Annotated in this window: 91 protein-coding genes, 1 tRNA gene and 1 other annotated feature (1 of these 93 only partly in view); of the genes, 57 read left to right on the forward strand and 35 right to left on the reverse strand. The window is 55.5% G+C overall.

Going from position 1 to position 115,343, the window contains the following annotated elements:
- The 3 genes in view from mdtC to LU196_RS05170 are tightly spaced (each overlapping or abutting the next) and all read right to left on the reverse strand, a layout consistent with a single transcriptional unit that may run on beyond the window.
- Positions 1 to 1,841, reverse strand: partial view of a multidrug efflux RND transporter permease subunit MdtC gene (gene mdtC / locus LU196_RS05160; RefSeq protein ID WP_232759585.1) — the 5' portion only. 1,246 nt of this gene lie to the left of the window's left edge; only the first 1,841 of its 3,087 coding nucleotides appear in the window; it begins with the start codon at positions 1,839 to 1,841; its stop codon lies beyond the left edge, outside the window.
- Positions 1,838 to 4,960, reverse strand: coding sequence for an MdtB/MuxB family multidrug efflux RND transporter permease subunit (locus tag LU196_RS05165; RefSeq protein ID WP_232759586.1), 3,123 nt, complete (start codon positions 4,958 to 4,960; stop codon positions 1,838 to 1,840). The genes mdtC and LU196_RS05165 overlap by 4 nt, the downstream gene beginning before the upstream one ends.
- Positions 4,960 to 6,177: an MdtA/MuxA family multidrug efflux RND transporter periplasmic adaptor subunit gene (locus LU196_RS05170; RefSeq protein ID WP_232759587.1), complete on the reverse strand. Its 1,218-nt coding sequence runs from the start codon at positions 6,175 to 6,177 to the stop codon at positions 4,960 to 4,962. Before LU196_RS05170 ends, LU196_RS05165 begins: the two co-directional genes overlap by 1 nt.
- A 222-nt stretch (positions 6,178 to 6,399) precedes the next feature.
- Between LU196_RS05170 and LU196_RS05175 the strand changes: the two genes are divergently transcribed.
- Positions 6,400 to 7,362, forward strand: coding sequence for an aldo/keto reductase (locus LU196_RS05175; protein WP_232759588.1), 963 nt, complete (start codon positions 6,400 to 6,402; stop codon positions 7,360 to 7,362).
- Between the two features lie 205 nt (positions 7,363 to 7,567).
- Positions 7,568 to 8,902, forward strand: coding sequence for a carbohydrate porin (locus LU196_RS05180; protein WP_232759589.1), 1,335 nt, complete (start codon positions 7,568 to 7,570; stop codon positions 8,900 to 8,902).
- 79 nt (positions 8,903 to 8,981) lie between these two features.
- On the opposite strand, the gene yegD is transcribed toward LU196_RS05180, so the two are convergent.
- From yegD to LU196_RS05195, 3 genes are all read right to left on the reverse strand, one after another.
- Positions 8,982 to 10,334: a molecular chaperone gene (yegD, locus tag LU196_RS05185; RefSeq protein WP_232759590.1), complete on the reverse strand. Its 1,353-nt coding sequence runs from the start codon at positions 10,332 to 10,334 to the stop codon at positions 8,982 to 8,984.
- A 77-nt stretch (positions 10,335 to 10,411) separates the two neighbouring features.
- On the reverse strand, positions 10,412 to 12,976 hold the full coding sequence (locus tag LU196_RS05190; RefSeq protein WP_232759591.1) for a diguanylate cyclase: 2,565 nt from the start codon (positions 12,974 to 12,976) through the stop codon (positions 10,412 to 10,414).
- A gap of 153 nt (positions 12,977 to 13,129) precedes the next feature.
- Positions 13,130 to 13,744 (reverse strand): phosphatase PAP2 family protein, encoded by a 615-nt coding sequence (locus LU196_RS05195; RefSeq protein ID WP_232759592.1) that lies wholly within the window; start codon positions 13,742 to 13,744, stop codon positions 13,130 to 13,132.
- Positions 13,745 to 13,974: 230 nt separating this feature from the next.
- Here LU196_RS05195 and udk point away from each other — a divergent pair, with 230 nt between their 5' ends.
- The 27 genes from udk to gndA all read left to right on the forward strand — a co-directional run bounded on the left by udk (position 13,975) and on the right by gndA (position 50,657).
- Positions 13,975 to 14,613 (forward strand): uridine kinase, encoded by a 639-nt coding sequence (udk, locus tag LU196_RS05200; protein ID WP_232759593.1) that lies wholly within the window; start codon positions 13,975 to 13,977, stop codon positions 14,611 to 14,613.
- A 119-nt stretch (positions 14,614 to 14,732) separates the two neighbouring features.
- On the forward strand, positions 14,733 to 15,314 hold the full coding sequence (gene dcd, locus LU196_RS05205) for a dCTP deaminase (RefSeq protein ID WP_232759594.1): 582 nt from the start codon (positions 14,733 to 14,735) through the stop codon (positions 15,312 to 15,314).
- 93 nt (positions 15,315 to 15,407) lie between these two features.
- The gene (asmA, locus tag LU196_RS05210) at positions 15,408 to 17,210 is read left to right on the forward strand and encodes an outer membrane assembly protein AsmA (RefSeq protein WP_232759595.1); all 1,803 of its coding nucleotides are present in this window, start codon (positions 15,408 to 15,410) and stop codon (positions 17,208 to 17,210) included.
- Positions 17,211 to 18,138: 928 nt separating this feature from the next.
- Complete coding sequence (gene wbaP, locus LU196_RS05215; RefSeq protein WP_232759596.1) at positions 18,139 to 19,572, forward strand: undecaprenyl-phosphate galactose phosphotransferase WbaP; 1,434 nt, start codon at positions 18,139 to 18,141, stop codon at positions 19,570 to 19,572.
- A 298-nt stretch (positions 19,573 to 19,870) separates the two neighbouring features.
- Positions 19,871 to 20,995, forward strand: coding sequence for a polysaccharide export protein (locus LU196_RS05220; RefSeq protein ID WP_232759597.1), 1,125 nt, complete (start codon positions 19,871 to 19,873; stop codon positions 20,993 to 20,995).
- A gap of 14 nt (positions 20,996 to 21,009) precedes the next feature.
- A complete protein-coding gene (locus LU196_RS05225; RefSeq protein WP_232759598.1) occupies positions 21,010 to 21,444 on the forward strand; it encodes a protein tyrosine phosphatase in 435 nt (144 codons plus the stop codon).
- A 12-nt stretch (positions 21,445 to 21,456) separates the two neighbouring features.
- The gene (wzc, locus tag LU196_RS05230; protein ID WP_232759599.1) at positions 21,457 to 23,637 is read left to right on the forward strand and encodes a tyrosine-protein kinase Wzc; all 2,181 of its coding nucleotides are present in this window, start codon (positions 21,457 to 21,459) and stop codon (positions 23,635 to 23,637) included.
- A 237-nt stretch (positions 23,638 to 23,874) separates the two neighbouring features.
- On the forward strand, positions 23,875 to 24,792 hold the full coding sequence (locus LU196_RS05235) for a glycosyltransferase family 2 protein (protein WP_232759600.1): 918 nt from the start codon (positions 23,875 to 23,877) through the stop codon (positions 24,790 to 24,792).
- 70 nt (positions 24,793 to 24,862) lie between these two features.
- Positions 24,863 to 25,615: a glycosyltransferase family 2 protein gene (locus LU196_RS05240; protein WP_232759601.1), complete on the forward strand. Its 753-nt coding sequence runs from the start codon at positions 24,863 to 24,865 to the stop codon at positions 25,613 to 25,615.
- Positions 25,616 to 25,723: 108 nt separating this feature from the next.
- Positions 25,724 to 26,758, forward strand: coding sequence for a glycosyltransferase (locus LU196_RS05245; protein ID WP_232759602.1), 1,035 nt, complete (start codon positions 25,724 to 25,726; stop codon positions 26,756 to 26,758).
- A 75-nt stretch (positions 26,759 to 26,833) separates the two neighbouring features.
- Complete coding sequence (locus LU196_RS05250; RefSeq protein WP_232759603.1) at positions 26,834 to 29,044, forward strand: phage tailspike protein; 2,211 nt, start codon at positions 26,834 to 26,836, stop codon at positions 29,042 to 29,044.
- A 177-nt stretch (positions 29,045 to 29,221) separates the two neighbouring features.
- On the forward strand, positions 29,222 to 30,484 hold the full coding sequence (wcaK, locus tag LU196_RS05255; RefSeq protein ID WP_232759604.1) for a colanic acid biosynthesis pyruvyl transferase WcaK: 1,263 nt from the start codon (positions 29,222 to 29,224) through the stop codon (positions 30,482 to 30,484).
- Between the two features lie 3 nt (positions 30,485 to 30,487).
- The gene (locus LU196_RS05260) at positions 30,488 to 31,711 is read left to right on the forward strand and encodes a glycosyltransferase (RefSeq protein ID WP_232759605.1); all 1,224 of its coding nucleotides are present in this window, start codon (positions 30,488 to 30,490) and stop codon (positions 31,709 to 31,711) included.
- Positions 31,708 to 33,048 carry an MOP flippase family protein gene (locus LU196_RS05265; protein WP_232759606.1) on the forward strand — a complete coding sequence of 447 codons (1,341 nt, stop codon included), beginning with the start codon at positions 31,708 to 31,710 and terminating at the stop codon, positions 33,046 to 33,048. Before LU196_RS05260 ends, LU196_RS05265 begins: the two co-directional genes overlap by 4 nt.
- A 315-nt stretch (positions 33,049 to 33,363) precedes the next feature.
- Complete coding sequence (gene galF, locus LU196_RS05270; RefSeq protein WP_232759607.1) at positions 33,364 to 34,260, forward strand: UTP--glucose-1-phosphate uridylyltransferase GalF; 897 nt, start codon at positions 33,364 to 33,366, stop codon at positions 34,258 to 34,260.
- Between the two features lie 41 nt (positions 34,261 to 34,301).
- The gene (gene galE, locus LU196_RS05275) at positions 34,302 to 35,315 is read left to right on the forward strand and encodes a UDP-glucose 4-epimerase GalE (RefSeq protein ID WP_232759608.1); all 1,014 of its coding nucleotides are present in this window, start codon (positions 34,302 to 34,304) and stop codon (positions 35,313 to 35,315) included.
- 446 nt (positions 35,316 to 35,761) lie between these two features.
- Positions 35,762 to 36,841 carry a dTDP-glucose 4,6-dehydratase gene (rfbB, locus tag LU196_RS05280; RefSeq protein ID WP_232759609.1) on the forward strand — a complete coding sequence of 360 codons (1,080 nt, stop codon included), beginning with the start codon at positions 35,762 to 35,764 and terminating at the stop codon, positions 36,839 to 36,841.
- Positions 36,841 to 37,728 (forward strand): dTDP-4-dehydrorhamnose reductase, encoded by an 888-nt coding sequence (gene rfbD, locus LU196_RS05285; RefSeq protein WP_232759610.1) that lies wholly within the window; start codon positions 36,841 to 36,843, stop codon positions 37,726 to 37,728. Before rfbB ends, rfbD begins: the two co-directional genes overlap by 1 nt.
- 41 nt (positions 37,729 to 37,769) lie before the next feature.
- Positions 37,770 to 38,651 (forward strand): glucose-1-phosphate thymidylyltransferase RfbA, encoded by an 882-nt coding sequence (rfbA, locus tag LU196_RS05290; RefSeq protein WP_232759611.1) that lies wholly within the window; start codon positions 37,770 to 37,772, stop codon positions 38,649 to 38,651.
- Positions 38,651 to 39,184, forward strand: coding sequence for a dTDP-4-dehydrorhamnose 3,5-epimerase (gene rfbC / locus LU196_RS05295; RefSeq protein ID WP_232759612.1), 534 nt, complete (start codon positions 38,651 to 38,653; stop codon positions 39,182 to 39,184). Before rfbA ends, rfbC begins: the two co-directional genes overlap by 1 nt.
- A gap of 85 nt (positions 39,185 to 39,269) precedes the next feature.
- On the forward strand, positions 39,270 to 40,103 hold the full coding sequence (locus LU196_RS05300; protein ID WP_232759613.1) for an ABC transporter permease: 834 nt from the start codon (positions 39,270 to 39,272) through the stop codon (positions 40,101 to 40,103).
- On the forward strand, positions 40,093 to 41,472 hold the full coding sequence (locus LU196_RS05305) for an ABC transporter ATP-binding protein (protein ID WP_232759614.1): 1,380 nt from the start codon (positions 40,093 to 40,095) through the stop codon (positions 41,470 to 41,472). The genes LU196_RS05300 and LU196_RS05305 overlap by 11 nt, the downstream gene beginning before the upstream one ends.
- Positions 41,462 to 45,472, forward strand: a complete 4,011-nt coding sequence (locus LU196_RS05310; protein WP_232759615.1) for a glycosyltransferase — start codon at positions 41,462 to 41,464, stop codon at positions 45,470 to 45,472. The genes LU196_RS05305 and LU196_RS05310 overlap by 11 nt, the downstream gene beginning before the upstream one ends.
- A gap of 14 nt (positions 45,473 to 45,486) precedes the next feature.
- Complete coding sequence (locus tag LU196_RS05315; protein WP_232759616.1) at positions 45,487 to 47,295, forward strand: hypothetical protein; 1,809 nt, start codon at positions 45,487 to 45,489, stop codon at positions 47,293 to 47,295.
- Between the two features lie 8 nt (positions 47,296 to 47,303).
- Entirely contained in the window at positions 47,304 to 48,233 is a 930-nt protein-coding gene (locus LU196_RS05320) for a glycosyltransferase family 2 protein (RefSeq protein ID WP_232759617.1), read from the forward strand.
- A 15-nt stretch (positions 48,234 to 48,248) separates the two neighbouring features.
- Positions 48,249 to 49,058 carry a glycosyltransferase family 2 protein gene (locus tag LU196_RS05325; protein ID WP_232759618.1) on the forward strand — a complete coding sequence of 270 codons (810 nt, stop codon included), beginning with the start codon at positions 48,249 to 48,251 and terminating at the stop codon, positions 49,056 to 49,058.
- Between the two features lie 189 nt (positions 49,059 to 49,247).
- A complete protein-coding gene (gene gndA, locus LU196_RS05330; RefSeq protein ID WP_232759619.1) occupies positions 49,248 to 50,657 on the forward strand; it encodes an NADP-dependent phosphogluconate dehydrogenase in 1,410 nt (469 codons plus the stop codon).
- A gap of 33 nt (positions 50,658 to 50,690) precedes the next feature.
- Here the strand turns inward: gndA and LU196_RS05335 are convergent, their stop codons facing one another.
- The 12 genes from LU196_RS05335 to hisL form a co-directional block, all read right to left on the reverse strand.
- A complete protein-coding gene (locus LU196_RS05335; protein WP_232759620.1) occupies positions 50,691 to 51,806 on the reverse strand; it encodes a succinylglutamate desuccinylase/aspartoacylase family protein in 1,116 nt (371 codons plus the stop codon).
- Positions 51,807 to 51,918: 112 nt separating this feature from the next.
- Positions 51,919 to 52,716 (reverse strand): ABC transporter substrate-binding protein, encoded by a 798-nt coding sequence (locus tag LU196_RS05340; protein WP_232759621.1) that lies wholly within the window; start codon positions 52,714 to 52,716, stop codon positions 51,919 to 51,921.
- Between the two features lie 63 nt (positions 52,717 to 52,779).
- Positions 52,780 to 53,256, reverse strand: a complete 477-nt coding sequence (locus LU196_RS05345; protein WP_232759622.1) for a YbaK/prolyl-tRNA synthetase associated domain-containing protein — start codon at positions 53,254 to 53,256, stop codon at positions 52,780 to 52,782.
- Between the two features lie 59 nt (positions 53,257 to 53,315).
- Positions 53,316 to 53,927 (reverse strand): bifunctional phosphoribosyl-AMP cyclohydrolase/phosphoribosyl-ATP diphosphatase HisIE, encoded by a 612-nt coding sequence (gene hisIE, locus LU196_RS05350; protein ID WP_232759623.1) that lies wholly within the window; start codon positions 53,925 to 53,927, stop codon positions 53,316 to 53,318.
- The gene (gene hisF / locus LU196_RS05355) at positions 53,921 to 54,697 is read right to left on the reverse strand and encodes an imidazole glycerol phosphate synthase subunit HisF (RefSeq protein WP_232759624.1); all 777 of its coding nucleotides are present in this window, start codon (positions 54,695 to 54,697) and stop codon (positions 53,921 to 53,923) included. Before hisF ends, hisIE begins: the two co-directional genes overlap by 7 nt.
- Entirely contained in the window at positions 54,679 to 55,416 is a 738-nt protein-coding gene (gene hisA, locus LU196_RS05360; protein WP_232759625.1) for a 1-(5-phosphoribosyl)-5-[(5-phosphoribosylamino)methylideneamino]imidazole-4-carboxamide isomerase, read from the reverse strand. Before hisA ends, hisF begins: the two co-directional genes overlap by 19 nt.
- Complete coding sequence (gene hisH / locus LU196_RS05365; RefSeq protein WP_232759626.1) at positions 55,416 to 56,006, reverse strand: imidazole glycerol phosphate synthase subunit HisH; 591 nt, start codon at positions 56,004 to 56,006, stop codon at positions 55,416 to 55,418. Before hisH ends, hisA begins: the two co-directional genes overlap by 1 nt.
- The gene (hisB, locus tag LU196_RS05370) at positions 56,006 to 57,073 is read right to left on the reverse strand and encodes a bifunctional histidinol-phosphatase/imidazoleglycerol-phosphate dehydratase HisB (protein WP_232759627.1); all 1,068 of its coding nucleotides are present in this window, start codon (positions 57,071 to 57,073) and stop codon (positions 56,006 to 56,008) included. Before hisB ends, hisH begins: the two co-directional genes overlap by 1 nt.
- The gene (hisC, locus tag LU196_RS05375) at positions 57,070 to 58,146 is read right to left on the reverse strand and encodes a histidinol-phosphate transaminase (protein WP_232759628.1); all 1,077 of its coding nucleotides are present in this window, start codon (positions 58,144 to 58,146) and stop codon (positions 57,070 to 57,072) included. The genes hisB and hisC overlap by 4 nt, the downstream gene beginning before the upstream one ends.
- Positions 58,143 to 59,450 carry a histidinol dehydrogenase gene (gene hisD / locus LU196_RS05380; RefSeq protein ID WP_232759629.1) on the reverse strand — a complete coding sequence of 436 codons (1,308 nt, stop codon included), beginning with the start codon at positions 59,448 to 59,450 and terminating at the stop codon, positions 58,143 to 58,145. The genes hisC and hisD overlap by 4 nt, the downstream gene beginning before the upstream one ends.
- Before the next feature lie 3 nt (positions 59,451 to 59,453).
- Entirely contained in the window at positions 59,454 to 60,353 is a 900-nt protein-coding gene (gene hisG / locus LU196_RS05385; RefSeq protein WP_232759630.1) for an ATP phosphoribosyltransferase, read from the reverse strand.
- Positions 60,354 to 60,406: 53 nt separating this feature from the next.
- Positions 60,407 to 60,529, reverse strand: a sequence feature (His leader region).
- Positions 60,505 to 60,552 (reverse strand): his operon leader peptide, encoded by a 48-nt coding sequence (gene hisL, locus LU196_RS05390; protein WP_232759761.1) that lies wholly within the window; start codon positions 60,550 to 60,552, stop codon positions 60,505 to 60,507. (Overlaps the previous feature by 25 nt.)
- A 177-nt stretch (positions 60,553 to 60,729) precedes the next feature.
- Here hisL and LU196_RS05395 point away from each other — a divergent pair, with 177 nt between their 5' ends.
- Complete coding sequence (locus tag LU196_RS05395; protein ID WP_232759631.1) at positions 60,730 to 61,557, forward strand: SDR family oxidoreductase; 828 nt, start codon at positions 60,730 to 60,732, stop codon at positions 61,555 to 61,557.
- A gap of 27 nt (positions 61,558 to 61,584) precedes the next feature.
- Here the strand turns inward: LU196_RS05395 and LU196_RS05400 are convergent, their stop codons facing one another.
- The 3 genes from LU196_RS05400 to puuD are packed head-to-tail and all read right to left on the reverse strand — an operon-like array spanning position 61,585 to position 64,211.
- Positions 61,585 to 62,862, reverse strand: a complete 1,278-nt coding sequence (locus LU196_RS05400; protein WP_232759632.1) for an FAD-binding oxidoreductase — start codon at positions 62,860 to 62,862, stop codon at positions 61,585 to 61,587.
- A gap of 31 nt (positions 62,863 to 62,893) precedes the next feature.
- The gene (gene puuR, locus LU196_RS05405) at positions 62,894 to 63,451 is read right to left on the reverse strand and encodes an HTH-type transcriptional regulator PuuR (RefSeq protein WP_232759633.1); all 558 of its coding nucleotides are present in this window, start codon (positions 63,449 to 63,451) and stop codon (positions 62,894 to 62,896) included.
- Complete coding sequence (puuD, locus tag LU196_RS05410; protein ID WP_232759634.1) at positions 63,444 to 64,211, reverse strand: gamma-glutamyl-gamma-aminobutyrate hydrolase; 768 nt, start codon at positions 64,209 to 64,211, stop codon at positions 63,444 to 63,446. Before puuD ends, puuR begins: the two co-directional genes overlap by 8 nt.
- Positions 64,212 to 64,419: 208 nt before the next feature.
- Here puuD and LU196_RS05415 point away from each other — a divergent pair, with 208 nt between their 5' ends.
- A complete protein-coding gene (locus tag LU196_RS05415) occupies positions 64,420 to 65,838 on the forward strand; it encodes a glutamine synthetase family protein (RefSeq protein WP_232759762.1) in 1,419 nt (472 codons plus the stop codon).
- A gap of 370 nt (positions 65,839 to 66,208) precedes the next feature.
- On the forward strand, positions 66,209 to 67,564 hold the full coding sequence (locus tag LU196_RS05420; RefSeq protein ID WP_232759635.1) for an APC family permease: 1,356 nt from the start codon (positions 66,209 to 66,211) through the stop codon (positions 67,562 to 67,564).
- A 68-nt stretch (positions 67,565 to 67,632) separates the two neighbouring features.
- Here LU196_RS05420 and LU196_RS20385 read toward each other — a convergent pair whose 3' ends face one another.
- The 6 genes from LU196_RS20385 to sbcB form a co-directional block, all read right to left on the reverse strand.
- Positions 67,633 to 68,031 (reverse strand): GtrA family protein, encoded by a 399-nt coding sequence (locus tag LU196_RS20385; RefSeq protein ID WP_370640963.1) that lies wholly within the window; start codon positions 68,029 to 68,031, stop codon positions 67,633 to 67,635.
- Positions 68,028 to 68,957 (reverse strand): WxcM-like domain-containing protein, encoded by a 930-nt coding sequence (locus tag LU196_RS20390; protein WP_370640964.1) that lies wholly within the window; start codon positions 68,955 to 68,957, stop codon positions 68,028 to 68,030. The genes LU196_RS20385 and LU196_RS20390 overlap by 4 nt, the downstream gene beginning before the upstream one ends.
- Before the next feature lie 2 nt (positions 68,958 to 68,959).
- A complete protein-coding gene (locus tag LU196_RS05435) occupies positions 68,960 to 69,892 on the reverse strand; it encodes a glycosyltransferase family 2 protein (RefSeq protein ID WP_232759636.1) in 933 nt (310 codons plus the stop codon).
- Between the two features lie 12 nt (positions 69,893 to 69,904).
- Positions 69,905 to 71,008, reverse strand: a complete 1,104-nt coding sequence (locus LU196_RS05440) for a DegT/DnrJ/EryC1/StrS aminotransferase family protein (protein ID WP_232759637.1) — start codon at positions 71,006 to 71,008, stop codon at positions 69,905 to 69,907.
- 19 nt (positions 71,009 to 71,027) lie between these two features.
- Positions 71,028 to 72,863 (reverse strand): hypothetical protein, encoded by a 1,836-nt coding sequence (locus LU196_RS05445; RefSeq protein ID WP_232759638.1) that lies wholly within the window; start codon positions 72,861 to 72,863, stop codon positions 71,028 to 71,030.
- Between the two features lie 856 nt (positions 72,864 to 73,719).
- Positions 73,720 to 75,141: an exodeoxyribonuclease I gene (sbcB, locus tag LU196_RS05450; RefSeq protein WP_370640968.1), complete on the reverse strand. Its 1,422-nt coding sequence runs from the start codon at positions 75,139 to 75,141 to the stop codon at positions 73,720 to 73,722.
- A 199-nt stretch (positions 75,142 to 75,340) separates the two neighbouring features.
- Between sbcB and dacD the strand changes: the two genes are divergently transcribed.
- The 3 genes from dacD to tmaR all read left to right on the forward strand — a co-directional run bounded on the left by dacD (position 75,341) and on the right by tmaR (position 78,225).
- Positions 75,341 to 76,507, forward strand: coding sequence for a serine-type D-Ala-D-Ala carboxypeptidase DacD (gene dacD, locus LU196_RS05455; RefSeq protein WP_232759640.1), 1,167 nt, complete (start codon positions 75,341 to 75,343; stop codon positions 76,505 to 76,507).
- A 177-nt stretch (positions 76,508 to 76,684) separates the two neighbouring features.
- On the forward strand, positions 76,685 to 77,743 hold the full coding sequence (locus LU196_RS05460; protein WP_232759641.1) for an FUSC family protein: 1,059 nt from the start codon (positions 76,685 to 76,687) through the stop codon (positions 77,741 to 77,743).
- Positions 77,744 to 77,904: 161 nt separating this feature from the next.
- The gene (tmaR, locus tag LU196_RS05465) at positions 77,905 to 78,225 is read left to right on the forward strand and encodes a PTS system regulator TmaR (protein WP_232759642.1); all 321 of its coding nucleotides are present in this window, start codon (positions 77,905 to 77,907) and stop codon (positions 78,223 to 78,225) included.
- Positions 78,226 to 78,259: 34 nt separating this feature from the next.
- On the opposite strand, the gene LU196_RS05470 is transcribed toward tmaR, so the two are convergent.
- The 3 genes from LU196_RS05470 to LU196_RS05480 all read right to left on the reverse strand — a co-directional run bounded on the left by LU196_RS05470 (position 78,260) and on the right by LU196_RS05480 (position 82,405).
- Positions 78,260 to 79,324 (reverse strand): LacI family DNA-binding transcriptional regulator, encoded by a 1,065-nt coding sequence (locus LU196_RS05470; RefSeq protein WP_232759643.1) that lies wholly within the window; start codon positions 79,322 to 79,324, stop codon positions 78,260 to 78,262.
- 75 nt (positions 79,325 to 79,399) lie between these two features.
- The gene (locus LU196_RS05475) at positions 79,400 to 80,311 is read right to left on the reverse strand and encodes a ketopantoate reductase family protein (RefSeq protein ID WP_232759644.1); all 912 of its coding nucleotides are present in this window, start codon (positions 80,309 to 80,311) and stop codon (positions 79,400 to 79,402) included.
- 1,260 nt (positions 80,312 to 81,571) lie between these two features.
- A complete protein-coding gene (locus LU196_RS05480) occupies positions 81,572 to 82,405 on the reverse strand; it encodes a phosphate/phosphite/phosphonate ABC transporter substrate-binding protein (RefSeq protein WP_232759645.1) in 834 nt (277 codons plus the stop codon).
- A 244-nt stretch (positions 82,406 to 82,649) separates the two neighbouring features.
- On the opposite strand from LU196_RS05480, the gene LU196_RS05485 reads away from it, so the two are divergent.
- A complete protein-coding gene (locus LU196_RS05485) occupies positions 82,650 to 83,672 on the forward strand; it encodes an LLM class flavin-dependent oxidoreductase (RefSeq protein WP_232759646.1) in 1,023 nt (340 codons plus the stop codon).
- Between the two features lie 1,157 nt (positions 83,673 to 84,829).
- Here LU196_RS05485 and LU196_RS05490 read toward each other — a convergent pair.
- The 3 genes from LU196_RS05490 to LU196_RS05500 form a co-directional block, all read right to left on the reverse strand.
- The gene (locus LU196_RS05490) at positions 84,830 to 85,657 is read right to left on the reverse strand and encodes a glycosyltransferase family 8 protein (protein ID WP_232759647.1); all 828 of its coding nucleotides are present in this window, start codon (positions 85,655 to 85,657) and stop codon (positions 84,830 to 84,832) included.
- Positions 85,658 to 85,671: 14 nt separating this feature from the next.
- A complete protein-coding gene (locus tag LU196_RS05495; RefSeq protein WP_232759648.1) occupies positions 85,672 to 87,054 on the reverse strand; it encodes a D-arabinono-1,4-lactone oxidase in 1,383 nt (460 codons plus the stop codon).
- Positions 87,055 to 87,385: 331 nt separating this feature from the next.
- Positions 87,386 to 88,027: a TetR family transcriptional regulator gene (locus tag LU196_RS05500; RefSeq protein ID WP_232759649.1), complete on the reverse strand. Its 642-nt coding sequence runs from the start codon at positions 88,025 to 88,027 to the stop codon at positions 87,386 to 87,388.
- A gap of 106 nt (positions 88,028 to 88,133) precedes the next feature.
- Between LU196_RS05500 and LU196_RS05505 the strand changes: the two genes are divergently transcribed.
- Positions 88,134 to 89,939: a DNA/RNA non-specific endonuclease gene (locus LU196_RS05505; protein ID WP_232759650.1), complete on the forward strand. Its 1,806-nt coding sequence runs from the start codon at positions 88,134 to 88,136 to the stop codon at positions 89,937 to 89,939.
- Positions 89,940 to 90,007: 68 nt separating this feature from the next.
- Here the strand turns inward: LU196_RS05505 and LU196_RS05510 are convergent.
- Positions 90,008 to 90,083, reverse strand: a tRNA-Asn gene (locus tag LU196_RS05510).
- Positions 90,084 to 90,591: 508 nt separating this feature from the next.
- On the opposite strand from LU196_RS05510, the gene LU196_RS05515 reads away from it, so the two are divergent.
- From LU196_RS05515 to phnE (LU196_RS05610), 20 genes are all read left to right on the forward strand, one after another.
- Positions 90,592 to 91,515: a sugar ABC transporter substrate-binding protein gene (locus tag LU196_RS05515; protein WP_232759651.1), complete on the forward strand. Its 924-nt coding sequence runs from the start codon at positions 90,592 to 90,594 to the stop codon at positions 91,513 to 91,515.
- Between the two features lie 32 nt (positions 91,516 to 91,547).
- Positions 91,548 to 93,032: a sugar ABC transporter ATP-binding protein gene (locus LU196_RS05520; RefSeq protein WP_232759652.1), complete on the forward strand. Its 1,485-nt coding sequence runs from the start codon at positions 91,548 to 91,550 to the stop codon at positions 93,030 to 93,032.
- 23 nt (positions 93,033 to 93,055) lie between these two features.
- Complete coding sequence (locus LU196_RS05525; protein ID WP_232759764.1) at positions 93,056 to 94,078, forward strand: ABC transporter permease; 1,023 nt, start codon at positions 93,056 to 93,058, stop codon at positions 94,076 to 94,078.
- Positions 94,079 to 94,513: 435 nt separating this feature from the next.
- The gene (gene nac, locus LU196_RS05530; protein ID WP_232759653.1) at positions 94,514 to 95,431 is read left to right on the forward strand and encodes a nitrogen assimilation transcriptional regulator NAC; all 918 of its coding nucleotides are present in this window, start codon (positions 94,514 to 94,516) and stop codon (positions 95,429 to 95,431) included.
- Positions 95,432 to 96,994: 1,563 nt separating this feature from the next.
- Positions 96,995 to 97,954 (forward strand): HTH-type transcriptional regulator Cbl, encoded by a 960-nt coding sequence (gene cbl, locus LU196_RS05535; RefSeq protein ID WP_232759654.1) that lies wholly within the window; start codon positions 96,995 to 96,997, stop codon positions 97,952 to 97,954.
- Between the two features lie 123 nt (positions 97,955 to 98,077).
- Entirely contained in the window at positions 98,078 to 98,923 is an 846-nt protein-coding gene (locus LU196_RS05540; RefSeq protein WP_232759655.1) for a GNAT family N-acetyltransferase, read from the forward strand.
- Positions 98,924 to 99,061: 138 nt separating this feature from the next.
- Entirely contained in the window at positions 99,062 to 100,843 is a 1,782-nt protein-coding gene (locus tag LU196_RS05545; RefSeq protein WP_232759656.1) for a thiamine pyrophosphate-requiring protein, read from the forward strand.
- Positions 100,844 to 102,171: 1,328 nt separating this feature from the next.
- Positions 102,172 to 102,888, forward strand: a complete 717-nt coding sequence (gene phnF / locus LU196_RS05550; protein ID WP_232759657.1) for a phosphonate metabolism transcriptional regulator PhnF — start codon at positions 102,172 to 102,174, stop codon at positions 102,886 to 102,888.
- The gene (phnG, locus tag LU196_RS05555; protein ID WP_232759658.1) at positions 102,885 to 103,334 is read left to right on the forward strand and encodes a phosphonate C-P lyase system protein PhnG; all 450 of its coding nucleotides are present in this window, start codon (positions 102,885 to 102,887) and stop codon (positions 103,332 to 103,334) included. Before phnF ends, phnG begins: the two co-directional genes overlap by 4 nt.
- The gene (gene phnH / locus LU196_RS05560) at positions 103,331 to 103,906 is read left to right on the forward strand and encodes a phosphonate C-P lyase system protein PhnH (protein ID WP_232759659.1); all 576 of its coding nucleotides are present in this window, start codon (positions 103,331 to 103,333) and stop codon (positions 103,904 to 103,906) included. The genes phnG and phnH overlap by 4 nt, the downstream gene beginning before the upstream one ends.
- Positions 103,906 to 104,976, forward strand: coding sequence for a carbon-phosphorus lyase complex subunit PhnI (locus LU196_RS05565; protein ID WP_232759765.1), 1,071 nt, complete (start codon positions 103,906 to 103,908; stop codon positions 104,974 to 104,976). The genes phnH and LU196_RS05565 overlap by 1 nt, the downstream gene beginning before the upstream one ends.
- The gene (locus LU196_RS05570) at positions 104,969 to 105,817 is read left to right on the forward strand and encodes an alpha-D-ribose 1-methylphosphonate 5-phosphate C-P-lyase PhnJ (RefSeq protein ID WP_232759660.1); all 849 of its coding nucleotides are present in this window, start codon (positions 104,969 to 104,971) and stop codon (positions 105,815 to 105,817) included. The genes LU196_RS05565 and LU196_RS05570 overlap by 8 nt, the downstream gene beginning before the upstream one ends.
- The gene (phnK, locus tag LU196_RS05575) at positions 105,807 to 106,571 is read left to right on the forward strand and encodes a phosphonate C-P lyase system protein PhnK (protein ID WP_232759661.1); all 765 of its coding nucleotides are present in this window, start codon (positions 105,807 to 105,809) and stop codon (positions 106,569 to 106,571) included. The genes LU196_RS05570 and phnK overlap by 11 nt, the downstream gene beginning before the upstream one ends.
- Before the next feature lie 11 nt (positions 106,572 to 106,582).
- Entirely contained in the window at positions 106,583 to 107,287 is a 705-nt protein-coding gene (gene phnL / locus LU196_RS05580) for a phosphonate C-P lyase system protein PhnL (protein ID WP_370640965.1), read from the forward strand.
- Positions 107,284 to 108,420 carry an alpha-D-ribose 1-methylphosphonate 5-triphosphate diphosphatase gene (gene phnM, locus LU196_RS05585; RefSeq protein WP_232759663.1) on the forward strand — a complete coding sequence of 379 codons (1,137 nt, stop codon included), beginning with the start codon at positions 107,284 to 107,286 and terminating at the stop codon, positions 108,418 to 108,420. The genes phnL and phnM overlap by 4 nt, the downstream gene beginning before the upstream one ends.
- The gene (phnN, locus tag LU196_RS05590; RefSeq protein ID WP_232759664.1) at positions 108,420 to 108,956 is read left to right on the forward strand and encodes a ribose 1,5-bisphosphokinase; all 537 of its coding nucleotides are present in this window, start codon (positions 108,420 to 108,422) and stop codon (positions 108,954 to 108,956) included. Before phnM ends, phnN begins: the two co-directional genes overlap by 1 nt.
- A gap of 123 nt (positions 108,957 to 109,079) precedes the next feature.
- A complete protein-coding gene (gene phnC, locus LU196_RS05595) occupies positions 109,080 to 109,910 on the forward strand; it encodes a phosphonate ABC transporter ATP-binding protein (RefSeq protein WP_232759665.1) in 831 nt (276 codons plus the stop codon).
- Positions 109,911 to 109,936: 26 nt separating this feature from the next.
- The gene (gene phnD, locus LU196_RS05600; RefSeq protein ID WP_232759666.1) at positions 109,937 to 110,863 is read left to right on the forward strand and encodes a phosphonate ABC transporter substrate-binding protein; all 927 of its coding nucleotides are present in this window, start codon (positions 109,937 to 109,939) and stop codon (positions 110,861 to 110,863) included.
- A 65-nt stretch (positions 110,864 to 110,928) separates the two neighbouring features.
- Positions 110,929 to 111,792 (forward strand): phosphonate ABC transporter, permease protein PhnE, encoded by an 864-nt coding sequence (gene phnE / locus LU196_RS05605; RefSeq protein WP_232759667.1) that lies wholly within the window; start codon positions 110,929 to 110,931, stop codon positions 111,790 to 111,792.
- Positions 111,789 to 112,673, forward strand: a complete 885-nt coding sequence (gene phnE, locus LU196_RS05610; protein ID WP_232759668.1) for a phosphonate ABC transporter, permease protein PhnE — start codon at positions 111,789 to 111,791, stop codon at positions 112,671 to 112,673. Before phnE (LU196_RS05605) ends, phnE (LU196_RS05610) begins: the two co-directional genes overlap by 4 nt.
- Here the strand turns inward: phnE (LU196_RS05610) and LU196_RS05615 are convergent.
- Positions 112,627 to 115,212: an ATP-binding protein gene (locus LU196_RS05615; RefSeq protein ID WP_232759669.1), complete on the reverse strand. Its 2,586-nt coding sequence runs from the start codon at positions 115,210 to 115,212 to the stop codon at positions 112,627 to 112,629. The two genes, phnE (LU196_RS05610) and LU196_RS05615, sit on opposite strands and share 47 nt — an antisense overlap.
- Positions 115,213 to 115,343 lie beyond the last annotated feature (131 nt).

Here is a 115,343-nt window from a genome sequence, read left to right on the forward strand (position 1 = left end):
AGCGCCACAAACATCAGGCCGCTGTTGGTGCCCATGCCGCCGGTAAAGCCGGTCACGTTGTCCACCGCCGGATCGGCTTTGATGATGTTCATGAAATCCAGCATTTTGCCGCGCATCGCCTGGAAGGAGATGCTTTGGTCGGCCTGAATAAAGCCGTTGAGTCGCCCGGTGTCCTGCTCGGGCATAAAGGTCTTTGGTACGCTAATAAACAGCCAGACGGTGAGCGCCACGGTGGTGATCAGCAGCAGCAGCACCCAGACGGCATGGTTCAGTACCCAGCGCAGCGATCGCGCGTAGCCCTGTTGCACGCCGCTCATCAGGCGAGCGAAGCCCCGTGCAGGCGGGGTGTCGTGCACGGCGCGCGGCGCGCGCAACAAATAGGCGCACATCATCGGCGTCAGGGTAATTGAGACGAACAACGAGATCAGAATTGACACCGACAGCGTAATAGCAAATTCGGAGAAAAAGCGCCCGATAATGCCGCCAATCATCAGCAGTGGCAAAAATACCGCAATCAGTGACAGGCTCATCGACAGCACGGTAAAGCCCACTTCGCGCACGCCGGTCAGGGCGGCCTGCAGCGGCTTCATGCCCGATTCGATATGCCGCGCGATATTTTCCAGCACCACAATCGCGTCATCCACCACAAAGCCGGTGGCGATGGTCAGGGCCATCAGCGAAAGGTTGTTGAGGCTAAAACCGCACAGATACATGGCGGCAAAGGTGCCGACCAGCGACACCGGCACAGCCGCCGCCGGGATCAGCGTCGCGCGTCCGTCGCGCAGGAACAGGAACACCACCAAAATCACCAGCCCCACTGCGATAATGAGCGATTGCTCTACCTCGTGCAGCGACGCACGAATGGTGGGCGAGCGGTCTTGCGCGATCTGTAAATCGATGGCGGCGGGGATCACATCATGCAGCAGCGGCATTTCCGCCCGAATCCGGTCCACAGTATCAATGATGTTGGCGTCAGGCGATTTGCGCACCACCAGCAGCACCGCAGGTTTGCCGTTGGTCAGACCGGCGTTGCGCACATCCTGTACGGAATCCTGCACGGTGGCGACGTCGCTCAGGCGCACCGCCGCGCCGTTGTTGTAGTGCACCACCAGCGGCTGATACTCCGCGGCGGTTTGTAACTCACTGTTGGTTTGCACCTGCCAGCGCTGCTCAACGTCGTCAATGGCACCCTGAGGGCGTCGCTGGTTGGCATTGCTGATGGCGGTGCGCACCGCGTCGAGGGAGACGCCCTGATTAAACAGCGCCTGAGGATTGAGATCGACGCGTACCGCCGGTAACGAACTGCCGCCCACCGTCACGTCGCCCACGCCTTCCAGCTGTGACAGCTTTTGCGCCAGCTGGGTAGAGGCGTAGTCATACAGTTGGCCCGGATTGTAGATATCCGAGGTCAGGGTAAGGATCATGATTGGCGCATCGGAGGGATTCGCCTTGCGGTAGGTTGGGCGGCTTGGCATACCGGAGGGCAGCAGGCTCTGCGCCGCGTTGATGGCCGCCTGCACATCGCGCGCCGCGCCGTTAATGTCGCGGTTGAAATCAAACACCAAAATAATACGCGTCGTGCCGAGCGAGCTGGTGGAGGTCATTTCACTGACGCCCGCAATGCGGCCCAGCGAGCGCTCCAGCGGCGTCGCCACCGACGAGGCCATGGTTTCCGGCGAGGCGCCCGGCAGCGAGGCAGACACCATGATCACCGGGAAATCCAGCTGCGGCAGGGGCGCTACCGGCAACAGGCGAAAGCCGAGAATGCCGGCCAGCGCAATCGCCAGCGTCAGTAACGTGGTGGCAACCGGCCGATGGATAAACAGCGCAAAAAACCTCACGACCGCGCCTCCGCTCTGCCAAAACGACGCCGCGTGGCGTGTGCCAGGCGATCAAACAGCAGATAAATCACTGGGGTGGTGAAGAGCGTCAGGATTTGACTGAGGATCAGGCCGCCCACCATGGCAATGCCCAGCGGATGACGCAGCTCGGCGCCGACGCCGGTGCTCAGCATCAGCGGCAGCGCGCCGAGTAGGGCGGCCAGCGTGGTCATCAGAATTGGGCGAAAACGCAGCAGGCTTGCCTGATAAATCGCTTCACGCGGCGGCAGACCTTGCTCTCGCTCGGCGGCCAGCGCAAAGTCAATCATCATGATGGCGTTCTTTTTCACGATGCCGATCAGCAAAATAATGCCGATGATGGCGATGATATCCAGCTCGTTGCCGCTCAACATCAGCGCCAGCAGCGCGCCGACGCCTGCGGTGGGCAAGGTAGAAAGAATGGTGATCGGGTGAATAAAGCTCTCGTACAGCACGCCCAGCACGATATACATCGCCACCACGGCGGCGACAATTAGCCACACGGTGCTGCTCAGGGCGGCCTCAAAGGCCAGCGTACTGCCCTGGAATTGGGTCATCAGCTCGGCGGGCAGGCCAAGATTGGCCTCAGCGGCCCCCACGGCTTCCACCGCATCGCCCAGCGAGTAGCCGTCCGCCACGTTAAACGAGAAGGTCGCCGACGGGAACTGATCCAGATGATTCACGCTGAGCGCCGCCTGGCGCTGCTCCACCTGGGCGATAGCGCTGAGCGGCACGCTGCCGCCGTCGCTGCTGTTGAGGCGAATCCCGTCCAGGCTGGCCAAGCCCGGCGTAGACGCGTTGTTCTGCTCCAGCACCACGCGGTATTGGTTGGCCTGCGTATAGATGGTGGAGACCAGCCGCTGTCCAAAGGCGTTGTACAGCGCGTTATCCACATCGGCCATGGTGATGCCAAGGCGGCTGGCGCTGTCGCGATCCACGCGAATATAGGCTTCCAGGCCCTGATCCTGCCAGTCGCTGCTGACATCGCGCAGCTGCGGCAAGCGCTTCAGTTCGGTCAACAGCTGCGGCACCCAAGTGCTCAGTGAGGCGAGCGAGCCGGATTGCAGCGTAAACTGGTACGGCGTGCGGCTCGACTGGGTCTCAATGGTGAGATCCTGCACCGGCTGCAGCCACAGCGAGACGCCGGGAACGCGATCGATCGCCTGCTGCAGGCGCGCCTGCACCGCCGGGATGCGGTCGTCACGCTCGCTCAGCGGTTTGAGATTGATCTGCAACCGCGCGCTGTTCAGCGCGGCATTGGTACCGTCCACGCCCACAAACGAGGTCAAACTTTGCACCGCCGGGTCCTGCATAATGCGCGAGGCCACATCGCGCGTGCGCTCTGCCATGCTGGCATAGGAAACCGACTGCGGCGCCTGAAGCGTGCCCTGAATAATGCCGTTGTCCTGCTGCGGGAAGAAGCCTTTAGGAATGAGGATCCACAGCATCACCGTGAGCGCCAGCGCGCCCAGCGCCACCGAGAGCGTGAGCCACGGATGGCGCAGCACACGCGTCAGCGCGCGGCCATAGCGGGCAATAATGCGCTCAAACATCGCCTCGCTGGCGCGCGAAAAGCGGTTTTGCTTGCGCAGTGATTCCGCGCTGAGCATGCGTGCGCACATCATCGGCGTCAGCGTCAGGGAAACCACCGCCGAGATCAAAATCGCGATCGCCAGCGTCATGGCGAATTCGCGGAACAGCCGCCCAATGACATCGCCCATAAACAGCAGCGGAATCAGCACGGCAATCAGCGAAAACGTCAGAGAGATAATGGTAAAGCCGATTTCGCCTGCGCCTTTGAGCGCCGCCGTCATCGGTTTTTCCCCTTTCTCGATATAGCGCGAAATATTTTCAATTACCACGATGGCGTCATCCACCACAAAGCCGGTGGCGATGGTCAGCGCCATCAGCGTCAGGTTATTGATGGAAAAACCGAGGAAGTACATGGCGGCGAACGTACCGATCAGCGAGAGCGGCACCGCAACCGCCGGGATAAGGGTGGCGGGCACGTTGCGCAGGAACAGGTAAATGATCATCACCACCAGCGCCATCGCCAGCAGCAGCTCATGCTGAGTATCCGTGACCGAGGCGCGAATATTGGTGGTGCGGTCGGTGAGCAGCTTGACGTCTACCGATTTCGGCAGCGAAGCGGTCAGCGACGGCAGCAGCGCACGAATGTTGTCTGCCGTTGCAATGATATTGGCACCGGGCTGGCGCTGTACGTTGAGAACGATCGCCTGTTGACGATTAGCCCACGCGCCCAGCCAGCGGTTTTCTGCCCCTTGTTCCACCGTGGCTACGTCACCGAGCCGCACCGGCGCGCCGTTTTTATAGCTGACAATCAGCTTACGGTAATCCTCTGCCGAGGTGAGCTGGTCGTTAGCCGACAGCGTAATCGAGCGTTCTGGACCGTCCAGGCTGCCTTTGGCCGAGTTGACGTTGGCATTGGTAATGGCGGTGCGCACGCTTTCACTGGTGAGGCCGAGGGCTGCCAGCGCCTGCGCATTCATTTTTACCCGCACCGCCGGACGCTGCCCGCCAGAAAGCGTCACCAACCCCACGCCGCTCACCTGCGCGATTTTTTGCGCCACCCGCGTTTCCACCATGTCCTGCACTTGGGTCAGTGGCATGCTGGTGGTGGTGACCGCCAGCGTCATGATCGGCGGGTCTGCCGGGTTCACTTTGTTGTACACCGGCGGATTGGGCAAGTCGCTGGGCAGCAGATTGCTGGCAGAGTTGATCGCTGCCTGCACTTCTTGTTCAGCGACATCCAGCGCCAGCGACAGCTGGAACTGCAAGGTGATCACCGAGGCGCCGCCGGAGCTCTGCGACGCCATCTGCTTCAGCCCCGACATTTGACCAAACTGGCGTTCAAGCGGTGCCGTGACCGACGAGGTCATGACATCTGGACTGGCACCGGGATAGAGGGTGACCACTTGAATCGTTGGGTAATCCACTTCCGGCAGCGCCGAGACGGGCAGGAAGCGATAACCGAGCACGCCCGCAATCAGAATGGCGATCATCAGTAGCGTAGTGGCCACCGGGCGCAGGATAAATAAACGCGATGGACCGCCGCTGGCGTCGGGAGGCATAACCTGCATTATTGACGCTCTCCACGGGCCGGTTGGGTGGCGCGCGTATTCTGCGTGGCGGTGCTCTGCGGCGCGACAATTTCCACCGTGGCGCCTTCAGTCAGGCGATCAAGACCGTCAGTGACCACGCGGTCACCCGGGTTCAATCCCGCGGCAATCACCACTTTCTCGCTGTCTTGCAGCCCGGCGGTAACGCGTTTTTTGCTGACCTTATTCTCACTGTTTACCACCCAGACAAAGTGGCCATCGTTGCTCATCTGCAGCGCAGCGGTGGGGATCACAACCGCATCCTGCAGCGTGTCAACCTTGAGGCGTGCGTTTACAAACTGGTTGGGGAACAGGGCATCATCTTGATTATTGAAGCGCGCTTTCAGCTTGATAGTGCCGGTAGTGGCATCAATCTGATTATCTACGCTGAGCAGCGTGCCCGTGGTCAGCAGCGTTTTGTTGCTGCGATCCCAGGCTTCGACGGCCAGCGGCTGGCCACTTTTTTGCGCCTTGAGGATTTGGCTAATGTTGTTTTCCGCCACGCTGAAAATCACGTCAATGGGATGGGTTTGCGTGATCACCACCAGCCCGTTGGTGTCGCCCGAGGTAACGTAATTGCCCATGTCCACCTGTTTCAGGCCTACGCGTCCCGCGATGGGCGCGGTAATGCGGCTGTAGGTGAGGTTAAGCTGAGCGCTGGCGACGCTGCCTTCATCGGCTTTCAGCGTGCCCAATGATTCACTGACCAGTGCGCGTTGGGTATCCAAATCCTGCTGTGACACCAGCGCGGTTTTCGCCAGCTTTTCATAGCGCGCCAAATCGCGCCGCGCGTTAGCCAGCGTCGCCTGATCTTTGGCCAATTGGCCTTGGGCTTGCGTCAGCGCGACCTGATACGGGCGCGGGTCGATCTCCGCCAGCAGCGCACCGGCTTCAACCTGTTGCCCCTCCTGAAAATGCAGCGCCATGAGCTGGCCGTCGACGCGACTGCGCACCGTGACGGTATTGGCGGCGGTCACGGTACCGAGCCCGCTAAGATACCAGGGGACGCTTTGGGTGGTGGCGGCGGCGGCCTGCACGGGTGCCAGCGGGCGACGGCCATTTGCACCGTGCCTGCCTCCCGGTTTTTCCTGCGCCTGCGGATCATCGGGGTGGGCGGTGTGCTGCCAGGTGTAATAGCCAGCTGCCAGCGCGGCAACCACGCCAAGGACAATCAGGGTGCGCGTAAAAGGCTTGTTCATGGATGTGTGTGCTCTCCAGCGGTTTCGTTTTCCCCACGTGCGAAAGCAAAAAGGTCATTTCGCAAACGAATGATTGTAGTCGCCCCAATCGGGCAAAAATTGAAGGAATTAAGAATATCGTTCCGCTCGCGCTAAGTATGTATGTTTTGTGAAAAACTCGCCCTAAGCGGGCATTTGCTACGCTTATACGCACACCGCTTTCAACGACCACAGGAGAGAAAGATGTCTCGACAGCACACGCGCCCGCTGGGCGATACGGGAATCCAGGTGCCGCTTTTGACCTTCGGCGGCAATGTTTTCGGCTGGACGGTGGACGAAAAAACCGCGTTTTCCCTGCTGGATGCGCTGGTGGAAAAAGGGCTGTTCTTTATTGATACCGCCGACGTCTATTCACGTTGGGCGCCGGGCAACCAAGGCGGCGAATCCGAAACCATTATTGGCAAATGGTTGAAAAAAAGCGGTAAGCGCGATCGCATTGTACTGGCGACCAAGGTGGGTATGGAGATGTCGGCGGAGAAAACCGGCCTCAAGCCCGCCTATATTCGTCAAGCAGTGGAGGATTCCCTGCGCCGTCTGCAAACCGACACCATCGATCTCTATCAGGCGCACCGTGACGATGCGGATACGCCGCTGGTGGAAACGCTGGGTGCGTTTGATGCGCTAATCAAAGCGGGAAAGGTGCGGGCGATAGGGGCGTCCAACTACAGCGCAGCCCGTCTGCAAGAGGCCTTGGCGGTGAGCCAGCAAGCAGGATTGGCCCGCTATCAAACGCTGCAGCCCGAATACAATCTTTACGATCGCGAGCCGTATGAAAGCGAGCTTGAGCCGGTTGCGCTGCAGCACGGTCTCGGCGTCATTAATTACTACTCGCTCGCCAGCGGCTTTCTCAGTGGCAAGTACAAAAAACCCGAAGATGCGCACAAAAGCGCGCGCGGTCAGGGCATCGTTGAGAGATACCTCACGCCGCGCGGCAAAAATATTGTGGAGTCGCTAGAGGATGTGGCGGCCTCGCACGATGCGTCTGCAACGCAGGTTGCGCTCGCCTGGCAAATTGCCCGGCCGAGTATCACCGCCCCCATTGTCAGCGCCACCTCACTTGCGCAGCTCGACGAACTGGTGAAGGCCACGCAGCTCACTTTGAGCAAGCAAGAGATTGAAGAGCTGTCCCGCGCGAGCCAGCCCTAAGCCCAGCGGGGCGCGTCAGCGCCCCGTTTTGCCTCACCAAATGTGCTTTTTGTTGAAAAAAAACGTTATTCATAGACCCTTATCACAGTTGCTGGCATTCGCGCCCTCATTGACACCGGCTGCGCACATATTTGCAAAAGTTGACATATCCTCAGCACTATCCTCTTTGCGATCCTTTCCGTTACCTAAAAAAAGCATAACGACGATGAAAACACATAAAGCAGTGCAGCCTATGCCCCGCCTGGCAGCGGGCACCCTAATGTTGGCGATGGTGAGTACCTCTGCCATGGCAGCCGACGCGTTCAGCTATGACTCACCCTACCTGTTTGGCGACTGGGGCGGCACGCGCACCCAGTGGGAACAGGCTGGCGTGAAGTTTGACGTTAACTACACCATGGAGAGCGCGTCTAACCTGGGTGGCGGGGCCGACTCCCACACTTCAATGCGCTACAGCGATCAGTGGGCGTTCGGGGCCAACTTCGATCTAGAAAAGCTGCTGAACTGGCAGGATGCGCAGTTCCAGATGACGGTGACCGATCGTAACGGCCGTAATATCTCCGATCAGGTGGCCGATCGCCGCACCGGCATGCTCTCCTCAACGCAAGAGGTGTATGGTCGCGGGCAGACCTGGCGTTTGACACAATTCTGGTTGAGCAAAGGCCTGTTTGATAACACGGTCAATCTCAAGGCCGGTCGCGTCACCGTGGGTGAAGACTTCGATAATTTCGACAGTAAGTTCCAGAACCTCGCCTTTGGTAGCGGGCAGGCAGGCAACTGGCGTGGCGATCGCTGGTTCAACTGGCCGGTGTCGCAGTGGGGCGGGCGCGTTAAGGTCAACTTCACCCCCGAGGTGTTCTTCCAGGTGGGCTTCTACAACCAAAACCGCGCGAACTACGATCGTGGCGACGGTTTCCGCCTTGATACCAGCCACTCCGAAGGCAATCTGGTGCCGGTGGAATTAGGCTGGAAACCGACGCTGGGCGTGGATAATCTGCCGGGCAATTACCGTATTGGTTATTACTACTCTTCGGCCAATGGCGACAACTACGGCAGCTGGCGTGACGGGGCGTATCAAGAGAAAAATCATGCCTATGGCGGCTACGTGCTGCTGCAGCAGCAGCTCACGGCGCAGGGCGGTGATGTTAGCCGGGGGCTCGGCGTCAGCGTGCAGGCGGTCATGAACGATCATAAAACGTCGAAAACGGACAACTATCAGTCCATCAGCTTTACGTGGAAAGGGCCGTTTGACGCGCGTCCGCAAGATGAGATTGGCGTCGGCGCGGCGCGCATTCACGTGAACAGCGATTACACGCGCGCGCTGCGTGAGCAGAATAACGCCAATGGTGAAACGGATTTTAACAGCCCGACCTATCTGCCGATTCAGGATGGATCTGAGTACAACTACGAGATCTATTACAATGCTCAGCTCACCAAATGGTTGCAGCTGCGCCCGAACCTGCAATATGTCGTCGCGCCCGGCGCCGTGAGCGAAGTGAAAGATGCCTTTGTCGGCGGCATTTCCGCAAACATTAACTTCTGATGCGCGTCGGCGCTGATGGACAAAAGGGCGGCGCTAAGGGCCGCCCTTTCTGTAGGGGGGAGCGGCAGGGCTGAAACCGTTAGCGGAAAATAACGTCCGCCCAGCGGGTCAGGCCAGCGGTCACGGAGCCAAAATCATCGCCACCGGCAATGGGGGTATCCGGCAGCGCCTGCTGCAGCGCGGCGCGCAGCACCGGTGATCGGGCGCTGCCGCCGGTGAGGTAAATGACCTCGGGTTTCGCCTCGCTGGTGGCCAGCGCGAGCTGAACCTGCTCCAGAATACGCGCCAGCGGCTGATTAATGGCCTCTTCCAGTACGTCGGTAGAGAGTGCGGCCCGCAGCGACGGCGCGATAAACCCCAATGAGGCTTCGGCGTGTGACTGCGCCGACAGCGCGATTTTACTCTCTTCTGCCGCGCGCACCAGCCGGTAGCTCAGCTTCTGTTGCCACACCTTGAGCAGGTGCGCCACTTGCTCAGCATCTTGCGCATCACGAATGAGCTCGCGCAGCTGTTTGCCGGTGGCGGCGGCGTAAAAATCACTCTGTGCGGGCACGTCGTTGATGGCCACCGCATTCCACCACGGCAGGGCGGGAAGGGCGGTGCCTTTCTGGGTTTGTCCGCCCAGGCCGAGCAGCGGCATCAGCGTTTTAAAAGCCAGCATAATGTCGAGATCGTTACCGCCCACGCGGCAGCCGCTGTGGCCCAGCAGGCTTGCACGCCGATCGGTTTGCTGACGCCATTGTGGTCCCATCAGCAGCATTGAACAGTCGGTGGTACCGCCGCCAATATCCACCACCAGCACGCGCGTTTCCTGCGTGAGCGTGGCTTCGAAATCGAGCCCGGCCGCCACCGGTTCAAACTGAAATTCCACGTCGCGGAACCCCGCGCGTTTGGCCGCGCGCAGCAAAATGCCCTGTGCCTGCTGGTTAGCGTCTTCGCCGCCTAAGCCTTGAAAATTGATGGGACGCCCAATGACCGCCTGTTCAATTGCGGCATCCAGCTGACGTTCACCCTGCTGGCGAATGTGCAGCATCATGGCGCAGACCAGATCTTCAAAAAACGCAATTTGTTGCGGCTTCAGGCCGTTTGCGCCCAGAAACGATTTGGGCGATTTTACGAACCATACCTCTTCCGGATCCACCATGTACTGCTGTAAGGCCGTTGATCCAAACTGCACGCTGCCCGGCAGCACCTCAATATCTTCATCGCGGTTATAGCGCAGCGCACGCTGCAGCAACGCCGCGCCTTCGCTATCAGGCGTCGGCACGTGGTGGTGACGATGCAGCCATTCGCTGATCGCCTCGCGGGTAGGGGCACAGATCATGGAGGGAAGCAGCGGCCGATCGTTTTCCAGCATCAGCGCGCGCGGCGTGCCATTTTCACTCACGGCGATAGCACAGTTGGCTGTGCCGTAGTCGAATCCAATAAACATTATTTTCCCCCATGCCCGAAAAAAGGGGGCGACTTTAGCGCAGCCTGCCCAAGCTGGCAATGGGCAGGCGTATAAGATTAGGGCATGACGTCCTGATAAACGCGGTACTGGCCGCGCCCGCTATGTTTGGCGCTGTAGCACGCCACATCGGCCTGCGACATCACCGCGCTGCTGGTGCAGTTGTTGGCATCTATCTGCGTAAGACCGGCGCTCGCGCCAACGTGAAACGGCTGGCCCTGCCAGAGAAAGGTATAGCTGCCGATAGCGCTCACCATGCGCTGCACCACCTCGCGCCCCTGTTCCACCTTGCAGTGGGGCAGCAGCACGCCAAACTCATCGCCGCCCAGGCGCGCCAATACATCGCTTTCGCGCAGCAGGGTTTGCATCAGCTTCGCCAATTCGCGCAGCAGCTGATCGCCGGCGGCATGCCCGGCGGTGTCGTTGACCGCTTTGAATTTATCCAGATCGATAAACACCAGCACGTGGCGGGCGTCATGCGCGGCAGCGTCGCTGACCAACCGTTTGAGCTGCTGTTCAAAACTGTGGCGATTCTGCAGGCGCGTCAGCATGTCGTGCGAGGCGCTGTAGCTCAGGCGCTTCATCATTCTGCGTGATTCGCTCACGTCCTGAATAACCATGACCGCGCCGATGCTGACGCCCTCGAGGGTTTTTAACGGCGTGATACTGTAATGAATCTCAACCTGACTGCCTTCTGGCGTATGCAGTACCAGCTCCTCTTCGAGATCCGGCGTGGTTTTTTCACCAGGCAATTGGCATAGCAGGAGATTTGCTACGCGCGCACCGGTGGCACCGCGCGTAATATGCAGCAGTTCAGCCAGCGGCACGCCCGCCGCCCGCGCCTGAGGCCAGCCGCTGAGGGTTTCCGCGACCGGATTCATAAAGGTGACGCGCATTTCATCGTCGGTGCTGATCACCGCTTCGCCGATGGAGGCCAGTGTGATCGCCATGCGCTCTTTTTCCTGAAACAGCGCATCGTTGAGCAGGCGCAGCGGCGTAATATCCCGGCAGATGCCCAGCATACGTTCAATCTGACCGTCCTGACTCAAAATGCGGTTGGCCTCCGTGCGAATATAACGCACCTCATTCGCCAGGTTGATGCGGTATTCAAGGTGGAAGGCGGTACGATGCTCAATGGCTTGCTGCACGGTCCACATTACGCCCTCGCGCTCGGTAGGCTCAATCAAACTGAGCCAAAGCTCGTAGGTAGGCAGCTGATCCACACCCAGTCCAAACAGCGCATAGGTGCGCTTGTCCCACAGCATATCGCCGGAGAGTCTGTTCCATTCCCAAACGCCGATGCCGCCCGCTTCATTGGCCAGCGTGATGCGCTCCATCAGGCGGCGATTGATCTGTTCACTCTGCTTGAGTTCGGAGATATCGACAATCTGCGCGATGAAGTAGAGCGGCTCAAGGGCGGCGTCGCGCACCAGCGAGACCGTTAACCGCGCCCAAACGATCTCGCCGTCTTTGCGAAAATAGCGTTTCTCCATGGTGTAGGTCTGAATGACGCCCGCGATTAAGCGCGCCACTTGCTGAAGATCGCTGTTAAGGTCATCGGGATGGGTGATCTGTTGGAAGGTGAGCTTCTTTAATTCTTCTTCTCGGAAGCCCAGCGTCTGGCACAGAGACTGATTTGCTTGCAGCCAGCTGCCCTGAGGCGACACCAGCGCCATGCCGATGGCGGAATACTCCATCGCGTGGCGAAAGCGGGTTTCGCTCTCGCTGATGTTGTGTTTCTCGCGGCGGAACGCGTCCATCACCATGGCCATCACGTGGCTCGGCAGCAGCACCAGCAAAAAGGGCAACCACATGCCAACATGGCCCGCGGCACGCGCGTTGGGCGCGAGATCAACCCAGCCCAGCGCCAGCAGCAGCGAGATAAAGGTCGCATTCAGGAAAAACAGCAGAAAGGCTTCGAACTTTTGCAGCCGCACGGCGCTGCAAAACAGAATCATGACAATAAAGGTAAAGGGCCACGGCAGAAAGCGCAGTGAGAGATAGCTGGCGAGCAGCGTGGCGGCGAGCATGAGCAGCGTTTCAAGCTGATGTTCAGGCGCGATCGCCTTGCGCAGCGGGCCGTTTGGCCACAGCAACAGTACCGGACCCAACGCCAGGGCACCGACAATTTCCGCAATAACCCATGTGGAAAAGAAAGCCCATGAGGCTTGGTGGCCGACGTTCAACATCCAAACGGCCGCCAACCCCCCCAACAGCGGGGCGATCAGGCCCGCGCACGCCACGAAGCGGACCCAGTCTAATAGCGAATCCAGCTGATGACGGCGATTTAGCAGGGCGCGCAGCAGCACCCCGCCCAGCAGCGCCTGCAGCATATTCAGCAGCGAGAATTTAATGTTACTTAACGAGGGGCCAATCACCAGCATATTGGCGAAGGCAGTACCCAGCACGCAGCAGGCCAACAGCAGCGGCAATTGCCTTACGGGTGCACGAAATACCACAACCGTCATCAGCGCCGTCGAGTACCACAAAGGGGAAATATGCCCGCTGACAACAATCAGTTCCAGGCAGAACAGCGTCAGCACAAAGGCCAACAAGGCCAGCGACACCGCGTGGCGCGTAATAGGATGTGGCCTGTCCGGCGAAGGCGAGAGCTCAAGTGTCATGCACGAATCCAGCAGCGCGCATTCGCTTCCGACAAAAAATGCGCCAGAGATGTTTTTTTCATGCTAGCACATCTGCTTAAAATCTCTGCGCATTAATCGTTTTTTAGTCGGTATTCAAGGGATTGCCTTACAGTAGGGGCTGACGGCGCGCGGTTAACGCCGGTAGAGATCGGCACGGGTAAAGGGTTTTTCCAGCCCGGCGAGATTGGCGGAAAAGCGCTCAAGGAATTGTTGCGTGGTGGCTACGCGTCCGTGGGTCAGCAGCAGCAGCGGCAGCAGCAGCGCCAGGCTAATCTGGCCCAGACTAAAGCCTTTCAATGCGGTGTGGCGCTGCGTAACCAGGAACGCGCTGCTGAGGGTAAAGCCCAGCGCAAGTCCAGCCAGCACTTCACTCAGCGAGTGCGCGTGAATCACCAGGCGCGACAGACCGACCAGCAGCGGAATGAGATAACCCATGCCAATGGTGACGGTGCGCCAGACAGCGGAAAACCGACCGGAGACCAGCCACATCATCACGGGCCACAGCGTCGCGGACATCGCGCTGTGGCCGCTGAATCCGGTGAAGTTAAAGCGAGCGCTACCAATGCCAAAGCCAAGAAACAGAATTTTTGACGTGCTCACCAATAATCCCGCAAGGCCAAACGCCAGCAGCCAGTACCAAACGCTGCGGCGATTGTCACTTTTCCAGGGCAGCACCAACGCAATAATCACTGCGGTGGGAAGCAGCAACATGCTGTCCCCAAAATAGGTCAGGGTTTTCCAACTCATATTTTTCCTTAAAAGTATTCGAGTCCGTCCGCGTTGGGGACAAGGCGGGCAGGGGAACAGTGTATCCATTAACCGTCTGGCTGCATAAAGGGGATAATCTGAAAAGCCGCCGCCCCATTTCTCTGGCAACGCACTGATGAAATACCTATAATTGCCGCCAACAAACCCTCTCATTCGGCTCGTTGCTGCTTTGGCGGTAATGTGCTCCAGTTATCAGGTCCCAAAAAAGTATGACTGACAAGTCCCATCAGTGCGTGATCGTTGGCATTGCAGGCGCATCTGCATCCGGAAAAAGTCTTATCGCCAGCACGCTCTATCGTGAAATCCGTGACCAGGTCGGTGACGAGCATATTGGGGTCATTCCCGAAGATGCCTACTATAAAGACCAAAGCCACCTCACCATGGAAGAGAGGGTAAAAACGAACTATGACCACCCCAGCGCCATGGATCACGATTTGCTCTTGCAGCATCTTCGCGCACTTAAAGCCGGCGAAGACATTGAACTGCCAGTTTACAGCTACGTTGAACACACCCGCACGACACAGTGCATCCATCTGAAGCCAAAAAAAGTCATCATCCTTGAAGGGATCTTACTGTTAACGGATGCGCGCCTGCGGCAGGAACTCAACTTCTCTATCTTTGTCGATACGCCTTTGGACATCTGTCTGATGCGCCGCATGAAGCGTGACGTCAACGAGCGCGGTCGCTCCATGGACTCGGTGATGAGTCAGTACCAGAAAACCGTCCGTCCAATGTTCCTACAGTTCATTGAGCCGTCTAAACAATACGCCGATATTATTGTGCCGCGCGGGGGTAAAAATCGCATTGCCATTGATATCCTCAAGGCCAAAATTAACCAGTACCTTTAAGGCTGATCGGTCTGTGGCGGGCGAAAAGGTTGCCACAGATCAACCCGTGCGGCGGGACGTGACGCAGGGACGTCACGTTTGCCCAGCCTTTCGCTACACTAATTTAGGGAGTATCAGCGATGAGATTATGCGATCGCGACATTGAGGCCTGGCTGGACAGCGGTAAGTTAGCTATTTCGCCTCGTCCACCCGTAGAGCGCATCAACGGCGCCACGGTTGATGTGCGTTTGGGCAACCAGTTTCGCACGTTCAGCGGACACACCGCCGCGTATATAGATTTGAGCGGCCCGAAGCACGAAGTCAGTGCTGCGCTGGACCGCGTTATGAGCGACGAAATCGTGCTGCCCGAGGGCGAAGCCTTTTTCCTGCATCCCGGGGAGCTGGCGCTGGCAGTGACGCTAGAATCCGTGACCATACCTGACGATCTAGTGGGCTGGCTTGACGGGCGTTCGTCACTGGCGCGTTTGGGATTGATGGTGCACGTGACCGCACACCGCATCGATCCCGGCTGGCAGGGCCGTATCGTACTGGAGTTCTATAATTCCGGTAAACTGCCGCTGGCATTGCGTCCTGGCATGTTGATTGGCGCGCTGAGCTTTGAGCCGCTATCAGGCCCGGCCGCGCGTCCTTATAATCGCCGTGAAGACGCCAAGTATCGCGGTCAGCAGGGCGCAGACGCCAGCCGCATTGATAAAGATTAACCGGTGCGTGCCGCAGGCGGCGGGATAACACGCCGCCGTTTCTGCCTTATGCGTAGGATGCTGCAGAACGGCCAATAAGACTTTGAGGATGCAATGAGAAGAGTGATAACCACGCTGGCCATCCTGTTAGTGGTGGTCGTGGCGGGCATGACGGCGCTGGTGCTGCTGGTTAATCCCAACGACTTTCGTAACTATATGGTCAAACAGGTCGCGCAGCGCAGCGGTTATCAGCTTGAGATCAACGGCGATTTGCGCTGGCACGTGTGGCCCCAGCTTAGCATTCTGGCTGGACGTATGAGCCTCACCGCACCGGGTGCCACCCAGCCGGTGGTCACAGCAGACAATATGCGCCTCGATGTCCATTTATGGCCGCTGCTGTCCCATCGGCTCAGCGTCAGTCAGGTCATGCTAAAGAATGCCGTGATCCGCGCCACGCCTGACAGTGATGCGCAGCGGCCACAAGGCGCACCCGTCGGGCCGGGCGACAATGAGCCGTCTGGCGATAACAGCGATGGATGGTCGTTTACCATCGGCAAACTGCGCCTGGCTGACAGCCTGCTGATTTGGCGGCAGCGCGGAGGCGCCGAATACAATTTCCGCGATCTCAACCTGGCGATGAGTCAGGATGAGCGTCAAAATGCCCGGCTTGACCTGGCGACTCGCGTCTCACGCAACCAGCGCAACCTTAGCGTCCGCCTCAATGGCGTCATGAATGTCGCGCAATATCCCCATCGGCTTAGCGGTCAAATTGACGAGTTCAACTATACCCTCGACGGCGTGAATTTACCGCCGCAAGGCATCAAAGGAACGTTAAGCGGGCAGGGCGAATGGGACGGCGACAACCAACAATTCTCTCTGCAAAATGTACAGCTCAGCGCCAACGACAGTGCCCTGCAGGGCAGCGCGCAAGGTCGCCTGGCACTGCCGCAGCAGCTTACACTGGCGCTGAAGGCGAGTACCTTGAATATTGATTCCCTGATCGCGGGTGCGGCGAGCACTGATAGCAGCGTGACGCAACACGCCAGCGTGATGCGGCCGCCGGTGATTGCCGAACCGCTTACGCGCGACAACGCCGACTCGCCGCTGGCTGACCTTGACCTGACGCTGCGGCTTGACGCCGACAGCGCCACGTGGCGTGGCCTTGCGCTAACCAATCTACGCGTGGATTTACAAAATCAGCAGGGCCTGATTGCCCTTAATGCACTCCAGGGCAATGTGGGGCCCGGCCACTTTTCCATTCCTGGCACCGTAGATATTCGCCAGCCTGTCACCAAAGTGGCGTTTCAGCCTGAGTTAGACAACATCGCGCTGGCGCCGCTGCTTAAAGCCTTTGAGCTGCCCGCTGCGCTGCAGGGCAGCGTTTCTCTGAAAGGGGATCTGCAGGGCAATGGACTCAGCGTGGCGGAGGCCAAGCGCTTCTGGCAGGGCAGCGCCGATCTGGAAGCGGATAATTTGCAGTTAAGCCAGCTGGATCTACAGCAAATGGTGCGCCGTGCGGTGACGCGGCTAAGTAGTCGCGTCAGCAATGACCAGCCCGACAGCCAGAGCATTGAGCAGCTAAGCGGGCATATCGCGCTGCAGCAGGGCAAGGTGCAACTGCCCGATTTGCACGGCGGCAATAGCCGGATGGCGGTGCAAACGCAGGGCAACGTGGACGTGGTCAATCAGCTGCTTGATGTCACTATCAACATGATGCTGCGCGGCTGGAAAGGCGATGACCAGCTGGCTGACATCTTAAACAAACAGTCGATCCCGCTGCGCGTCTACGGCCGCTGGGACGATCTGCAATACGCTTTACCGGTGGATGAGGTCGTGCGCCAACAGGTGCAGGACAAAGCGAAAGCGCGATTGAATGAGTGGCTAGACCGACAGCAAGCCGCGAAACCCGCGCACTAGCGATCTCGCCTGCCCGGCGTGGCCGCAAGGCGCGCCGGGTGACGCGTTAAGCGCGATACCATCACTCCCTTTCTCTATTACCCGCTATCCTACATGCCCGTGTCTCCCTTGCCGCCACGCCGGTCAGCGCTGCCTGCCAGCACGCAGCCTGAGCCCTTCCTCGCTTCACCGTGGTAATCAATTCCAGAAATAAGCGCATTCTGATGAAAATTAATCAGGTTACAGGGTAAAAATAGCCCTCGAGCTGCCGTGCCCGCTGCCGCAACAACATTACGCTTTTATTTCTCGGGTAAATGGGCGGCTCATACGTTTTTCCGATAGCTAAATCAGATATATCTCAGGTTAATGCTATTAATTTAATCTTGCGGTGCGACGTCGCCTTTGATGCGTGCATTATGCAGTGAGTATCGAATTAATCTGAATTTTGCGGCGGATGGGTATGAGGGGGATGGCAGCAATACTTATGACTGGTAGTCTTTTTCCTAAAATAGAGCAGGGGACACGAGGCCTACTTGTAAACAGGCCAGTAATAACTAGTATAGCAACGGGTTAGAAAATGTCTGCGTGAATGTGGGTTATCGCGCGCTGTATTGGCTGCTTAATGTCGTGAATTGTGATCGTGCACAGCTAATGCACAATCTTTGTTCAAAAAAACAGGGTTTCAACGCGATATTGGCAGCGACAGCTAAGGGCGGTAGCGTGCCTGAAATGACGTTTTCATCTGCGGAATTGTTTCAGTAGCGGGCACGATAAGTCAGAGTAATCTGTTGGTATTAAAGACAATTACCTTGCTTAACTTGAGTAGGAATTAGCATAGAGCCAACGTGGAAGCCGCAGATTGCCTCCTGAATTGCAGTTAACGTTTTGCTGATTTATTACGCAGCAGCGAGGCATCAGGGATTACGGAATTAAAATAAAAGAGTTAAATATGCGCGATAACGAATTTACATATAAAAGTCTTCTGACAAAAATTTTACTGGCGTGCTCGGATTTAATTTGTTTCAACGCAGCGTTGTTTATTGCTCTGGCGCTCATTAATTCGTTCACACATTCTCCGCTGGCAGATATCTCTGAAAAAGATCTGAATTTAAAAATCGCCACGCACATCTGCTTATCCATAATTTGCACGGGTTGGTTCTGGGTGCGTTTGCGTCATTACACTTACCGCAAACCTTTTTGGTTCGAACTTAAAGAGATTTTCCGCACCGTTCTGATTTTCTCCGTGATTGATTTGTCCATTTCTGCGCTGTCGCAGTGGCAAATTTCCCGTTTTGTCTGGGTCCTGACGTGGCTGCTGGCGCTGGTGTTAATTCCTGTCGCGCGTGCCCTGTCTAAACGCGTACTGAATCACTATGGCATGTGGAAAAAGCAGACCATCATCATCGGCAGCAACCACAATGCGCAGGAAGCCTGGCAGGCACTGCAAAGCGAAGAGGTGATGGGATTTGACGTGATCGCCTTCTTTGATGTCGACGGCAGCTGCCCACAGGCAAGCATTGCCGGCGTGCCGGTACTGCGCAGCGAAGAAGAAGTGTGGCAGCTCACGAACACCGAAACCCAATTTATTGTCGCGGTGGAGTTTGAACAGAGTCAGCACCGTGATAACTGGCTGAAGACGCTGGCCAAACACAACTGCCGCTCAGTGTCCGTGATTCCTACGCTACGCGGTGTGCCGCTGTACGGTACCGACATGGCCTACATTTTCAGCCATGAAGTGATGATCCTGCGCGTCAACAACAACCTGGCGAAACGCACCTCGCGTTTCCTGAAGCGCACGTTCGATATCGTGGGTGCGCTCAGCATTATTATCGCGCTGTCGCCCGCGCTGCTGGTGCTCGGCTTTATGGTTGGCCGTGACGGTGGTCCACCCATTTACGGTCACGAACGCGTGGGCATGAACGGCCGCAAATTCAAATGCCTGAAATTCCGCTCTATGGTGATCAACTCCAAAGAGGTGCTGGAAGAAGTGCTGCGCACTGACCCGGTTGCGCGCGCCGAATGGGATAAAGATTTCAAACTGAAAAATGACCCGCGTATCACCAAAGTTGGCCACTTTATCCGCAAAACCAGTCTGGATGAGCTGCCGCAGCTGTGGAACGTTGTGCGTGGCGATATGAGCCTTGTTGGCCCGCGCCCGGTTATTGAAGATGAACTCTGTCGTTATGCCGGTGATGTCGACTATTACCTGATGGCGAAGCCAGGCATGACGGGATTGTGGCAGGTAAGCGGTCGTAATGACGTGGACTATGAAACTCGCGTCTATTTCGACTCTTGGTATGTCAAAAACTGGTCGCTGTGGAATGACATTGCGATTCTGTTTAAGACGGTTGGCGTCGTGCTGAAACGCGACGGTGCCTACTGACCGCAGGGCAGGGGAACAAAAGTATGCTTCCCCATCCTGCACCGCCAATATTTAACGTGCTTTTATCTGACAACGGCCATTACCGAGCCATAATAAAGCGGGCTATTTTTCCGCAAGGTCAATACCCTACTTTAGCGCATGTCGTCTCAGGCACGGTGACGACGCAAAACCACGGGAGCAAAGGAAAATGGCCTTAAGTTTTAGTCGTTAATTCGTCACGTTTACTTTTACATAGACGCTACACAGCGGCGTTTTCGCCTTGATCGATCATTAACTGATAGCGAAGAATCAGATGATAATGAAAACTAAATTGATACCTTTACTGGTATCCGCAACTTTTCTCTCCGGGTGCACCATCGAACCGGGTTCGCACCTTTCCACCAGTGGAAAAGATGTCGTTGAGCAACAGGACAGTAACTTCGACATCGACAAGTACGTAAACGTCTTTCCGCTCACGCCGCGCTTGGTTGAGCAGATGCGTCCGCGTCAGAATGTGGCGCAGGCTAACCCCGCGCTGCAAACGGAGATTCAAAGCTATGAGTACCGCGTGGGCATTGGCGATGTGCTGAACGTCACCGTGTGGGATCACCCGGAGTTGACCACGCCTGCTGGTCAGTACCGCAGCGCCAGCGACACCGGTAACTGGGTACAGGCAGACGGCACCATTTTCTATCCCTATATCGGTAAAGTGCGCGTGGCGGGCCGTACCGTCGGTGAGATTCGCGCCGAAATCGCGCGCCGTCTGGCGCAGTACATCGAAAGCCCGCAGGTGGACGTGAACATTGCCGCGTTCCGCTCGCAGAAAACCTACGTGACGGGTTCCGTCACCAATTCAGGCCAGCAGGCGATCACCAACGTGCCGCTCACGGTGCTGGATGCCATCAACGCCGCCGGTGGCCTTGCTGCCGATGCCGATTGGCGCAACGTGGTGCTGACGCACAACGGGCGCGAGCAGCGTATTTCACTGCAGGCGCTGATGCAAAACGGCGACCTGAGCCAGAACCATCTGCTCTATCCTGGCGATATCTTATTCGTGCCGCGTAACGACGACCTGAAAGTGTTTGTGATGGGCGAAGTGAAGCAGCAGGCGACGCTGAAAATGGATCGCAGCGGTATGACGCTGGCGGAAGCCTTGGGCAACGCGCAGGGTATGGACCAAACCACCTCCGATGCCACCGGGGTCTTCGTTATTCGTACCATTCGCGGCACGAATCGCACCAAGATTGCCAACGTCTACCAGCTGAACACCAAAGATGCCGCTTCCATGGTGATGGGAACGGAATTCCAGCTTGAGCCGTACGATATCGTGTACGTGACCTCCACGCCGATCACGCGTTGGAACCGTGTGATTTCTGGGCTGCTGCCAACCATCGTCGGTATCGATAACGCAACCTCAGCGGCACAGCGTATCCATAACTGGTAGAAGCAAGGTTTAGCATGATCAAGTCCGTGTTAGTTGTCTGCGTCGGCAACATTTGCCGCTCTCCTACCGGGGAGCGGCTGTTCAAACGCGCGCTACCTGATATTCGCGTGGCGTCCGCGGGGCTCAGTGCCTTGCAGGGCCATGCGGCGGACCAGACCGCCAGTGACGTAGCCGCTGAACGCGGCCTGTCATTGGCGGGCCATCAGGCACAGCAGTTAACGGCCAATTTGTGCCGTGAATACGATCTGATTCTGGTGATGGAAAAGCGCCACATTGAGCAGGTAAATAGAATCGACCCAGCCGCTCGCGGCAAAACGATGCTGCTTGGCCACTGGCTTGGGCAGCAGGAAATTGCGGATCCGTATAAAAAAAGCCGCGAGGCCTTTGAAGAGGTCTACGGGTTACTGGAAAACGCTACCCAGAAGTGGGTCAACGTATTAAGCCGATAGTTGGGAATATCCATGAATATCAAAAACAAGGTTATGACCGCGCCAAAGGAAGATTCGAATGGATGGGATCTGGCGCATCTTGTGGGACAGCTTATTGATCACCGCTGGATCATTGTTGCCGTCACCGCCTTCTTTATGCTGGTGGGAACGCTCTACACACTGTTTGCAACGCCCATCTACAGCGCTGACGCTATGGTTCAGGTCGAGCAAAAAAATACCGCCTCGGTACTGAATGAGCTGCAGGATGTACTGCCTTCCACGCCTGCGTCGGACACGGAGATTCAGATTGTTGAATCCCGCATGGTGCTGGGAAAAACGGTAGATGACCTGGGTCTGGATACCGTGGTGCAGCAAAATTATTTCCCGGTCATTGGCAAAGGACTTTCGCGCCTGATGGGCAACAAGCCCGCACAGATCGCCATTTCCCGCCTGGAAATTCCCCGTTCTATTGATAAGCGCACCGTTGAGCTGGAAGTCACCGGCCCACAGACCTACACCGTGAGCAAAGACGGCGATGAGCTGTTCAAAGGGCGTGTTGGCCAGCTGGAGCAGCACGGCGACGTTACCATGCTGGTAAGCGGCATTGAGGCCGATAAAGGTACCAGCTTCAGCGTCACCAAGCTGAACGAGCTGCAGGCGATCAAAAACGTGCTGGGCGCACTCACCGTGGCGGACAAAGGCAAAACCACCGGCGTGCTGGGTCTGGAGTACGTCAATGAAGATCCCGAGCAAGCCAGCCGCGTGCTAAACCAGATCGTGAACAACTATCTGCTGCAGAACGTTGAGCGCAAGTCAGAACAGGCTGAGAAGAGTCTGCAGTTCCTGCGCAATCAGCTGCCGCAAGTTCGCGCGAATCTGGATGAAGCCGAAGACAAGCTGAATACCTATCGTCGTCAGAACGAGTCGGTGGATATGTCGCTGGAGGCGAAATCGGCCCTGGATTCTTCTGTCAGCGTGCAGAGTCAGCTGAATGAGCTGACGTTCCGCGAAGCAGAAGTGTCACAGCTGTTCACCAAAGATCACCCCACCTACCGTGCGCTGCTGGAAAAACGCAAAACGCTGGAGTCGGAACAGGCTGAGCTGAACAAAAAGATTGCTGGCATGCCGCAAACGCAGCAGGAAATTCTGCGTCTGACGCGTGATGTGCAGTCCGGTCAGGAAATCTACATGCAGCTGCTGAATCGTCAGCAGGAGCTGAGCATTAGCAAGGCCAGCACCGTGGGCGATGTGCGTATCATTGACCGTGCCGAAACGGCCGGTAGCCCGGTTGCGCCGAAGAAGCCGCTGATCATTGCTGCCAGCCTGATTCTTGGCCTGCTGCTCTCCGTGGGGCTGGTGTTACTGAAAGCGCTGTTCCATCACGGCATTGAAAACCCAGAGCAGCTGGAAGAGCTGGGCATGAACGTGTATGCGAGCGTACCGCTTTCTGAATGGCAGCGTAAGAAAGACAGCGAAGCGCTGGCGCGCCGCGGCCATCACAAAGAGAAAAGCGATCCGCACAACACGCTGCTGGCGCTGGGTAATCCGACCGATCTCTCTATTGAAGCGATCCGTAGCCTGCGCACCAGCCTGCACTTCGCCATGATGGAAGCGAAAAACAACATCCTGATGATCACCGGTGCCAGCCCGGGTATTGGTAAAACCTTTATCTGTGCCAACCTGGCGACGCTGGTGTCAAAAGCAGGTCAGCGTGTGCTGTTTATCGACGGCGATATGCGTCGTGGCTATACCCATGAGCTGCTGGGTGCGGACAACAAAGTGGGTCTCTCGAACGTGCTGTCCGGCAAAACCGAGTTCACGCCAGCGCTGATTCAGAAAGGCGTGTACGGCTTTGACTTCCTGCCGCGTGGACAGGTGCCACCTAACCCGTCTGAGCTGCTGATGCATCGCCGTATGCAGGAGCTGCTGGAGTGGGCCAGTCAGAATTACGATCTGGTGCTCATCGATACGCCACCGATCCTGGCCGTCACCGACGCGTCCATTATCGGTAAGCTGGCCGGCACCTCGCTGATGGTCGCACGTTTCGAAACCAATACTGCGAAAGAGCTGGATGTGAGCTACAAGCGCTTCGAGCAGAACGGTATTGAAATCAAAGGGGTTATCCTCAACGCCGTGGTACGCAAAGCGTCGAATGCCTACGGGTATGGTTACGACTATTACAACTACGAATACGGCAAAGAGACCAAAAGCTAAGCACGACCATTTGGGGCGGATTTTCCGCCCCTTTTTCTTCCCCGGCGCCGACGAAAAGCGGGGGAATTTTGCGTTATCAATACACACAGCACAATCTTAGGTCATTCCGTGGTGGCTAACGTGGCTCGCACGGGTAAGAGGATTAACGGCATGATTTTTCAGAACAAAGCCGATTTCTTTCACCTTGCTATCCGCGCTACCGTTAAGTCTGGAACAGCTTTATAAGAGGTGCTGGCAATGCAGGACATCCGCTTCTCAATTGTCATTCCCGCGTACAACGCGTCGAAGTCAATTGTCACAACGCTGGATTGCGTGAAAGCGCAGTCGTATCGCAATTTTGAAGTCATCATTGTGGATGACAAATCGGCTGATGCTGCCGAACTGGCGCAGGTGGTGCGCGGCGAGCGTTACCAGGAGCTGGACATCAAGCTGGAGCTGTCTGAGGTCAAACTCAACGGCGCAGGCGCGCGCAACAAAGGCATCGAGCTGGCAGAAGGCGATTTCATCAGCTTTCTCGACGCCGATGACGAGTGGCATCCTGACAAGCTGCTGGAAGTGCAGCGCACCATCACCGCGCTTGAAGCGCAGGGCAAGTCGCGCTACCTGATCTTCAGCCAGGTGAACATTCATCAGGACGGTGCGTTCCTGAAAGTGATGCCGATGCAGCCTCCGGGTAAAAATGAGACGGTGGCGGAATATCTTTTTGGTTGTTATGGCTTTATTCAGACCAGCACCATCGTGCTGAAGCGCGAAGATGCCGAAAAAATCAAGTTCGATACCCGCTACATCCGCCATCAGGATTACGATTTCTGTATTCGCGCCGATCGCATGGGTTATGCGTTTGTCATGATCGACAAGCCGCTGGCGACCTACCATCTGGTGACCAAGTTTGGTTCTAAGCACAAGGGCGAATCGGTGAAATATTCGTTCTTCTGGCTGGATACCATGAAACCGCATCTCACCACGCGCGATATCCATACGTACAAAGCGTTCAAGCTGCCGTTGCGTTACAAAATGGACGGAAAATCGCTGCAGGCCAGCATGAGCTTTGCGCGCTACTTCTTCCTGACGAACCGCGACAACCGTGCTTACTTTCTCAATCGGCTGATCGACAAAGTGAAATCCCGCTTTGGCGGCGGGCGCACGGCATCATAAACGTGATGACACATTTACTGGCTCCCGCTTTGGGGGCAATTTTTAGGTTCCTGACACTTCGGGTATCCCCATGACAAATCATGTTGGCACCATCGGTATTGTGATGCCGATGTATAACGCGCGTCAGACCGTGCTGCGCGCGGTTGAGTCGATCATCAACCAAACGTATTCCGACTGGCATCTCTATTTGGTTAACGATAAGTCGACCGATGACTCACTGGCTTGGGTGCGCGAGCACTGCACCGATCCGCGCATCACCATTCTGAGCAACGAGGTCAACATGGGCGCCGCAGAGACGCGCAACCAGGGGCTTCGTGCAGCCAAAGAAGAGATTATTGCGTTTCTGGACAGCGATGACGAATGGCTGCCGGAAAAGCTTGCTGAGCAGGCTGCCGCCATCGCCGCCGGCGACAACTTTGTGATCACGCACTATCACTACAAAACCCAAAAGGCCGATCACGATATTCTCTACAGTAAACCCTACCTACAGCAGGAAAATTTCGTGAAGAAGCAGTATCGCGTCTGCTTCTCCTCGGTCTGTTTCCGCCGTCCTCCTCAGGGCATCTTCTTTGAACGCAAGGGTCATGAAGATTTCCTGTTCCTCTATGAACTGTTCTTACGCTACAAGCAGGCTCGGGTGATCCAGAAAACGCTGGTTAATTATTACGAGCTGGGCGATTCCCTGTCGCGCAATAAGAACAAAGCCGCTAAATGGCACCTCGAATTATTAAGAATTATCTATAAAAACAATCCTTTAAAAATCTATTACTATTACGGCTGGTATATGCTCAACGGTGTTCTCTTTACCTTGAAACATCGCTGATACCTGACATTCCCTTCCCGAAAGCGTGCCGGATGGCGTTCGCTATGCATGACGAGCGCGGGTAGGAAGCGGGTGTGCGTTAAGCCTTACTGAGGTAGAAAGCGTCAAATGAAAAAAATTGTTTTGGTGATTAAAGATGCCTACTCCTATGCGGGCACAGAGAACATCTGCAACTTTATGTCGGAGTGTCTGGGCGAGGAGCATGACGTCACCATTTATTCATTAGAAGGCCACGGCAAAACGTTTTATCCCTTTAAGCATGTCAAAGAGATTGTCAGCTTTGAAGGGCAAAGCAACCCCATAAAACAGGCTGTAACGCGTATTCATGACGCGGGCTTTGATACCGTTTTTCTGATCAGCATGGGCCGATTGAGCGTGATGTTTGCGTTTTGGAATCTGCTGGCCATGAAGAAAAAGCGCTTTAAAGCCTACGCCTGCGAGCACATTGCCATTAACTCCTTCAGCAAGCCAATTAAGCTGCTGAAGTGGTTAATGCTGCGCTACTACGATCGCGTCATTGTGCTAACCGATAAAGATCATCAGGTCTTTAGCCGTTGGCACATTCCCAGCAAGCAGATCCCGAATCCGATTGTTTATAAAGGCTTTGAACGCCAGACGCGCAGCCGTCAGGCGCTGGCGGTAGGACGCCTTGACCACCAGAAAGGTTTTGATCTGCTGTTAGATATCTGGGCCGACTTCAGCAAAACCCATCCCGAGTGGACGCTGGCGATCGCCGGTGACGGTGAGCAGCGGCAGCAGCTGCACGATCAGGCTGCGGCGCTGGGCATCACGCAGAGCGTGAAGTTTGTCGGGAAGGTCAGCAATATCAACGATTACTACCGCGACAGCGACATGGCGCTGATGACCTCGCGCTATGAGGGGTTGCCGCTGGTGCTGCTGGAAGCCAAATCCTGGTCGCTGCCGGTGGTCGCCTACGACTGCCCAACCGGCCCGCAGGAGATCATTAATCACGGGGAAGATGGTTTCCTGGTGCCCATGAACGACAAAGCGACGTTCCTGGCGCGAATGGACCAGCTGGCGAGCGACGATAGTCTGCTGTTTGCCATGAGTGATAAGACCAAAGAAACGGCGCTGAAGTTTGACGGTAATCAGATCAAACAAAGCTGGTTGGCATTGGTGTGAGTGCCGATTCTCGTGCCTCCGGGGATAACTTTTCGGCCGCTCTGCGGCCCCAATAATGACCACGGGATGTAACGCATGAAAAGAAGAGAAGTCTTGCAGACCGCAGCCTCCTCCATTGTCGCCGCACTCTCTGCGAGTGCGTTTTCCAGCTATGCCGCGAAAAACGGCCAGCCTGTGCTGAAAGCGGTTGATCCCGCTAGCGTGCCGAAAGGCGACGTGCCGATTTTAACGCCGGAAAACGTCTATACCATGCCGCCCCAGTTCTGGCAGAACTTCGAGGGCAAACTGTGGATCGGTAAAGCGGGCAGCGACGCCAGCCAGTCTGGCAACCAAATCCCGGTGTACCTGCGCGACGCCAGCGGCAAGGTCTCGCAGATCGGTCAGCCGATTGCGCTTAACAAGGGCAATTTCGCGCAGTTCATTCATGACAACGCGGCACTGATCGCCGATCCTGCCCACTCCATGGTGGTGCAGGACAATGACGGCAACACGCTCTTCTCCATTGACGACGTTTCGCGCCCGAATGCCAGTAACTTTAGCCAGCGCCTCGCGCAGCCCAACGGCTACCAGCTGATCGGTGAAATCCCGTCGGTGGCCGAGCTGCGCAAAACGCGGCCGCTGTTTGCCGGTGCCAAAATCAAACTGAAAAGCTGGCACGAAGGCCTGGAAGTGGGCGGCGGCGAGTTTGTGGGCAGCTACGGCGCAGGCAAAGATGACGGCGGGGTGAATTTCGCCGGAGAGGGGTTCACCTGGCGCCGCGTGGTGGATGACTTTAACCGCCTGACGCTGTTTGACTTCGGTGCCATTGCCGACGGCAAAACCGACGCGGCGCCGGCCATCAAAGCCATGTACCAGTGGTCGCAGGACGCTAACCAGCCGATTTGCGTGCAGTTCCCTGCCGGTACGTTCTTTGTGTCGGCCTGTGATTTTGGCGACCAGCAGCAGCGCTTTTTCCGCATCTCCGGCGCGATGGTCAACTTTGGCTACTTCCCGGCCACCACGCTGGTGTCTGACGGCCAGTCTGAGTTCCTGTTTCAAGTCAACGCGCGCTGGACCGAGCTGTCGAACCTGAACTTCAACGGCAACAACGACAAGCATCCGAATAAACAGGGGTTGTTCCACAACACCTGCCCGGGTGGCCAGTTCTTCCGCGGTGCCTGTCTGCGCTTCAACCACGTAGGTGGCGTCAGCTTGCATCTGGTTGACACGCTGGATTGTAAAATTGACCAGTGGTATGCCGACAGCTGTACCGGGGATGTGATTAAAGCGACATGGTCCGGGCAAAAAGTGGGGGTATGGGATCACAGCACCGCTATCGAGCTATCCAACTTCAATGCGCAACACTGTAAAGGTGGCAAAGTGCTGAACCTGCCGCGCTGCAGCCAGTCGATTATCCATAACGGCTGGATTGAGCACAGCGAGTTTCCAGGCGATATCTCTAACGGGCAGTGGATCATCGACGCACTGAGCCTGGAAGATTGCAAAAATCCGCTGATTGCCCATAACTCGCGGCTGAACATGCGTCAAACCAACCTGCAAAGCGGCAGTTGGATCGATAATTCGCTACAGGGTGAACGCTGGCTCAACATCTGGGAGATGGGCTCCACGCGCGTGGAATCGTATGGCGTGGCGATCGACGGCAGCCTGAAATACAACTACATCACCTCGCGCTACCGGCTGACCAATAACACCAACCAGGAAACCTGGTTTGAGTTGGGCAACTTTTACTCACCGACCGTGGGCGATAGCTGGGAAATCGAAGTATTTGGTCAGTCGCAGTTCAATAACGGCAGCGACGACAAGCCGCTGATGGATCTTATCCACGGTAAAAATACCGGCGGACGGGCGGTAATCCACCTGCAGCGCAAAACTAAAAATGCAGAGGTGAGTTGGTCGGCAGAGGGCAGTTCGCCGGTGGTGGACGTGCGCTTCGATCCGCGCAGCGAAACGGACACCAAAGTGTTCGTGAAGTTAGCGGGATGGACGCCAACTACCGCGGTGCTGATCAAGAGCACCGCCAAAGATCGCTTTTTGGCCGGGCGTTGCGCCCGCGTCGATGCCGTGATGGAAAAGGGCAGCCCTGACAGCGGCAGCCAGCAGGCACCGCAGCGTTTCAGCTTACACAACGGTAAAGCGGGCGTCGGCGGCAATGAGCAGGGCGATCTGCTGCTGGCGTCGCGTCCGCTGAACGCTAATCAGGTGGATACGCGCGAACCGAAAGGATTTGTTTCGGTGGTGATCAATGGTGAGCAGGTTGCTTTGCCCTATTTTGCCCTGAAAGGATAAAGCTCGACGGCGCGTTGCACACTACGTGCCGGAGACAGGGCACAGGCATCGGTGCCCTGTCTGTCAGTCACACACTTTTTGGGGCATTTACGTCCCGCGACGTTTTAACAGCGTTCATTTTGCCGGTTCAGGAAATGGCACAGTTGTAAAAATTACAAAAATTTATCTGGAGTTTTTATGAAGATTTTATTGGTGGGTAACCATACCTGTGGAAATCGTGGGGATGGCGCGATTTTACGTGGACTGATTGATTCCCTGCAGTCTGCACGAGAGGATTTGGATATCGATGTCATCAGCCGCTATCCAACCAGCTCCGGTTATTTACTGCAACAGCATATCCAGCAGGATTCGCTGTTCCTGCACAACAGCAAATCAGGCAAAGGCCTGGTAGGCAGCTTTAAGCGCAAAGTCGCTAACCGGCTCATGCCCGACATCATGATGGCGCATTTGGGCAAAGGGGGGCTGTACAAATCGTTTTCGGTGCCACCGCATCTGGCCGCCTTTACCCAAAGCCTGGCGCAGTATGACGCCATTATTCAGGTCGGCGGTTCGTTCTTCGTGGATCTCTACGGCGTGACCCAGTTTGATCATGCGCTGTGTGCGCTGATGGCAAAGAAACCGCTCCACATGATTGGTCACTCGGTAGGACCGTTTGAAAACCCGCGCGTCAACGCGCTGGCAAACTTTGTGTTCGATCGCGTAGACAGCCTGGTGCTGCGCGAAGAGGTGAGTCTTGACCGCCTCAAGCAGGATGGCGTCACCACCTCCCGCGTGAAAAAAGGCGTAGACACCGCATTTTTGGTGAAAGCGCGCAGCGTAGAGAACCCCAGCCACAACCTGCTGCACTGGCAAAACATTATTCGTGCGCGCAAAACCATCGCCATCACCGTGCGTGAGCTGGCGCCGTTCGACAAGCGCCTGGGCGTGACGCAAAAAGAGTACGAAGCGGCGTTTGGTCGCGTGATCAACGCCATGATTGCCGAGGGCTATCAGGTGGTGGCGTTTTCAACCTGTACCGGCATCGACAGCTACGCGAAAGACGATCGCATGGTGGCACTGACGCTGCGCGACCACGTTGAACAGCCTGAGCACTATCACGTGATTATGGATGAGTTCAACGATCTGGAATTGGGCATTCTGCTGAGTGAATGTCATCTCACCATCGGGACGCGTTTGCACTCCGCGATTATCTCAATGAACTTCGGCACCCCAGCCGTGGCGATCAACTATGAGCATAAGTCGCTGGGCGTGATGAAGCAGCTTGGCCTGCCGCAAATGGCGACCGACGTGAAAAGCCTGATGGACGGCTCGCTGATCGACAAAGTGCACACCGTGCTGGCCGATTACGACAGCGTGAAGCACAAAGTGGACACTGCGGTAGCGCAGGAGCGTGAGATTGGTAACCGCATTACGGCAGAAATTCTCAACGTGCTGGGGTAAGTCATGAAGCTAACCTTTTTCACCATGCGTTTTCCCGTTGCCTCCGAGACGTTTGTGCTCAATCAGGTAACGCACTTTATTGACGCTGGCTATGAGGTGGAGATCATTTCGGTTTTTCCTGGCGATATGATCAATCGCCACGCGGCATTCGATGAGTATGATTTGGCGGCCCGCACCCATTACCTGCTGCCGGAAGAGAAAGTATCGAATCTCGATAAGCTCACGCAGCGTATCGGGTTGATGCTGCCGAAAATCGGCAAGCGCTCGCTGCTAAAGTCGCTCAACGTCGGACGCTACGGCGCGCAGGCGAAAAAGCTGCTGCTGCCGGCGATTGTCGCGAACGCCAAACAGACCTTCACCGCAGACGTCTTTCTGGTGCACTTCGGTTATGCGGGGGCGTTAGCGAATAAACTGCGCGAACTTGGGGTGTTGAAAGGGAAGCAGGCCACCGTGTTCCACGGCGCGGATATTTCGCGCCGCCACATTTTGGAAGAACATAAACTCGATTACCTCAATCTGTTTAAGCAGAGCGAATTGATGTTGCCGATCAGCCATTTGTGGGAAAACAAACTGATCGAGATGGGCTGTCCGCGTGAGAAGGTGCACGTGACGCGCATGGGCATTGAACCGGAGAAGTTTAACTTTACGCCTCGCAAGGCCTTCCATCAGCCGCTGCGTATTGTCTCTGTGGCGCGTTTGACAGAAAAGAAAGGGTTGGATGTGGCGGTAAAAGCCAGTGAAATCCTGCGCGACAAAGGTGGTGAATTCCAATTTACCATTATCGGTAATGGCGAGCAGGACGGCATGATGCGTGAGCACATTGCGCGCGCCGGACTGGAATCTTGCGTGTCGATGCCGGGCTTCAAGCCGCAGGAGGAGATTCGTCAGGCGTTGAATGAGGCGGATATCTTTTTGCTGCCATCGAAAACCGCCGCCGATGGCGATATGGAAGGCATTCCGGTGGCGCTGATGGAAGCGATGGCCGTGGGGCTGCCAGTGGTATCCACCTACCACAGCGGGATTCCGGAGCTGATTCAAAACAACGTCAGCGGCTGGCTGGTGTCGGAGAACGACCCCGAGGCGTTGGCAGAGACGCTGCTGCGCCTGTCGCGCGGGGAAGTTGACGTCGCACCGGTGGTGGCCGCGGCGCGCGAAAAAGTGGAAACCGAATTTAATCAGCACATTGCTTACGGTGACCTGGCTAACGTTTTGGAGCGCATGGTGTGAGTGGATTAAAAAAACAGGCGGTCTGGCTGTTTGGCAGTACCTGCTTTGCGGCGCTGCTGCAGGTGCTGCAACTCAGCGTGCTGGCACGCAAGCTGGAAGCGCATGAGTTGGGCTTGCTGGCGATTATCAACGCCATTCTGGCGGTGGCAACCGTGCTGCAGGATATGGGGATGAGCAGCTATATCGTCCACCGTCAGGACATTAACCGCCGTGAGCAAAGTACTATCTACTGGGTTAACGTGTCGCTCAGCCTGTGTACGGGCGTCATTATGCTGGCGATCGCCTGGCCGGTGGCGTGGTTTTATCATCTGCCGGAGCTGACCGGGCTGATCATGCTGACCAGCCTGAACTTTTTGGTGCTGGGGCATCTTTCGCAGTATCAAGCGCACTTTATTAAAACCAAGCGTATGGTGCTGCTGGCCAAAATTGAGATGGCAACCAAGCTGTTTGCGTTTGCGTGTACCGTGCTGATGCTCTATTTCACCTCGTTAACGGTGGCAGCCGCGATTCTCGGCCTGTTTATCAACGCGTTCACGCGCATTCTCTGCATGATCTATTTCGGCGAAAAGTCCTGGCGGCCAACGTGGGAATTTGATGGAAAAACCTTCGCTAGCGCGGTACGTTACGGTATTTATCAGCTTGGTTCGCAGACGATAAACCAGCTCCGCACCCAAGCGGATGCGCTGATTGTGGGCAAAGTGATGGGCGCCGAGATGCTGGGCGTGTACTCGCTGGCCAAAGAGTTGATCTTGCAGCCGCTGAAGCTGGTCTCACCCGTGATCAATCGCCTGGCGCTGCCGCGCTTTGCGGAACAGCAGCATAACCCTGAGCAGCTGCAAAAGCTGTTCCTGAAGGGCACGCTGCTTATCATGCTGTTCAGTAGCGCAATGTATTTGGCTATCGGTATTCTGTCTCCGGTGATTGTGCGTGTGCTGTACGGTGCCTCGCATGAGCAGGTTTATCACCTGATTCCGCTGATGCTGCTGTTTGGCATGCTGCGCCCGATGGGCGGGCTCACCGGTGCCATCTCGCAGGCCAACGGGCGCACTAATGTGGAGTTTTACTGGAACGTGGTGGCCAGCCTGGTGGTGATTGTGGTGCTCGCCACCACCTTCATCTGGCCGAATGTCCTCTACGTGGCGCTGACGCTGTCGATTTCCCAGGTGCTGATTTCCGCCTTTGCGCATCCGTTCTTCATTAAGCCGGTGATCGGCATCCGCTTCATGCCTTACGCGCGTCAGTGGGTTTCGGTGTCCGTGGTGTTTGTCGGGCTGATGCTGCTGGTGAATCACTTTAATCTGTTTATCATGCCGGAGTGGTTTGCCGGCTGGTTGTAATGCCTTCCTAAGCGGCCTGCGGGCCGCTTTTGCTTTTCCCTGCCGGAATCCCATCACAACAACCTTATTCCCTGCCTCTTTTCTAAAAAAAAGTGGACTCAGTCCCGCTGGTCCAGTCGGCGCATCGGCGTCCATTTTTCAGCGATTTAGCGGAGAAATTTCACTTAGCGCCGTGGCTTTATAGTGCGAGAATTTCTGAATTTTTTACGCTGTGACAGAGAGTTAGTGTCGGTTTTTCAGATAAAGATTATACTTGCAACTTCGGCCGATCCGGCATAATCGACCCACGTATTCACTTCATGAAATGGACTAAATATGACCAAGCTTAAAGCAGTAATCCCGGTTGCGGGTCTCGGTATGCATATGCTCCCAGCGACAAAAGCAATACCGAAAGAGATGCTGCCTATCGTTGATAAGCCGATGATTCAATACATCGTTGACGAGTGCGTGGCGGCAGGCATCAAGGAGATTGTGCTGGTCACCCATGCTTCCAAAAATGCAGTGGAAAACCACTTTGACACCACTTACGAGCTGGAAGCGCTGCTTGAAGCGCGCGTCAAACGCCAGCTGTTGAGCGAAGTGCAGTCTATTTGTCCCCCGGGCGTGACCATCATGAACGTGCGTCAGGCCAACCCGCTGGGGCTGGGCCACTCGGTACTGTGCGCACGCCCGATGATCGGTGACAACCCGTTCGTGGTTGTGCTGCCAGACGTGCTGCTGGATGACTCCACCGCCGATCACCTGCGCTATAACCTGGCCGCTATGGTGGCGCGCTTTGAAGAAACCGGACGCAGCCAAGTGTTGGCTAAGCACATGCCGGGCGCCGATCTCTCTGAATATGGTGTGCTGACCACCGAGCAGCCGTTGGAAAATCCGGGCGACATGAGCACCATCACCGATTTCGTGGAAAAGCCGGATCAAAATCACGCGCTGAACTCAGACCTGACCGCGGTCGGACGCTACGTGCTGTCTGCGGATATCTGGGATGAGCTGGAAAAAACCGAGCCGGGTGCCTGGGGGCGTATTCAGCTGACCGACGCCATCGCCTCGCTGAGCAAGAAAAAGCCGGTGGACGCGCAGCTGATCACCGGAACCAGCTTTGACTGTGGCCGTAAAATGGGTTACATGCAGGCATTCGTGTCTTATGGCTTACGCAGCAATGCGCAGGGCCGTGAGTTCCGCGAATCCATTCAAAAAATTCTGGCGAAATAATATTTCGTGCCGCGCCCGCGGCGCGGTTTAAAGGAGTATACATGGCTATTTTGGTAACGGGCGGAGCCGGGTACATCGGTTCTCATACGGTGCTGGCGCTGCTTGAGCGCGGCGACGACGTTGTTGTCCTCGATAACCTTTGTAATGCGTCGCGCGAAGCTATCCGTCGTGTTGAGAAGCTGGCAGGAAAAAAAGCGGTGTTTATCGAAGGGGATATCCGCGATCGCGCCTGCCTGCGCGACCTGTTTGCTGCGAATGACATCAGTGCCGTGATTCACTTTGCCGCGCTGAAAGCGGTGGGAGAGTCAACCCGCATGCCGCTGGAATACTATGAAAACAACGTTGCGGGTACGGTCGTTCTGTTGGAAGAGATGCGCGCGGCGGGCGTCTGGAACTTCATTTTCAGCTCCTCGGCTACCGTTTACGGCGCCGATGCGCCCGTGCCGTATGTGGAAACCACACCGATTGGTGGCACCACTAGCCCTTATGGCACCTCTAAGCTGATGATCGAATTTGTCATGCGCGATTTCGCCAAAGCCGAGCCGAAATTCAAGGCGATTGCGCTGCGCTATTTCAACCCGGTTGGCGCGCACGAATCGGGTGAGATTGGAGAAGATCCCTCAGGCATCCCGAACAACCTGCTGCCGTACATCGCGCAGGTGGCCATTGGCCGTCTTGAAAAGCTGGGTGTGTTTGGCGGCGATTATGATACGCCGGACGGTACCTGCCTGCGTGATTACATCCATGTGGTTGACCTGGCAGAAGGGCATCTCAAAGCGCTGGATCATCTGGACAAGGTTGAGGGCTACACCGCCTTTAATTTGGGGGGCGGTAAAGGCTTCTCGGTGCTGGAAATGATTAAAGCATTCGAAAAAGCGTCCGGCAAGACCATTCCCTTCGAGATCAAACCACGCCGTGATGGCGACCTGCCAGCCTTCTGGGCGGATGCGACCCTCGCCAATCAGGCGCTGGACTGGCGCGTTACGCGCGGCATCGATGCCATGATGCGCGATACCTGGAACTGGCAGTCGAAGAACCCCAATGGCTTCAATTAACCTCAGCGCTTAATTAAGCGGCACAGTGAGGCGGGCAGCAGGCCCGCCTTTTTTATTGTCTTCTCCCGCCCGTGTTCTTTTCGTCACTTTCTGATTGCAGCCATCAGGCGCAAGGTGAACGATATCCCCGTGCACTTACGCACAATTGGTTAATAATTGAACCATCACTTAAAGGTATAGGCCATTTTGTTCGTGTTCATTAAACCGCAGTGGTAAAATTCCTGATCTGAAATAATCCATCCTTTTTAATTGATTTTACAGAATTACAGAGTTTCATACATATAGTGCAGCGCTCTGGGAAAACGCACTATGCTTAGGGACCGTTTTTTACCTATCAGCACGCTGGGAGCTGCAACCCAAGGGCGGTAGCATTGTCTATTGTCAGTCGATATTTACTTAAGCGGGTCGGGATGGCTCGACCGCAATGTCAGGAATAGCCCAACGTCATGAAGATTTTAATTACTGGTGGTGCAGGTTTTATCGGTTCGGCTGTGGTTCGTCATGTGATCCAGAACACCCAAGATGAAGTGATCAACCTGGATAAACTGACTTATGCGGGCAACCTGGAATCGCTGAAAATGGTTAGCGATAATCCGCGTTACACGTTCTGCCATGCTGATATCTGTGACGGTATCGCGGTTGCGAAAGCGCTCGATGAACATCAGCCGGATGTGATTATGCACCTTGCGGCGGAGAGCCATGTCGACCGCTCCATCACCGGGCCCGCCGAGTTCGTGCAAACCAACGTGGTTGGCACATACGCGCTGCTGGAAGCCAGCCGCCAGTATTGGATGAATCTGCCCGAAGCGCGCAAAAGTGCGTTCCGCTTCCACCACATTTCTACCGATGAGGTTTACGGCGATTTGCCGCACCCTGACGAGATGACCGGTGAGCTGCCGTTGTTCACCGAATCCACGCCTTATGCACCAAGCAGCCCTTACTCGTCTACCAAAGCCGCCAGCGATCATCTGGTGCGGGCTTGGGGCCGGACTTATGGCCTGCCTGTTGTCGTGACAAATTGCTCAAACAACTACGGTCCTTTCCACTTCCCGGAAAAACTGATTCCGCTGATCATTAGCAACGCCCTCGAAGGCAAGCCGCTGCCGATTTATGGTAAAGGCGACCAGATTCGCGACTGGCTTTACGTCGAAGATCACGCACGTGCGCTTTATCTTGTGGCCACCCAAGCAAAAACCGGCACCACCTATAACATCGGTGGACATAACGAGAAGCAAAACCTGGAAGTGGTGCACAAAGTGTGTGAGCTGCTGGATGAACTGCGTCCAAAAGACACCCCTTATGCGCAGCAAATTACCTACGTGGCCGATCGTCCTGGCCACGATCGCCGCTATGCCATTGACGCCTCAAAAATTGAGCGCGAACTGGGGTGGAAACCACAGGAAAGCTTTGAAACCGGCCTGCGTAAAACCGTGCAGTGGTATTTGGATAATCAGGAGTGGGTCGAGCACGTGAAAAGCGGTGCCTATCAGAACTGGATCGAACAAAACTACGAGAAGCGTAGCTAATGAAAATTCTGCTGTTGGGTAAAAACGGGCAGGTCGGCTGGGAACTGCAGCGTGCACTGGCGCCGTTAGGCGAAGTGATCGCGCTGGATCGCCATTCAAAAACGCATTGTGGCGATCTCAGCAATCCGGAGGGGATCGCGAAAACCGTGCGCGATACCCAGCCTGACGTGATTGTGAATGCCGCGGCGTATACGGCGGTGGATAAAGCCGAAAGCGACAGTGAGAATGCCGCGTTAATCAACGTAACGAGCGTGGACGCGCTGGCGCGCGCGGCACACAGCGTCAATGCGCTGTTAGTGCATTACTCTACGGATTACGTGTTCGATGGCAGCGGCGACCGCCCCTGGAAAGAAGACGACGCCACGGCACCGCTGAACGCCTACGGCAAAACCAAACTGCAAGGTGAAGAGGCCATTGTTGCCAATACCGCTAACTTCTTGATTTTGCGTACCAGTTGGGTTTATGCGGCCAAAGGCAATAATTTTGCGAAAACCATGATTCGTTTGGCACAGGAGCGCGAAACGCTCTCTGTGATCAACGACCAATTTGGAGCGCCCACCGGCGCCGAGCTCATTGCCGACAGTACCGTTCACGCGATTAAAGCGACATTGAGCCAGCCTGAAAAAGCGGGTATTTACCACCTGATTGCCTCAGGGGAAACGACATGGCATGCCTACGCGTCGTTGGTGATCGATTACGTGCGGCAAAAAGGGATTCCGCTAAAGGTATCGGCGATCAACACGGTGGAAACCGCCGCGTTTCCCACGCCGGCTAAGCGCCCGCACAACTCGCGACTTAACACAGAAAAATTTACGACTGCATTTGACCTGACGCTACCAGAGTGGCAGCAAGGCGTGGTTCGTATGCTGGATGAACTCTACAGCTGAGCGGTGCTCGCTTGGAAACTGAATAGATAAAGGAAATAGCGATGAAAAGTAAAAAAGGAATCATTCTTGCAGGTGGCTCAGGCACGCGCCTCTACCCGGTGACCATGGCGGTGAGTAAGCAGCTTCTGCCTATTTATGACAAGCCAATGATCTACTATCCGCTGAGCACCCTGATGCTGGCCGGTATTCGTGAGATCCTGATTATCAGTACGCCGCAGGATACGCCACGTTTTGAAAGTCTGCTGGGTGACGGTTCGCAGTGGGGCTTGTCGATTCAATATAAAGTGCAGGAGAGTCCGGACGGGCTGGCGCAGGCATTTATCCTCGGTGAAGAGTTTGTGGGCAACGATAACTGCGCATTGATCTTAGGCGACAACATTTTTTACGGTCACGATCTGCATAAACAGCTGGAAGAAGCCTCGGATAAACCGAGCGGGGCAACCGTATTCGCCTATCATGTTCACGATCCAGAGCGTTACGGCGTTGTGGAGTTCGACAGCAGCGGCAAAGCCATTTCACTGGTTGAAAAGCCAACCGAGCCGAAAAGTAATTATGCGGTCACCGGCCTCTATTTCTACGACAACAGCGTGGTAGAAATGGCAAAAAATCTCAAACCCTCTCCGCGCGGCGAGCTGGAAATCACCGACATTAATAACCTCTATCTGGAGAAGGGTGAGCTGTCCGTTTCAATCATGGGCCGCGGCCACGCCTGGCTCGATACCGGCACGCATCAGAGCCTCAACGAGGCAAATAACTTTATCCAGACGATTGAAACCCGTCAGGGCCTGAAAGTGGCCTGCCCGGAAGAGATTGCCTATCGTATGGGCTTTATTGACGCGGAAAAGCTCAAAGAGCTGGCGCAGCCGTTGTTGAAAAATGATTACGGTAAATATCTGATGGCGCTTTATAACGGAAAAATTTGATGAAGATTATTGAAACCGAGATTCCAGACGTCAAAATCATTGAGCCGAAAGTGTTTGGCGACGAAAGGGGCTTTTTCCTCGAGACGTTTCAGAAAGAACGTTACCTGGAAGTGCTGAATATCGAGGGTGATTTCGTACAGGACAATCACTCGCGCTCTGCCAAAGGCGTACTGCGTGGTCTGCATTTCCAGCGTGATAATCCGCAAGGTAAGCTTGTTCGCGTAGTAAGAGGGGAAGTCTTCGATGTTGCGGTAGATATTCGTCCTGAATCGCCAACCTTTAAACAGTGGGTTGGCGTGATCTTATCAGAAGAAAACAAAACCCAATTCTGGATCCCGCCTGGATTGGCGCACGGCTTCGTAGTGCTATCAGACTTTGCGGATTTTGAATATAAATGTACCAATTACTACGATCCAAGCAGTGAAGGTTGTTTATTGTGGAACGATCCTGAGGTTGGCATTAAATGGCCTGTTGAATCACCCCTGTTATCCGTTAAAGATCAGCAGGGTAAGAAACTTTCTCAGCTCGTTTAGTCTTGACTTTAACCGCCTTAAATATATTCGCTATTCATAAGCATAGATTTAGGGCGCAAGTAGCCGTTACATTAATGGATTCATTATGAACCCGCACTCAGTAAAATCTACATCGATTATCGTTTTGTTAAGAAGTATCATTGCAAACCGACATTTAATTTATCAGATGACAAAGCGCGAGATTACAGGGCGATATCGTGGCTCATTTATGGGAGTACTGTGGTCTTTTATTAATCCTATTCTAATGTTAACGGTTTACACATTTGTTTTTTCGGTAGTATTTAAAGCACGCTGGGGAACCGGTGCAGTAAGCGAGTCGAAGTCGGATTTCGCCATAATTTTATTTGTAGGGTTAATAGTTCATACGTTGTTTGCTGAAACGCTAATGCGCGCACCAACGCTAATCTTAGGGAATGTGAACTATGTTAAGAAAGTCATATTTCCGCTCGAAATACTATCGGTAACAAGCATTGCTTCAGTTTTATTTCACTCTGTAATCAGTTTGATTGTTTTATTGAGCGCGTTTTTTATTTTTAATGGCTTTATTCATTGGACAGTAATTTTTATCCCGCTGGTGTTCTTCCCTTTAATAATAGTTTCTGTCGGACTGTCATGGTTTCTTTCTTCACTTGGCGTGTTCATCCGGGATGTAGGACAAACCATAGCGATTCTCACTATGATCTTAATGTTTCTTTCGCCAATATTTTATCCAGTCAGTGCGCTGCCTGAAAAATTTCAGCATGTGATTATGCTAAATCCGCTAACATTCATTATTGAGCAGTCAAGAAATGTTATTATCTGGGGAAAACTGCCTGATTTTATAGGTTTAGCACTCTACTCAATTGCTGCCCTGTGTTTAATGTGGCTATGTTTCTTTTGGTTCCAGAAAACAAGAAAGGGCTTTGCCGATGTCCTTTAAAGATAATGCAATAGAAGTTAGTGGCGTCAGTAAGTGTTTTAAAGTATACGAAAATCCGACGCAAAGACTTAAACAATTTCTTTTCCCGCGTATCGATAATGCCTTGGGCCGAGAAGCGCGTATCTACCATAATGATTTCTGGGCATTACGCGATATTTCCTTCGAGCTGCCTCGTGGTCAAACCATGGGGATAGTGGGACGAAACGGTTCAGGTAAATCTACATTACTCCAAATTATTGCGGGCACATTAAGCCCAAGCAGTGGTGAGATCAATGTCAGTGGAAGAGTCGCGGCACTGCTCGAACTGGGCGCGGGTTTTAACAATGATTTTACGGGCAGAGAAAACGTTTACCTTAATGCATCTTTGCTAGGGCTGACAAAAGAAGAAACTGACAACAAACTTGATGATATTCTCTCATTTGCAGATATTGGCCACTTCATTGACTCCCCAGTAAGGGCTTATTCAAGCGGAATGCTGGTTCGCTTGGCATTCGCCGTGCAGGCCCAAATCGATCCAGAAATCCTCATTGTTGATGAAGCACTTGCTGTCGGTGATGCAAAATTCCAAGCCAAATGTTTTGCTCGACTTAAAAAATTGAAAGAGAATGGCGCTTCAATTTTATTTGTATCTCATGCGACGGAACAAATCGTTACGCATTGTGATAGCGCTATTTTACTTAATAGCGGAGTCGCACAGGCGATTGGAAAGCCAAAAGATATTGTAAATCAATATCTAGACATTCTATTTGGTAAGAAAAGTGGAAACAATGCTGAAAGAAAAATCGTTGACACACAAATAGAAGAAGCGTCTAAAGGCGAGTTAGAACGTCTAGATCGAGAAATCCAAAGTAAAGCTGAGACGAGCAGATACAGTAAATTACTCGGCGGAAAATTCGAGGAAAGACCAAACTACAGTCCAAATGAATATCGTTGGGGCGATGAAGCCGCATTAATCAAAGATTTTTACATTGAACAGGGCGAGAGAGCGTATCCCTCAACGCTTGAACCCAATCAAGAATTTAATATAGCGTTTAGAATTAAGTTTATTAGTAAAGTATTCCGTCCAATTTTTGGTTTTGCAATTAAAACAAAAGATGGCGTGACAATTTACAATACAAACTCAGAATGGCAATCAGTTGAGATCACCGACGAAGGGAAAGAAGGTTCCGAGTTAATTATATCATTCAAAGTTGATAATATATTATTCGAAGGCGACTACTTTATATCAGTGGGTGTTGCTAGCAGTAATACCCTTGGTGAAATTATCCCTCACGATCGTCGTTATGACTCAATTCATATTACAACAGGACCTGTTGCAAAATTCACAGGGCTGGCTGATCTAAATGCGAGAATAAAAGTTGAATACTAACATTAAAAATATTTTAGAAGAATCGGGCTTCCATCTTAATAATGAAATAGGGATTTGGCACCCAGAAAAAATTGAAGAGTTCGCCTATAACGATGGTGATGATGCCGAAAATTATATTCTTAATGTTCTAAAAGAAGCTTCTGATTTAAGCGTTGATTCCGATGAGTTAACGACAAAAATGATCGACTGGCCTTCGACTTATCATCTCAGTCCGCGACGCTCAAATCTGTTACGTCCTTTTGAAAATATCTTTGAAAATAAAAGAATCTTGGAGATTGGATGTGGTTGCGGTGCAATAACGCGTTTCCTGGGAGAAGCAGGGGCCCACGTTGTCTCAGTTGAAGGCAGTTTCCGTCGGGCACAAATTGCACGCACCCGGTGTCGCGATCTTAAAAACGTAGAGATTATCTGTAATCCAGCAGATAAGCTTCCTGATTTAGGCAAGTTCGACTTTGTGCTATTAATCGGCGTGCTTGAGTACGCTCGCGTTTTTGTCGGCCCTAAAGGCGAAGAGACGCTGCTTGCTGAGTGCCATGAACGCCTGGATGAAGATGGGAAGTTATTTGTAGCGATAGAGAACAAACTTGGTATCAAATACTTTGCTGGCGCACATGAAGATCATGTAAACCAGCCAATGTTCGGAATAAATAATTCTTATACCGACACGAGTGTGGTGACTTTTGGGCGTAATGAACTAAAGACGCTACTGAATTCTCAAGGATTTAACCATCTTGAAGAGTATTTACCGCTCCCTGACTATAAGCTTCCGACATCGGTAGTTACGCCTTTAGGATGGCGTGAACATGCGTCTGATCTCTGTCAACTTGCCGTTGAAAGTATCCATAAAGATCCACAGCTTGGATTTGAACATATTTTCTCTGCCGAACAGGGTATGCGCAACGTTTGGAATAACAATCTTGCCGCTGATTTAGCGAATTCATTTTTGATGGTTGCAGCAAAAACGCCGTTTGACTATGGTTCAGAAAATATTGCAGCTATTCACTATTCAGATGATAGATTATCAGGTTTGCGTAAGGTCACTGAGTTTCATCATTTCAATGACGACGATTTAAAAGTTAAAGTTACGAATAAAACGCTTGAAAAGGGTGAAAATGAAGGACAGATGGCCCACTTTAGTGAGTTTTTTAGAGGGGATTCTCTGTGGTTCGAATTACTACATGCCCTAAATAAACCTGATTGGCAGATCTCTTATATCTCCGAATGGGCAAACAAGTGGCTTTCTAAATTACTCGTGAAAGCTGGGGAAGTAAATGAGTATACTAAAGATACCATTTTCCCCGATTCGTATCAGGATGCGCTTCCATTTAATATTGTGACTGCGCCGAAAGGTGAGTCCAAAATTTTTGATCTGGAATGGGAGACGGATAAGCCTACTCTTGGCTATGTTGTATTCCGTGGTATTTATCATTCACTGTTAAGAATGACTTCAGTAAGCCATAGCGTAAATTGTCCAACTTCGAATATTGCAGATCTGACTTTTATTATTTTGAATGAAATGCATTTACAAGTTGATAGAGCTCATCTTGATTTATATTTGAAGAAAGAAGCCAAGTTCCTTGCTAAAGTGCAATTATCAGATGAGGTAAAACTATATAATGATCTAAAATCATTGCCGTTGGTTATTCGTGCCAAAAAGCTTATTAATGTCAATGTATTTGAAACCGCACAAGCAGAATATGAAGCGGAAAAAGAAGCGCTCAACAATAATTTGGAAGCATTAAAGATTAAAATGAAAAATTTAGACAATGGACAGTCTGAAAATAGTGATTTGATGAATCAGATTCATCATCTCAATGAGAGGTTAAAGGAGCTTGAGAGAGTTAATAAATTAATTCTTGGTGAAAATATTCAATTACAGAATAAGTTAAACAACTATCATTCTGATATTCAGGATATTTTAAGTTCTGTAAGCTGGAGAATTACATCCCCAGTGCGCATTATCAGTCGCCACCTTCCTGAGCGAATTAGAGTAGCGCTGAGAAGATTTTTTACGCTAGGTTTTAAATCACTACAAATTGTTAAAATAAAATCCGTCTCGGTTCTAAGAAAAGTGAAACGACATGCGGATAATAATGGCTCAGTGAACACAGCTAAAAAAGCATTGCGTCACATCGCAAAAAAAACCTATCAACGCATGCCTGCTAAATATCAGCTTAAAGCGCTTGCCATTGCGATGAGGATTTATCCAAAAGGATTTAGAAATCACCCTCATTTTAATGCGATGTCGACACATGCTCCAGTTTCAGGAAATACATGTGAGAATGCATTTATAAATTATGATGCCCAAAAGGGTTATGTTTTCTCCGCAGTACCTGACGAATATGTATATATTCCTCCTAATAAACCTTTTTACTTCGACGAGACAGTTTCAAAGCTAGCTGTAAAGCCGAAAATTTCAATAGTCGTGCCGATATATAACACTCCAGCTGAGCTTTTTGAATTTATGCTCTCATCGGTGAATAAACAGTGGTATACGAATTGGGAGTTGTTACTGGTTAACGATGCCAGCCCCCAACCAGAAATTAAACCACTGCTTCATCGTGCAGCGCAGAATGATAAACGAATAAGAGTTGTGCATCTCCAGGAAAATAAAGGCATTGCCGGAGCAACAAATGTTGCGATTGATAATGCTACTGGAGAATACATTGTTTTCTTGGATCACGATGATGAGTTAACCCCGGACTGCCTTTTCGAAATTGTGAAATGTATTAACCTTGAATCGCCTGACTTTATTTATAGCGATGAGGATAAGCTCACACCAGAAGGCAATTTCACCCAACCTCATTTCAAACCCGATTGGTCCCCTGACACCATGATGAGTACGATGTATACTTGTCACGTATCTTGTGTCAAGACTCAACTCGCTCGTGAGATAGGTGGACTCCGATCTGAATTTGACGGATGCCAGGATTGGGATTTTGTCCTGCGCGTTTCTGAGAAAACAGATAAAATTAGCCATATATCAAAAGTACTGTATCACTGGCGCATTATACCAGCTTCAATTGCATCAGATATTACGGCTAAGCCTTACGTTCTTGCAGCGTCCAAAGCAGTACGTGAGCAAGCCTTAGAACGTCGTGGATGCACCGGAATTGTTGAAGAGTTGCCTAACTACCACGGTTATTTCCGTGTAAATTATAAGCCTGTAAATGATCCTCTGGTCTCGATTATCATTCCTACCAGAGATAATCACGATGTATTGAATAGCTGTGTGAACTCAATATTGAATCACACGCTGTATCAGAAGTATGAAATTATCATCGTTGATAATGGTTCAGTTAATGAAAAAACTGTTGCACTTCTGCAGAGTCTCAATGCACATGATAAAATCACCGTTATTAGACATGATATACCTTTCAACTTCTCAGAGTTAAATAATTACGGTGTAAAAAATGCAGCCGGTGAAGTTCTCCTCTTCCTGAATGATGATACGGAAGTCGTGCATGATGATTGGCTCGAACGTATGGTCGGTTTTGCTCAGCTACCGCATGTAGGTGCAGTGGGCGCTAAACTGCTTTATGGCGATAGAAAAACGATTCAGCATTCTGGCGTGCTGAATTTACGTAATGGTCCTAGCCATGCATTTCTGCGTCAACATAAAGATTATCCAGGCTATTTCTTACGTAATCAGGTCGAGTACAATTGGCTTATCGTAACGGGTGCCTGCATGATGATTGAACGTAAAAAATTCGAAGCCGTTTCCGGCTTTGATGAGTCATTCCCGGTCGCCTATAATGACGTTGATATTTGCATGTCGCTTAGCAAAGCAGGGTATCACAACATCATGTGTCAAGCCGTTACGCTAATTCATCATGAATCCATTTCACGTGGTGTAGACCATATCGATGAAACTAAAGCGCTACGTCTCAAAGGCGAATTAAATAGATTGAATATTAAACATTCTTACTACTATCAATTTGACCCATATTTCAATCGCAACCTGGCGCCTAATGGATATAACTTCGAGATCATGAAATAATGGACAATTCTAGCATGAACGCTTTGATCGAAACGCTTGGTAACGAACAAGAAGTTTATAAACTTGAGTTTTTGGCTGAAAACGCTCAGGTTATCTCTTTTGATTTCTTTGATACCTTATATACTCGCCCTTTAGAAAATCCTGAAGATGCTTTTGATCTGATTGGGTACAAATTCGATTTCCCTAATTTCAGACAATTACGCCGTAAAGCTCAAACTGAAGCTTTTAAGGAAATGATTAAGAACGGGCGTAAAGAAATTACATTAGATAACATATATGACAATTTCGTTGAAGCAGGTGAGCTAAGAGCCGTCTTACAGCAAGCAGAAATTGATATTGAGCTAAACTTAGTCGAGCCTAACCCACCTATGCTTGCGTTCTTCAATGAAATGATTAATCAGGGTAAACACGTTGTGATTACCTCTGATATGTATTTTGGCGAAGATTTCTTTAAGCGTGCACTTGATAAATTTAATGTTAAACAAGTGCCGCTCTACATCTCTGCGGATCAAAACGCTACAAAAAGAGATTCTGGTGAAATTTTTCTGAAAATTATCTCAGATTTCAAGGTTGATCCTCAGAATATACTGCATATTGGTGACAATCAAACTGCAGATGTTATCCGTCCTTCTGAAAAAGGCCTTTCTACATGGCATTACAATCCATTACATCTGCAGAATAAATCAAAAGACCATTCGCTGATACACTCCATCGCGAATGGATTATATCGCTCGCGTTCTGATAATCGCGTTGCTGCGGGGACGTTCAGTGAGTTAGGTTATAAATATCAGGCACCCGCTACATGGGGTTTTCTAAAGTGGATACAGCAACAATGTATTCATGATAAAGTCACTAAACTGCTTTTTGTCTCACGAGATGGTTTTTCACTTGAAAAGCTCGCCAGTAAGTATCTCAAAAAAGAACTGCCTGATTTTCATTATTTTCTTGGATCGCGAATTGCTTTTAGTTTAGCTGTTATTACTGAGGAAAACTTCACGAACCATATTCCTTTCCTGTTATCAGGTTCTGATGGCTTGTCACCAGGTGAACTGTTAGAGCGAATCGGCGTAGAACCGCCAAGCGAAGAGGTTATGAACGGGCTGGGTATTCCTTGCGATACAATAATTTCGCACAGTAATGTCGAGTTAGTGAGAAAGTTCATTGTCGGTTATCGCACTGAAATACTCAAAGTTTGTCAGCAAACGCGTCGTGGCCTCTTTATGTATTTGACTGGCATGGGTATAAAACCCGGCGATAGACTTGCGATGGTTGATGTGGGCTGGAGCGGTACCACTCAAGAAGCATTTGTAAATGCTGTCAGTACATTTATGGATGTTGACATCATTGGGTATTATTTCTGTTTAGCAAATACGCCAGAAAAACAACGTCGCGATGCTACGTTAAATATGAAAGCATTAATAAGCAATCAATCTGCTGGGCAACATACCGTAGACAAGATTTATGAAAATCGCATTGTGGCTGAACTTTTCTTCTCTGCACCGCACGCGACTGTAATTGGCTATTTGCCTAATAAAAGTAGCGTCCTTCCAATAGAGGACGAAGGGCGTGCGAAGGCCGCTAACCATGATAATATTATCAGTAGCCTTAATGAAGGAATGGATGTTTTCGTCAACGATTTCCTTGCTTTTAAAGAGCGCATTGGGATTAAATTTTCCCCGATGCAACTCGCACAATCCTTAGTGGACTTAGTAGCGAAAGAGGAATGGCGTAATCAGCCACTCTTCCATGAAGTTGAAAACTTTGATTCATGGGCAAGCTCACGTAACCAAACCATTAAATTTACCGACTATTCAAAGTCATAGTTGTGCCTATGCGTAATCATGAAGAATCATCTGTAGCCATTTTACTGTGCACGTATAATGGCGGCCAATTTATTGATCAGCAATTATCATCTTATCTTGCACAGACACATAAAAACTGGTCTTTATGGGTATCTGATGATCATTCAGATGACGATACTGCTAATAAACTTCATTTGTTTTCCGAAAATAATACTAATCCGGTTAACATTTTGAAAGGGCCTAAGAGTGGCGTGTGCAAGAACTTTATGTCACTCATTAATAATAATAATATTCATGAAAAGTATTACGCTTTTTCAGACCAAGATGACGTTTGGCCAAATCATAAATTACAAGCCGCTGTGGAATGGCTTGATAGTGTGGGCGATGCTGTTCCTGCGTTATACTGTAGTCGAACTCAATTGATTGATGTTGCAGGAAAACCTATTGGGTTTTCTCCAAGATATTCTAAACCTCCGTCGTTCCAGAATGCGTTGCTTCAAAATATTGCCAGCGGAAATAGCATGGTTTTCAATAATAAAGCTCGCGATTTATTAAGGCGTATAAGTGATGCGTCAATGGTGATTCATGACTGGGCGTTATATCTTGCTGTCACGGGCGTAGGTGGGAAGGTTTACTATGATCCTTCCCCCTCTGTTTTATATCGGCAGCATGATAATAACCTTATTGGTAATGGTATGTCATTTATGACACGCCTTACTAATTACATTCATGCTCATCAGCGACGTAAAATGATTTGGAATGATACGAATATCGCTATGATGAAAGAAATCGAAACGTTAATGACTGATGAAAATCGAAAAACGCTTTGCGAATTTTCATCAATTAGAGATCGTTCGTTAATAGAACGTCTTTGTCTACTTAAAAAGTCTGGTGTCTATCATCAACAATGGGTAGGAACGTTAACCACTTTATCTCATACAATATTCAATCGTATGTAATTATTTGGTGATGCAGTGAAAATTATTGCTTCTTTGGTTCTATATCGTCATCAACTTTCCGATATAGACAAAACCCTTACTTCGCTCCTAAATGAAAACTGCATCGATAAAGTTTGCATTGTTGACAATGGAAACCATTGTGACTGGTTGAAAGAACTTACTCATCCTAAAATTGAAATCATACCGTTAGTCATAAATCGTGGTTTTGGTAGCGGTCATAATGCAGTTTTTGATCGATACGGACAACGTTGTGAATACGTTCTGATTTGTAACCCTGATATCTCGTTTTTAAACGGGCAAGTCGATGAGCTGTATAACTATTGTCGCGAGCGTCAAAGCGGATTGGCCATACCAAAAGTCATTTATCCTGATGGTAGCTTACAACATGGCTGTAAACTTCTGCCTAACCCTTGGCAATTGTTTATGCGCCGCTTCGGCGCTTCGCTTTCGCAAAACATGAATCGGGACTACGAACTGCATCACGCAGACTATAATCGTCCCTTCTTCGCACCGTCGCTCTCGGGCTGCTTTATGCTCATTAGCAGTGATGCGCTTGACACTATTGGCGGTTTTGATGAGCGCTATTTTCTGTATATGGAAGATGTGGATTTAAGTCGTCGCGTGTGTAGCGCTAACTTACCTGTTGAATATTGCCCCTCTTCAACGGTCGTGCATGAGTCCCAGCGGCGTTCGTACCGTGATATTAAATTCCTTCTTTATCATATAACGTCAGCTATCCAATATTTTAATAAGTGGGGATGGCTGGTTGATAAAGAACGAGAAAAGCTTAATTCATGCTGCTTATCCGCGCTTCCTAAGAAGTAATATAATTAATTTTTAAATCTTAAATAAATTGCGTTTGCTCACCAATCACCCTGACTGATAATTTCGGATTTTATTGGGATGATTAGCATCATTGGTGATGTACAATAGCGAAGTCATTGGTAATGTTACGGAATTGCCCTTTATACGGCTAAAGCCATTAAAGCTTTTATACCCAGACAGGAGTAAAAAATGTCCAAGCAACAAATCGGCGTTGTAGGTATGGCAGTGATGGGCCGCAATTTGGCTCTTAACATTGAGAGCCGCGGTTACACTGTTTCTATCTTCAACCGTTCTCGCGAAAAGACCGACGAAGTCATCGCAGAGAATCCCGGCAAGAAATTGGCGCCTTTTTATACGGTTGAAGAGTTTGTTGAATCACTGGAAAAGCCGCGCCGTATTCTGCTGATGGTGCAGGCGGGCGAGGCCACTGACAAAACGATTGCTTCACTGACGCCGCATCTCGATAAGGGCGATATCCTGATCGACGGCGGTAACACCTTCTACAAAGACACTATTCGTCGTAATAAAGAGTTGTCTGATCAAGGCTTTAACTTTATCGGCACCGGCGTGTCCGGTGGGGAAGAGGGCGCGCTGAAAGGGCCTTCTATCATGCCTGGCGGTCAGAAAGAAGCGTACGAACTGGTTGCGCCGATTCTGGATAAAATTGCTGCTCGCGCGGAAGACGGTGAAGCCTGTGTGGCCTACATTGGTCCAAACGGTGCTGGCCACTATGTCAAAATGGTGCACAACGGCATCGAATACGGTGATATGCAGCTGATCGCGGAAGCTTACGCGCTGCTGAAAGGCGCGCTGGGCCTGAACAACGAAGAGCTGGCTGAGACGTTCACTGAGTGGAACAACGGCGAGCTGAGCAGCTACCTGATCGACATCACCAAAGATATCTTCACGAAGAAAGACGAAGACGGTAACTATCTGGTCGATGTCATTCTGGACGAAGCTGCCAATAAAGGCACGGGTAAGTGGACCAGCCAGAGCTCGCTGGACCTCGGCGAACCGCTCTCCCTGATCACCGAATCGGTATTTGCGCGCTACCTCTCCTCGCTGAAATCACAGCGTGTTGCAGCTTCTAAAGTGCTGAGCGGACCACAGGCACAAGCCTTCAGCGGCGATAAGGCGGAGTTCGTTGAGAAAGTGCGTCGTGCATTGTACCTCGGTAAGATCGTCTCTTACGCGCAGGGCTTCTCACAGCTGCGTGCCGCGTCAGAAGAGAATAACTGGGATCTGCATTACGGTGAAATCGCGAAGATCTTCCGCGCGGGCTGCATTATTCGCGCGCAGTTCCTGCAGAAAATCACCGATGCGTATGCTAAAGACGCGAACATCGCTAACCTGCTGCTGGACCCGTACTTCAAAAACATCGCAGACGAGTATCAGCAGGCGCTGCGTGACGTGGTCTCCTACGCGATTCAGAACGGTATCCCAACGCCAACCTTCTCGGCGGCCATTGCTTACTACGACAGCTACCGTTCAGAAGTGCTGCCGGCTAACCTGATTCAGGCGCAGCGCGACTACTTCGGTGCGCATACCTACAAGCGCATCGATAAAGACGGTGTGTTCCACACCGAGTGGCTGGACTAACAGCAAAAAGGCTTCCTTCGGGAAGCCTTTTTTTTACACCACTAACAACTCGCCTTCACGTCCCGCGTTTTCACCCGCCAGCCTTACTGCCAGCATGCCCGACGTGGCAAACTTGGTCAGATTTCGCGCATAGAGGACGCCGCCAAAGCGCGTCACCAGCGGCGTCACCTGATCGGTGATGGGATCGACGATCTCGGCCACCACCTCTCCGGCTTTAATCCACTCTCCCAGTTTGCGGCGGTTCAGCACCAGCCCGGAATGCGGTGCATAAATATATTCGCATCCTGCCAGCGCCGTCGGCGGATGAATCAGGGCAGGGGCTTCGCCCACCTCGCCGCTGATATAGCCGCTTTCCGTGAGGGCATTGATGATGGCCTGCGCATCTTTCTCGGCCTGCTCAGGTGACACATCGGCAATGCCGCGCAGCTCAAGCGTCACCGGCAGCAACCCGCGCGGCATGGGGTAGTCATTGCCAAAGCGGGCAGCCAGCGTCAACCAAGGCTCACAGCAGGCTTCATCAAATGGCTCACCGCCGGAGATCTGCGCCAGCAGCTGCGCTTCACTGCCAAGCCAGCGCGCCAGGGGTTCGATATCCGGCCAGGCGTGCGGCGTAGTATAGAGGTGCGGAACCGCATCCCAATCGCAATGCAGGTCGATCATTAAATCAGCCTGGCTGGCCATGCGCATCAGCGTAAAGCGCTGTGATTCAAGCTCGGTTTTCGCGACGGTGTCGCGAAAGTGGCGATCAATGGCGTCGCGGATCAGGCGCCGGTTCTCATATTCACTCTGGGTCAGCGATCCGGCCAGCTCGGCCGCCAGCGTCTCGCCCAGCGCGGGAAAACCGCGATTGAAATCTTGCCCGGTCGGGGTATGGAAGCGACCCAGCTGACTCCCGTGCCAGTGTTGTCCCATGGCCAGCGGGTTGGAAACCGGCACCAGCGTAAACTTAGCTTTGAGTTTGCCCGCTGACTCCAGCGCTTGCAGCTTCTGCTTGAGATACCAGGCGACTGCCATACCCGGGAGTTCATCACCGTGTAGAGTGGCCTGAATGTAAACGCGTTTCTCTGCATCGCTGCCAAAGTGAAAGCTAACAATTTCTCGCTGGGTGCCCAGTGAGGCGCTGAATAACGGGTGATGTTGTTGTTGCATAAGGCTATCGATATCCTTTTTTCGCGGCGCAGGCTCAATCACGCCAAATCAAATTGATGAGTAGAATTATAGTGCTGCGAAAAAAAAGGACGGCAAAAAGCCGTCCATGCGGTTAGGGCTGAATAGAAATGTCGTTGGCGAAGTATTTTTTTTGCAGCTTATCGAATGTGCCGTTCTTCTTGATTTCAGCAAACGCGTTATCCAGCGCCGTTTTCAATTCGGTATCGCCTTTACGCAGGCCGATGGCCGTGCCGGGGCCAATAATCGGATCTTGTACGATCGGGCCTGCCAGCTCAAAATCCTTGCCCTGCGGATGCTTTAAAAAGCCGTTGGCGGCCTGCGCAGCATCGGTAAACACCGCGTCAAGACGGCCGGAAACCAAATCGCTCTCCACCTGCGCCTGATCGCCATAAGGCACCACCTGCACGCCCGCTGGCTGCCACTTGGCGCGCGCGTAGCGCTCCTGAACGGTACCCTGTTCTACGCCAACGGTTTTGCCCTTCAGCGACGCGGCGGTCGGCAGCAGGCCCGCGCCTTTCCGCGCAATCAACTGGGTGTGCGTGTCGTAAAGCGGTACGGTGAAGTCAATCTGCTTGAGGCGCTCCTCGGTGATGCCCATATCGGACAAGATCGCATCAAATTTGCGCGCTTTCAGCGCGGGGATCATGCCGTCGAACTGGCTTTCAACCCAGACGCATTTTGCCTGCATTTGTGCGCACAGCGCGTTGCCTAAGTCGATGTCAAAGCCGACCAGTTCTCCTTTCGGCGTTTTTGACTCAAACGGGGGATAGGTGGGATCAACGGCAAAGCGCACCTGCTCAATCTTTGCCTGGGTGCCAAAGGCTAAGCCTGCGAGCAGCGTCATCGCCAGCGTTTGACGCAGGCGTGCGGGAAAACGTGAACGTGCCATAAACGGGAGCTTCCTTGTGATATACGAATACCGCAGAGTAACGCCCGCTGTCGGCGATGGCAATTAGAGGATTATTTTCATCACGTTACCATTGTGCAACGCGCGATAATCCTCAACGTTAAGTACCACGGACGCATCCAGCCGGCCCGCGTTAAACGCAATCTCGTCATAACGTTCAAACAGCAGCGGGTCCACCACCAGCGCCAACGCGGGATGGAAGCTAAACGGGGGAATGGCGCCAAATTCGCAGCCGGTTAGGGCATCGACCTCTGCTGGCGAGGCCAGCGAGGCGCGCCGTCCACCCACTGCCGCCGCCACTTTGCTCAGGTCGGCCTGACGATCGGCCGGCAGGACTGCCAACACGTGCTGCTTAACGCCATTGCCTTTTACGTGGCACACCAATGCTTTCGCGCCCTGGCCGATCGCCGTACCGCGAATCGCCGCCACCGCTTCGCATTTACCGGTGGCTTCATGCGTCATCACGCGATAGCGCGCCTGATGGCGGTCGAGCAGGTCGAGTAATTTTTCATGGGTGTTCATCGCGGCTCCTGAAAATAAAAAAGGCGCACCGGGGTGCGCCCTGGCGTCAACGCGTCGAATTACTGATGACGCGCGCGCAGGTTATTGATGATCGTGCTGAGATCCAGCGACTGGTCTTGCAGCAGCACCATCAGGTGATACAGCAGATCGGACGCTTCGTTGGTCAACTCGTGGCGATCGTTCACCGTGGCGGCCAGCGCGGTCTCAACGCCTTCCTCACCCACTTTTTGCGCAATGCGCTTGGTGCCACTGGCGTAAAGCCGCGCCGTGTAAGAACTCTCGGGATCGGCACTTTTACGCGAAGCCAGCAGCTGCTCCAGCTGGTACAAGAAGGTCCAGTCCGGTGACGCGGGCGAGAAGCAGCTGGAGGTACCCAGATGGCAGGTTGGGCCGATCGGATTAACCAGCACCAGCAGCGTATCGTTATCGCAGTCGGGGGTGATGCTCACCACATTCAAAAAATGCCCCGAGCTTTCGCCTTTGGTCCACAAGCGATTCTTGGTACGTGAAAAGAAGGTGACACGCCCTTCATTAAGCGTTTTCTGCAGCGCATCGTGATTCATGTACCCGTGCATCAGCACCTCGCCTGAGACGTGATGCTGCACAATAACAGGCATCATGCCCGCTGTTTTGGCCCAATCCAGTTTGGCCAGCTGTTCTGCTGTTAACACGCGCGAATCTCCACCCCGTTGGCGATCAAAAAGTTTTTCAACTCGCCGATATTAATTATTTGTTTGTGAAACACCGATGCGGCCAGCGCGCCGTCCACGTTGGCCTGCTCGAAGGCGTCAAGAAAATGCGGCATGGTGCCCGCTCCGCCGGAGGCAATCAGTGGCACCTTACAGACGTCACGCACTTTTTTGAGCTGCACCAGATCATAGCCGTTGCGGACGCCGTCCTGATTCATCATGTTGAGGACAATTTCACCCGCGCCCCGTTTTTGCACTTCCTGCACCCAGTCGAGCGTTTCCCACTGGGTTACGCGGGTGCGTGCTTCATCACCGGTGTACTGGTTAACGTGATACTTACCGCTGACCTCGTCAAACCAGGTATCAATGCCCACCACAATACACTGCACGCCAAAGCGATCGGCCAGACGCGTAATCAGCGAGGGATCGGCCAGCGCCGGCGAGTTAATGGAAATTTTGTCGGCGCCAAACTGCAAAATGCGCGCCGCGTCCTCGGCGCTCTTGATGCCGCCCGCCACGCAGAAAGGAATGTCGATGACTTCCGCCACGCGCGACACCCAGCTTTTATCGACCACACGACCGTCGGACGACGCGGTGATATCGTAAAACACCAGCTCGTCGGCACCTTCAGCGGCATAGCGCTGTGCCAGCGGCACGATATCGCCGATGATTTCGTGGTTGCGGAACTGTACGCCTTTCACCACTTGCCCATCACGCACATCAAGGCAGGGAATTATCCGTTTTGCCAGCATGAGATCGCCTCCGTTACGCTGAATTTGCCTTCCAGCAGCGCGCGACCAACAATCACGCCCTGAGCACCGCTGCCGCGCAGGGCGGCGATGTCGTCCAGCGAGCCGATGCCGCCAGAAGATTGAAACGCAATGGCCGGGAAGGCGGCGGCGATGTCCTGATAGAGCGCGACATTCGAGCCGCTCAGCGTGCCATCGCGCGAGATATCCGTGCACAGCACGTGCTTGAGGCCCGACGGCTGATACCAGCTAATAACCTCTTCCAGCGTCACGCCCGCCGCTTCCTGCCAGCCGCTGATGGCGACCTCTTTACGCTGCGCCGCATCAATGCGCACGTCCAGCGCCAGCACAATCGCATCGGGGCCAAATTCCGCAAACCACGCGTTGACCTCTGCGGGATTCTTCACTGCGGTGGAACCCACCACCACGCGGCTGGCACCTGCGGCAAGCAGCGCGGCAACGTCATCGCGCTGACGAATACCGCCGCCGACCTGCACCGGCACCGTGACGCCGCGCAGCAGGCTCGTTAACAAGGGAATCTGGCGCAGTGTGGGGTCTTTGGCCCCGGTTAAATCTACCAAGTGCAGCAGCTCTGCGCCCTGGCGCTCATAATCCTGCAGGCGCGGCAGCGGATCGCTGCCGTAATCCCGCTGCTGTCCGTAGTCGCCCTGATGCAGGCGCACCACTTTGCCGTCGATCAAATCTAATGCGGGGATAATCATTACATCTCCAGGAAATTTTTCAGCAGCTGTGCGCCCGCTTTGCCCGATCGCTCCGGGTGGAACTGCACGCCAAAGAAGTTATCTTTCTGTAGGGCGGCCGTGAAGGGCAGACCATATTCACACTGGGCGATGGTTGCGGCATTGACCGGCATAGCGTAGCTGTGCACGAAGTAGAAATAGCTGCCGTCCGGAATATCACGAAACAGGTGATGGCCCGCTTTAGCGGTGATCTGATTCCAGCCCATATGCGGCAGCGGTAAGCCCTGCGTGTCCATCAGCGACACGGGTTCATTCACAATGCCGAGCGTGCTCACGCCGCCGTTCTCGTCGCTGCCGCGCCCCAGCAGCTGCATGCCAAGACAAATCCCTAGCACGGGCTGGGTGCAGGCTTTAATTAATGAAATCAGCTCTCGCTCTTCCAGCTGATTCATCGCCGCCTGCGCCGTGCCGACGCCGGGCAGCAGCAGCTTGTCGGCGCGCAGTACCTCGTCGGGATCGCGACTGACCGCAGGCGTGTAGCCGAGGCGCTCAATGGCCCATTTTACCGAGGAGAGGTTGGCGCAGCCGGTATCCAGGATGACCACGTTCATCAGAGCACTCCTTTTGAACTCGGCAGCGTATTGCCTTCCACGCGAATGGCCTGGCGCAGCGTGCGGCCAAAGGCTTTAAACAGGCTCTCCACGCGGTGGTGATCGTTTTTGCCCTTGGTTTTAAGATGCAGCGTGCTCATCATGGCGTAGGAGAGCGAGCCAAAGAAGTGCTCGACCATTTCGGTACTGAGATCGCCGACGCGCTGATAGCTAAATTCCGCTTTGAATTCGAGGTGTGGCCGACCGGAAATATCCAGCGCGCAGCGCGCCAGGCACTCATCCATCGGCAATACGAAGCCGAAGCGACCAATGCCACGTTTGTCACCCAGCGCCTTGAGCAGCGCCTCGCCCAACGCCAGACCGGTATCTTCCACCGTGTGGTGATCGTCGATATAGAGATCGCCTTTGACATCAATGTTCATGCGGAAACCGCCGTGCACCGCAATCTGATCGAGCATATGGTCAAAGAAGCCGACGCCAGTATTGATTTTGCTGCCGCCTTCGCGGTCCAGCCACACCTCTACTTGAATCTGCGTCTCTTTGGTGTTGCGGTTCACTTGTGCGTAGCGGTCACGACGCGTCAGCTGCTGCTGAATGGCGTCCCAATCGCTGCCCTCAGGACCATAGCGCAATCCCTGAATGCCCATATTTTCTGCCAGCTGTAAATCAGTGAGGCGATCGCCGATCACATAGCTGTTGGCGGTATCAAGCACGCCTTCCGCCAGCCAGGCTTCCACCATTTTGGTTTTGGGTTTGCGGCAGTCGCAGCCTTCCTCGGGCATGTGTGGGCAAATCAATACGTCGCTGAACTGAATGCCTTGCGACGTCAGGATCTGCATCATCAGATTGTGCGGGCCGTCAAAATCGGCCTGTGGAAAGCGCTCGGTGCCCAAGCCGTCCTGATTGGTGATCATCACCAGCTGATAACCGGCCTGTTGCAGCGCCAACAGCGCTGGAATAGCGTTTTTTTCAAACGCCAGCTTCGCCATGCTGTCTACCTGAAAATCGCTGGGCGGCTCAGAAATCAGGGTGCCATCGCGATCGATAAAAAGGGTCTTTTGACTCATGCTTGCTCCACGGATAATGCCTGTAGCGCGGCGATCAGGCGCTCACACTCAGTGCGGGTGCCAATGGAGATGCGCAAGCATCCCGCAAGGCCGGGGTTTTTGTTCTGGTCGCGCAGAATAATGCCCTGATCCCAGAGTGTTTTAAACACCTTCGGGGAATCGCTGAAGCGCGCCAGAATATAGTTCGTTTCACTGGCGAAGACCTGCTGCACCACCGCCAGCTGCGGCAGCTGCTCCAGCAGCCAGGCGCGATTGGCGTTCAGCTCGCGGACGTGCTCGCGCATCAGCGCGATGCCTTCCTCGCTCAACGCCTGGCCAGCCACATCGGCCACCGGGGTGGCGAGCGGGTAGGGCGCAATCACCTTCATCAACAGGTCAATCACCGGTTTGTTGGCCAGCGTAAAACCGCAGCGCAGCCCCGCCAGCGCAAACGCTTTAGAGAGGGTGCGCAAAATGACCAGATGCGGATAGTCCTTGAGCCAGCCTGCCAGCGTGGCCTCCGGGCAAAACTCAATGTACGCCTCGTCGGCCACCAGCAGCGCTTTGCCCGCGGTCATGGCCAGCAGCGTGCGGATATCGTCCGGATTGATCAGGTTGCCGGTGGGGTTGTTAGGGCTACACAGATACACTACTTTGACGCCCTCAAGCTGCGCGGCGATGGCCGGCAGGTTCAGCTGCCAGTTATCCAGTGCTGGCACCGTGCGGTATTCAATACCGATGGTTTCCGCGCTGACGCTGTACATGCCGTAGGTCGGCGGGCAAAACAGAATCGCGTCCTGACCAGGTTCACAGAAGGCGCGCATCAGCAGTTCAATACCCTCATCGGCGCCGCGGCTCACCAATACCTGCTCGGGAGTCAGACCGGCGTAGGCGGCATAGCGCTCAATCACGCGCTTAGGCTGGCATTCTGGATAGCGGTTCAGCGTTTGCTGCGACAGCTCAAAGGGCACCGGCAGCGGAAACTCGTTGGCATTTAGCCAGACATCGCCATTGCCGCCAAGACGGCGGGCCGATTGATACGGCGTGAGCGCGCGCACGTTGGCGCGGGCTAATGCGTCAATATTCTGGCTCATGCTTGCTCCTTAAGGGCGCTAACGCGCAGAGTCACGGCGTTTTTGTGGGCGTCAAGCTGTTCAGCCTCCGCCAGCGCCTCGATGGTGGCGGCCAGATTCATGAAGCCCTGCGGTGTCAGCTCTTGCACCGTCATGCGCTTCTGAAAATCCGCAACGCCGAGGCTGGAGCAGGTGGCGGTATAACCGTAGGTCGGCAGCACGTGGTTGGTGCCAGAAGCGTAATCGCCTGCCGATTCCGGCGACCAGTCACCGAGGAACACCGAACCGGCGCTGGTGATGGCGTCCACCAGATCGCGCGGTTGGCGCGTCTGAATGATCAGGTGCTCGGGTCCATAACGGTTGGAGATGGTGACGCACTGCGCTAAATCCTGCGCCACAATGAGGCGGCTGCTTGCCAGCGCTTCGCGCGCGGTGGCCGCTCGCGGTAGCTGCGCCAGCTGGGCGTCCACTTCGCGCGCCACGGCCTCGGCCAGCGTCAAGGAAGGCGTCAGGAGAATCACCTGAGAGTCGGGGCCGTGTTCCGCCTGCGACAGCAGGTCGGCGGCCACGAACGCGGGTGTCGCCCCCTCATCGGCAATCACCAACACTTCAGATGGACCGGCGGGCATATCAATGGCGGCGCCGTCGAAGCGCTGGCTGACCTGGCGTTTGGCTTCGGTGACCCAGGCATTGCCCGGCCCGAAAATCTTATCGACTTTCGGTACCGTTTCGGTACCAAAGGCCATGGCGGCTATCGCCTGCGCGCCGCCGACCTGAAACACTTCCTCGACGCCGCACAGCTGCGCGGCATACAGGATCTCATCGGCAATCGGCGGCGGTGAGCAGAGCACCACGCGACCGCAGCCGGCAATGCGCGCAGGCGTGGCCAGCATCAGCACGGTTGAGAACAGCGGCGCTGAGCCGCCGGGAATATACAGGCCCACGGAGCGCACCGGGCGGGTGAGCTGTTGGCAGCGGACGCCGGGCTGGGTTTCCACCTCCACCGGCGCCAGAACCTGCGCGTTGTGGAAGGTTTCGATATTTTTCACGGCCACGGCCATCGCGTCTTTCAGCGTATTACTCAGGCGATCGCCTGCGGCCTGCATCTCGTCTGCGCTGACGCGCAGGTTTTCGACCTGCGCCTTATCGAAGCGGGCGCTCAATTCACGCAGCGCGGCATCGCCCTCGACGTTAACCTGACGCAAGACGCTTTGCACCGTTTCACTGATGCTGGCCGAGGCGGAAATCGCCGGACGCTGCAGCAGCGCCTGCTGCTGTTCGGCGCTGCACTGCTGCCAAACAAGCGGAGTCATTACTGTGCTCATCGATCACTCCAACATTTTTTCAATGGGTAACACGAGAATCGAGCTGGCGCCCAGCGCTTTGAGCTTTTCCATGGTTTCCCAGAACAGCGTTTCGCTGCTCACCATGTGCATTGCCACGCGGCTGACTTCGCCAGCCAGCGGCAGCACGGTGGGGCGCTCGGCACCCGGCAGCAGCGCAATCACCTCTTCAAGCCGCTCGCTGGGCGCGTGCAGCATGATGTATTTCGATTCACGCGCTTTGATCACACCCTGAATACGCGTCATCAGCTTATCCACCAGCTCCTGCTTGGCGGCTGGCAATTCGCCGTCGCGCTGAATCAGCACCGCTTTAGAGCGGTAAATGACGTCCACTTCGCGCAGGCCGTTGGCTTCCAGCGTGGCGCCGGTGGAGACAAGATCGCAAATGGCATCGGCCAGACCCGCACGCGGGGCCACTTCCACCGAGCCGTTGAGCAGGCAGGATTTAAAGGCCACGCCTTGTTTATCGAGATATTTTTTCAGCAGGTGCGGATAAGAGGTGGCAATGCGTGCGTTGTTCAGGCACTGCGGGCCGGTGTACTCGGCGTCAACCGGCATCGCCAGCGACAAGCGGCAGCCGCCGAAGTCGAGGCGGCGCAGGGTAAAATAGCGCGGGTCTTCCCCTTGGGCACGGCGATCTAACAGCTCTTCTTCCAGCACGTTTTCGCCCACAATGCCCAAATCCACGACGCCATCCATCACCAGGCCGGGGATATCGTCATCGCGCACGCGCAGGATATCGATCGGCATGTTCTCCGCAAACGCAATCAGGCGCTGTTGCTGAAGGTTAATCTTGATGCCGCAGCGCGCCAGCAGTTCGCGTGATTCATCGCTTAAACGGCCAGATTTCTGCATAGCTATGCGTAAACGGGTGTTATCTAACATGGTTCCTGTCCTCTGCTTCTGTCCTGTCTGAAAAGGGTGGTTCGCGTCAGCCCATAAAAAAACCCCCGGAAGACGATCTTCCGGGGGCTCTCTTTTTGACTCGCGCCGCTGGAAGATCCTGAACGTCTCCCAGCACACATCGCCTGAAAGACTAGTCAGGGTGATGGTGGTGATGATGGTTAAACTGAGTGCGAGTCATAAAAATTCCGTTGCTGAATGGCTATTCATTTGCGTGCTGATTAACCTAACGAAGATAACCGCACTTAGCAACCCTTTTTTAAGGTCAGTTTCCGGAACCTTCCGCAACAGTTTGCGCTGGTTTGGTACACAACCGGGCACTATGATGGGCGTTATTGGCGCTTAAGCAGGAGAGAACATGAAAAAAGTAGCGATTCTGGGGCTGGGATGGCTGGGTATGCCGTTGGCGATGGCCTTATCCGCACGCGGCTGGCAGGTCAGCGGCACTAAAACCTCGCCCGATGGTGTCGACGCCGCGCGCCGCTGCGGTATTGATGCGAAACTGCTGGTGCTCACGCCGGAAATCACCTGTGAAGCCGACGATTTGGACGCGCTGATGAGCGTCGACGCGCTGGTGGTAACGCTACCTGCCAGCCGTACCGTACAGGGCAGTGAGGCGTATCTGCAGGCGGTACAAAACGTGGTGGATACGGCGCTGGCGCACAAGGTACCGCGCATTGTCTTTACCAGCTCAACCTCGGTCTATGGCGGAAGTGCGGGCGTCATGAAAGAGCACAGCGCGCTGCACCCCGAAACCGTTGCCGGTAAGACGCTGGTGGAACTGGAAAACTGGCTGCACGATCTGCCCGGCATCGGCGTCGACATTTTGCGTCTCTCAGGACTGGTGGGGCCTAATCGCCATCCGGGACGCTTTCTTGCCGGAAAAACCCACCTTGAAAACGGCAGCCACGCCGTCAATTTGGTCCACCTTGACGATGTGGTTGACGCCATTATCCTGCTGCTGCAGTCGCCGAAAGGCGGCCGGATCTACAATTTAAGCGCACCCAAGCACCCGTCGCGCGCCGATTTCTATCCGTTCGTCACCAAAAAGCTCGGGCTGCAACCGCCGACATTTGCGCCGGAATCCGCGCCCTCTGGCGGCAAAATTATCGATGGCACCAAAATCTGCAATGAGCTGGGCTTCGAATACAGCTATGCCGATCCCATGAACATGCCGCTGGGGTGAGCGGCATGTTCATCTCTTGGTCTGGTGCTACACGCCTAACCGATCGCGCAGCGCATACCACGCCGCGCCCATGGCGGTGAGCGGCACCTTGAAGCGGCGTCCGCCCGGGAAGGGCAGATGCGGCAGCCTGGCGAAGGCATCAAAGCGTTCTGCATGACCGCGCAGCACTTCAGCAATCAGTTTACCGGAGAGGTGGGTGCAGGTAACGCCGTGTCCGCTGTCCCCCTGCATAAAGAACACATTCTTTTCCAACTGCCCGAACTGCGGCATGCGCGACAGCGTGAGCAGGAAATTGCCGCTCCAGCGATGACTGATTTTCACGTCCTGCAGCTGAGGGAAGGTGCGCAGCAGTTTGGGGAGAATCAGCGCGTCGATGTCCCCGGGATCGCGGGCGCCATACACCACGCCGCCGCCATACAGCAGCCGGTTGTCGGCGGTCAGGCGGAAATAGTCCAACAGATAGTTACAGTCCTCAACGCAATAGTTATTGGGCAGCAGCGTCAGCGCCTGGTCGCGGCTCAGCGGCTCCGTGGTGATAATCTGTGAACCGCACGGCATGCTTTTGCGGCTTAAGCGCGGCTCCAGCGCTGAAGGAAGATAGGCATTGCCGGCGAAAATGACGAAGGTGGCGCTGACTTCGCCTTTCGCGGTTGTCACCCGATGTGGCGCGCCGTAGTGGACGGAGATGGCAGCCGACTGCTCAAAAATGCGTCCGCCGTGGCGCCGGATGGCTTCCGCTTCTCCCAGCGCCAGATTGAGGGGATGAAGATGGCCGCCGCGGCGATCCAGCAGGCCCCCAACGTAACGCTCGCTGGCCACTTCTCGGCGGATGGCGCGCTCATCCAGCAGCTCCAGATCGTGATTGCCATAGCGTGCCCAGTTGGCTTTTTGATTGCGCAGGTGGCCCATCTGACGCTGATTGAGCGCCGCAAAAATGCCGCCGGGGCGGTAGTCGCAGGCGATGGCATAGCGATCAATGCGATCGCGAATGATCTCGGCCCCCTCAAACATCATGCTGCCCAGCATCTTTGCGACATCGCTGCCGTAGCGCTGCGCAATCACGTCCACGTCGCGGCTGTAGGAGTTCACCACCTGACCGCCGTTGCGTCCACTGGCGCCGAAGCCAATGCGGGCCGCTTCCAGCACCACGACATCGTAGCCCGCCTCGGTCAAAAACAGCGCCGAGGAGAGACCGGTAAAGCCGCCGCCGATAATGCAGACATCACACTGAATCGCGTCTTGCAGTTCCGACCAAGGGGCGTGCTGATTCGCCGTTGCGGCGTAGTAACTGTCCACGTGGTGCATCCCATTCTCCTTATGCGCAATGCGCAGGCCATCAGAACGTTGCCGGCGAATGCGCGCTAATAATGCGGCAAGGCCGATCGGACATATTGGTAAAACTGTGCGGCAGACCGGTATCAATAACGTAACTTTCACCCTGCCCGAGCTTATAGCGCTCGCCGTTCACTACCAGCGTGATCTCGCCTTCCAGCACCGTACCGGTCTCCTCGCCCGGATGACGCAGCTTCTCACCGGTACTGGCTCCCGGCTCATACCGCTCCACCAGCATCGCCAGCGCGCGGTTTTTGGCACCGTTATCAATCAGGCGCAGCGACACACCCTGGCTGCCTATCTCAACGCACTCCTCCGGGCGCACAATGACGCGCGGCGTTTGATTCACTTTTTGCTCTGAAAAAAACTCTGACAGCGACAGCCCATACACTTTCAGCAGTTTTTGCAGCGTGCTCAGGGCCGGACTCACTTTGTCCTGCTCGATAGTACTGATGGCGCTGTGGGTCAATCCCGCCAGTTCAGCTGCGCGACGCTGCGACAAACCCAGCGATTGACGCAGCTGCGCCAGACGTCGTCCGGGGGCCAGGGAGGCGTCAGTCATGGCTGTTTTCCTTGTGATAGCCGCGGGCCGCTTGAATAAAAGCCGCAAACAGACGTTGAGAAACCGGATTGTCCTGCGAGCGCCACTCGGGATGCCACTGCACCGCCAACGCAAAGGGATGATGCCGAACGCTTACCGCCTCAATTAACCCATCAAGGGCGTGCGCTTCTGCCTGCAACTGTGGTCCCAGTGCGCGAATGCCCTGTGCGTGTAGGGAGTTCACCTCAAACGGCGCCTCGCTGCCCAACACCGTGTGGAGTACGCCGCCGTGCACTGGCTGTACCGCGTGAGCCGCTGCGTACTGCTCGGCTAGCGGCAGCGTTTTGTTTTCGCGATGGTCTTGATAATGCCCGAGGGTATGCAGCTGGCGATGCAGCGCGCCGCCGTTGGTGACCACTATCTCCTGCAGGCCGCGACAAATGCCGAATAGCGGCATTTTTTTTCCTATCGCGTGAGTAATCAGCGCGAAGGCCATGCGATCGCGTGCCGGGTCGGCATCCGCTTCCTCGCCGCTTTCACCGTAATGCCAGGGCTCGATATTGCTGGGACTGCCGGGCAGCAAGATACCGTCCAGCAGCGTAATACTGTTTTCTAATAGATCGGGAGCCTGCATCAGCTGATGGGGCAAAGGCAGGGGCAACCCGCCTGCCATGACAATGGCATCAAGGTATTTATTGTGAAGCGTTTGAGCAGGATGCGCGCCCAGTAGATTCTGGCACATCACTACGCCAATCAAGGGTTTGTCAAAAATAATGCCCATTACGCCTCCGGGCTGCTGTTCAATATTTTCGCCAGAATGAGCCGATACAGGTAAAAGTGTGCAATAAACTGTCAATCTAGCAAGCAAGCTGCCGATTTTTCAAACTGATTTGTTACATTTGCACACCATTTGGGTTAGCGCTATGTTAGATGAGTGGCTGTTATTTTGAGCAACGTGCAATCTCCCATCAACGGTATAGGGCGGGTGGATCATGACGAACCTCGTAGAAGTAGAAGACTTCACGCGACACAGTGAAGAGAAACGAACCAGCGCGTTCCAGCTGGAAGTTGAAACCTGGCTGGAACGCCATCCTGAAACGCAGTATGTCGATATCCTTCTGAACGATCTCAATGGGGTTTTTCGCGGCAAACGTATCCCCGTCTCCGCGTTGGCCAAGCTGGAAAAGGGCTGTTATTTTCCTGCTTCTGTATTTGCCATGGACATTCTCGGCAATACCGTCGAAGAGGCGGGGCTTGGACAATCTTTAGGTGAACCCGATAATCTCTGTCTTCCCGTGCCTGGCACCTTGATGCCCTCCGCCGCCGATCCGCAGCGTATTGCGCAGCTCCTGCTGACCATGTGTAACCAAGATGGTACTCCCTTTGACGTTGAACCCCGGAATGTCCTGAATCGGTTGTGGCAACAGCTGCGCAATCGCGGATTGTTTCCGGTGGTAGCGGTAGAGCTGGAGTTCTATCTGGTGGACAAAAAGCGCGACGCCGAAGGTTATATCCAGCCACCGTGTGCACCCGGCAGCGATGAGCGCAACATGCAGAGCCAAGTCTATTCTGTGGATAATCTCGACCATTTTGCCGATGTGCTGCGTGACATCGACGATCTGGCCAAACAGCAGGGGATTCCCGCCGATGGCGCGCTGGCCGAAGCCTCACCGGGGCAGTTCGAGATCAACCTGCACCATACGCGCGATGTGTTAAAAGCGTGCGATCACGCCATTCTGCTGAAAAGACTGGTGCGCCAGGTGGCCGAAAACCACGGCATGACCGCCACCTTTATGGCGAAGCCCTATGAAGAATACGCGGGTAGCGGCATGCATGTGCATATCAGCATGCTGGATGCGGCCGACCACAACGCGTTTGCGCTCGACGACGGCAGCGACTCCCCGCTGATGAAGCGCGCACTGGCCGGCATGGTCAACCTGATGCCTGCGTCAATGGCATTACTGGCGCCCAACGTCAACGCTTATCGGCGCTTCCTGCCGGATGCCTACGTACCGCTGCATGCGTCATGGGGGCATAATAACCGCACCGTGGCGCTGCGCATCCCTTGCGGTGAAATGGAAAACCGCCGCGTGGAGTATCGGGTTGCCGGTGCGGATGCCAATCCGTACCTGGTGATGGCAACTATTCTTGCCGGAATTTTGCACGGTCTGGATAATCAGCTACCTTTACCGCATGCGGTGACAGGAAATGGCCATGAAGCGGAAGGGCTCGCCTTGCCAACGCGTCAGAGCGACGCGTTGTATGAGTTTGAGAGCAGTTATCCGCTGCAGAAACTGCTCGGCGAACGCTTCAGTCGGGTATGGCAAAGCTGTAAAGCCTATGAACTGGCGCAGTTTGAACGGCTTATCACCGCTACCGAAATCGACTGGATGTTAAAGAACGCCTGATCAGCAGAAGATTGTCCCTGACATCTTGTGCCGCAGGCCCATTTTGGGGCAGAATACGCCCCCTGCAAAACAGAGAAATAACCGACGCTTATCCCGTCGGTTATTTTTTTGCAGATGATGCAACCACTTAATTACCGAGGCCGGACACGTAGCCGGATAGATAGACACTGACAACACGCTTGGGCGTGGGAATTGAGGAAAACAAAGATGGGGCTGTTTACAATTGCACCAGCGCAAGCTGGTTCTCGCTTTCGTGATGATTACGGCGCGGCGACAATCGCAAACACTAATATCACTTCTCACTGCCAGATTTTGCGCAGTACTCCTGTGGTACAACTGGCTTCAGTTGCTGCTGTAGGGGGTCTGAACAATGTCGCTTAACACCTCCGCACCGCAGCGTGCACACCTGAAAAAATCCCTGACGCTGATCCCCGTCGTTATGATGGGCCTTGCCTACATGCAGCCGATGACGCTGTTTGATACCTTTGGTATCGTGTCAGGCTTGACCGACGGTCACGTCGCCACCGCCTACGCCTTCGCGCTGATCGCGATTCTGTTTACTGCCGTGAGCTACGGCAAGCTGGTACGCCGCTTCCCATCTGCGGGCTCCGCTTACACCTATGCTCAAAAGGCAATCAGTCCGCACGTTGGCTTTATGGTGGGCTGGTCATCTCTGCTGGACTATCTGTTCATGCCGATGATCAACATTCTGCTGGCGAAAAGCTACTTTGAATCGCTGGTGCCCGGCATTCCGTCGTGGATTTTTGTGGTGCTGCTCGTGGCATTCATGACCATTTCTAACCTGCGCGGCATTAAAACCGTGGCGAACTTCAACAGCGTCATTGTGGTGTTGCAAGTGGTGGTGATGGCCGTGATTACCGGTATGGTGGTGTACGGTGTGGCGCACGGCGTGGGTTCAGGTACCTTGACCAGCACGCGTCCGTTCTGGTCACCGGATGCGCACGTGGTGCCGATGATCACTGGTGCGACGATTCTGTGCTTCTCGTTCCTGGGCTTTGATGGCATCAGTTCGCTGTCCGAAGAAACCAAAGACGCAGAGCGTACCATTCCCCGCGCGATTTTCCTGACGGCGCTGATTGGTGGGGTGATCTTTATCGCGGTCTCCTACTTCCTGCAGCTCTACTTCCCGGATATCTCGCGCTTCCAGAATCCGGACTCGTCGCAGCCTGAGATCATGCTGTTTGTGGCCGGTAAAGCGCTGCAAATCGGCATCCTGATCTTCTCAGTGGTGACGGTGCTGGCGTCCGGCATGGCAGCACATGCGGGCGTTTCGCGTCTGATGTACGTAATGGGGCGCGATGGGGTATTCCCGCAGCGTTTCTTCGGCTTCGTGCATCCTAAATACCGCACGCCGTCGCTGAACGTGCTGCTGGTCGGTGCCGTGGCGCTGCTGGCAATCAATTTCGATCTGGTTACCGCGACCGCGCTGATTAACTTTGGTGCGCTGGTGGCGTTCACCTTCGTGAACCTGTCGGTGATTGCTCAGTTCTGGATCCGTGAAAAGCGTAACAAAACGCTGAAAGATCACCTGAACTATCTGGTGCTGCCAATCATGGGCGCACTGACCGTCGGGGCGCTGTGGGTCAACCTGGAAGAAACCTCTATGGTGCTGGGCCTGGTGTGGGCTGCGATTGGTATTGTTTACCTCGCGTTTGTCACCCGTACCTTCCGTAATCCGGTTCCGCAATTCAGCGAAGAAGTGTAATTAATTTCTTTGCGTTGGAATAGAAAACCGTAGCCCTTTAGGGCTACGGTTTTTTTTATGTCATGAAATCAGCGTTTTTTGAACACAAACTTGCTCAAAACAAAGGTTATCGGAATAGAGATGATAATCGAAACAATAGGCGCAAATGTGGCACTCATCTTAATCTGTTCAACCCAAAACCATACTATAAATAGCCCTAAAATGTATTGAGCCAAATAAATTAAGGGAAAAAGTAGAATTGAAGAGATACCGCGATGCTCCTTGAAGACAAAGTAGCGATTAATCAAATATGAAATGAACAAGCCGGTAACATAGGAAAGCGTATAGCTTGTCTTGTATTCTAAAAAGAGCAATAAAATCAGATACAGGCACCACGTCAGACCTGTATTGATAGCACCGGCTAACAAAAATCGCAGAAAAGCATGATGCGCTAACCAGTAGCGCATCTTATTTACAAGACTGTTCATGCGAGAGCAAGAAAGTCGTCATAATCGCGGATGTAATCTTCATCAGCGTAATATTCAGATGCAAAGACAAGCAGGATCGCATCATTTGAATATTGATACTGGATACCCCAAGTCTTTTCAGGGAGATAAACCCCTTTGTTAGGTGCATCCAGAACAAACTCTTGCCGATTTTTTCCATCATCCGCAACCACATGCACTGTGCCTTTAACAGCCACTAAAAATTGCTTACAGGCGTGGTGGGCGTGTTCGCCACGTGTCTCCTTGGTCGGGACGTTATAAACAATAAAATAACGCTTAACGTCGAAAGGAATATGACGCGAAAATTCACCAACAGAAAGACTGCCGCGAATGTCAGTAACGATAGGCAAATTGTGGAGCGTGACATTTTTTACGCTGGTCTGGACTACAGCATCAGCCTGCGCGTTGTCTTTAAGCTTGGTCTCTTCTGCTTTATCGGCATTAACGTAACCCACAATCTTAGCGGGATTTCCTACCACAATCGCATTAGGTGGAACGCTTTTTGTCACCACGGCGCCTGCACCCACCATGGCATTGGCACCAATGGTGATGCCTGGCAGGATGGTCGAGTTGGCGCCCAGTGAGGCACCCCGTTTTACAAGCGTACCTAAGAATTCGTCAGGATAAACTTTGCTGCGCGGAAATTTATCGTTGGTGAAGGTCACATTTGGCCCAACGAAAACATCATCTTCGAGCGTAATGCCATCCCAAATTTGAACGCCACACTTCAGGGTAACGCGGTCGCCGATTTTGACGTCGTTTTCAATAAAAACGCCATCGCAAATATTACATTCAGCGCCTACCACTGCGCCAGGCAAAATATGTGCGAAAGCCCATACTCGCGTGTTATCACCAATGTTTACTGATTCACACAGTGCTTTTTCATGTACGAAAAAATCTTTAGCCATATTCATTTACCTTCAAACTTCTCTAATTTCATAAGTATTGATAAGGGACGTTTCTTCGTGTTTTCGTATGTACGCCAAGCGTAAGATCCAACTATCCCTATACCGAGTATGTTGAGGCTTGCGAAAAAGCAAATAAGGAAAATGGTTGTCGAATAGCCCGGTACCAAAATAGAACCTGAGGCTTTTAACAACAGCACCGATAAACCATACAAGCTTGCCAGTATGGTCCCTAAGGCCCCAAAGCGAACCAGTAAACGAATAGGCAAATCTGTGAAAGAGAAGACGCTATCCATTAAATAGTTAACTTTTTTTCGCAAAGTCCAGGCAGATTTACCATGTTCTCTTTTCGACCTTTTGTAGGTCACATAGCCCCGCTTGAACCCGACCCAAAAGAGCTGCGAAACCAGCGAACTGTGGCTCTCTTCAAGAAGCAGCAGCGTATCCCTGGCTTGTTTATTACAGGCAAACATGTCTACGCCGCCTTGTGGGATTTCAGGAATGACAAATTTTTTGTACACCCACCAAAAAAGCGTAGACGATAACTTTGAAAGTCCCGGATCTTCGCGCGCTTCGCGCACGCCAAAAACGATATCAACATCATGCTGTATTAATTGTTGATTCATCTCCAGTACTAACTCAGGCGGCTCTTGTAAATCTGCTGCCATCACCGCGAAACGATCGCCAGAGCCATGTTCTAATCCCGTACGAATCGCCATGAACGACCCGAAATTACGTGATAGCAAAATCATCTTCGACTTGAAGGGTTGTTCCGGAAGCGCAGCGCTAAGCAACTGATAACAGCGATCAGGGCTTCCATCGATAACAAACACGGTCTCTAATTCACCCTCAAGCTTCTGATTAAGCAGGGCTATTGCTTCGAGTAAATGAGGGATTGAACCCTCATTTTTATACACGGGGATGACTAAACTAAGCACGTCCCGTCTCCTTTATTTGAAAAAAGCACATACCACATCTATCACTTGCGTTACTTCACCTTCTGTCATGCCAGGGTAGCAAGGAAGGGAAATTACTGTTTCACAGGCTTTTTCCGTTTCTGCCAATGAAAAGAGCGGGGAGGTGCGGTAAGCCGTTTGATGATGATCGGCAATAGGGTAGTGGATATCACTACTCACACCGTTCGCTTTTAAATGTTCAGAGAACGCCTTTCGATCAGCAACTCGAACAACATAAAGGTGCGCGACATATTTTTCATCCAGATGGGCCGGCAGAATAATATTGAGCTGTGCAAAAGCACGATTATAGCGAGTGGCGATCTCTCTTCTTTTCTCGTTATCACCGTCGAGGAACGGCAATTTCTCGCGTAAAAAGGCAGCCTGAATTTCATCTAAACGACTGTTTTTACCGCCGGCCATTGCAACATTGTATTTTTGTGACCAGCCATATTGGCGAAGCTGGCGTACCGTTGCCGCAAGCGCATCGTTGGATGTGATAATCGCGCCGCCATCGCCGAGTGCGCCAAGATTTTTAGTGGGATAAAAACTGAAACAGGCAATATCACCAAAGCTACCCGCTTTTTTATTATTGATCTGCGCACCGTGGGATTGAGCACAATCTTCAATTAATGGAATGCCAGCCTGTTTAGCAATATTAACCGCGCGTTCAATATCAGCCAATTGACCATAGAGATGGGTAATAATAATCGCTTTGGGCTTACATGCGCATGCTTCTTCCAGTGCGGAAGAGGACATTGTCATGGTGTCAGAATCAATGTCGACGTAAACGGGCTCTGCGCCAATGGCGTGAATCGCGGTGCTGCTATAAAAGCCCGCGTTGGCCACGGCAAGCACCTTATCGCCAGCCTTAACGCCTACGCTTCTGAGTGCAATCTCCAGCGCCTCCGAGCCGTTTGCCACGCTAATACAGTGTCCTACACCGTTGTACGCAGCAAACTCTTCTTCGAATTTTTTTACTTCCTCACCCAAGATATACCAGTGGCTGTCGAGTACCTTCGCCGCCACGGCTTTAAAATCATAACGTTCATTTACAGCTTTGGCCGAAAAGAACTTTACTTCATTAATGTTATTTGACATACCAAACCTTAAATTAATATTAACGATAAAATCTGCATTTGACGACAAGGTCATCAATTACGAGCGTTTCATTTCCAGTAACGGGATCAAATCGAATACCATCTTCGAATCCATTACCGCTTTTAACCATGAAATTAAATTGTTGACTTGTGCTGTTGTTAAGAATGATGCGTTGAGAGTTTTCCTCGGTGAAGCCTGCCGAGCCTGTAGGGCGGTAAAACAACTGAGCATATTCATTTTCGAGGCGACTATGGATGGAAACATTCACTTCCATCAAAAGGCAGTTTCGCATTAAACCACTGTCAGTATTGAAATAAAGCTGAGAATCCATCGCAGTAGTTAATGAAAGTGACTTACCATTATTCACAACTGAGTGCGTTTTTATATTGTTAACTGATACCAGTTCAGGTTTTTTTGAAAGTCTAAACGTTTCATTGGATGTCCGTGTCTGAATGTTAGGCGATGGATTAAAGAAGTAATGCAAGAATGAGGCATCTGTATTAATTGCATTGGCAAGAGCAGGCCTGAGCTCCGTTGGTTTTAACGTTGGGCATAAAATAGATTTGTCGGCATTGTCAAGTGCGGACTGAACACAGGAAATCCCCTCGAGTCGCAAGCTTTGTCCGTATTTTAACGTCAGTTCATGGTCAAACGCTGGTTTAACAATAATGGATAAGAACAAGCAGAGCGAAAACGCCAATATAGCTTTTGTGATTTTAGTGTTTGTGAAGCTTAACGCAGCCAGAGCTGCAAAAGGCCAGATTAACGTTATCCAATAGAAGTGGAATCTTGCATACCCACTAATGAAAACATCTAATGTGTCAATGATATTTGCGGGACGCATGTTTGCTCTTCCCGCGCTCACTAGAATTAGGTAGACAAAAACAGTTGAGAATAAGCTCACTAACACTACGGATAAATTATATTTCTGTTCTTGAATGCGGGAGGTACATTGGAAAAATAAGCGCGATGTTCTGATGATTAAATAGATTGTTATTACAATAACAAAAATCGTAAGAACCAGAGACAGTAACGGGTGGCCTGCGGGGAAGAGCAGTGAGCGACTCACTTTTCCGAGCATGTACAGCCAAAAATCAGACTCCCATGGGAATGCCATCGGAACATCAGCGCGATGCGTGCCGTGCTGAATGCCAACGATTACCCAGAGTTGTGCCAGCGTAGTGATTATTGAAGGCAGGATAAGCCAGAATAAATTTGAATAACTATCTTTCGAGTTTTCTTTAGGTGCTATTAACTTGATGGCAAGAAAAATCATTCCTAAAGTCAACATGCTGAATGCGCCGCTGGTATATGACAACCCAGAGCAAAACGCCATAATAAAGTAAACGATGCTTTTGAATTTTTTATTAGATAGAAATAAATAGATATTTGTTAAAATGCAGATTAGTGGAATGGCTTGATGATAAGCTAGGTTTTGTAGACCCCAATAACTATCCGGCTGAACTATAAGGATTGTAAGCGAAAATGCGAGAGCTTTATTGACAGGGCTGGTTTCACATTTGCTGATGAGTTTGTAGATTAAAAAAAGTATGCTTCCCTGAACGCAAATTAAACTAATGAGCTGGTAAGCAATGCTGTTTCCATTTAAAAAAATGAATGCTAAAGAATCCAAAAATAACCCGAAAGGATATAAAGTGTCATTTGCTGGCTTAAAAAGATAAGGTAATTCAAAGCTCCCCATTCTGTTTGCAGCATATTCACGCCAGTCATCGTAGAAAGGCATGTCAATACCGTATTTTAGCAAGTCAACGGCTGAAACAAAAAGGCTTAATAGCGGCAATAGGTATAATAAACTTATGAACGCACGTTGAAGGGATTCTTTATTAAAATGCATAACCCATCTCTAGAAAATAATTATACTTTAGATTCAGAAGCTTTGAATTCAAAACCCGTTACCCACATCCTGTTAGCAAAAAGCAGGCTCAATCACCTGAAACAGGTTTTGACAGTTTATTAATTTTTTTTTACGAAAACAATACATAACTGCGTGCTGCGTCATTCAACGCGTTATAAACAGACTGGCTTGCAAAACGTCATATAATTAGCGTTATTTTAGTAGCCAAAACCTTTTCTTTATTTTCTTTATTTTCAATGACTTAGATTGATCGGTGAAGAAGGGGTAATACGAGTACGCATTACTACGTTACATTTGTTTAATTCGTGTACAGGAGGGCTTTGTGCCATGATTTTCTCGGTGGGTATGAGAGTGATTAGCGCCATCACGCCACACTTTTGATAGAAATCAGTCAATCAAAACAACCATAACGCGGATATGCTAAAATAGCGCGTAACGAGCAGGTGTTAGCTGTTTAATTTATTTGTTAAGCCATTAATATCTAAGGTAATATTTTTAGTGTTTTCCAGCGGATACTTCCCGGATCCGCGAGACTTTAACACTTTCCCATTCATTATTTCACCGCCCAGCCTTGCCGTAAGCTTCTCCTTTCGTCCTATACGCCGTCTTTTCTGCATTACTTTCACATATACAATAAATTTAAGAAAAGCGTCGGTATTGCGATCTCGCTCACGTCCTTCTTGCTTTTAAGGATCCCCACGGCTAATAAACGCTTATTGCGCGTCCTGCTACGTGCTTAATAAAATGAGACTCATTTTCTCAGGGATGTGAAAATACCTACGCTCGGCCCATTAACCGCCATCAAACTTGCCGCCCCGCAGAAGGGCGGCATCCATCATGACACCAGCGCCTGCGCGTACAGATACAGCGATTTTAGCTGCGCCATCTTGTCACTGTCGCCTTCGTGCAGCGTGGCCAGCGACTCCAGCTCCAGTAAAAACGCCTGTACCCGCTCAGGATTGAGCGCTTCGCGGCGGTGCTGCAGCCAGCGCTGCTGTTCGGCATCATCCAGCGTGCCGGGAAAGTTGCGCGCCCGGTAGCGGAACAGCAGTTTCGCAATACGCTTGTCGTTGAAGGTGAGATCCAGCGCCGGCAGATTCTGCGGCGGCGTCTGGCGGATGATGTTCATGCCGGCGCGATCGGCATCGCTAAAGAAGCCATCATAGAGTTGGGCATCAACGTCATCCGACGGGGTAAACGGCTCCGCCTCAGCAAACAGCGTCACCACTTTCTCGCGCACGTCGGGGTGCTGTCGCAGCAGCGCCAGGTTGGCCAGGCAGTGCTCGCGATCAATATTCAGCCGCGCCGCGTCTTCAGGGCGCAGCGTACTCGCTGGGGCCAATACCGGACATTTATTGATATGCACCAGTTTGATGGGCACCGCTGCGGCGTCGCCCAAATCAGTGTGTCGCGTGTACAAGCGCTCGCGCAGCGCATCCGGTGTCAGCTCAAGCAGCGGTGACATATCACCGGCCAGATCGGCCACGATCAGCGCATTACGATTCTCAGGATGCCAAGCCAGCGGCACAATCCAGCTGGTATTGCCGCGCGCGGCGCCAAACATGCCAGAGACATGCACCAGCGGTTTCATCTGCGGGATATCAATCAGCGTCATCAGTTTCTGTTTGTTACGATGGGCAAACAGAAACGCAAACAGTTTGGGCTGCTTTTCTTTAACCAGCTTCGCCATTGCCAGCGTCGCGTACACGTCTGACATCGCATCGTGCGCCTGCTCATGGGCCACCCCGTTGGCGTGCGTCAGGTGCTCAAGGCGGAAGCTGGGGAACCCGTCGCTGTTTTCCGGCCAGACAATGCCTTCCGGACGCAGCGCATAGCAGGCACGCATTACATCCAGCAGGTCCCAGCGTGAATTGCCATTTTGCCAGCTCCAGCCGTAAGGATCGAAGAAGTTGCGGTAGAAGATATTGCGTGTTACTTCGTCGTCGAAGCGCACGTTGTTGTAGCCGATGACGCAGGTTTGCGGTTCGCTGAACAGCGCGTGAATGCGCTCGGCGAAGGCGGCTTCCGTTACGCCGCGCGCTTGAGCAATTTGCGGCGTGATGCCGGTGATCATCACGGCTTCAGGCTGTGGCAGATAGTCATCGGCAGGCTGACAGTAAAACACCTGCGGTTCACCAACGGGATTGAAATCACTGTCGGTCCGCAAACCGGCAAACTGGGCCGGGCGATCCAGCGAGGGGCTTTTGCCGAAGGTTTCGTAATCGTGAAAAAGGAAGCTGAACTCAGAGGCGGGCACGGCGATATCCTGGCGATGAAAAATCAACGCACAGGATAGTCGTCCCATCCGTCCAGCACAACCTCATTGGCACCGCGCGTGCCGCTGCGCAGCCGTTTAATTCGCAGTTCATACTTTTTTTCAATTTATTCAAGCTGCAACGGCCTAATTGCCGTAAAACGTGCGGCGGAAATTCATTTTATGATCTGAGGAAGAAGTGGTGAAAAGGCGTCTGCTGGTAACTGTAACTGGAATGATTATTTTGGCATCGTCGGCGCAGGCCGATGACAGCATGCCGTTCCCGCTCACGCCGCCAGCGGTTGACGCGGCCTCATGGGTGCTGATGGACGCCACAACCGGGCAGATCCTCACGGCGGGTAACCCCGATGAAGAGCGTAATCCGGCAAGCCTGACCAAACTGATGACCGGTTATGTGGTAGACCGCGCGGTGGATCAGAAAAAAATCACCCGCGACGATGTTGTCACCGTGGGCAAAGATGCCTGGGCGGCGGGTAATCCGGTATTCAAAGGCTCATCGCTGATGTTCCTCAAGCCGGGCGATAAAGTCACGGTGCGCGATCTGATGCGCGGCGTCATCATTGATTCAGGTAACGACGCCTGCGTAGCGCTGGCTGACTATGTCGCAGGGAGCCAGGACAGTTTTGTGACGATGATGAACCACTACGTCGAAAAGCTGGGCCTCACGCACACCCACTTTGAAACCGTGCACGGGCTTGACGCACCGGGCCAGCACACCACCGCGCGCGACTTGGCGGTATTGTCGCGCGCCATCATCAACGGCGAGCAGGACTTCTACGCGATGTACAGCGAGAAAACCCTGAGCTTTAACGGCATTACGCAGAACAACCGTAACGGCCTGCTGTGGGATCAAAACCTGCACGTTGACGGCATGAAAACCGGCCACACCGAGAGCGCAGGGTTCAACATTGTGGCCTCCAACGTGGTCGGGCGCCATCGCTTGATCGCGGTGATCATGGGCGGGAAAAGTTCGAAAGGGCGGGAAGAGCAAGCGCGCAAACTGCTGGTATGGGGACAGAACAACTTCGACACCGTGCAGCTGTTCCACGCGGGCAAAAAAATTGGCACCGAGAACGTCTGGTACGGTAATCCGCACAAGGTGGATGTCGGCACCACGCAAGATATCTATCTCTCTTTGCCGCGTGCGGAAGTCGCCAATATTATGGCGAAGTACGTGATTGACCGTAAAGATCTGGAAGCGCCGTTAAAAGCCAATGAGCAAATTGGTGAAATTCAGGTGATCGACAAAGACAAGACGCTGGCGACTTATCCGCTCTATGCGCTGCAGGGCGTGGAAAAAGCGGGCATTATCACGCGCATCAGCGATTATCTGAAACAGAAGCTGTAAGAGGCCTGGCAGGCGATGCGCCTGCCGGCTTTGCTTTGCTGCGTTACATCCTTGTTTCTGCTCAGAATCATTTATGTAACGCCGCTGTTGTAATGCGTAAAAATCACCGAAATTACTCTTGATCGCCGCAGGGCTACGCTAACATAGCGTCGATGATGTCAACCTTTCCGGATCGCCATGTTACGCGCTGACAAACCCATTTCCGCCATTGAGTTCTGGTTCTATCGCCACTATCGCGCCGTGCACGGCGTACGTATTGCGGTGGCCTTTGTGCTCTGCTTTTTGTTTGTACGCCTGACTAACATCCCGGAAGGCACCTGGCCGCTGATCACGCTGGTGGTGGTCATGGGGCCCATCTCTACGTGGGGAAACGTGCTGCCGCGCGTGGTGCAGCGCATCAGCGGCACGTTCGCCGGGCTGGCTTCGGGGCTGATCGCGCTTAAGCTGGAGCTCCTTTCCCTGCCGCTGATGCTCGCCTGGTGCATGCTGGTGATGATTGTCTGTGGCTATCTCACGCTTGGTAAGCACCCGTATATGGCGCTGCTGATTGGCATTACCTTGGGCGTGGTGGTCGGCGCACCCGCAGGCGATTTCACCGTGGCGCTGTGGCGCGGCGGCGATGTGATTCTGGGGTCGCTAATGGCCCTGCTGTTCAGCGCCATCTGGGCGCAGCGGGCGTATACCCATTGGCGTATTCAGCTGTCGGATGCGTTTCGCGAGATGGCCACCATTCATCACGCCGGATTTTCCCCCAATCTGGTTGAAAAACCGCGCCTCAATCCACGCTTTCAGCGCTTACTGACCAGCGTGATAAAAATGCGCGCTCTGCTGGAACCCTCAAGCAAAGAGACCCGTATTCCGAAATCGGTGTTTGAAGCGATTCAGACCATTAACCGCAATATGGTCAACACATTGCAGATGCAAATTGAGGCGTGGTGGTCGTCGCGTGCCAGCCATTTAATTTTGCTCAACGCCCCGACGCTGCGCCGCACGCAGCAGATGACCGAAAACACGCTCAACGCACTGGCGACGCTGGTGGTAAAAGGGGAGACCGAGCAGGTCATTGCCAACAGCCATGAGCTGGAGGCGATCACCCAAGAGCTGGAGGCGCTGATTGCCAGCGGCAGCGAACGCTTCGAAACCACGGCGATTTATGGCTACGTTTGGTTGAGTTTAGAGCAGGCGCGACAGTTGGAGCGCGTCACCGATTTGGTGCGGTTGGCGCTGCGTAAATAGGTTTATCAGGCAATGACTTAATGTGAAATACACGTGCTTTGCGCTAAGATAAGGTCCGGTGCGTAAGACGTTGTGTATAGTGCTACCTCATTAAATCAGCCGCTAAGCTGAAATGTATGACTATTCCGCCTGCTGCGGCAGGCCTTAAGAAAGGTGCCAACATGGAAAATGCCAAGCAATCATTTCAGGACGTCCTGGAGTTTGTGCGTATGTTTCGTCGTAAAAACAAACTGCAGCGCGAAATCACGGACAACGAGAAAAAAATCCGTGATAACCAGAAGCGCGTGCTGCTGCTGGATAACCTGAGCGAATACATTAAGCCGGGCATGAGCATTGAGGCGGTGCAGGAGATCATCGCGTCGATGCGCGTTGATTATGAAGATCGCGTCGATGAGTACATCATCAAGAACGCCGAGCTGTCGAAAGAGCGCCGCGACCTGTCGAAGAAACTAAAATCGATGGGCGAGCCAAAACCACAGTAACGATCGCGGGGCCTGAAGGCCCCGTTTTTTTGGTTTATTTCATCGTCAGCTGCTGGGCCAGCTGGTGCAACTGCTGTGCAATCTCCACCAGACTCACGGCGCGCGAGCGCGGCGGGGCGGTGGTTTCGCGCAATACCAGCTCGGTTTCCAGCGGCACGGGTGAGGGCGTATTCCCGCGCAGCCGCGCCAGCAGGCGATCCACGCTGACCACGCCGAGCTGCTGTAAATCCTGGCGGATGGTGGTGAGCGGCGGCTGATACCACGCGCTTTCAGCGGTATCGTCATAGCCAATCAGCGACATATCGCCGGGCAGTTTCACGCCGTGCTGATGCAGCGCCCGCATCGCGCCCAGCGCCATTTGGTCGTTGGCCACCAGCAGCGCTTGCGGCAGATTATCCGGCAGCCGCGTGAGCAGCGCCTGGTAGCCCGACGCCGCACTCCAGTCGCCCTGTAGGACGCAAAACGGGTCAAGTTCATGTGCTGACAGCGCCTGCAACCAGCTCTCGTAGCGCGCTCGCGCCGAAGCCGATTCCGCAGGCCCGTTGAGCAAGCCGATTTGCCGATGCCCCAGCGCAACCAAATGGGCCACCGCTTGCTGCGCCCCCTTTGCGCTGGGATATTGACACTGCGCAACGCTAGCGTGCTGCTCCACATCCAAAAATAGCGTCGGCTTGCCCGCACACTGCGCTTCAATGCTCACCGCCTGCGCAGCCGTCAGCGGAAGATTAATCAGTAGGGCATCCACACGCTGCGCCAGCAGTTCGTTCACCGTCTCCTGCGCGTCGCGGCCCGGCGTTGCCATGGCGATCACCAGATGATAACCCTGTGCAGCCGCACGCTTCTGGGCGGCTGACGCAATTTGCGCGGGAGCCATCAGGGCCAAATCGCTGGTGGCCAGCCCAAGCGTGCGGGTCGCTTTGCCCGCGAGCTGCTGCGCCACGCGATTGGGCACGTAGTTGAGCTGCCGCATAGCCGTTTCGACTTTGGCCCGCGTGCGAGGCGAGACCTGCTGCGAGTGATTCAGCACGCGCGACACGGTTTGATAGGAGACGCCTGCCAGCTGAGCGACATCGTCGAGGGTGATGGAACGCGCGGTCATAAACTCTCCAGAGATAGTCGCGGCGAGTGTAGCAAATTTTGGCGACGGTGCGGCGTGTCGCTCAATCCCGGATGCTTAACGCTGTTGTTGGTAAACCTGTAAATTCACATACACCGCATTTAATAAGGGCGTGTTTATGCTGCTGCGCGCGCCGCGCACCAATAAATCGCCGATCACCTGATCGGCCTCGATGGCATATCCCTGCGTTAAATCGCGGAACATAGAGGAGGTCATCGCGACCTGTGGATTGTTCAGCATCTGATAGATTTTGGCGGTGTTTGCCGGACGTTCCTGATAGCCTTCAGCAGCGATCACCGCCAGCACCTCGGTGAAAAGACCGTGCAGCAGCGCTTCGCCCCCTTGCGAACGCAGTACCTGCTGTGTATTGCCGCGGCCGAGACAGCACACCGCCCCGAGCGTACTCAGCAACAGCCACTTTTCCCACAGTTCGCTCAGGATATCCGCGGTGAACACCGTGTCAAAGCCGGCTCCCTTGAGCGTGGCATCCAGCGGCTGCAGACGTGCATGATTCTCGCCCTTCAGCGCGCCGTAATACAGGATATGCAGCGGCGTCATTTGCACGACCTCGCCCTGTTCGCCCAAGGTCGCATTGATTTTACACAGTCCGCCAATCACCTTGTCACCAAAGCGCGCGCGCAGCGTATCGATGTGGCGCATGCCGTTGAGAATCGGCACGATCAGCGTCTGCGCACCTACCGCAGGGGCAATATCGGCTATGGCCTGCGCCAGACCAAAACTTTTCACCGTCAGGATAATCACATCAAAGGGGTCAGTTAACTGCTCCGCTTTTATCAGCTGCGGCGTGATGACCTCTCTGCCTTCCGGCGTTTGCAGAATCAGCCCGTGCTCGCGCAGCTGCTGCCAGCGGCGTTCGCGCACCAGAAACGTGACATCGCGTCCCGCCTGAGCGAGACGCGCACCAAAATACCCGCCGGTTGCACCAGCGCCAACGATGAGAATGCGCATTGGGATGTCCTTAAAAAAAGAAAACCGTAACATAATCTGACGCCAGCGGTGTTGCCAGAAAAAGTGCAATTTTTGCCGCAGGGTGCTTTGGTCACTTGCCGTGTCGGGGCTTGTGCCACTTGCAGTGGCGGGCTTTTGCCGCAGGCAGCGGCAGGGTGCCTTTCCGTTAGCACGGAGCGACTTTCGTTCGCCATGGCAATGGCAGATGCTTTAGTCACTTGCCGTGGCGTGTGCTTTGCCGCGAGCAGCGGGTAGATTCGCCACGGGCAGTGGCTGTGGTGCTTTCAGTTTGCACCGAGCGTGTTTCGTTCGCCATGGCACTGGCAGGTGCCTTTGCCGCGCTGCGGCGACCGAGCAGAGGGCGCCAGGCCGCGCCCTCTGCACTCCCCGGCCCTGCGCCAGCCCCACTCGCCGCTGCGCGGTGCCTTCACTCCCTCAGCCTTCCTGACGGACCGGCGTCGATTCGCTCCTGCTCAACGCCGCCTCTCGCGGCATCCATGCCGCTCGTCCTGGAAGGCTTCATTCGTTCAGCGAGTGGGGATGGCGCTTCACACCCCCCGCTGCACGCCATGACTTTTTTCGCAGCCACCGCGTGGCGGTAGGACTTTTAAGAAGCATTCAGACCGCGCGGCGTTAAGCAAAACCCTTCTTTCGTGTTTTTACGTCTTTTAAGGTCACTGCGTGGCGGTAAGACTTTTAAGTACCATCCCGCCCGCGCCGTGTTCACCAGAAACCTGTTCAATCTTGTGTTTCTGTCTTCTTCTTCTTTTCAGCCAGCCACTGTCTTCGCAGACCCGTTTACGGCCAACCAGACAACACCAGACAAAAAACAGAAAAAGGCTCTTAAAGGCGAGGTTTGTGGCGCCATCCGGAGCGCCGAACGGAGCGTGACGGCCAGGACGAAGCGGCATGGATGCCGCTGAGAGGGCGGAATGAGCCAGGGATGGCGAATCCGCGCGGTCCGTGAGGCCGTTGCGGCGGAGTGAGGGAACAGCGCAGGCTGGCGCAGGGCGCGGATTGCAAAGGGCCGCGCCCTCGGCCCTTTGCCCGTACGCCGCAGCGGGGCGGCTGGAACTCCCGCAGGGTTAGCGGGCGGAACCTGCTCAGGGTTCAGTAAAGACCGGCATAGTGGGCCGGAACCCGCTCATTGCCATACTGGCTGAGCAGCCGGAACCCGCGGAGGGCCAGACCTGCGCAGCGGTCAACGCGCGAACCCGCGCAACGAAAAACCGGCATAGCGGGCCGGACCCCGCTCACACATTACCGGCTTTGCGGGCCGGACTCCCGCCGCGAATGGCCAGCGCTCTGGCTGCGCTCTCCCATCCACTGCCCGTCAGGCAACACCTCAAACGTTAAAACTTCGTCATAATAGCTGCGCGGCGGCACCGCAAAACCGGCAATCAGGTTCGCTTCCATAATCGGATGAAACGCCTCATCCATGGTGATTTCAAACAGCACGCTACGCAGCTTCTCCATCAGTAAGGCGTCGGTGCTGGCAGAGGTGATTAAAGGTAAGGCTGCGCACAGAGGGGTTTCGCCCACAATCGCCAAGCCGTTTAGGGCTTCAGGCTGATAGCGCCGCAGCAAGGCCCACGTGATGCAGTCAATGGCCGCGATATCGGCCTGTGACGCGCGTAAAGCGGCCAGAGACGCCACGTGACTACCGCTGAACAGCGTCTGGCTAAAGAATTTGCCGTGCTGCGCCAGCGGAGCAATCAGGTAACGCAGCGCATTAAATCCCGAATGGGAATCCTCGCTATTACACACCGCGCGCTGACCGTGAAAGTCGCTCAGGGGCCGGCCTTCGTCCGCGCTGCGTGCCACCAGCCAGCTGCGAGAGCGTAAGTTCTCGCAGCCTTGAGCCAGAGAGTGAAACGCGCCCACCAGCTGAACGCCTGGCAGATAGTTTACCAGCGGGTAGCCGCAGCTCGCGCTCAGTAACAGTCGGTCGTCGCGCCAGTGCGACAGCAGATCCTGCGGCCACACCACCTCGGCATGCACGTCGTGCTTGATCAACAGTTGAGCGATTGTGGTGGCCAGAGCCTCAGTAGATGGGCGATGGATATCGTACATGGGCATCGAAATTAACGGCATTCTGGGATCCTTTTGACATTGCGCTGGGCGTACCAAGCCAAACCCAAACGGTAATGTACAAAATCATAGTTGATATTGCGTCATCGTCACCGAACGCCAGAGGACAACGCCTTGCCACTTCCCATGATGTTGTACAAAAAAGTTGATAAAGCGCGCGAAAACTATTGGCTATCAGTCATCTCTGCGCTGGCGTAATCTTGTGCTATCGGTTTGAAAGGGCACTGCCCCGCGAGGAGAATTTCCCATGAAAAAAATTGGCTTTTTATCGTTCGGTCACTGGACGCCGTCATCGCAGTCCGCCACCCGCTCTGCCCAGGACGTGCTATTGCAGTCCATCGATCTGGCCGTGGCAGCAGAAGAGTTGGGCGCAGACGGTGCCTATTTCCGCGTGCACCATTTTGCGCGTCAACTGAGTTCACCGTTTCCGCTGCTGGCAGCGGTTGGGGCGAAAACGCATAAAATCGAGATTGGCACGGGCGTTATTGATATGCGCTATGAAAACCCGCTTTACATGGCGGAAGATGCTGGCGCAGCGGATCTGATTGCCAACGGACGCCTGCAGCTTGGCCTGAGCCGTGGCTCTCCCGAGCAGGTTATCGAAGGTTATCGCTATTTTGGCTATCACCCGCAAGCGGGCGAGAGCGATGCGGACATGGGACGACGCCACACTGAACAGCTGCTAGAGGTGCTGCGTGGGGAAGGCTTTGCGAAACCCAATCCGCAGCCCATGTTCCCGAACCCGCCGGGCCTGTTACGCCTTGAGCCTTACTCGGAGGGCCTGCGTGAGCGTATCTGGTGGGGATCAGGCTCCAATGCAACCTCTGTTTGGGCGGCGCAGCAGGGCATGAACCTGCAAAGCTCGACGTTAAAAGACGATGAAACCGGCGAGCCATTCCACGTTCAGCAGGCGAAGCAGATTCGGGCCTACCGGGAAGCATGGGCAGCTGCAGGACATCAGCGTACGCCGCGCGTCTCAGTGAGCCGCAGCATTTTTGCGCTCACCAACGATCTCGATCGCGCTTACTTTGGCCGCAGCGGCCAGGATCGCGACTCGGTGGGCTTCCTGGACGAAAAAACCCGCGCTATTTTTGGTCGCAGCTATGCCGCAGAACCGGATAAGCTCATCAGACAGCTCGCTGAAGACGAGGGCATTGCGGAAGCGGATACGCTGCTGCTTACCATTCCTAATCAGCTTGGCGTCGACTACTGTGCCCACGTTATCGACAGTATCCTGACGCACGTAGCACCCGAATTGGGTTGGCGCTAAAAGGGGGCCATGGCGATGGCCGGGCGCGGCGGGAGTCCGGCCCGCCATGCCGGTGGGGCATGAGCGGGGGCCGGCCCGCAAAGCCGGTTTTTCGTTGCGCGGGCTCGCGCGTTGACTGCTGCGCTGGGCTGACCCTGAGCGGGGGCCGGCCGCTCAGCCGGTTTTTTACTGAACCTTGAGCGGGTTCCGGCCCGCTATGCCGGTTTTAGTTGCGCGGGCTCGCGCGTTAGCCGCTGTGCTGGCCTGACCCCGAGCGGGTTCCGCCCGATAACCCTGCGGGAGTTGCAGCCGCCCCGATGCGGCGTACGGGCAAAGGGCCGAGGGCGCGGCCCTTTGCAATCCGCGCCCTGCGCCAGCCTCCGCTGTTCCCTCACTCCGCCGCAACGGCCTCACGGACCGCGCGGATTCGCCATCCCTGGCTCATTCCGCCCTCTCAGCGGCATCCCTGCCGCTTCGTCCTGGCCGTCACGCTCCGTTCGGCGCTCCGGATGGCGCCACAAACCTCGCCTTTAAGAGCCTTTTTCTTTTTTTGTGTCTGGTGTTGTCTGTATGGCTGTAAGCAGGTTTAAGAAGACAGTGGCTGGCTGAAAAAGATAGAAAACACATGGCAGAAACGGCTTCTGGTTAACGCCCCGTGGGCGGAATGGTACTTAAAAATCTTACAGCCACGCATTGGCACCTCAATACAAATACATGAAAGAGGTTTGCTTAACGCCGCGCGGTGCGGATGCACCTTAAAAGTCTTACCGCCGCGCAGTGGCTGCGAAAAAAATCATGACGTGCAGCGGGGGGTGTGAAGCGCCATCCCCACTCGCTGAACGCGTGAGGCCTTCTAGGGCGAGCGGCATGGATGCCGCGAGAGGCGGCGTTGAGCAGGAGCGAATCGACGCCGGTCCGTCAGGAAGGCTGAGGGAGTGAAGGCACCGCGCAGCGGCGAGTGGGGCTGGCGCAGGGCCGGGGAGTGCAGAGGGCGCGGCCTGGCGCCCTCTGCTCGGTCGCCGCAAGGCGGCAAAGGCACCTGCCAGTGCCATGGCGAACGAAAGAGGCACCGTGCTAACGGAAAAGCACCGCCGCTGCCTGCGGCTAAAGCACCGCCGCTGCCTGCGGCTAAAGCCCCGCCACTGCAAGTGGCAAACGCCCTGTGCCGCTGGCACACCTCATTCCATCCCCACTTCCCACCACAGTTGCTCTAACGGATAGTAACGATCGCGCTCGCTCACCGGTGGGTTCCTGTCGCGCTGCCAGGGCTTGGCCAGAATGTAATGCAGGTTCTTCACCTCATCGTCACGCCACAGACCAGCATGCTGGAAAGGCAGGGTTTTTAAGGCGTTATACACCCACGAGAGCGGCAGCCAGCGATCTTTAAACAGCTCGTTAAGCAGATCCTGCTCCGAGAACGGATAGCGGCGCAGATCGTCAATCGCTTTCACTTTGTGTTGCAGCCAGGCAAATACCTCGCGATCGGGCTTTAGCACCAAAAAACCCCCGTTCAGGTAGCGGTCAAGGTCGGCGGGTGCGGATTTGCCGCTGGCCTGCCAGGTATAGTGGCAGTTATCGGGCTGCCAGCTGGCCGGATAGCTGGCTATCTTATTGGGATTACAGCGGCAAGCGTGACACGCCGCTAAAGGTGAATCGCCCATATCCAGCGTAAACAGCTCATCCATGTTGCGCAGCACCAGCATATCGGCATCCAGAAACACGACGCGCTGATAGTGCGTGAGCTCCCAAACGCGCAGTTTGCTCCATACCTCGCCAAATTGCGCTGAGGCGTAATGCTGCTCAAGCGTATCATTGGGCAAGAGGGGCTCAACCGCATGAATAACACATCCTTGCGCCCGTAAGGCCGCCTGTGTTTCTTGTGGGATGGCTTTTGTCACCATCACCACCAGTGGCCATTGCGTCTTACTGCGCTGCAGTGAACGGTGTAGGGCGCGAACGCCGATGACGTACTCAGGCTGCGTCAGCAGCGTTACCCAGGCAAACATAAACTCTCCCTGTATTAATCAAAAAGGGCCGTAAGGTAGTCATTGCTAAAACGGTGTTGGGGGTCAAAGCGTTGGCGCACTTCGCGAAACGCTTCCCACTGTGGATAGATATCGCGCCACTGATAGCGCTGCGGATCGTAATATTTACCCCAGTGCGGGCGCCCCCCTTCGGCGGCCAGCAGCTTCTCAACGTGGGTCAGGAAGTGCAGGCCCTCTTGCGACAGCGAGCCGTCGTCGGCGTAATACACCACGAAGCCGAAAAAGCAGCTCTCCTGCTGATGCGCAGGACTCAGCCAGGCGTCTGAAGGGCCGGTACAGCGCAGAATAATGGGGTAATGCATGTGCGGGTGCTTCTCGGCATACCAGGCCTTGATGCGCTGAATAGCGCGTGGCGTATTCGCCAGCGGCACCGCGATCTCCACGTTGATTTGCGGCACGGCGATCCCACGGCAAAACAGCTGGTAAATGTCACCCGTGATATCGGTAAAATCGCGGAACCGCGTGACGGTACGGAACTGTTTTCCCCCCTTTCCGTGGATCTGCGTATCGCGGTGCATGTGCGCCAGCGTCTGATCGATGGTGTCATTGAGACTGCTGTCCGCGTCGTCACTGTGCTCAATCACCTCGCGCTGGTTATCGTGCCACGCTTCGGCATCCGCGGCGCTGGCCGGATCGGCATTCCACACGTGCATCAGATTATCGTCAACAAACCACCACGCTTTGCTCAGTTCATGCTCGCGGTTCCACGTCAGCAGATCCTGCTCCAGCGTATCGGCGGAGGCCGCAAACTTATGGCAGCTAAAAATGCGGAAGGGGCGGGTGCGCAGCGTCACGGCGGTGACAATGCCGAGCGCGCCCAGCGACGTCAGCGCCGCCGGAAAATCCGCATCACCGCGCTGCAACTCGCGTACGCTGCCGTCGGCCAGCACCATGCGCAGGCGCAGCGCTTCATCGGCCAGTGAACTCTGATCCAGTCCTTGACCGTGAGTGCCGCTGGCCATGGCGCCGGCCAGGGTTTGCACCGCGATAACGCCCGGCGAGCAGCCCAGCATGCGATCCATTGTCGTCAGGGTGTCGAAGATGTCTTGCAGCAGCGTTCCCGCAGCAAAGGTCACACTGTGTTCATCGTGGCCCAGCACGCCTGCCAGGGCACTGAGGTCGAGTAGCAGATCGTCAGGCTGAACGCACAGCATGCGGCCAGGCGACAAGCGGCTGCCAATCACGCGCACCTTACCTTGGCTATCGCGTAGCAGCTGTTGTATTTCGGCTTCGTTTTGCGGCTGCTGCAGCTGCGACCGCTGACCGACCACCGAATTTTGCGCCCAGTTCCAGAGTGCGCTGTCATGCGCGGTCTCACGCGGGTTACGTAGGGGATAAAGCAGGGAGTCTTTGTTCACCGCGGCATTCCTTAAAATGTGATCTGTGTCAGCCTTAAGGCTTTAAGCGTAGACCATCAGAACGAAGCCGCTGATAAGACGTATTGAAGTCAAGATAAATTTTTTTAGTGTCGGCGCGAGATGGACTTCTGCGTTTTTTGGGTTACGCATAACGAACAGTGGTGATGAGCAGAGTAATGCCCTGGCGCGCAAAGTGGCGGTAAAAAGCGAAGCAGCAGCTGATATAGCAAAAAATGGGAGATCTGCGCGGCTAAAAACAGTGCCAAATAATAATGAGCAAGCGAACCGTTAAGAGGAAATTAACTTGCAGGATAGCCCTGCAAGTTAAAGGTTATTGATGTTTTTTGAGGTAGCGCAGCGTCGCCGTTACGGCCAGCTGGCGGTTACGGCGCAGGCTGTCCGCTTCGCTGTCGTCGGGGGTAAACAGATAGTGAAAGGTGTAGCGGTTGGCGACATGGTGTACGCAAATGCTGCTCACCAAGCGGTGCACATCCACGGTGTTGAGATCGTCCAGAAATACGCCCTGCTGTTGACCGCGCGTGAGAATATCGTCGAGCAGATCCAGCGCGCTTTTGTTCATGGCTTTAATGCGCGAGGACTGCGTAATGTAGCGACCACGCAGTAAATTTTCGGTACAGACCAGGCGCATAAAATCGGGGTGGGCGGCGTGATAATCAAAGCTGGCTTCCACCAGTTTAATCATCGCCTGCTCTGGCGCCATGACCGCCAGATTCAACCCGCTCTCATGTTCACGAATGGCCTGATAGACCTGCTCCAGCACGGCGATATACAGCTGCTCTTTGTTCACAAAGTGATACACCACCATGCGCTTTGTGGTTTGCGCGTGCTCGGCAATCTGTTCCAGACGCGCGCCCTGCATGCCAAATTCAGCAAAGGTTTTCAGGGCGCCCGCGAGGATGCGTTTCTTTAATCCTTCCGGATCGTTTTTGCGTTTTAGAGGGGAATCCGACATAGCGCTCGTGACAGATCGTTAAAACGCGCATGGTAACACAGCTGTCACACGCGGCGCGCGCGCGGCGGGCTATGGTTAAAGTCACCCCGTCCTCAAGGAGATGCCAATGAATACCTCCCCGCACGCGTCCATCGCCGCAAGGCTGGCGCTGACCGCCGAGCAACGACAGCAGACGCGCGATGCGCTGGCCCACGACCAGCCCGCAGAACCGGATAAGCAGCGGGCGCAGCGCTATGCGTTTCAGCAACGCGTTAGACAAGGCGTTATCATCGATACCGACGACCGGCTGCCGGTGGTTTTCTTACAGCAGGGGCTGGAGGCAGCACGCGCGGTGGCGCTTATCCGCGAAGACGGGGTGCCCAAAGGCAGCGGTTTTTTAATCCACGGCAATCTGTTGGTCACCAATCATCATGTCTTGTCGGATCCGCCCGCACCGGGACGCATCACCGTGGAATTTGGCTTCCGTCAGGGGGAGGCGGGCAGCGTGATAGCGGGGCGGCGCTTTACCGTCGATGCCGAGCGCTTTTGGCTGAGCAACCCCACCGAGGCGCTCGACTGTACGCTGATTGCGCTGGGCGAGGCGCTTGATCGCGTGGGTGAAGACCCCTTGCCGCTCGCGCTCAATGACCGTCACGATAAGCACGCGCTGGGCATGCCGCTCAACTTGATCCATCATCCCGGCGGTGCGCCACAGCAGCTCTCGCTGCGCAATAACGCGCTGCTGGCACGTCATGAACAGTTTTTGCACTACGAGACCGATAGCGACGCCGGCTCCTCTGGTTCACCGGTGTTTAATGACGGTTGGCAGCTGGTGGCGTTGCATCACGGTGCCGTCGAGGAGGGCGGCAAATGGGTCAACGAGGGCATCCGCCTCAGCGCGATCGTTGACTGGCTTAAAGGCGAGCTGGCCGCGCTGGCCGCACCGCAGCAGGCACTGCTCATGCAGGCGTTAACCGGCGTGGGCGCAGCGTTTACGCCCGCGTCTGGTACCGCGACCGCGCCGCGTGACGAAAACCTCGCGGCGCGTACGGGCTATCAGGCCGATTTTCTGCGCGATACGCCGATTGCGCTGGCCGACATCATCGCGCCGCGTGCAGCCGACGTGGCACCGCTGCGTGATGGCCGCACCGGTGCGGAAGCCCGACTCGATTACGAGCACTTCTCGTTGTTTATGAGCGCGGAACGCAAACTGGCTTTTTTCACCGCCACCAACATTGACGGTGCGCGCTATATCAATATTGACCGCGGCAGCGGCCAGCCCTCACTGCTGGCGGAGGGCGATCGCTGGGTCGACGACAGTCGCATCGACAGCCGCTATGTCACCGGGCAGGCATTTTATCGCGCGTTCAGCCGCTGGTTCGATCGCGGCCACCTGACTCGCCGCAGCGATCCCACGTGGGGCACCGCGGCGGAAGCGGTGCGCGCCAATAAAGATACGTTTCACTTTACCAACTGTTCGCCGCAGCACTTTCGCTTCAACCAAAGCCTCACTTACTGGCAGGGCGTTGAGCGCTATATTCTCGAATTTGGCGTGCTAAAAACGCATCAGCAAATAAGCGTATTGACCGGTCCAGTGTTGAACGATCGGGCACGCCAGTACGGCGACTTATCGGTGCCGCTGATGTTCTGGAAAGTGGTGCTGCGCATTGGGCCGCAGGGCGCGCCGCAGGCCACCGCGCTGCTGGTGAGCCAGGATGCGCTACTGGATGAGCCGCGCCGCGTGTTGCCAGCCCTGCAGCCGGAAGCGGTGCCCAATGTTGATGAATACCGCGTTTCGGTCAGCGCGCTGGAGAGCCTGACCGGGCTCAATTTCAGCGCGTTTCGCCATTGGGATAGCTGGCAGCCGGACGCGACGCTGTTGACGCAGCCGCTGCCAGCGCAGCTGGTGATGGCATGGACGGATTTGCTCTAAGCCTCGATTCGCGACAGGCAGAATGCAAAAAGCCCGCTCAGGTTTCCCTGAGCGGGCTTTTCTAAATGTGGCTCCTCTGACTGGACTCGAACCAGTGACATACGGATTAACAGTCCGCCGTTCTACCGACTGAACTACAGAGGAATCGTGTGAACGAGGCGAATAGTAGCGATGCCCGGCAGCGATGTCAAAGGCCGATCGCACACTTCCGGTTTAAGTGCGCGCAAAAACAGCAACATGGTGTTTTTTAAGGCTTGAGCGCACAAATTGTAAACTGCCGACAGGATCGCAATTCGACGGCAATTCCTTTGAGATGTTAGAGGCGTGTCAAAGTTTTGTTATTTGCTGATTTTAAAACAAGCGTTTCAGTGCTTTTATGATGAAAATTTCAAATGATGTACCGATGAAATAAATGAACTGTTTACGCTGACGCCCGAAATGCGTTTTATCGCGTAAAACACGGTGTCGAGAATAAATTTCTGATAAGTAAAAAGTTTAAGTGAAAGCATGCAGTGAAAAAAGAGCGTTTAACCAGAAGCCTTACCTCCATAAACACATAAATCCTGCCAGCGGCGCTGGGTGAATGTAAAAGATATTTTTCATTCGTCTTCTCAGTCAGGCTGCGCACGTTAACGTATAAAAAGGGTGCCCTATGAAATTCAAAAAAGCGTTAGTGACTTCCCTGATAGCCTGCATGTTACCGGCAGCGGTGATGGCAAAAGATCTTCAGGTAGGCGTGTCGATGGCGCTGTTTGATGACAACTTCCTCACCATTCTGCGTACAGCAATGCAGAAAGAGATGCAGACCGATAACGTGAAAGGCCAGGTTGAGGATGCCAAAGGCGACGTGTCGCAACAGCTGCAGCAGGTACAAAACTTCATCGGTCAGGGTGTGGATGCCATTATCGTCAACCCGGTAGACACCAACGCAGTGAAACCGATCATGGATGCGGCCACCAAAGCCAATATCCCGCTGGTGTTCGTTAACCGTAAACCGGCCGGCGAACTGACCAGCAAAATGGCTTACGTCGGTTCGGACTCAGAGCTGGCGGGTCGCCTGCAGATGGAAGCGCTGGCGAAAGCCATGAATGGCAAAGGCAACGTCGCGATCTTAATGGGCGATTTAGCGAATGAGTCCACCCGCGATCGCACCAAGGGCGTTGAAGCCGTGGTGGCGAAATATCCAGGCATCAAAGTGGTCCAAAAACAGACGGCCAAGTTTACCCGTAATGATGCGGTAGACGTCGTCAGTAACTGGATGACCGCGGGTGACGATATCCAGGCGATTGCGTCTAATAACGATGAAATGGCCATTGGTGCGCTGCAGGCGCTGGGCAAAAATCCAAACCACATTCTGATCGCGGGCGTGGATGGCACCCCCGATGCGCTGCAAATGCTGAAAAACGGCAAAATGGTCGCCACCGTGTTCCAGGACGCCAAAGGGCAGGGTGAAGGTGCGGTGAAAGCGGCCGTTAAGCTGGCCAACGGCGAGAAAATCGAACGCGTGATCAACATTCCTTACCAGCTGATCACCAAAGACAACATGGCGCAGTTCGAGAACCGTAACCAGAAGTAATCCCTTCCCCAAAAGCTGTTTGGAGGTGACGTATGACCGCTTTTGCGCTTGAAGCCGAAGGCATCAGCAAGTTCTTCCCCGGAGTGAAGGCGCTCGACAACGTCTCACTGCGTATCAAGCCGGGGTCGGTACATGCCCTGATGGGTGAAAATGGCGCGGGCAAGTCTACCTTAATGAAGTGCCTTATCGGGATGTACCGTCCCGATAAGGGCACCATCCGTATTAAGGGTGAGCCAGTGCAGTTTCAGGATACGATGGACGCGCTCCGTTCTGGTATCTCCATGATTCATCAGGAGCTTAACCTCGTTCCCTACATGACGGTGGCGGAAAACATTTGGCTGGGCCGCGAACCGATGAAATTCGGTTTCGTGGATCACGCGCTGCTGAATAAACAGACGCAGGCGCTGCTGGATAAACTCAATATCCGGCTGAAAGCGGATCGGCTAGTCGGTGAGCTCAGCATTGCGTCGCAGCAGATGGTGGAAATCGCCAAGGCGGTCTCCTGGAACGCTGATGTGGTGATTATGGATGAGCCCACCTCGGCGCTTACCGAAACCGAGGTGGCGCATCTGTTTACCATCATTCGCGACCTGCGCGCGCAGGGCAAAGCCATCATTTATATCAGCCATAAAATGGATGAGATCTTCGCCATCACCGATGAAATCAGCATTTTCCGTGACGGCACGTGGGTGGGCAGCAACAGCACCACCGCCTTTACCCGGCAGTCGCTGATTACCCAAATGGTGGGACGCGAACTGACGCAGCTGTTCCCGAAATTCAACGGCACCCTCGGTGAAGAGGTGCTGACGGTACGCAACCTGACCTGCAAAGATCGCTTTACCGATATCAGCTTTGGCGTGCGCAAAGGCGAGATTCTTGGCGTCGCCGGACTGGTGGGGGCAGGGCGCAGTGAAGTGATGGAAAGCCTGTTTGGCATGGAGTCTTTCGACAGCGGCGAGATTCTGATTGATGGCGTGCCAGTGACGATAGATTCGCCCTCTACGGCGATCGAAAAGGGCATGGCGTTCCTCACTGAAGATCGCAAAAAGTCGGGGCTGTTCCTTGTGCTGTCGGTTATGGAGAACATGAGTATTGTCAACATGCCGGACTACATCGGCAAAAGCGGGTTTGTGAGCCACGTAAAAATGGCGCAGGACTGTATGGAGCAAATCCGCAAACTCAACATCAAAACCCCCACCATGGATCAGATCATCAACAACCTTAGCGGTGGCAACCAACAGAAGGTGCTGATTGCACGCTGGCTGCTGGCGCAGCCGAAGATCTTGATTCTGGACGAACCGACGCGCGGCATCGACGTGGGCGCGAAGGCGGAAATTTATCGCTTAATCAGCGAATTGGCCAATCGCGGTGTGGCCATCATCATGGTGTCGTCGGAACTGCCAGAGATCCTTGGCATGAGCGATCGCGTGATGGTGATGCACGGCGGGCGTATAACCGGCATCCTCGATAAAGAAGAGGCCGACCAGGAAACCATTTTGTCGTTGGCATCCGAGTGAGGCGCGAGACAACTATGAGTAACGTGAAAGCCACGGCCCCGCAGGCCACTGACCAGACCTCTTTTTTCGCTAACCTGCGCCACAAGCTGCCAAAAGATACCGGCATCTTTGTGGTGATGGTGGGCATTGCGTTGATTTTCGAAATCGCTGGCTGGTACGTTCGCGATCAGTCTTTCCTGCTTAACACCAACCGCCTGGTGCTGATTGTGCTGCAGGTTGCCATCATCGGCATTATCGCCGTAGGGGTAACTCAAGTGATTATTACCACCGGGATCGACCTCTCATCGGGGTCGGTGATCGCGCTGACCGCGGTCGTCGCGGCCAGTCTGGCGCAGACGTCCGACAGCCTCACGCCCATGTATCCTTCACTGGTGAATCTGCCTGCGGTGGTACCCATCGTGGCAGGCATTGGCGTTGGGCTGCTGTGTGGCTTAGTGAACGGCGTACTGATCACCAAAACGGGCATCCCGCCGTTTATCGCCACCCTGGGTATGATGGTGTCGGCGCGCGGTTTGGCGCAGTATTACACCCAAGGAAATCCCATCAGCTTCCTGTCAGATGGCTTCACCTCGATTGGTCAGGGTGCCATGCCGGTGATCATTTTCCTCGTGGTGGCGTTTGTATTCCATATCGCGCTGAAACACCTGCGCTATGGCAAATACGTCTACGCCATCGGCGGTAATATGACCTCAGCCAAAGTCTCTGGCATTAACGTCAACAAGTATCTGATCATCGTTTATACCATCGCCGGGGCGCTCTCTGGGCTGGCGGGCGTAGTCCTGGCGGCGCGCGTCAGCAGCGGTCAGTCAAGCATGGGCATGGCTTACGAGCTGGATGCGATTGCCGCCGCCGTGATCGGCGGCAGCAGCCTGATGGGTGGCGTGGGGCGGATTACCGGCACCTTGATTGGCGCGGTGATTTTGGGGCTGATCAAGAGCGGCTTCACCTTTGTTGGCGTCGATGCTTACGTGCAGGACATCATCAAAGGGATCATCATTGTGGCGGCCGTCTCCATCGATATGCATCGCAACCGCAAAAAGCGTTAGCGACGTGGGTCCACTGTCCAAGCCCGTGTTTTCCGCGCAGGAAAACACGGGCTTTTTTCTGTGCTCAGCAATAAGATTTCTGGCTGACCGATTTTCTTTCTTGGGCTTTTTTATCCGCACTTTGTTGGCTTTATGCGCGCTTTTGCGCGTTCTGCACCGTTTATCGCCTCTCATCCATCACTTTTTTGCACGCCTGCCTTGCACGCTTTGCACCGTGAGAGTGCAGCGACCGGCCGTTACGCTGTGCTGTGATTATCGCCTGCGCTTATTACCTCCTGAGAGGTAATCAGAATGGCTTATTTTTCGGGCCGTTAGGAATATTCTGTCTTACATCCTGTTTCCGTCGGAAAAAACTGGCCTGCATATTGCAACATATCTGACATACGCCAGTGGGCCGAACCCCTTCCCGGGCATTTCCAGAATGATGGAGGCAACATGAACTTAAGACGACTGAAATACTTTGTGAAAATCGTCGATATCGGCAGCTTGACGCAAGCTGCTGAAGTGCTGCATATCGCGCAGCCTGCGCTCAGCCAGCAGGTTGCTACGCTGGAAAATGAACTCGATCAGCAATTGTTGATCCGCACCAAGCGCGGCGTGACACCGACCGAAGCGGGCAAAATTCTCTATACCCATGCGCGTACCATTCTGCGCCAGTGTGAACAAGCGCAAACCGCCGTGATTAACGCAGGCCAGGTACTGAACGGACAGGTTTCTATTGGTCTCGCGCCTGGCACGGCGGCGTCCTCACTGACCATGCCGCTGCTGCAAACCGTGCGTGAGCAGTATCCAGACGTGCTGGTTTACCTGCATGAAAACAGCGGCAGTTCGCTGAACGACAAAGTGATGAACGGTCAGCTGGATATGGCGGTGCTCTACGACCGCGCGCCCACTGCGGGCATCAACAGTATTCCACTGATGAAGGAAGAGCTCTATTTGGTGGGGGCTACGGCCTGTCCGGGCACCACTGTCGATCTGGCTGACGTGGCACAGATGAGCCTGTTCCTGCCGCGAGATTACAGCGCGGTGCGCAAGCGCGTGGACGAAGCTTTCTCTTTGCGCCGTTTGAGCGCCAAAATCATCGGTGAAATTGAATCCATTTCCACGCTAACAGCAGCGGTATCGAGCGGTATGGGTGTCACCGTGCTGCCGGAATCCGCCGCCCGCGCGCTGGTTAGCTCGACCCATGCCTGGATGGCGCGTATCAACAGCCCGTCGCTTCATCTCCCTCTGTCGCTGAACCTCTCCGCGCGTCTGCCGCTGTCACCGTCGGCGCAGGCAGTGAAAAATATCCTGCTGTCGCTGCTCAATAAGCCCGCCGTAGAGGATCGCGAGCTGATGCTCGTAGGATAGGGGAAACGCCGCAGGCGAGGAGGGTGCCGCAGCAGAGGGTTTTTGCCACGGGCTGTGGCGGCGCTTTTGCCGCAGGCAGTGGCGGGCTTATGCCGCAGGCAGCGGCGAAGCTTCCTCGCTGCACGGTGCAACTTTCGTTCGCCATGGCAATGGCAGGTGCCTTCGCCGCAGGCAGCGGCACGGTGCCTTTCCGTTAGCACGGAGCGACTTTCGTTCGCCATAGCAATGGCAGATGATTATGCCGCAGGCAGCGGCAGGGTGCCTTTCCATTAGCACGGAGCGACTTTCGTTCGCCATGGCACTGGCAGGTGCTTTTGCCGCAGGCAGCGGCAGAGTGCCTTTCCGTTAGCACGGAGCGACTTTCGTTCGCCATGGCACTGGCAGGTGCCTTTGCCGCCTTGCGGCGACCGAGCAGAGGGCGCCGGGCCGCGCCCTCTGCACTCCCCGGCCCTGCGCCAGCCCCACTCGCCGCTGCGCGGTGCCTTCACTCCCTCAGCCTTCCTGACGGACCGGCGTCGATTCGCTCCTGCTCAACGCCGCCTCTCGCGGCATCCATGCCGCTCGTCCTGGAAGCCTTCAGTCGTTCAGCGAGTGGGGATGGCGCTTCACACCCCCGCTGCAAGCCACGATTTTTTCGCCGCCGCCGCGCGGCGGGAAGATTTTTAAGGTGCGTTCAGGCTGTGCTGCTTTAAGCAAAACCCTTTTTTATTTTGTTTTTTTAGCCAATGTCGCGTGCTTTTAAGACTTTTAAGTCGCATCCGGACCGCGCTGCGTTGAGCAAAACCCTTCTTTGTTGTTATATCTTTTACCGTCACTGCATATCTGAAAGACGGGTAGTCACATCCCGTCCGCGCAGTGTTCACCAGAAACCTTCTGTCTTCTGTCTTTTCCAGCCACTGTCTTTACAGACCTGCTTACAGCGCCCCAGACAACACCACACAAAAAAAGAAAAAGGCTCTTACAGGCGGCGGTGTTGAGCGCCATCCGGAGCGCCGAACGGAGTGTGACGGCCAGGACGAAGCGGCAGGGATGCCGCTGAGAGGGCGGAATGAGCCAGGGATGGCGAATCCGCGCGGTCCGTGAGGCCGTTGCGGCGGAGTGAGGGAACAGCGCAGGCTGGCGCAGGGCGCGGATTGCAAAGGGCCGCGCCCTCGGCCCTTTGCCCGTACGCCGCAGCGGGGCGGCTGCAACTCCCGCAGGGTTAGCGGGCGGAACCCGCTCATAGTCATACCGGCATAGCGGGCCGGAACCCGCTCAGAACCGGCCCTTTGCCCGTACGCCGCAGCGGGGCGGCTGCAACTCCCGCAGGGTTAGCGGGCGGAACCCGCTCATAGTCATACCGGCATAGCGGGCTGGAACCCGCTCATAGCCATACTGGCTGAGCGGCCGGACCCCGCTCAGGGTCCAGTAAAACCGGCTTTGCGGCCCGGCCCCCGCAGCGCCCCACCATCGCCCTGGTTCGTTATTCCTATTTATCATAACAAACGGTTTTTTATTATTTGTTGCACTCACACTAACTTCATAACATGAACCAAACATAGCGGGGGAAAGGGGAGAAAGAACGTGAATTTTCAGCAGCTTAAAATTATACGCGAGGCGGCGCGGTGCGACTTTAATCTCACAGAAGTGGCGAACACGTTGTTTACCTCACAATCCGGGGTCAGTCGTCATATCCGCGATCTCGAAGATGAACTGGGCGTGGAAATTTTTATCCGACGCGGTAAGCGCCTGTTAGGCATGACGGAACCGGGTAAGGCGTTGCTGACCATTGCTGAACGCATCCTTGATGAGGCCGGTAAAGTCCGTCGTCTGGCGGATGTGTTCACCAATGAAACCAGCGGTGTACTGACAATAGCCACCACCCACACGCAGGCGCGCTACAGCTTGCCGCGCGTGATCAAAGCGTTTCGCCAGCTTTATCCCAACGTCAGGCTTGAACTTAACCAAGGATCGCCGCAGGAGATTGTGGCCATGCTGCTGGCCGGGGAGGCGGATGTCGGCATTGCGTCTGAGCAGTTAGCGACCAACGGCAGTTTGGCGGCGTTTCCGTGGTTCAGTTGGCACCATTCACTGCTGGTGCCGCGCGATCACGCGCTGCTGGAACACCAGCCGGTCACGCTCTCAGGGCTGAGTGCGTTTCCCTTGATTACCTATCGACAGGGCATCACCGGACGTTCTCGCGTGGACCGCGCTTTTCAGGCTGCCGGACTTAAGCCGGATATCGTATTGAGCGCACAGGATTCTGACGTCGTGAAGACCTATGTGGCGCTGGGCTTAGGCGTTGGCGTGCTCGCTGACCAAGCCTGTGATATCCACGACGGAGAAGCGCTGGTCAAAATTGACGCCCGCCATTTGTTTGAGGCGAATACCGTCTGGCTTGGCCTAAAGCGAGGCCAACTGCAGCGAAACTACGTTTGGCAGTTCCTTGAGCTGTGTAATGCCAATCTGTCGCTGGAGGAGATCAAGCGGCAGGCCCTCTCCTACGATACCGCCGAGGAACCGGCGCTCGACTTTCAAATCTAACCGCGTGCGGCGACCTGGTGCCGCACCGCGTCTTGCCGATTTTCCCGCGCGCATGCGTAGCTTTATGGCGACAAGCACCGTATAAAATTTCTATTTTCAGGTGTCGACATCAAGGAGCTGCACATGATCACCCTCCGCACCATTACGCTGGATGACATTGAACACGGCTTTGCTGCAACGCAGCGGGTTAACTGGCCGCATCGTCGCGAAGATTGGCAACAGATTATCGCGCTGGCAGAAGGCGTCGTAGCGGAAGAGCACGGTGAGTTTGCGGGCTGCGCGCTCGGCTGGCGCTGGGGCGAGCGGGCCGCCACCATCGGGCTGGTGCTGGTCAATCCGGCGTTTCGCGGGCGCGGCATTGGTAGGCAGCTCATGCAGGCAATAATGGCGCGCTTTCCAGGCTACACCTTGCGGTTGCACGCCACGGAAATGGGCAAAGGGCTGTATGCCCAGCTGGGCTTTGTGGAGACGGGCACCATTTTGCAGTATCAAACGCGCGCGCTGACCACGCTGCCGCCGCTGACGCTGCCTGCGGGCAATACGCTGCGTGCGGCACAGGCAGCGGACGCAGACGTTTTAACCGCGTGCGATTGCCAGGCGCACGGGCTGCACCGCCCGGCGCTGATTGAGCAGCTACTGCGTGCGCACCGCACCGTGCTGCTGGAGGATGCGCAGCAGCAGGTACAAGGATTTGCCAGCCTGCGCCGCTTTGGTCACGGTTGGTCAATCGGACCGATTATCGCGCGCGATCTCCCACAGGCGCAGGCGCTCATCGCCGGCTTAATGCCCGCCGTGCAGGGCCAGTTTGTGCGTATTGATACCGATGCCGCGTTGCCGCTGGCCGCGTGGCTGGCGGATCTGGGCATGACGCAGGTAGATTGCCCCTGCATGATGGTGTACGGCACGCCGTGGCAACCCCCTGTCGGTGGGATGCAGGCATTCGGCCTGATGAGCCAGGCGATGGGATAAAAACGAAACGCGGGCGAACGTGCAGCTAACACGTCTGACATCGCGCGAATCCCCGCGTTAATTGCCGCTGCGCCTGTAAGATGCGCAGCGTCGGCTACCCTTAACAGTCTTAACCGACTGCAACAGGAAGCGCCGACGATGAGTAAAAAGACCAGTGATTTTTTTGTGGAACGCTTACAGGCGTGGGGCGTCACGCGCATTTTTGGCTATCCGGGCGATGGCATCAACGGGGTGCTGGGCGCGATACAGCGCGCGAATAAAGCTGGCGCAGGCATTGAGTTTATTCAGGTGCGTCATGAAGAGATGGCTGCGTTTATGGCGGCAGGTCACGCCAAATTTACCGGCGAATTGGGCGTTTGCCTCTCGACCGGCGGACCCGGCGCGACCCATCTTCTTACCGGACTCTACGACGCAAAAATGGATCATGCCCCGGTACTGGCGATTGCCGGACAGGCGGAGACCACCGCGCGCGGTGCCAGCTACCAGCAAGAGATGAATCTGGATCGCATCTTTGCCGATGTGGCGAACTTTGTGCAGGAAGCCGCTGCCCCAGCGCAGGTTCAGCATTTGGTGGATCGCGGCGTGCGGATTGCCAAAGCGCAGAACGGCGTCGCGGTGCTGATTTTACCGAAAGATTTACAAGATGAACCCTGGCAGCCACCGCAGCATGCGCACGGTTTTACCCATTCCGGGCCGGGCTATCAACGCCCGAAAATCGTGCCTTACGAGGACGATTTGCGCCGTGCGGCCGAGGTGCTCAATGCAGGCAGTAAGGTCGCCATCCTGATTGGGGCCGGCGCGCGTCACGCGGCGGTAGAAGTGGTGCAGGTGGCGAATACGCTGGGCGCGGGCGTTGCCAAGGCGCTGCTGGGCAAAGATGTGCTGCCCGACGACGCCCCGTTTGTCACCGGCACCATCGGCCTGCTCGGCACCAAACCCTCATGGGATCTGATGCAGGAATGCGACACCTTACTGATGATCGGCACGGGCTTTCCGTGGACGGAATTCCTGCCGCCCGAAGGCAAAGTGCGGGCCGTGCAAATCGATATCGATCCGGCCATGCTCGGACTGCGCTACCCCTGCGAGGTAAATCTACACGGTGACGCCGCTGAGACGCTGCGCGCGCTGCTGCCGCTGCTTACCCAGCAGACCGATCGTCAGTGGCAGGCGCAGATTGCCCTGCAGGTGCGCGACTGGTGGGCGCTGATGGAGAAGCGCGCCATGGCCCCGGCGCATCCGGTGAATCCGCAGCGCGTGGTATGGGAGATGTCGCCGCTGCTGCCGGAAGACGCGATTGTGACCTCAGATTCCGGTTCCTGCGCTAACTGGTTCGCGCGTGATTTCCGCGTTAAGCAGGGACAGCGCGCCACGCTCTCCGGCGGGCTGGCCTGTATGGGCGCGGCGGTGCCGTTTGCCATCGCGGCAAAATTTGCCTGGCCCGACAAGCCGGTGGTCGCACTGGTGGGCGATGGCGCGATGCAGATGAACAACCTCGCCGAACTGATCACTATCCAGAAATATTGGCAGCAGTGGGCCGATCCGCGTCTTATTGTCTGCGTGTTCAACAATCAGGATCTCAATCAGGTGACATGGGAGCAGCGCGTGATGGAGGGCAACCCGCGCTTTGAGGCCAGCCAGCAGCTACCCGATGTGCCGTACGCCCGCTTTGCACAGAGTCTGGGGCTGGAGGGCATTTTTGTGGATACGCCCGACGCCCTTGCCGCTGCGTGGCAGCAGGCGCTCAGCGCCACCCGCCCGGTGGTGCTGGAGGTTAAAACCGATCCTGAAGTCGCCCCGCTGCCGCCGCACATTACCCTGAAGCAAGCGAAAGCCTTTATGGCCTCCATGGTGAAAGGGGATCGCGGCATCGCGCAGGTCATCGGGGATACCGCGAGTCAGCTGATCGGCGGCAAAAAATAGGGGAGGGGCGGTTTTAGCCACTTGCCGTGGCGGAGGTTTTGCCGCAGGCAGCGGCTCGTTGCTTTCTCACTGGCGTTAGCACGGTGCAAATTTCGTTCGCCATGGCACTGGCAGGTGCCTTTGCCGCGTTGCGGCGACCGAGCAGAGGGCGCCAGGCCGCGCCCTCTGCACTCCCCGGCCCTGCGCCAGCCCCACTCGCCGCTGCGCGGTGCCTTCACTCCCTCAGCCTTCCTGACGGACCGGCGTCGATTCGCTCCTGCTCAACGCCGCCTCTCGCCGCATCCATGCGGCTCATCCTGGAAGGCCTCACTCGTTCAGCGAGTGGGGATGGCGCTACCAAACCTCGCTGTGGATCTTTTATGTTTTTCGCAGCCGCCGCGCGGCGGGAAGATTTTTAAGGTACATCCGCACCGGGCTGCGTTAAGCAAACCCTTTTTTCGTGTTTTTGTCTTTAGACGCCAGTGCGTGGCTGTAAGATTTTTAAGTACCACCCAGACCGCGCTGCGTTAAGTAACAACCTTTTTTCGCGTTTTTGGTCTTTAGACGCCAGCGCGTTGCTGAAAAGACTTTTAAGCAACCTCCCACCCGCGCAGTGTTAACCAGAAGCCGTTTCTAATGTCTGTCTTCTGTCTTTTCCAGCCAGCCACTGTCTTCGCAGACCCGTTTACGGCCCCCCAGGCAACACCACACAGAAAAAAGAAAAAGGCCCTTACAGGCGGCGGTGTTGAGCGCCATCCGGAGCGCCGAATGGAGCGTGACGGCCAGGACGAAGCGGCAGGGATGCCGCTGAGAGGGCGGAATGAGCCAGGGATGGCGAATCCGCGCGGTCCGTGAGGCCGTTGCGGCGGAGTGAGGGAACAGCGGAGGCTGGCGCAGGGCGCGGATTGCAAAGGGCCGCGCCCATCGGCCCTTTGCCCGTACGCCGCAGCGGGGCGGATGGAACTGCCGTGCGGTTAGCGGGCGGAACCCGCTCAGGGTTCAGTAAAAACCGGCTTTGCGGGCCGGAACCCGCTCAGGGTCAGCCCAGCGCAGCGGTCAACGCGCGAGCCCGCGCAATTAAAAACCGGCTGAGCGGCGGGCCCCCGCGCAGCGGGCAGCGTTCGGCACCCGCCGGGTGCCTTACCGGCTTGAGCGGGCCGGAACCCGCTCACGAACTCCCGGCGTTGCGGGCCGGACACCCGCAGCGCCCCGCCAACGCCTTGGCCCACCTTCTTTGATTCGTCACCGTGCCGTCACCGCACTGTCATCCCGCACGCGCATTGTAATCGCCATGCCGCAGCCTGAACCGCTGCCTTCCTCAACCTGACCTGAATGAGGCTTTGAGCGTCATGGAGATATCCAGACATCCGACCACTGTTTACCAGGCGGTTGCCGCGCAGCTGGAGCAGTCACTGCAGGCGCAGTACCGCTGTGGTGATTATCTGCCCTCTGAGCAGCAGCTGGCTGACCGTTACGCCGTTAACCGCCATACCCTGCGCCGCGCGGTGGACGAACTGGTGAATAAAGGGTTACTACAGCGCCGTCACGGCGTGGGCATTCTGGTGCTGATGCGCCCTTATGACTATCCACTGCACGCGCAGGCGCGTTTCAGCCAGAACCTGCTGGAGCAGGGCAGCGATCCGACCAGCGAGCGCCTGCTGGCGGTGCTGCGTCCGGCAACTCAGGACGTGGCCAGCGCGCTGGGATGCCAGGAGGGCGATAACGTGATTCATCTGCGCACCCTGCGCCGCGTCAACGGCGTCCCGGTGTGCGTCATCAATCACTATTTTGCTGACATCCGCTGGTGGCCCACGCTGCAACAGTTTCACAGCGGATCGCTACACGCGTTTATGCAAAGCCACATGGGACTCACGCTGACCCGTAAGCAAACCCGCATCAGCACCCGACGGGCGCAGGCAAAGGAGTGTAAACAGCTGGAAATTTCGCTGCACTCGCCGCTGCTGTGCGTGCGCACCCTGAATACCCAGCGCGACGGTCAGGTGGCGGAATACGCCGTTAGCGTGACGCGCGGCGACATGATTGAGCTGACGCTGGAGCACACATGACACAGCCTACCGAACGCCAGCACTGGATGTCGGTGCTGGCACACAGCACGGCGAGCCAGCTGGACGCGCTCTGGCAAACCGTATCACTCCAGCCCGCTTATGTGCAGGTGCGCCCAGCCGAGGTGGGGCTGACGCGCCTCCAGGCCCGCATGGGCGGCAGCGGCAAACGTTTTGTCCTCGGCGATGCCACCGTTACCCGCGCCGTAGTGAAACTCCCGGACGGCACGCTGGGGGTCAGCTATGTGCTGGGCCGCGACAAAGCGCACGCCGAACGCTGCGCGCTGGTGGACGCACTGATGCAGCAGCCGGAAACCCGCACGCTACTCCATGAAAAAATCATTGCCCCGCTGGCGGCCCTGCGTCACGAGCAGCGCCAAGTGCGTGCGCAGCAGATCGCCAGCTCGAAAGTCGATTTCTTTACCCTGATGCGCGGAGATAACGCATGACATTACTGGCAAGTTTTACCCATCCGGTGGCCGATGCGCAGCGCGCCTTTCGTCGCATTCTCAAAGCCATGAGCGAGCCGGGCGTGGTGGTGTCGCTGCCGCTGGCGCAAGGGTGGGGGGCGCTCTCACCGGCCGCGACCGCCGTGCTGCTGACGCTGGTGGACCAGGAGAGCGCCCTGTGGCTTGACCCGCATATAGACAGCGATATCGTGCGCAGCAACGTGCGTTTTCATACCGGCGTGCCGCTGGTCGAGGCGTGCACTGCACCCTTTGCGCTGGCGCATGCAGCCAGCGATCCCGATCCGGCGCAGTTTGCCGCAGGCGACAACCTCGCCCCGGAAAAAAGCACCACGCTGATCGTCGAGGTCGCGGCGCTGAGTGGCGGATTAACCCTGCGCCTCTCTGGACCGGGCCTGCGCGAGCCGCGCGCCATTGCGCCGCAGCTGCCGGCGGCCATTTTGCGTTATCTCCGCGAGCGGCCTCACCCGTTTCCGCAAGGGGTGGATCTGATCTTTACCTGCGGCGAAGCCATGATGGCGCTGCCGCGTACCACTGACGTGGAGGTATGCTGATGTACGTCGCGGTAAAAGGCGGTGAAAAAGCGATAGATAGCGCGCATCAACTGCAGGCCGATCTGCGACGAGGCGACCGCCGCGTGCCAGAACTCGGCTGCGATCAAGTGGCCGGCCAGCTTGGCCTGGCGGTGGACCGCGTGATGACGGAAGGGGGCATTTACGATCCGACGCTGGCGGCACTGGCGATCAAACAGGCCAGCGGTGATTTGGTTGAAGCCATCTTCCTGCTGCGAGCCTATCGCACGACGCTGCCGCGCCTCGCCGACAGCCTGGCGCTGGCTACGGAGACGATGCGGCTGGAGCGGCGCATTTCGGCGATTTATAAAGATTTGCCCGGCAGTCAGGTATTGGGCCCCACCTATGACTACAGCCACCGGCTGCTGGATTTTACCCTGCTGGCAAACGGCGACGCGCCCGCCGCGCCGCGCAGCGATGCGGCGCTAGCCGAAGCCTGCCCGCACGTCTCCAGCATGATGACCGCAGAAGCCCTCCTGGCAGAAGAGCAGGATGATGGCAGCGAACCCTGCGACATCACGCGTGCGCCGCCGGGGTATCCGGCGACGCGCGCCGCGCGTTTGCAGCAGCTGGTGCGCGGCGATGAGGGGTTCCTGCTGGCACTGGGCTACTCCACGCAGCGCGGCTACGGACGAAATCACCCGTTTGCCGGCGAGATCCGCACCGGCTATGTCAGCGTATCTGTCTGCCCTGAAGAGTTGGGGTTTGCCATTGAGATCGGCGAACTCCTGCTGACCGAGTGCGACATGGTCAACGGCATGACCGTGCCGGAGCAGGGTGATCCCCATTTCACGCGCGGCTACGGGCTGGTGTTTGGCCGCGCCGAGCGCAAGGCCATGGCGATGGCGCTGGTGGATCGCGCGCTGCAGGCGCCGGATTATCAGGAGCGTATTGCCGGCCCGGCGCAGGATGAAGAGTTTGTGCTGTCGCATGCCGACAATGTCGAAGCGGCGGGCTTTGTCTCGCACCTCAAACTGCCGCACTACGTGGATTTTCAGGCGGAGCTGGCGCTGTTGAAACAGCTGCGCGCAGGGGAGCCAAATCATGGGTGAATTAACGGGGTACAACAGCGGTTATCTGGATGAGCAAACCAAGCGCACCTTACGGCGCGCCATTCTGAAGGCGGTGGCCATTCCGGGTTATCAGGTGCCGTTTGCCGGACGCGAAATGCCGATGCCTTATGGCTGGGGCACCGGCGGCATTCAGATCACCGCCTGCATGATCGGTGAGAGCGACGTGCTGAAAGTGATCGACCAGGGCGCGGATGACACCACCAACGCGGTTTCGATACGCCGTTTTTTTCAGCGTGTCAGCGGGGCCGCCACCACCGAATCCACGCGTGCTGCCACGCTGATCCAAACGCGCCATCGCATTCCTGAAACGCCGCTGGTGGAAGATCAGGTGCTGATTTATCAGGTGCCGATCCCCGAGCCGCTGCGCTTTATCGAGCCGCGCGAAACGGAAACCCGCACGCTGCACGCGCTGGAGGAGTACGGCATCATGCAGGTCAAGCTGTATGAAGACATCGCGCGCGTTGGACACATTGCGACCACCTATGCGTATCCGGTGAAAGTGCACGACCGCTACGTCATGGACCCGTCACCTATCCCGAAATTCGACAATCCGAAAATGCACATGATGCCCGCCCTGCAGCTGTTCGGTGCCGGGCGTGAAAAACGCATTTACGCGCTGCCGCCGTATACCAAGGTCGAGAGCCTCGATTTCGACGATCACCCGTTCAGCGTACAGCGCTGGGACCAGCCGTGCGCGCTGTGTGGTTCGCAGCACAGCTATCTTGATGAAGTGGTGATGGATGATGCCGGTACGCGCCTGTTTGTCTGCTCCGATACCGACTTTTGCCACCAGCAGCAGGAACAACAGCATGCACAGTGAACAGCCGCTGCTTGCGGTCAACCGCCTCACGCATCTTTATGCGCCCGGCAAAGGCTTTGAGGACGTCAGCTTTACGCTCTATCCGGGTGAAGTACTCGGCATTGTCGGGGAGTCCGGCTCGGGTAAAACCACGCTGCTGCACAGCCTCTCGGCGCGCCTCGCGCCGCAGCAGGGCACGATCCACTATCGCGGCGCCGATCTCTGGCAGGTCAGCGAAAGCGAACGCCGCCGCCTGCTGCGCACCGAGTGGGGCGTGGTGCATCAGCATCCGCTGGCCGGATTGCGTCCGCACGTCACCGCCGGCGGCAACATCGGCGAGCGGCTGATGGCAATCGGCCATCGCCACTATGGTGAGATTCGCCAGCAGGCCATGCGCTGGTTACAGGACGTGGAGATCCCGGTGCAGCGCATTGACGATCTGCCCACCACCTTTTCCGGCGGCATGCAGCAGCGGTTGCAGATCGCCCGCAATTTAGTCACCCAGCCTAAGTTAGTGTTTATGGATGAGCCCACCGGCGGGCTGGATGTGTCGGTACAGGCGCGCCTGTTGGATCTGCTGCGCACGCTGGTGCGTGAGCTCAATCTGGCGGTGGTGATCGTGACGCATGACCTAGGCGTCGCGCGCCTGCTGGCGCACCGGCTGCTGGTCATGCAGCAGGGCAAGGTGGTGGAGAGCGGCTTAACCGATCGGGTGCTCGACGATCCGCGTCATCCGTATACCCAACTGTTGGTTTCATCGGTGCTTCACTCATGACGGACATCACAATGCAACCTCGCCTGCGCGTGGAAAATCTCAGCAAAACCTTTGTGCTGCACAATCAGGGCGGCACGACGTTACCGGTACTGCACAACGCCAGCCTGACGGTAAACAGCGGCGAATGCGTGGTGCTGCACGGTCGCTCCGGCAGCGGAAAATCCACCCTGCTGCGCGCGCTGTACGGTAACTATCAGGCCAACAGCGGCCACATTTGGCTGGTGCATCAGCAACAGTGGATCGATATGGCCCAGGCGCCAGCGCGGCAGATTCTGGCCGTGCGGCGCGACACCGTGGGCTGGGTCAGTCAGTTTCTGCGCGTGATCCCGCGCGTGCCGACGCTGGATATTGTGATGCAGCCGCTGCTGGAGCGCGGCGTGGCGCGTGCCCACTGTGAAGCGCGCGCCCGCGATCTCCTGACTCAGCTGAACGTACCGGAGCGGCTCTGGTCACTGGCGCCTTCGACCTTTTCCGGCGGTGAACAGCAGCGCGTCAACATTGCGCGCGGGTTTATCGCGGACTACCCGGTGCTGCTGCTGGATGAACCTACCGCGTCCCTTGATGCCGTTAACAGCGCCGCCGTGGTGGCGCTGATTGAGCAGGCACGGGCGCGCGGCACAGCCATCGTGGGGATTTTTCATGATGAAACGGTGCGGGCGCGCGTCGCCGATCGCCTGCACGTGATGCACCCTGTTCACGCGGGAGTTGAAGCATGATCGTTAATAATGTTCGTCTGGTGCTTGAGCAGGAAGTGGTCAGCGGATCGCTGGAGATCCGCGATGGGCGCATTGCCCGCTTTAGCGACAGCCCAAGCGCACTGCCCGGTGCGCTGGATGGCGCTAACGGCTATTTGCTGCCGGGGCTGGTGGAGTTGCACACCGACAATCTGGATAAATGTTTTACGCCGCGGCCCAAAGTGGATTGGCCCGCGCACTCCGCCATGAGCAGCCACGACGCGCAGATGGTGGCCAGCGGCATTACCACGGTGCTGGACGCCATCGGCGTAGGCGACGTGCGCGACGGCGGCCATCGGCTGGAAAACCTCAGCAAAATGATTCAGGCCATTCAGGTGAGTACCCGGCGCGGGCTTAATCGGGCCGATCACCGCCTGCATCTGCGCTGCGAGCTGCCGCACAGCACCACGTTGCCGCTGTTTGAAACGCTACTCGAGACGCCGGAGCTTTCGCTGGTGTCGCTGATGGATCACTCGCCCGGTCAGCGCCAGTACGCCTCGCTGGAGATGTACCGGCTCTATTATCAGGGCAAATATCACCTGAACGACGCGGAGATGGATGCCTACGAGCGCGATCAGCGCGCGCTGGCGGCGCGCTACTCAACGCCGAACCGCAATGCCATCGCCCAGCTGTGCCGCGCGCGGGGTATTCCCCTTGCCAGCCACGACGATGCCACCCTCGCGCACGTGGCGGAGTCGCATGCGGTCGGCAGCCACATCGCTGAGTTTCCCACCACGTTGGAAGCGGCACGCGCCTCGCGCGAGTGCGGCATGCAGGTGCTCATGGGCGCACCGAACATTGTGCGCGGTGGCTCTCACTCGGGCAACGTGGCGGCCGCCACGCTGGCCGCGGAAGGGCTGCTGGACATTCTCTCATCGGACTACTATCCCGCCAGCCTGCTGGACGCGGTATTTCGCCTGGTGGACGATGCGCGTAATACCCTGACGCTGCCGCAGGCGGTGGCGTTGGTGACGCGCAATCCGGCGCGCGCCATCGGCCTGCACGACCGCGGTGCCCTTGCCGAAGGGCTGCGTGCCGATCTGGTGCTGGCCCACACCGAGCATGGCCATGTGCATGTGCGCCATGTGTGGTCGCAGGGCAGGCAGGTATTCTGATGGCGCGCTTGATCTGGCTCACCGGGCCGTCCGGCGCGGGCAAAGACAGCCTACTTAACGCGCTGCGTGCGGCCCCGCCGCCGCAGCTGGTGGTCGCCCATCGCTATATTACGCGGCCCGCCGACGCCGGGGGGGAAAACCACGTGGCGCTCACCGCGGCGGAGTTTCGCCGACGTGAGGCGCTGGGCCTGTTTGCCATCAGCTGGCAGGCGCATGGGCTGCACTATGCGCTGGGGCTGGAGATCGATCTCTGGCTGGCGCGCGGCTTAACCGTGCTGGTGAACGGATCGCGCCAGCATCTGCCGGTGGTGCAGCAGCATTATGGCGCCTGTGTGCTGCCGCTGGTGCTGCAGGTCTCGCCGGCGGTGCTGGCGCAGCGGTTGCGCCAGCGCGGCCGCGAAACCGACGCCGAAATTACGCAGCGGCTGGCGCGCGCCGCCGATCCCCTGCCCGCCCAGTGCCATACGCTCAATAACGACGGTGATCTCGCTGAGACCTTGCACCAGCTGCGCCAGCTGCTGGCCGTGACCGCCTGAACCGCGCGTGCCTCTCGCCGCCAGCGCTGCGCTGTCACGCTTTCATCATAGAAATGTCATCACCGCTTCACCGCGTTTGCCCGTAATAGCGGGCAAGTAACCCGCTAAATGACGGAGCGCACTATGGCACAGGCATTACGTAAACCCGTGGACGATCACCCCGCCATGCCGCAGGTGGCTCAGGGCAGCAAAGTGTTGTCAGTACAGGATCTGAGCAAGGCGTGGGGCGAGACGCGCGTGTTGGATAAGATCAGCTTTGACCTGCACGCGGGCGAACTGGTGGCGGTGATTGGGCGCTCGGGTGCCGGAAAATCGACGCTGCTGCACTTGCTCAACGGCACCCTGACGCACAGCGAGGGCGCCATCATCAGCTATGCCGAAGGCAGGGCCGACCGCAATGTGACCACGCTGCACGGTCGCCAACTGCGCGAGTGGCGCAGCGAATGCGGCATGATCTTTCAGGACTTTTGTCTGGTGCCGCGCCTGGATGTGCTCACCAATGTGCTGCTGGGCCGCCTGAGCCAAACCGGCACGCTTAAATCCTTCTTTAAAGTGTTTTCCGAAGCCGATCGCGCACGCGCCATTACGCTGTTGCAGTGGATGAACATGCTGCCGCACGCCCTGCAGCGCGCTGAGAACCTGTCAGGCGGCCAGATGCAGCGCGTGGCCATCTGCCGGGCGCTGATGCAGAACCCTAAAATCCTGCTGGCGGATGAGCCGGTAGCCTCACTGGACCCGAAAAATACCCGCCGCATCATGGACGTGCTGCGCCAGGTGAGCGAGCAGGGCATCAGCGTGATGGTCAACCTGCACTCCATTGAGCTGGTGAAAGAATATTGCACGCGGGCGATCGGCATCCAGCGCGGTCGCGTGCTGTTTGACGGCCACCCTTCACAGTTAACCGACAGCCTGCTGCACACGCTGTACGGCGATGAAATCAATCAGATTCACTAACCTCCACAGCACGAGAAAAAAACAGCATGAAACTGACTTCCTTTGCCTTTTTGACGGCTGCGCTGACCTTCGGTGCCGCCGCCGCAGACGCACCTAAAGAATTAAATCTGGGGATTTTGGGCGGCCAGAACGCCACACAGCAGATCGGTGATAACCAGTGCGTGAAAGACTTCTTCGACAAAACGCTGCACGTGGAGACCAAACTGCGTAATTCGTCTGACTATTCCGGCGTGATTCAGGGCCTGCTGGGCAATAAAATCGATATGGTGCTCAGCATGTCTCCCGCCTCGTTTGCATCGGTCTATCTGCAAAATCCCAAGGCGGTGGACGTGGTAGGGCTCGTGGTGGACGACAAAGACAACTCGCGCGGCTATCACTCGGTGGTGATCGTTAAAGCCGACAGTCCGTACAAAAAGCTGGAAGACCTCAAAGGCAAAGCGTTCGGCATGGCCGACCCGGACTCTACCTCGGGCTTCCTGATGCCCAACCAGGCGTTCAAAAAAACCTTTGGTGGCTCGGTGGATGACAAATACAACGGCTTCTTCTCCAGCGTCACCTTCTCTGGTGGGCACGAGCAGGACATTCTCGGCGTACTGAACGGGCAATTTGACGGCGCGGTGACCTGGACCTCAATGATTGGTGACTACAACACGGGCTACACGTCGGGGGCGTTTACGCGCATGATGCGCATGGATCATCCTGACCTGATGAAGCAGATCCGCATTATCTGGCAGTCCCCGCTGATCCCCAACGGTCCGATTCTGGTGAGCAACAATTTGCCGCCTGATTTCAAGGCGAAAGTGGTCGCGGCGATCAAGGCGCTGGATAAAGAAGATCACAGCTGCTTTATCAAGGCCGTGGGCGGCGCGCAGCATATTGGACCGGCCACGGTGGCGGATTACCAAAACATCATCGATATGAAGCGCGAACTGATGAAAGGATCGCGCGGCTAATCTCACGGCGCAGGGCGGGATGCCGCCCTGACGCACGCATCGTCAGCCCTTGACAGGATCTCGCCTTGACCGACTTCGAACACTACTACCAGCGCATCCGGCGTCAGCAAAAGCGCGATACGCTACTGTGGTCGCTGCTGCTGCTGGCGCTCTACCTGGCGGCAGGCAACATGGCAGAGTTCAATCTGCTCACGGTGTGGCAATCTCTGCCGCATTTTTTTGACTACCTGCGCGAAACCCTGCCGGTGCTGCACCTGCCGCTGCTGTTCGCCGATGGCAAAACCCAAGGGTCGCTGGCCTATTGGGGCTATCGCCTGCACATTCAGCTGCCGCTGATATGGGAAACGCTGCAATTAGCACTCTCCTCAACGCTGGTGGCGGTGGCCTGTGCCGTTGTGCTGGCGTTTCTTGCCGCGGATAACACGCACACACCGCGCGGGGTGCGCGTCGCCGTCCGCGCGTTTGTGGCCTTTTTGCGCACCATGCCGGAACTGGCGTGGGCGGTGATGTTTGTCATGGCGTTTGGCATTGGCGCGATCCCCGGGTTTCTCGCACTGGCGCTGCACACCGTTGGCAGCCTCACCAAGCTGTTCTATGAAGCGCTGGAGAGCGCATCGGACAAGCCGGTGCGCGGGCTGACGGCCTGCGGAGCCAGCCGTCTTCAGCGGATGCGCTTTGGCTTCTGGCCGCAGGTAAAGCCGACCTTCCTCTCCTATAGCTTTATGCGGCTGGAGATCAATTTTCGCTCCTCCACCATTCTGGGATTGGTTGGGGCAGGCGGCATCGGCCAAGAGCTGATGACCAACATCAAACTCGATCGCTACGATCAGGTCAGCATCACGCTGCTGCTGATTGTGGTGGTGGTGTCGCTGCTGGATACGCTGTCTGGCTGGCTGCGGCGCCGCGTGGTAGAAGGAGAGATGACATGATCGCCCAAGCCCCTGACGTGGCGTGGCTAAAACAGCAGCACGGCGTGCTGTTCGCCGCGCAACAGCGCTACCTGCGCCGTATTGCGCTGATTGCGCTGGCGGTGGCGCTCTATTACCTGTTCTTTTTCCAGACGTTTGGCATTGAATGGAGCCGCTTCACGCTGGGCTGCCAGCAGCTGGGACGCTACTTTCTGCGTATGTTCGTCTGGCACGATTTTCTTAATTGGCCCTTTGGCTACTACTTTCAGCAGGTCGGCATTACGCTGGCGATTGTGTTTGCCGGTACGCTCACCGCGACGCTGATCGCGCTGCCGATCTCTTTCCTGGCCGCGCGCAATGTGATGCAAGGCCGCGTGACGCGCCCTGTTTCGCTCGTGGTGCGGCGCCTGCTCGATATCCTGCGCGGCATTGATATGGCTATCTGGGGACTGATTTTTGTGCGCGCCGTGGGCATGGGGCCGCTGGCGGGCGTATTGGCGATCGTGCTGCAGGACGTGGGCCTGCTGGGCAAACTCTATGCGGAAGGGCACGAAGCGGTGGAGCGGTCGCCCAGCCGCGGCCTGAGCGCCGTGGGGGCTAATAGCCTGCAAAAACACCGCTACGGCATCTTTACCCAATCGTTTCCCACTTTTCTGGCGCTCAGCCTGTATCAGATTGAGTCCAATACCCGCTCCGCCGCCGTGCTGGGCTTTGTGGGCGCGGGCGGGGTGGGACTGGTCTATGCGGAGAACATGCGGCTGTGGAACTGGGACGTGGTGATGTTCCTGACCCTGATTCTGGTGGCGGTGGTGATGCTGATGGATGCGCTCTCCAGCCGCCTGCGTAAACGCTATATCACCGGGAAAGCGATTCCGCTGTGGCAGCCTCCCGTGCGCGATTAAGCCGCGCGCTGCGCTGCCAGGCGCGCTCCAGCGCCTGCACCAGCTGCGACGGGTGCCAGGGTTTCGCCAGCCGTTCACACAGCGGCAGCGTGACCGGCGTCTGACGCAGATCCTGTCCGCTGATCAGCAGCGTGGCCAGCGACGGCCACTGCTGCTGTGCCTGGCGGATCACATCGGCACCGTTAAGCCGTCCCGGCAGCATCAAATCACTGATCAGCAGTTCAATATCCGGCGTTTGGCGCAGCAGGGTCAGCGCGCTCTCGCCATCACCGCACTCCAGCGTCAAATAGCCAAGCTGATGCAGATGTTCACACAGCGTTTGACGCACCGCCGTATCGTCATCCAGTACCAGAATCAGCCGGTCGGCGCTGTCGCTGGGCGGGAGGGTTTTCGGCAGCGGCGCGGCCTGTGCCGCTTCGGCGGCGCGCGGCAGCAGCAGCCGCACGGTGGTGCCTTGGCCGGGGGCCGTTTCCAGCTCAATGTGTCCGCCGGACTGGCGCACAAACCCATACACCATCGAGAGGCCAAGGCCGCTGCCGCTGCCGGTGGCTTTGGTGGTAAAAAACGGCTCAAACACCTGCGCCCGCACCTCGGCCGACATGCCGCAGCCGTGATCCGTGACTTCCACGGTGACGCAGTCGCGCTTGCCCTCGGCATCCTGCACGCGCTGGTTCCAGATGCGTAAGCGGATCTCGCCGCTCTGCTTCTCCATGGCGTCGCGCGCGTTCACCACCAAGTTCATCAGCGCGTTTTCAAGCTGGCCAGCATCGATCCACGCCGGCCAGCCGGGCCGCTGCGCATCCACGATCAGCTGCTGGCCGGGCAGCAGCGAATGCTGGAGCAGACCGTGCAGGTTGTCGACCAGCTCCACCACCGAGACCGCGCGTGGATAGAGCGCCTGTTTGCGCGAAAATGCCAGCAGGCGCTGCGTCAGCTGCGCGGCGCGATCCGCTGCCTGGCGCGCCCGCTCTACGCGGGTGGCCAGCGTGCCGGGCGGCAGCTGATGTTCAGTCAGCGCCAGGCTGCCGATGATCACCGCCAGCAGATTATTGAAATCGTGCGCCAGGCCGCCGGTTAACTGACCGACCGCTTTCATTTTTTGGCTGTGCAGCAGCGCCTCCTCCAGCACTTTACGCGAGGTGCGCTCCAGCACGGTATTGACCATGCCGCGGCGTGGAACCGGGCTGAAGCGCAGCTCCAGCGTACGCCCGTCCGGCAGGCGCACTTCCTGGGCATCGTGCAGGCTCGTTAGCGTCACGTTAATCCGCTCCAGCAGACGCTGATAGGGTAAGCCGCGATGCAGTTCGCGCGGCGGAATACCGAGCAGCTCGGCATATTGCGCATTCCACACCACCAACTGGCCAGCGTTATCAAACAGCGCGAAGCCGTCGCGCATCGCCAGAAACGTCGACTCCAGCTGATTGCTTTTCTCTTTCAGCAGCCGTGAAGTCTGCGCCAGCGAGGCGGTGTTGCGTGCAAACACGTTGAAGGCACGCGCCAGATCGCCCAGCTCGTCGCGGCGCGACAGACCCGGCACGTTGACGCTGTTTTCCCCCTGCGCCAGTCGCGTCATCGCCTGAGCAATCGCGGTAAGGCTGGAGCCAAGGTTGCGATAAATGTAGTAGCCCGCGTAGCCGGTGATCAGCAGCGCCAGCAGCATAAACAGGGCGATAAAGCCAATGATGGAGTCCAGCTCGCGGTGGGCCGTTTGACTGCGGGCGTCACTTTGCTGCGCCACCAGCTGCACATAGTGGGTGATATCGCCATTGAGCATCGCCACCAGCGCTTTAATGCGATAGGTGGCATACGCGGTGGCGATATCACTGTACTCCAGCTGTTCCGCTATCGGACGCAGGCTGGTGAGTGCCGTGACCAGGCGATCGCGCTGCAGCGCCAGCGTCTCCGGTAATCTCAGGGCGGACCAGCGCGGCAACAGCTGCTGCAGCTGCTGCTCCGCCGCCTGCGGCGCGGAAGAGTGGATCGCCACCTGCAGCAGCGCGTGCGTTTGTTGCCGCAGCGCTAAAAAAGCGGGGCCGTTCGCCTGCGCGTCCAGCTGGTACAACGGCAGCTGTGCCTGCCACAGGCCGCTGAGCATGTCGTTGCGCTGTAAGTGGCGCTGATGCCCGGCGTGCAGCAATTGATTAATGCTCTGCTCAAGCATTTCACTGCGATCGCGGATGCGCGCCAGCAGCGCGGGCTGTTGCGCCGCCAGCGGGGCGCGGGCCAGCAGCGTGAGGGAGTGCTGAAGCGCCTGCTGCGTCTGCTGTAATTTGGCGGATTCGCTTTGATACTCCAGCGCGCCCACCACCTGCGAGAGCCGCACGGCGGCCGTTACCACATTGCCCGTATCACGCGCCAGCGCCAGGCTGCCGTTCATGTCCGCCAGCGTCTGCGCCTGCGCCTGCTCCTGAATGTGTCCGGCGTGACGGAAGCCCATAATCGCCACCAGGCCCACCGCCAGCGTCGCACCGACCACCAGCAAGTTAAACATCAGCAGACGCCCGCGCGCGCCCGCGTACCAGCGCAGAGTATGACGCATGTGAATACCTCTCTCGTTCACCTCGGGCGAGTATAGGAGGGCGGCGCAGGCGCAATATGACAAATATGAACGGCCTCTGACATTTTCCATTTATCTGGCGTTGCCACACTCGCGCTATATCTGACAAGCGG

Origin of the sequence: Pantoea sp. Mb-10, assembly GCF_021272205.1 — a bacterium.
Taxonomy (GTDB): domain Bacteria; phylum Pseudomonadota; class Gammaproteobacteria; order Enterobacterales; family Enterobacteriaceae; genus Pantoea.

Excerpts from the sequence above, each read along its gene's own strand:
- LU196_RS05165 (WP_232759586.1), bottom strand. The coding sequence starts at position 4,960 with ATGCAGGTTATGCCTCCCGACGCCAGCGGCGGTCCATCGCGTTTATTT.
- LU196_RS05170 (WP_232759587.1), bottom strand. The coding sequence starts at position 6,177 with ATGAACAAGCCTTTTACGCGCACCCTGATTGTCCTTGGCGTGGTTGCC.
- LU196_RS05175 (WP_232759588.1), top strand. The coding sequence starts at position 6,400 with ATGTCTCGACAGCACACGCGCCCGCTGGGCGATACGGGAATCCAGGTG.
- LU196_RS05180 (WP_232759589.1), top strand. The coding sequence starts at position 7,568 with ATGAAAACACATAAAGCAGTGCAGCCTATGCCCCGCCTGGCAGCGGGC.
- yegD (WP_232759590.1), bottom strand. The coding sequence starts at position 10,334 with ATGTTTATTGGATTCGACTACGGCACAGCCAACTGTGCTATCGCCGTG.
- LU196_RS05190 (WP_232759591.1), bottom strand. The coding sequence starts at position 12,976 with ATGACACTTGAGCTCTCGCCTTCGCCGGACAGGCCACATCCTATTACG.
- LU196_RS05195 (WP_232759592.1), bottom strand. The coding sequence starts at position 13,744 with ATGAGTTGGAAAACCCTGACCTATTTTGGGGACAGCATGTTGCTGCTT.
- udk (WP_232759593.1), top strand. The coding sequence starts at position 13,975 with ATGACTGACAAGTCCCATCAGTGCGTGATCGTTGGCATTGCAGGCGCA.
- dcd (WP_232759594.1), top strand. The coding sequence starts at position 14,733 with ATGAGATTATGCGATCGCGACATTGAGGCCTGGCTGGACAGCGGTAAG.
- asmA (WP_232759595.1), top strand. The coding sequence starts at position 15,408 with ATGAGAAGAGTGATAACCACGCTGGCCATCCTGTTAGTGGTGGTCGTG.
- wbaP (WP_232759596.1), top strand. The coding sequence starts at position 18,139 with ATGCGCGATAACGAATTTACATATAAAAGTCTTCTGACAAAAATTTTA.
- LU196_RS05220 (WP_232759597.1), top strand. The coding sequence starts at position 19,871 with ATGAAAACTAAATTGATACCTTTACTGGTATCCGCAACTTTTCTCTCC.
- LU196_RS05225 (WP_232759598.1), top strand. The coding sequence starts at position 21,010 with ATGATCAAGTCCGTGTTAGTTGTCTGCGTCGGCAACATTTGCCGCTCT.
- wzc (WP_232759599.1), top strand. The coding sequence starts at position 21,457 with ATGAATATCAAAAACAAGGTTATGACCGCGCCAAAGGAAGATTCGAAT.
- LU196_RS05235 (WP_232759600.1), top strand. The coding sequence starts at position 23,875 with ATGCAGGACATCCGCTTCTCAATTGTCATTCCCGCGTACAACGCGTCG.
- LU196_RS05240 (WP_232759601.1), top strand. The coding sequence starts at position 24,863 with ATGACAAATCATGTTGGCACCATCGGTATTGTGATGCCGATGTATAAC.
- LU196_RS05245 (WP_232759602.1), top strand. The coding sequence starts at position 25,724 with ATGAAAAAAATTGTTTTGGTGATTAAAGATGCCTACTCCTATGCGGGC.
- LU196_RS05250 (WP_232759603.1), top strand. The coding sequence starts at position 26,834 with ATGAAAAGAAGAGAAGTCTTGCAGACCGCAGCCTCCTCCATTGTCGCC.
- wcaK (WP_232759604.1), top strand. The coding sequence starts at position 29,222 with ATGAAGATTTTATTGGTGGGTAACCATACCTGTGGAAATCGTGGGGAT.
- LU196_RS05260 (WP_232759605.1), top strand. The coding sequence starts at position 30,488 with ATGAAGCTAACCTTTTTCACCATGCGTTTTCCCGTTGCCTCCGAGACG.
- galF (WP_232759607.1), top strand. The coding sequence starts at position 33,364 with ATGACCAAGCTTAAAGCAGTAATCCCGGTTGCGGGTCTCGGTATGCAT.
- galE (WP_232759608.1), top strand. The coding sequence starts at position 34,302 with ATGGCTATTTTGGTAACGGGCGGAGCCGGGTACATCGGTTCTCATACG.
- rfbB (WP_232759609.1), top strand. The coding sequence starts at position 35,762 with ATGAAGATTTTAATTACTGGTGGTGCAGGTTTTATCGGTTCGGCTGTG.
- rfbD (WP_232759610.1), top strand. The coding sequence starts at position 36,841 with ATGAAAATTCTGCTGTTGGGTAAAAACGGGCAGGTCGGCTGGGAACTG.
- rfbA (WP_232759611.1), top strand. The coding sequence starts at position 37,770 with ATGAAAAGTAAAAAAGGAATCATTCTTGCAGGTGGCTCAGGCACGCGC.
- rfbC (WP_232759612.1), top strand. The coding sequence starts at position 38,651 with ATGAAGATTATTGAAACCGAGATTCCAGACGTCAAAATCATTGAGCCG.
- LU196_RS05300 (WP_232759613.1), top strand. The coding sequence starts at position 39,270 with ATGAACCCGCACTCAGTAAAATCTACATCGATTATCGTTTTGTTAAGA.
- LU196_RS05305 (WP_232759614.1), top strand. The coding sequence starts at position 40,093 with ATGTCCTTTAAAGATAATGCAATAGAAGTTAGTGGCGTCAGTAAGTGT.
- LU196_RS05315 (WP_232759616.1), top strand. The coding sequence starts at position 45,487 with ATGAACGCTTTGATCGAAACGCTTGGTAACGAACAAGAAGTTTATAAA.
- LU196_RS05320 (WP_232759617.1), top strand. The coding sequence starts at position 47,304 with ATGCGTAATCATGAAGAATCATCTGTAGCCATTTTACTGTGCACGTAT.
- gndA (WP_232759619.1), top strand. The coding sequence starts at position 49,248 with ATGTCCAAGCAACAAATCGGCGTTGTAGGTATGGCAGTGATGGGCCGC.
- LU196_RS05335 (WP_232759620.1), bottom strand. The coding sequence starts at position 51,806 with ATGCAACAACAACATCACCCGTTATTCAGCGCCTCACTGGGCACCCAG.
- LU196_RS05340 (WP_232759621.1), bottom strand. The coding sequence starts at position 52,716 with ATGGCACGTTCACGTTTTCCCGCACGCCTGCGTCAAACGCTGGCGATG.
- LU196_RS05345 (WP_232759622.1), bottom strand. The coding sequence starts at position 53,256 with ATGAACACCCATGAAAAATTACTCGACCTGCTCGACCGCCATCAGGCG.
- hisF (WP_232759624.1), bottom strand. The coding sequence starts at position 54,697 with ATGCTGGCAAAACGGATAATTCCCTGCCTTGATGTGCGTGATGGGCAA.
- hisA (WP_232759625.1), bottom strand. The coding sequence starts at position 55,416 with ATGATTATCCCCGCATTAGATTTGATCGACGGCAAAGTGGTGCGCCTG.
- hisH (WP_232759626.1), bottom strand. The coding sequence starts at position 56,006 with ATGAACGTGGTCATCCTGGATACCGGCTGCGCCAACCTCTCCTCGGTA.
- hisB (WP_232759627.1), bottom strand. The coding sequence starts at position 57,073 with ATGAGTCAAAAGACCCTTTTTATCGATCGCGATGGCACCCTGATTTCT.
- hisC (WP_232759628.1), bottom strand. The coding sequence starts at position 58,146 with ATGAGCCAGAATATTGACGCATTAGCCCGCGCCAACGTGCGCGCGCTC.
- hisD (WP_232759629.1), bottom strand. The coding sequence starts at position 59,450 with ATGAGCACAGTAATGACTCCGCTTGTTTGGCAGCAGTGCAGCGCCGAA.
- hisG (WP_232759630.1), bottom strand. The coding sequence starts at position 60,353 with ATGTTAGATAACACCCGTTTACGCATAGCTATGCAGAAATCTGGCCGT.
- LU196_RS05395 (WP_232759631.1), top strand. The coding sequence starts at position 60,730 with ATGAAAAAAGTAGCGATTCTGGGGCTGGGATGGCTGGGTATGCCGTTG.
- LU196_RS05400 (WP_232759632.1), bottom strand. The coding sequence starts at position 62,862 with ATGCACCACGTGGACAGTTACTACGCCGCAACGGCGAATCAGCACGCC.
- puuR (WP_232759633.1), bottom strand. The coding sequence starts at position 63,451 with ATGACTGACGCCTCCCTGGCCCCCGGACGACGTCTGGCGCAGCTGCGT.
- puuD (WP_232759634.1), bottom strand. The coding sequence starts at position 64,211 with ATGGGCATTATTTTTGACAAACCCTTGATTGGCGTAGTGATGTGCCAG.
- LU196_RS05420 (WP_232759635.1), top strand. The coding sequence starts at position 66,209 with ATGTCGCTTAACACCTCCGCACCGCAGCGTGCACACCTGAAAAAATCC.
- LU196_RS20385 (WP_370640963.1), bottom strand. The coding sequence starts at position 68,031 with ATGAACAGTCTTGTAAATAAGATGCGCTACTGGTTAGCGCATCATGCT.
- LU196_RS20390 (WP_370640964.1), bottom strand. The coding sequence starts at position 68,957 with ATGGCTAAAGATTTTTTCGTACATGAAAAAGCACTGTGTGAATCAGTA.
- LU196_RS05440 (WP_232759637.1), bottom strand. The coding sequence starts at position 71,008 with ATGTCAAATAACATTAATGAAGTAAAGTTCTTTTCGGCCAAAGCTGTA.
- LU196_RS05445 (WP_232759638.1), bottom strand. The coding sequence starts at position 72,863 with ATGCATTTTAATAAAGAATCCCTTCAACGTGCGTTCATAAGTTTATTA.
- LU196_RS05460 (WP_232759641.1), top strand. The coding sequence starts at position 76,685 with ATGTTACGCGCTGACAAACCCATTTCCGCCATTGAGTTCTGGTTCTAT.
- tmaR (WP_232759642.1), top strand. The coding sequence starts at position 77,905 with ATGGAAAATGCCAAGCAATCATTTCAGGACGTCCTGGAGTTTGTGCGT.
- LU196_RS05470 (WP_232759643.1), bottom strand. The coding sequence starts at position 79,324 with ATGACCGCGCGTTCCATCACCCTCGACGATGTCGCTCAGCTGGCAGGC.
- LU196_RS05475 (WP_232759644.1), bottom strand. The coding sequence starts at position 80,311 with ATGCGCATTCTCATCGTTGGCGCTGGTGCAACCGGCGGGTATTTTGGT.
- LU196_RS05480 (WP_232759645.1), bottom strand. The coding sequence starts at position 82,405 with ATGCCGTTAATTTCGATGCCCATGTACGATATCCATCGCCCATCTACT.
- LU196_RS05485 (WP_232759646.1), top strand. The coding sequence starts at position 82,650 with ATGAAAAAAATTGGCTTTTTATCGTTCGGTCACTGGACGCCGTCATCG.
- LU196_RS05490 (WP_232759647.1), bottom strand. The coding sequence starts at position 85,657 with ATGTTTGCCTGGGTAACGCTGCTGACGCAGCCTGAGTACGTCATCGGC.
- LU196_RS05500 (WP_232759649.1), bottom strand. The coding sequence starts at position 88,027 with ATGTCGGATTCCCCTCTAAAACGCAAAAACGATCCGGAAGGATTAAAG.
- LU196_RS05505 (WP_232759650.1), top strand. The coding sequence starts at position 88,134 with ATGAATACCTCCCCGCACGCGTCCATCGCCGCAAGGCTGGCGCTGACC.
- LU196_RS05515 (WP_232759651.1), top strand. The coding sequence starts at position 90,592 with ATGAAATTCAAAAAAGCGTTAGTGACTTCCCTGATAGCCTGCATGTTA.
- LU196_RS05520 (WP_232759652.1), top strand. The coding sequence starts at position 91,548 with ATGACCGCTTTTGCGCTTGAAGCCGAAGGCATCAGCAAGTTCTTCCCC.
- nac (WP_232759653.1), top strand. The coding sequence starts at position 94,514 with ATGAACTTAAGACGACTGAAATACTTTGTGAAAATCGTCGATATCGGC.
- LU196_RS05540 (WP_232759655.1), top strand. The coding sequence starts at position 98,078 with ATGATCACCCTCCGCACCATTACGCTGGATGACATTGAACACGGCTTT.
- LU196_RS05545 (WP_232759656.1), top strand. The coding sequence starts at position 99,062 with ATGAGTAAAAAGACCAGTGATTTTTTTGTGGAACGCTTACAGGCGTGG.
- phnF (WP_232759657.1), top strand. The coding sequence starts at position 102,172 with ATGGAGATATCCAGACATCCGACCACTGTTTACCAGGCGGTTGCCGCG.
- phnG (WP_232759658.1), top strand. The coding sequence starts at position 102,885 with ATGACACAGCCTACCGAACGCCAGCACTGGATGTCGGTGCTGGCACAC.
- phnH (WP_232759659.1), top strand. The coding sequence starts at position 103,331 with ATGACATTACTGGCAAGTTTTACCCATCCGGTGGCCGATGCGCAGCGC.
- LU196_RS05565 (WP_232759765.1), top strand. The coding sequence starts at position 103,906 with ATGTACGTCGCGGTAAAAGGCGGTGAAAAAGCGATAGATAGCGCGCAT.
- LU196_RS05570 (WP_232759660.1), top strand. The coding sequence starts at position 104,969 with ATGGGTGAATTAACGGGGTACAACAGCGGTTATCTGGATGAGCAAACC.
- phnK (WP_232759661.1), top strand. The coding sequence starts at position 105,807 with ATGCACAGTGAACAGCCGCTGCTTGCGGTCAACCGCCTCACGCATCTT.
- phnL (WP_370640965.1), top strand. The coding sequence starts at position 106,583 with ATGCAACCTCGCCTGCGCGTGGAAAATCTCAGCAAAACCTTTGTGCTG.
- phnM (WP_232759663.1), top strand. The coding sequence starts at position 107,284 with ATGATCGTTAATAATGTTCGTCTGGTGCTTGAGCAGGAAGTGGTCAGC.
- phnN (WP_232759664.1), top strand. The coding sequence starts at position 108,420 with ATGGCGCGCTTGATCTGGCTCACCGGGCCGTCCGGCGCGGGCAAAGAC.
- phnC (WP_232759665.1), top strand. The coding sequence starts at position 109,080 with ATGGCACAGGCATTACGTAAACCCGTGGACGATCACCCCGCCATGCCG.
- phnD (WP_232759666.1), top strand. The coding sequence starts at position 109,937 with ATGAAACTGACTTCCTTTGCCTTTTTGACGGCTGCGCTGACCTTCGGT.
- phnE (WP_232759668.1), top strand. The coding sequence starts at position 111,789 with ATGATCGCCCAAGCCCCTGACGTGGCGTGGCTAAAACAGCAGCACGGC.
- LU196_RS05615 (WP_232759669.1), bottom strand. The coding sequence starts at position 115,212 with ATGCGTCATACTCTGCGCTGGTACGCGGGCGCGCGCGGGCGTCTGCTG.